Origin of the sequence: Amycolatopsis sp. lyj-112 (assembly GCF_046549055.1) — a bacterium.
Classification (GTDB): domain Bacteria; phylum Actinomycetota; class Actinomycetes; order Mycobacteriales; family Pseudonocardiaceae; genus Amycolatopsis.
The window spans coordinates 1-111,680 of sequence record NZ_JAJPWS010000003.1 but is presented as its reverse complement, the minus strand read 5'-3'; the positions used below and the strand labels follow the sequence as shown (position 1 = coordinate 111,680).

The window sequence follows — 111,680 nt, the reverse complement described above, 5'->3', positions numbered from 1 at the left end:
TGGATCACCAGGCCCTTGTCGAGGCAGTTGGTCTGCGCGACGAAGCCCTGCACCGTCCCGGCCTGGTAGGAATCGCCGGAGCAGCCGTACATGCTTCCGTTGTAGTACTGCATGTTCAGCCACCACAGGCGGCCGTTGTCCGCGTACTTCTTGATGATCGGCAGGTACGCGCCCCAGATCGAGCCGTAGACGACGCTGCCGCCGGTGACGTACGCGGTCTCCGGCGCCATGGTGAGCCCGAAGTTCGGCGGCATCGCGGCGAGCACGCCGTCGATGATGCGGATGAGGTTCTTCTGCGACGCCGAAAGCGTGGCGATGTTCCCGCTGCCGACGAGACCGGTTTCGATGTCGATGTCGATCCCGTCGAAGTTGTACTTCTTCAGGATCGGCACGATGGTCGCGATGAACTTGTCGGCGACGGTGGCGGAGTTCAGGTCGATCCCCGCGGTGGCGCCGCCGATGGACATCAGGATCGTGGCGCCATCGTCCTTGGCGGCGCACATTTCGGACGGCGTCGCGACCTTCACAGTCGCGTCCATGCCGTCCTCCCATTTTGCCGTTCCGTCGGACAGGATGACCGGAAAGGCGGCGTTGATCACGTTGTACCCGTTGGCTTTGATCCGCGCGTCGGTGATCGGGATCCAGCCCATCGGCGGGTGGACGCCGTTCGACGCGCCGTCCCAGTTCTCCCAGTAGCCCTGCAGGACCTTGCCCGCGGGTTTCGACTTGACGGCGCAGGTCTCGGCGTCCACCGCGGCCTGGGCCGGGGTCAGCACGGCCAGCGAGGTGACGGCGAGTACCGCCGTGCCGGCGATTGCGAGCAGGCGTGAAACGCGACCGAACATACCCGGCTCCCATCTCGAAAGAGGTTGTGCGTGAACAGGAAGCGGCCGTTCGGCTCAACATAGGTCGCGTCACCCCGCTGCCGCTACCGACGATCGGGTGGTCTAGACCAGATATCGAAGAGTTGTCCGAAAATGTTCATCGTGGAACGCAAAAGGGCCATCTCACGAGAGCGGGTGCTCCCGTGAGATGGCCCTCCGTGACCGGGGTCAGACGGTGATCGACCAGCTGTCCAGGGTGCCGGTGTCCTGGGCGTAGGCGTCGTAGAGCACGAGTGTCCAGGTACCGGCGGCGGCTTCACCGGTGACCGGGACGGAGTAGTTCCTGGTGCCGAGGTTCGTGCACGGCAGGGAACCGGTCTGCTTGACCGAGTACGTGCTGCCGTCCGGTGCCCGCAGGCTGATCCGGAGATCCTCGGAGCAGGTGTGCGTCCCGGTGACGGTGACCTTCACCGGCGTGACGGCCGAACCCGTCGCGCTGGAGGAGATCGGGCTGTTGACCGTCGCGTAGTCGTTGAGCGCGAAGTCGGTGCCGTTGCTGAACGTGCGCACACTGACGGTACCGACGGTCAGTGTGTACTGCGCCGTGCGGTCGACGGAAGTGCCGTCACCGGTCACCGTGATCGTGCTCGTACCGTTGGGCGTGCTCGCCGACGTCGCGATGGTGAGCGTCGAGGAGGCGCCGGACTGTACCGAAGCCGGGTTGAAGGTCGCGGTCGCGCCCGCAGGGAGACCGCTGGCGCTCAGCGAAACCGCCTGTGCCGCACCGGAAGTCGTCGCGGTGTTGACCGTGACGGTCGCAGACTGTCCCGGTTGGACGGTGCCGGAGGCCGGGGAGAGGCCGAGCGAGAAGTCGGGACCCGTCGGTGTGGTGACGGCGAGCTTCCAGAGCGCGTAGGCGATCGCGTCGCTGTTCTTCTCCAGCGGGGTGTCCGGGATGTTGGACAGCGTGTCGCAGGCGCGGTGGTAGCAGCTGTCGAACGGCGCACCGGCGGTGCCGCCCCACTTCGTCCGCTGTGCGGCGCTCTTCGTGTACCCCGCACCGGTCGCGAGACCACCGACCGGGATGCCCGCGCTCTTGAACGACGCGTGGTCCGAACGGCCGTCACCCTCCGAGTCGCCCTCGGTCTGGATGCCGATCGAAGTGAAGTACTCGTCGAACATCGCCTTGACCGAAGCGACGTCGTCATAGACGAAGTAGCCCCAGTTGTCGGAGCCGATCATGTCGAAGTTCAGGTAGGTCTTGATCTTCGTGCGCTCGGCGGCGGGCAGGTTGTTGACGTAGTACTTGGATCCGCGCAGGCCCGACTCCTCGTCGGCCCACCAGCCGAAGCGGACGCGCTTGGCCAGCGTCGGGTTCTCCCGCGCCAGGGTCAGCGCGACTTCGAGGATCGAGGCGGAGCCCGAACCGTTGTCGTTGATGCCGGGGCCGGCCGCGACGCTGTCGAGGTGCGCGCCGAGCATGATCACCTGGTTGGCGTCACCCTGCGGCCATTCGGCGATCACGTTCTGGTTCTGGCCCGCGCAGGTCGTGCACGTCTGCAGGGTCACGTTGTACCCGGCGTCGCGCAGCTTCTGCGCCACATAGGACACCGACGCCGGATAGCCCGGCCTTCCGGAGGCGCGGTTGCCGCCGTTCTGGTTGGCGATCGTCTGCAACGCGCTCAGGTGCGACTTGACGTTGGCGAGCGAGATGTCCGGCGCGGCCAGGATGGTCTCGGCCGTCACCGCTTGCGCGGGCGCCGTCACGACGCCCAGCACGGCGGCCATGCCCGCGACAGCCGCTCCTATTCGCTTTCCCCACTTCATGCTTGGGGGTTCCTTCCTGATAGTGGTCCGTGAAGGCCTCCTTGAGGGACTCAGAGTCCCTCAAGGAGGCCTTCACGGACCGTGGGTGGGGAGGGCTAGACGGTGATGGTCCAGCTGTCGAGCGTGCCGGTGTCCTGGGCGTAGGCGTCGTAGAGCACGAGCGTCCACGTTCCGGAAGCGGCTTCATTGGTCACGTTCACGGAGTAGTTCCGGGTGCCGAGCTGGGTGCAGGGCAGGGAACCGGTCTGCTTCACCGAATACGTGCTGCCGTCGGGGGCCCGCAGGCTGATCCGCAGGTCCTCGGAGCAGGTGTGCGTTCCGGTGAGGGAGACCTTCACCGGCGACGTCGCCGTACCGGTCGCGGTCGAGGTGACCGGGCTGTTGACCGTGGCGTAGTCGTTGAGGGCGAAATCGGTGCCGTTGGTGAACGTCCTGACCCCGCTCCCGGTGCCGACGGTCAGGGTGTACTGCGCCGTATGCGTTCCGCTGGCGGCGGTGCCGGTCACCGTGATGGTGCTGGTGCCGTCAGGGGTGCTCGCCGACGTCGCGATGGTGAGCGTCGAGGAGGCACCGGACTGCACCGACTCCGGGTTGAACGTCGCGGTCGCGCCGGAGGGCAGGCCGGCGGCGGTGAGCGCCACCGACTGTGCCGAACCGTTGGTGGTCGCGGTGTTCACCGTGACGGTCGCCGACTGGCCCGCGGTGACGGTGCCGGACGCCGGGGTGACGCCGACCGAGAAGTCGTTGCCCTGCGGGGTGCACGAGGTCGGTTCACCGGTCGCCGCGGTGACGCTGACCGCGTCCCACGACGCCTTCGTGGTGTTGAACTCGGTGCAGGAACCCGGGTACAGCGCGAGCGCCGCTTCCAAGGTGGCCTTGCGGGCCGCCTTGTGGTTCCAGCCGGAGGTCTTCTTCAGCAGGCCGTTGTAGAAGATCTTCGCGGCCTTCTGGATGCCGATGCCGGTGACGGTGCTGCTGTTGCAGGTCGGGCTGGCCGGCTTGCCCACCGGCGCGGAACCCTCGGCCAGCAGGTAGAACCAGTGGTTCTGCGGACCCGCGGCCGCGTGCACCTCGGTGCTCGGGATGGAGGAGCTGTAGCAGTTGGGGTGCCCGGAGACCCGGTTCGGCTGGTTCATGTAGCGGATCGGGCCCTGGCCGACCAGGTTCACGCCCTCGCCGACGTCGTAGTCCGGCCGGTCCTTGGCGTTGTTGGCGTAGTGCTCGGTGACGGCGCCGAAGATGTCACCGGTGGACTCGTTGAGGCCGCCGTTCTCGTTGCCGCTGCCCGCGCCGCCCGGCGTGGTCTGGAAGATGGCGTGGCCGTACTCGTGCGCGACGACGTCCATCGGGGTGACCTGACGCTGGCTGTCCGAGGAGCGGCCGAAGGTGGTCGACGAGCCGTTCCAGTAGGCGTTGGCCTGGTTCAGGCCGACGTAGGCGGGGAAGCCGCCGCCGTTGCCGTTGATGCCGTTGCGGCCGAGCCACTCGGACAGCATCTTCCACTGGGTCTGCACGCCGAAGAGCGTGTCGACACAAGCGGTTTCGAGGTCGGTGCCGGAGCCGTTGCCCCAGTTGTCGTCCGGCCCGGTGAAGGGCGAGCCGCCCTGGCGTGCACAGCTGAGGTTGCTGCGCTGCGGGTCGCGGGTGGAGTAGGTGCCGCCGGAGTTCGTCGTGTCGATGGTGACGTTGCCGACGTAGTAGCTGTTCCCGGTGCCCAGGACGCCGACCTCGCCCGACGTGGTCTGCGCGGGCGCGGGGGTGGCCGCTTGCTTGACGTCGTCACGGGTCTGCAGAACGGCGCCGGTGGCCCCGTCCACGAACACGTGCAGGTTGCTCGGCGACGTCGCCTTGGTGCCGGCGACGACGACCTCGTAGGCGAGCTTGGGAGAGTTCCCCGCCAGCACCACGAGTTTCGGTGTACTGACGCTGTCTACTTTGGACAGATGACCGCGGGCGATCTCACTCGCCTTCGCCGCGGTGACCTTGGCCGAAGTGCCGACCGAGATGGCCGCGGTCTCCGCCGCGCTGGTGCCGCGAACACGCCCGGCGCCGTCGGCGACCACCACCGCGTCGCCGCCGATCACCGGCAGGCCACGGTAGGTTCGTTCGTAGGCGGCGTAGAAGAGTCCTCCGCCGCCCGGGGTCAGCCCGACGCGGTGGAAGCCTTCGTCGGCCCCCTTGCGCAGGTGGTCCACCCCGGCTGCGGCGGCCCGGTCGGCCGCACTCGCGGCCACCGAGTCGGGGCTCGCGGGTTGGATCGTCGCGGTGTTCGCGCTCGCCGGGGTCACCGGGAGCGCGAAGGTCAGGGCAAGGCCGGCGATGGCCGCCAACCCTGTTCTGAGCCCTTGCTGAACGGTCATGGGAACCTTCCATTGGGCAGGACCGTGAACCCGGACGGCCAGCGGCGCGGCGGGGAATTCGACCGGGGCGGGGAGCACGGCGGGGACGGGGAGCGTGTCCATTCGGATAACTGCAGTTATCCCGATGGACACGTCCGAGTAAAGGAGCCGGTCACAGGGGCGTCAATGGGCCGGATGGCCTAGCGGCCCGACGGGTGATCAACATGCAGGGAATAAAATCCCTGTGTAGTAAGGATTTTCCCGCCAGGTGCGATATATGGCGACTTTCGTATGGTTTTCATCCGAGCGGCCCGGAATCGGACATAGCGGCAGCGCGAACGCCCCGCCGATAGGCCTGGACGGCCTCGGCGAGCAAGCCGCGACTGCGCAAGGTGTCGCCCAGGTGCAAGGAAGTCGCCACGAGCGCGCCGCGCAACTCGGCGCGCTCCTGGGCGTCGGCGGCTTCTTCGAGCAGGCCGGTCGCGCCGGGCAGATCGCCCTTCGCCCGCGCGATGAGCCCGAGCAGGCGCAGCACTTCGGCCCTGGCCTCGATGTCGGGGGATCGATCCAGCAGCGGGCGGATGCCCTCGGCGAGTGCGACGGCCTCGTCGAACGCGCCTTGGCGACGGCGGACGTCGGCGAGTTCGATGGTCGCGCCCAGCACGCCTTCCCGCGAACCCGCCTCGGCCAGGAGATCGCGGGCGAGCAGCAGTTCGGCGTGTGCGTCGTCGAGCCTGCCCATCCGCCGCCACAGGAAGCCGCGCGCCCAGCGACTCCGGGCGGCATCGCGGTCGTACCCGATGGAGGTGAACAACCGCAGCGCCCGCGAGAGGTCCTTTTCGGCGCGCTCGGTCAGGCCGATCGCCTGCCACAGCTGAGCGGCCTGTCGGTGGTAGCGCGCGGCGATGTCCTTGCGGTGCGCCGAAGCGAGGGTGCGCCGCCCTTCCTCGGCGGCGCGCCGGGCGCGGCGGAGGGCGCCCATTTCGATGAGCGGGTGGATCAGCGCGGTCAGCAGGGCCAGTTCGGCGTCGGGGTCGACGGGGCCGGCGGCGCGAAGTTCGGCGAGCGCGGTTTCGACCAGCGCGACCGACGCGCCCAGGTCACCCGAAAGTGCGCGGCAGGCGGCCATCCGGTTGACGATCATCCCGTACAGCCGGGGAGACGCGGCTTCGGAGAGTTCGAGCGCGTGCGCGAATCCCTGGGCCGCCAGCGGGATGTCGTAGCGCTGCCACTGGACCTCGCCGAGGTAGAACCGCGCGTGGCACTCGATCTCCGGCAACCGGTACTCGAAAGCCCGCCCTTCCACCCGCGTGAACTCGCGCTCGGCGGACTCGAGGCCGCCCTGCTGCAACTCGCGATACGCGGTCTCGAGCGCGTCGGTGAGTTCGGCGGCGGCGCCCGGCGGCCTGCCGAAGCGGAGTTCGTCCGCGGTCAGCCCGAGACGGCGCGCCAGATGGGCCAGCACGTCACCGGAGGGCACGCGGCTGCCGGACTCCACTTTGGCGAGGAAGCCGCGGTCGTACCGGGGCTCGGCGAGCTCACGCTGAGTCAGCCCGCGCGCCCTGCGCAACCGCCGGATCCGCGCGCCGAGTGGTTCGGCCTCGGTTCGCAGGGTCGGCAGGGACGGCACTGCCACACGGTAGACGATTTCCCGGCGGGTATCCGGGTTCAGCCGGACAGGTGAGCGAGCAGCGCGTCGAATCCGCTCGCCGGGACGACGAGAACCGGTCTGACCTCGGCCGGGAGTTCGCGCTGCTTGGTGTCGCGGATGCCGACGAGATCGCCGTCGGTGCCGATCTCGACGCAGGCGTTTTCCTCCCAGTGGGTGTAGCTCGACTTGTGCCAGCCGGTCATCCGCTCGTGCCAGTTCGTCATCGCCTGCCCCGTTCGCTGCTTCGAAGTAGTGGGATACCCGCTAACCGTTGCTCGAACCCTGTGGGTTTCCGACCGGCAAGAACACTCCCCGGATGGGGGGAAACGGACATATTGACGGGGGATGTCCCGCGCGCTAGCGTCCTGCGTAATAAAAAGGAAACTTTCTTAACTAATTCTTCCACTCCTTCATGAGCGGGGCGCCGATGATGGTGAGTTCCTGGTCCCGGGCGGTGGCCGCGGTTTCGGCACTGGTCCTCGGGGGTTTGACGGTTCCGGCGGTTTCGGCCGCGGCCGCGGTACAAGGTGAGGTCCGGGTCGACCAAGTCGGCTACGGGATCACCGAAACCAAGTACGCCTACCTGCTTTCCAGCGCGCCGGGGTCGTTCTCGGTCGTCGACGAACGCGGCTGGACCGTCCATCGTGGACGGACCGGGCAGTCGCTCGGCGCGTGGAACGCGAAGTACCCGGCGGTGTACCAGCTCGACCTGTCCAGGGTCCGGCTGCCGGGCAAGTACCGGATCGAGGTCAACGGCGAGACGAAGGCGACCTCGCCGACGTTCCGGGTGGACACTCAGCGGCGGTTGTTCACCCCGCTCGTCCGTGCCACCAACGAGTTCTTCCAGGCGCAGCGCGACGGTGACGACATCATCCCCGGCCGTCTCGACCGCAAACCCTCGCACCTGGCGGACAAGCAGGCCACGATCTACGACTGGCCGGTGTTCGTCGGCGAGGGCGGCGACGAGATCGCCGAACCGCTGAAGCCGGTCGGTGGCCCGATCGACGTCGAAGGCGGCTGGGTCGACGCGGGCGACTTCGTCAAGTTCACCTCGAACACGGCGTACTCGCTGGCGGAAATGGGTTACGTGCTCCGCGAGGGCCACGACCCCGTGCTCGCCAAGGAGGTCACGCTCGGCCTCGACTGGCTCGACAAGATGTGGGACCAGAAGAGCAAGACGCTCTACGCCCAGGTCGGAATCGGTACGGGCAGCGACAAGTTCGGTTTCCTCGGCGATCACGACGTCTGGCGGAACCCGCACGACGACGACCCGCTCGACGTGAAACCGGGTGACCCCAAGTACTTCGTCAAGCACCGCCCCGTCTTCCCGGCCAACCCCGGCGGTTCGGCGCTCAGCCCGAACCTCGCCGGCCGCGTGGCCGCCGCTTTCGCGCTCGGCGCGCAGGTGGAGGCGAAGCGGAACCCGGCGCTGGCCCGCAAGTACCTCGCCGAGGCGGCCTCGGTCTTCGCTCAGGCCAAGACCACGAACGTCGGTGAACTCGTCACCGCCTTCCCGCACGCGTACTACCCGGAATCGTCCTGGCGGGACGACATGGAACTGGGCGCGACGCAGCTGGCACTGGCGGGCAAGGCGTTGCGGGATCCGCGATCCGCGGAGTGGACACGGCAGGCGACGCACTGGGCGAAGGCCTACATCGACCTGGAGGAGAAGAGCACGCTCAACCTGTACGACACCAGCGCGCTGGCGCACGCCGAACTGGCGAAGCTCCTGCGTCACGGTGTCCCGGGTGCCGCGCTCGGCCCGAAGGAGCTGATCGGAGACCTCCGCCGTCAGCTCGACGAGGGTGTCGCGAACGCCGCCAAGAGTCCTTTCCGGACGGCCGTCTCCGTCACCGACTTCGACGCCGCCAGCAAGAGCTTCGGGTTCGCCGCGACCGAGCGGCTGTACGAGGACCTGACCGGCGACCGCCGGTACGCCGCGTTCGGTTCGCAGCAGCGGAACTTCACCCTCGGCGCCAACGCCTGGGGTATCTCGCTGGTCGTCGGCGTCGGCACCACGTCCCCGCGCTGCCCGCACCACCAGGCGGCGAACCTCGCCGGTGAGCAGAAGGTGCTCTACGGCGCCGTCGTGAATGGACCGAACGGGGCGGAGCACTTCGCCGACCTGCCGTTCCCGGCCGGGGCGAAGGAGTGCACGAAGCCTTACGACGCCTTCGACACGACCGAGTCCCGCTACACCGACGACCTCGCGTCGTGGCCCAGCAACGAGCCCGCCATCGACTTCACATCGACGGCCATGCTCGCGTTCTCACTGGCCGGCCGGTCCTGAGTGTGGACGTGGGGCCCGCGGATCGTCGCGGGCCCCACGTTCGCGTAGCCGACAACTCCTGTTCGCGGCGATGCTGCCGCTCCGGACGGTGACGACGTCGTAGTCTTGGCGGGGTGAGTGAGACAAGCGAATTCCCCGACGGCCAGTACCCGGAACGTCCGATCGAGCGCCACAAGGGCCCGGTCGTGCTGCGGCGGGATCGCCGTGACCAGGGCAGCACCACCGACCAGCGCCTGCTGGACTCACGGGGGCCGAGTGACTGGGTGCATACCGACCCGTGGCGGGTACTGCGGATTCAGGCGGAGTTCGTCGAGGGCTTCGGCGCGCTGGCCGAGGTGCCGCGCGCGGTGACCGTGTTCGGCTCCGCGCGGACCAAACGGGACCACCCGGAATACGAACTCGGCCGCAAGATCGGCGCCGCGCTCGCGAACGCCGGGTTCGCGGTGATGACCGGCGGCGGGCCGGGCGCGATGGAGGCGGTGAACCGCGGCGCGAACGAGGCGGGCGGGTTCTCCGTGGGCCTCGGCATCGAGCTGCCGTTCGAGCAGGGCCTGAACCCGTGGGTCGACCTCGGCGTCAACTTCCGCTACTTCTTCGCCCGCAAGACCATGTTCATCAAGTACTCGCAGGCCTTCATCTGCCTGCCCGGTGGCTTCGGCACGCTCGACGAACTGTTCGAGGCGCTCACCCTGGTGCAGACGAAGAAGGTCACGAAGTTCCCGGTCGTGCTGTTCGGCACCGAGTACTGGGGCGGTCTGTACGACTGGATCGCCAAGACGCTGGTCGCCGAGGGCAAGATCGGCGAGAAGGACCTCGGCCTGCTGCACGTCACCGACGACATCGACGACGCCGTGCAGGTCGTGCAGGACTCCTACCAGGCATGGGAGGACACCCACTGATGGCGGCTCCGCGCAGGGTGTGCGTCTTCTGCGGCTCGTCGATGGGCTTCGACTCGCGCTACGCGGAGGAGGCTCGTGCGCTGGGCACGTTGCTGGCCTCGCGGGGGATCGGGCTGGTCTACGGCGGCGCTTCGGTCGGCACGATGGGCGTCATCGCGGACGCCGCGCTGGCCGCGGGCGGCGAGGTGATCGGCGTGATCCCGGAGGCGCTGGGCAGCGTCGAGATCGCGCACGCCGGACTGACCGAACTGCACGTCGTCGCCGACATGCACCAGCGTAAGGCGAAGATGGCCGCGCTTTCGGACGGTTTCCTCACGCTGCCCGGTGGCGCCGGGACGCTGGAGGAACTGTTCGAGGTCTGGACGTGGGCGCAGCTCGGGCTGCACGAGAAGCCGATCGGGCTGGTCGACGTCGGCGGGTACTACGCGCCGCTGCTGAAGTTCGCCGACCACATGGTGTCGGAAGGCTTCCTGTCGGCGGGGTACCGGGACATGCTCTCGATCGACTCGGACGCTTCGGCGCTTCTGGACGCTTTCGCGGACTACGTACCGCCGCCGCGCCCGAAGTGGGCCAAGTGAGGTAGCGGGCAGGTACTTGCGCGCGAACTCATGCTATGAGCGGCCCGTTACTTGCAAAATTTGCAAGTAACGAGTCGTTCATAGCATCGCTGGGGGGCTCGGCAGGCGACGCGGGGGAGCGGGGGACCTTTGCTCTCGCTTTGGCGTCAGGCAGCGCTCTGATCAGGGCGTTTGTGGTACGAGTCGACGTACTCCTGCCCCGAAAGCTCCAGGATCGTGTACATGATCTCGTCGGTCACCGAACGCCGGATCGCCGGTGACGAGTCCTGCCCCTCGTACCGCGAGAAGTCCAAAGGCGTGCCGTAGGTGACCGTGATCTTCGTCCGTCGCGGGATCCGTTTTCCGGGCGGCTGCAGGTTCTCGGTGCCGGAAAGCGCGACGGGGACGACCTTCGCGCCGGTCGCCAGTGCCAGCGCCGCGACGCCGGTGTGGCCGCGGTGCAGCCGCCCGTCCAGCGAGCGGGTGCCTTCGGGGTAGATCGCGAACGCGCCGCCGGCGTCGAGCACCTTCCGCGCCGCTTCCAGCGCGGCGAGCCCGGCTTGGGCGTTGCCGCGTTCGACGGGGACGTAGCCGAGGCCGCCTAGGAATCCGGCCATCATTTTGCCCCTGAGCCCGCGTCCGGTGAAGTACTCCGCCTTGCCCAGGAACTTGACCTGCCGGGTCGTGGTGAAAGTGATCACGCCGGTGTCCAAGGCCGCCCGGTGGTTGGGTGCCAGGAGCACCGGCCCCGTGGCGGGGACGTTCTCGGCGCCGCGGATCTCGGGGCGGTAAAGCGCCCTGACCAGCGGACCCAACACGTAGCGGACGAGTAGCGGTAGCAAGGTTCCTCCATCGACGGGGTGTCGGACTCCAGCATGGCACGATCACTACTCATGAGTTGGTTCGAGCGGCGCACGTGGCAGGACCCCGATTGGACGCTCGACGACATCGTCGCTGCGAAGGGTGACCGGACGGTTTCGGTCGTGCTACCGGCACTCGACGAAGAGGACACCGTCGCGGACGTCGTCGGGTCGGTCCGGCCGCTGCTGGGCACGGTCGTCGACGAGCTGATCGTGATGGATTCCGGTTCCACCGACGCCACCGTCGAGCTGGCCGAGCGCGCCGGCGCGCGGGTGGTGCGCCGCGAGGACGTGCTGCCCGAGCTGCCCCCGGTGCCGGGCAAGGGCGAGGTGCTGTGGCGGTCGCTGGCCGCGACGACCGGCGACGTCATCGTGTTCCTCGACTCCGACCTGGTCGACCCGGATCCGGCGTTCGTGCCGACGCTGCTCGGCCCGCTGCTCTGCGAGGACGGCGTCCACCTGGTCAAGGGGTTCTATCGGCGGCCGCTGCGACTGGAGAGCAGTGGCGGCGGGCGGGTCACCGAACTGCTGGCGCGACCGGTCCTCTCGGCGCTGCGCCCGTCACTCTCGGGGCTCATCCAGCCCCTTGGTGGCGAGTACGGCGCGACGCGCGAGTTCCTCGAGTCGGTGCCCTTCGCGGCCGGGTACGGCGTAGAGATCGGGCTCATCCTCGACGCCGAAGCGCGCTACGGCCTCGAAGGGCTGGCACAGGTCAACCTCGGTGTACGCAAGCATCGCAACCGCTCGCTGCTTCAGCTCGGTGTGATGGCGCGACAGATCCTCGGGACGGCGCTCGCGCGCTGCGGCATCAAGTCGGACGATCCCGCCCAGCTCACCCAGTTCCGGCAATTAGAGGACGAATGGCTGCCAGAGGTGGCCGAGGTGTCGATCAGCGACCGGCCGCCGATGCGGGAAGTCCGCGGCCTAACCCAGTCGTAGTACCTCGTCGAAGCCGGCCAACTGCGATTCACGATGCGTCACGAGGACCACGGTGCCGCGCGTGGCGGCGAGAACGCCGGCCAGGACCGCGTCGCCGTGCTCCGGATCCAGCCCCTCGACCGGCTCGTCCAGCACCAGGACCGGTGGCGCGGCCAGCACCGCTCGGGCGAGGACCAGCCGCTGGCGCTGTCCGCCCGAGAGCGTGTCGCCGTCGGAGCCGACCTCGCGATCCAGCGGCAGGTCGAAACCCGCCGTCGCGCAGGCCGCGAGCAGGTCGGCGTCCGCCGCGCCGGGCTTCGCGAGCAGCAGGTTCTCCCGGACCGTCGTATGGAAGACGTGCGCGTCCGCGAGCGCGCCCGAAACCACCGACGGCAGCAGCGCCGGGTCGTAGTCGTCGAGCGGCTTCCCGTTCAACAGAGCCCGCCCCGCGGTCGGCGCGACGGAACCCAGCAGCACGTTCAGCAGCGTCGTCTTCCCGGCCCCGCTCGGCCCCAGGATGCCGACGCGCTTGCCCGGCGGCAGGTCGAGATCCACGCCCGCCAGTGCCGGAGCCCGGCCGGGGAAACGGACGCCGACCCCTTCGAGCCGCAAATGTCCCGGCTCGGGCGCCAGCGTTCCACGTGCGGGCAGGGGTTCGGTCAGCAGCGCGCGTACCCGCCCGGCCGAAGCCCGGACCTCCACCCAGCGCTGGGCCGCCGCGATCAGCGGGAGCACCAGCTCGAACACGGTCAGCGCGCCGAGCGCCAGCGCCGCCGTCATCGGCACCGAAACCCCGGCGGTCAGCGCGAGGGTGACGCAGGTGAGCAGCTGGACCAGCATCCCGGCCGCGGTCAGCAGACTGGTCCGGTTCGCCGTCGCCCGATCCCGCGCGGCGAGTGCGTCGACGGCACCGTGTGCTGCGTCCACAGTGGACTCATGGACGCCGTACGCGATCAGTTCCCGCCGTCCGGTGATCAGCTCGACCGACCGTTCGGCGAGGTCCGCGCGGGCCGGGGCACTCCGTTCCGCCGCCGCACGGGTGATCCGGACGCACAGCCACGGCAACGCGATCCCCGCGACGGCGAGACCCGCGGCCAGCACCAGCCCGGCCACCGGGCTGACGAACAGCGCCACCGTGGTCGAAGTCAGCCCGACGAAGGCGGCGACACCGGCGGGCAGCAGGCAGCGGAGGATCGCGTCCTGCACGGCGTCCACATCGGACACGAGACGCGTCACCAGATCACCGCCGGAATGCCGGGAGACCCGGTGGGGCAAAAGGGACGTGTACACCCGGGTTCGCAAGGCGCCGAGATACCGCAGGACGACTTCGTGTCCCGCCAGGCGCTCGGCGTAGCGCAGGCCACCGCGCAGCAACGCCAGCGTCCGCACGGCGACGATCGCCACCGTCAGCGAAGCGAGCGGCGGCTGCTCGGCCGCGGTCAGCAGCAGCCACGCGGCGGTGGCCATCAGCGCCAGTCCGGCCAGTTCCGCCCCGGCCGCGATCAGCCCGGCGCGCACCAGCCGGACGACATCCTTGGTGGACACTCCCCAGACGTTCACACTAGTTCCCGTTCCTTTACTGACCCATCGCGGACTTCGATGATCCGGCCGGCGAGCGCGGCCATCGCGGGCCGGTGGGCCACGAGCACCGCGGTCCGGCCGGTGAGCAGTTCCCGGGTCGCGCCGAGCACGGCGGATTCGGTGTCCGCGTCGAGCCGGGCCGTCGGTTCGTCGAGCAGTACGAGACTCGCTTCGGTGCGGGCCAAAGCCCGCGCGAGGCCGAGCCGCTGGCGCTGCCCGGCCGAAAGCGGCGCGCCCAGTTCCCCGATGCGCGTCCGGTAGCCGTCGGGTAAGCCCTGCACGACCTCGTCGAACGCCGCCGCGCGGGCCGCCGCCTGGACGTCCGGCACCTGCCCCATGGCGATGTTCTCCTCGACCGTCCCGGTGAACAGCGTCGGCCTTTGCGGCACCCACGCGGTTCCGGCCCGCCACGGCCCCGGCTCCAGTTCACGCAGGTCGACGCCGTCGATCAGGACCCGGCCGGACGTCGGTGTGACGAATCCCAGCAATACCGCCAGCAACGTGCTCTTCCCGGACCCGCTGGGGCCGACCAGCGCGACGTGTTCACCGGCCTCGATCGTCATGTCCACTTCGGACAGTGCGATGTGATCGCCGTACGCGACGCTCACTTTCTCCAGCACGATCCGCGGTGCGCCGTACCGGGCCACGTGCGTGCCCCGGACGACCTCCTGGGCCGGGACGGCCAGCGCCTCCTTCAAAGTGGCGAGTCCTTCCGCGCTGGCGTGGAACTTCGCCCCGGCCGCGCGCAGTGGCAGGTAGGCCTCGGGCGCGAGCAGCAGCACCAGCACGGCGGTGTGCACGACCATCCCGCCTTCCAGCAGGCGGAAGCCGATCGGCACCGCGACGAGCGCCACGGACAGCGTCGCCACCAGTTCCAGCACCAGAGCGGACAGGAACGCCACCCGCAGCGTGCGCATCGTCGCGTCCGTATGCGCGTCCGCCATCGCCCGCACCGTCTTCGCCTGCGCCTCGGCGCGGCCGAACACCTTGAGCGTCCCGAGCCCACGCGTGACGTCGAGGAAATGCCCGCCCAGCCGGGAAAGCAGTCGCCACTGCTTGGCCGTCTTCGCCTTTGTGTGCTGGCCGACCAGGATCGCGAACACCGGGATCAGCGGCAGTGTCGCGGTGATGATCAGCGCCGACGCCAGATCGGCGGTGAACAGCCGGGCGAGCACCGCGACCGGCACGATCGCCGACATGACCAGCGTCGGCAGATACCCGGTCAGATAGGCGTCGCCGGCGTCGATTCCCTTGGTCACCAAGGTCGCCACCTCGCCCGGGTTTTCGGCATCGGCCCCGAGAAGCCGTTTGCGCAGCCCGGCCTTGACGGTCGCGGCGAACCGCCCGCCGATACCGCCCTGGACGCCCGTGAGCAGCACCCGTGCCGCGATCGCGGCCACGAGCGCCCAGGTCACGCCGCCGCCGGTGAGCAGCGTCGCGAGACCGTCGGCCTGGACGAGAATCGCCACGGCGGACAGCGTGCCGAGCACGGCCAGCACGCCGAAGTGGCGCCGTAGTCGGGGAAGTGGTGGCATCAAAGGCTCCTAGAAGTGCAGCAACGAACGCTGATCGACCCGGTCGCTGTGCCGCCGCCACGTCACCCACTGCACTGCGGCGATCACCACCAGCGCGGGCGGCAGCACGAAGGTGAGCAGGCTGAGCATCTCGTTCGTGGTGGCCGCTTCCGCCAGGCTCAAGGAGAACCCTCCGTCCACAGAGGACACCAGTGCGTCCGGGAGACGAAGTGTCCCGACGGCCAGCACCGGCGACGCGGACAGGACCATCGTGGCGATCAGCGCCACCTTGTGCCGTGCCGCGCGCAGCGCCGCCGCCGCGACGGCCAGCGCGCCGAACGCCAGCGCGATCGCGGGGAGCACGGTCCACGACACCGTCGTTTCCCAAGCGCCCCAGGCGACTGCCACGATCAAGAACGCGAGCGCGGGCGCCAACAGGGCTTTCGCGATCCGGTTCGCGCGGGCGGTGAACTCGGCCGGTGCCCGGACGGCGAGGAAAGCAGCTCCCTGCAACGCGAACAGGGCCACGAACCCGGCGCCCCAGAGCAGCGCGTACGGGTCGAATAAGGCGAGGACGCCGCCGGCCGGATGCCCCTCGGCGTCGAGCGGGAGGCCGAGGACGAGGTTGCCGAGGAACACGCCCCAGGACACCGCCGTCACCCAGGCGCCGACCGTGATCGCCAGCGTCCACGCGCCACGTCCGGCGTCCGGCCGCCTGCTGCGCAACTGCACCGCCGCGGTGAACGTGACCAGCCCGAACAGCAGCGCCACGACCGGGATGTAGGCGCCGGAGAACACTTTCCCTTCCAGGTGCGGGAAAGCACCGAAGAGCACGCCGACCGCGGCCACCAGCCAGACCTCGTTGGCCAGGAAGAACGGCCCGAACGCGCCGAGTACCCGCCGCCGCTCGCCCTCGTCACGGCTGAGCCTGCCGAGCAGCATGCCGACGCCGTAGTCGTAGCCCGCCAGCGCGAAATAGCCCGAGATCAGGAAACCGAGCACGCACCACCACAAGATCACCATCGGTCAGACTCCGCTCAGGACGGGAAGTTCGGCACGCGGCGCCGTCGGTTCTTCCTCGGGTTCCGGGCCGCGTTTGGCGACCCGCGACATCAGCACCCAGTCGGCGATCGCGAGTGCGGCGAACAGGATCGTGAAACCGACGAAGGAGAACAGGATCTGGCCCGCCGGGATCGACGCGACGGCGTCGGCAGTGGTGAGTTCCCCGTAGATCAGCCACGGCTGGCGACCGACTTCCCGCACCACCCAGCCGAGGATCGCCGCGACGAGCGGCAGCGGGATCGCGAACACCATCACGTACAACAGCGGCCTGATTCTGGTGATCCAGTTCCGGAACAGCAGCAGGGTGCCGAGGAGCGAGGCGAGTAACGCGACGAAGCCGATCTGGATCATGAACCCGAGCGACGCTCCGACGAGCGGCCCGACTGACTCCAGCTTGTCCGGCTGGTAGCCCGACAACGTGCCGAACTGGGCGAAGCCGAAGCCGATCACCGTCGTGCTGCCCACCAGTGAGGCGAGCACGCCGATCCGCATCGAGCGCCGGAAGAACTCGATCTCCTCGGTGCGCTTGATGAAGTGATACGCGCTGACCCCGACCACGAAGAAACCGCCGGCCATCAACGCCGCGCTCAGCACGTGCGGCAGCGCCATCGCGAGCGCCGGATTGGTGAACAGCGCACCGAAGTCGTCGAGTTTCAGCACACCGTTCTCGGCGTGCGTGCCGACCGGGTTCTGCAGGAACGAGTTGGCCACCATGATGAACAGCGCCGAGCCGTACGCGGTCAGCGTGACCAGCCAGATCAGCGTCAGGTGGACCCACTTGTTCAGCCTGCCGAAGCCGAAGATCCACAGCCCCAGGAAGGTCGATTCGGCGAAGAACGCCACCAGCGTCTCGATGGCCAGCGGTGCGCCGAAGACGTCGCCCGCGACCGCGGACAAGCCGGTCCAGGTCAGCCCGAACTGGAATTCCATCACGATTCCGGTGACGATTCCCAGCGCGTAATTGATCACGTAAAGCCTGCCCCAGAAGCGTGTCATCCGCATCAGTTCCGGCTTGCCGCCGAATGCGGAGCGTGTCTGCATCACCGCGACGAGCGTCACGAGCCCCAGTGTGAGCAGCACGAACAGGAAGTGGAACGAGGTCGTCGTCGCGAACTGGAGTCTCGCGATCGGGAGTGCGTCCATGCCGAGGCACTGTATACGTAGGCTGGCTACATGTAGGCACGAAATCTATGAAATCGGGGTGATCTCGGGGACATTCCCTGAGGCGGTCCGGGGAAAGACCCGACTACCCTGATGATCGACGATGTGTAGACTGTCTATCTATGAAGGCCGACAGCCTGCGCGGGCATCTCGACGCGTTGCTCCTCGCCGTGCTCGACGGCCGGAAGCTGCACGGGTACGCGATCATCGAGGCGCTTCAGCTGCGCAGCGACGGCGCGCTCGACCTGCCGACGGGCACGGTCTACCCGGCGCTGCGCCGGCTGGAACGGGCCGGGTACCTCGCCAGCGAGTGGGATGTCGTGTCCGGCCGCAAACGCCGCACGTACAAGCTCACCCGCTCCGGACAGAAGGCGCTGGCGGCGGAACGGGCGGAGTGGCAGGAGTTCACCACTGTCATAGGTGGTGTCCTCGGGGGGAGCACGGCATGAGCGCGATCGAGGCCTACATCGCGGACCTGGACAGACGGTTGAGCGGATCGGCGGGGGCCAAGGCCGATCTGCTCACCGAGGCGAGGGACGGCCTGATCGACGCGGCCGAGGCCTACAGCGAGGGCGGAGTCAGGGAACCGGAAGCCGAACGGCGGGCCGTCGCCGACTTCGGCCCGGTCGACCTGATCGCCCGTGACTACCAGGCGGAGCTGGGGCTGCGGCGCGACATCCGCGTCCTGTGGGAACTGATCGTCGGTGTCCCGCTGCTGATCCTCGCCTGGGATTTCGCGCGAGTGCTGAGCTTCGGCGACTGGTCGCGGTTCGGCGACCCGCCGCCGTCCTGGTACCACCGCGCGATCGGTACGGCCGACACCCTGGCGGCGCTGTCCCCGGCCGTCGCGATCGCCGGGCTGATCGCGGCACGGTTGCTCTCGCGGCGGAGGGACGGTCCGCTCGTCACTCGCGCGGTCTCGTGGGCACTGACCGGTGCGCTGGGGGCGAACCTCGTCGCGGTCGTGGTGTACGGCGGCGCGACCGGGCTGCTGGAGCCAGCCCGGCTGATCGTCAGCGTGCCGTGCGCGGTCCTGTCCGGGGCGTGGATCCTGTTCAGCATGCGGCTCGCGGTCGCCGCGCGCCGTCACCGGCGGCCGGAAATGGCGATCGCGGCCTGACCGCGCGGAGCTTCGGGGGAATTACGGTATGAGTGTGATCGAGGCGTATCTCGGTGACCTGCGCGCGCGGCTGGACGGTTCGGCGTCGGCGAAGCGGGATCTGCTGCGCGAAGCGCGGGACGGGCTCAACGACGCCGCCGACGCCTACCGCGAGGGCGGCTGGAGCGAGCTCGACGCGCAGCGGCGCGCCGTCGCGGACTTCGGCCCGGTCGCCGTGATCGCGCAGGGCTACCAGGCCGAACTCGGTATGCACAGCGGCACTCGCACGCTCTGGAAGCTGATCCTCGGTGTCCCGCTCATGCAGCTCGCCTGGGAATTCGCCCGCAAGTGGACCTTCGGGGACTGGTCGCAGCTCGCGACGCCGACACCGCCCTGGTATCAGTTCGTCGCCCAGTTCACCCACGGCTCGGTGTTCATCGTGCCGGTGCTGGGGGTGTTCGCCCTCGTCTGCATGCGCTGGCTTTCCCGGCGGATGGACGGCGCCCGCCTGGTCCGGACCGTCGGGGTGCTGATCGGCGAGGCCGTCGGGCTCAACCTGCTTTCGGTGGCGATGCTGGTGTTCGCCACCGGGCTCCTCGACGCGTCGAGACTGTTTCTCTCCGTGCCGTGCGGGCTGCTGATGATCCTTTGGGTGGTGGTCAGCGTGCGACTCGTGTTGCTGGCGCGACGATCTTGGCGTTCGTGTGCCACGATCGTGGCGTGACGACCGCCCTGATCTACCTCGTAGTCATGCTGCTGGTGGCCGCAGTGGTGTTTCTGCTGGCCGCCGTGGTGTTCGGCCGGGGTGAGGAACTGGCCCCGCTGCCCCCGGGCAGCTCGCCGACCAGGCTGCCCGCCGAGGACATCACCGCCGAGGACGTCTACGCGGTCCGGTACCAGATGGTGGTGCGCGGCTACAAGATGTCCGAAGTGGACTGGGTGATGCGGCGCCTCGGCGTCGAGATCGAGGACCTGCGGTCCCGGGTGGCCGAGCTGGAGGCCGAGCGAGAGGCCGCCAGGTGACCGATGTCGTCGTGTCCGTCGACGTCGCGGTACCGGCCGGCACGGCGTGGCTCGCCCTGACCGACTGGGAACGCCAGGGCGAGTGGATGCTCGGCACCGACGTCGAGGTCATCGAGGGCAACGGCCGCAGCGTGGGCTCGAAGCTGTCGGCGTTCACCGGCGTCGCCGGGATCGGGTTCACCGACACGATGGAGATCACCAGCTGGGAGCCGCCGCTGCGGTGCGTCGTGCGGCATATGGGGAAGATCGTGCAGGGCACCGGGGTGTTCCAGGTGATCGAGAAGGGGCCGCATTCGTCGACGTTCGTGTGGGCGGAGCACCTGCGGCCGCCGTTCGGCGTCGTCGGGCGGCTCGGCTGGCCGGTCGCGAAACCGGGGTTCGAGCTGGGACTGCGGCTGTGCCTGCAGAGGTTCGTGAAGTACGCGGAGGGGTACCGGGTTGGCTGAGGATTTGCTGGGTTCCGACGGGATCAAGCGCTGTTCATGGGGGAATTCGGCCCCGGATTACGTGCTCTACCACGACACCGAATGGGGCGTCCCGCTCCACGGCGACGACGAGCTGTACGAACGCCTGTGCCTGGAGTCGTTCCAGTCCGGGCTTTCGTGGATCACGATCCTGCGCAAACGGGAGTCGTTCCGGAAGGCGTTCGAGCGGTTCGTGGCGAAGAAGGTCGCCGTCTTCACCGAAGACGACGTCTCCCGCCTCATGGGGGACGCGTCGATCGTGCGGAACCGGGCCAAGATCCTCGCGGCCATCAACAACGCCCGAGCGATCCAGGACCTGGACGTCTCGCTCGACGACCTGCTGTGGTCGTTCGCGCCGGCCAAGCACAAACGGCCTCGCACGATGGGTGACGTCCCGGCGATCACCGACGAGTCGAAGGCGATGGCGAAGGAACTCAAGAAGCGCGGCTTCGCGTTCCTGGGGCCGACGACGTGTTACGCGCTGATGCAGGCGACGGGCATGGTCGACGACCACGTGAAGGACTGCTTCCGGGCCTAGGCCGCGCGGGCGTGGAGGTCGTTCGCCAGTCGCTCCAGCGGCCGGTAAGTGCCGTCGAACTCGATCTCGCGCCCGTCGCGCAGGCCGATCGTGCACCTCGCGACGTAGGCGACGGGGAAGAAGTTCACCCGGTGCTCGACGCCCTTGTAGCGCACTTCGCGGACTTCGGCCCAGGTGATCGCGTGCGGGATCTTGCGGCCGTAGACCTCGGCGAAGCCGCCGGTGAAGACGTAGACGCCACCGTCGAGGCGTTTCCTCGTGAGGTGGCACCACGGGAGGAACAGAGGCGGCCACACGAACAGCACTACGGCCAGCGCTCCGGTCATGTCGCCTTCGCGGATCCCGAGCGCCAGCGCGCCCGCTAGTGGTGCGAAGGCGAAGAAGGTGCCGACGACCCCTGGCCTGCGACGGTAGCGGCGGAGGCATTCGCCGAGGCCGTGCTCCGCGGCTTTCGCGTGGAGGTGGGCGGGGATCGGGATCACCGCGGGACGCTAACCGCCACCGCTCGGTACCGGTCCCGAGAGAGTGTCGCCGATGCCATGAACGGCCCGTTACTTGCAAAATTTGCAAGTAACGGGCCGTTCATAGCGTCTCTCGGGGGCTGCTACTTGCCCTGGAAAGCCGGCTTGCGCTTCCCGACGAAGGCCTCGACGGCCTCGGTGTGGTCGGCGGTCGCGCCGAGCGCGGACTGGGCGTCGTCCTCGGCGTCGAGCGCTTCCTCGAGGGAGGACTCGGCGGCGACCGCGAGGACGTTCTTGATCTTCGCGTACGCGACCGTCGGGCCGGCCGCGAGCTTCGCGGCGACCTTCTGAGCGCGGGCGGCCAGTTCCTCGTCCGGGACGACTTCGCCGACCAGGCCCAGGGTCAGCGCTTCGGCGGCGTCGACCGGGCGGGCCAGCAGCATCAGTTCGGCCGCGCGGCCGAGGCCGATCAGGCGCTGCAGGGTCCACGACGCGCCCGAGTCCGGCCCGAGGCCGACGTTCGCGAAGGCCATCAGGAAGCTCGCCGACGTCGCGGCGATCCGGAGGTCGCTCGCGTAGGCGAAGGCGGCGCCCGCGCCGGCCGCGGAGCCGTTCACCGCGGCGATGACCGGCTTCGGCATCCCCACGATCGCCTTGACGATCGGGTTGTAGTGCTCCTTGACCGTGTGTAGCGGCGCCGGGTCACCCGCTTGCAGCAGCCCGACGTGCTCCTTCAAGTCCTGCCCGGCGCAGAACGCCTTGCCCGAGCCGGTCAGGACGACGGCGCGGACGCTTTCGTCCACCGCGGCGTCGCGCAGCCCTGCCAGCAGCAGTTCCTTGAGTTCGACGGTCAGCGAGTTGTACGCCTGCGGCCGGTTCAGCGTGAAGGTGCGCACGCCGTCGGCGTCGGCGGTCAGCAGAACGTCGGATGTGGTCACGGGATCTCCTAGTCGGCGAAACTGCGGTCTGAGTGAAGTCTTTCAGCCTCGCGAGCCGCATACCAGCACCGATACGGCGGCAAAAGATCGGTCCGCGTTCGCGCTCGGCCGCTGATGAGGGACAATGGACAGTAGACCCGGCTGGCTTTGACGAGCGCGACCCGGGCGCGCCGGTTGAGACGGAGGGAGCACGCTATGGCGGCCATGAAGCCCCGGACCGGAGATGGTCCCCTCGAAGTGACTAAGGAGGGGCGGGGCCTTGTGATGCGCGTACCACTGGAAGGTGGTGGGCGCCTCGTCGTCGAGCTCTCCGCGGAAGAAGCGAAGGATCTCGGCGCGGCCTTGCAGGAGGTCACCGGCTGAGCCGGACCGCACCGACGTTCAACCACCCGCACCCCGGTCTCCCTTCGGAGGCCGGGGTCGCGGTTCATCTGTGCCCGGAGGTCGCTCACTGTGCGTAACCCGCTACCCCCCGTTCCGGGGAAGCTGCTCGAAATCGAGGTCTCGGATGACCTACGGCGCGGCACGCCGCTGGCCACGCTGATCGTGGCGCCGTCCGAAGAGGACGGTGACGCCGTACTCGAGGAGATCGGGGGCGTGCGGCCCACCGGCAAGGCCGGAGACGTCCAGACCGTTCCGACCGGCGACGTCCGCTGGCTGGCGGGCGTCGGCGACGGCGAACCGCGTCACTACCGCAAAGCCGGTGCCGCGCTGGTCCGCGCCGTCTCGTCGGCGCTGGGCGACGACGTCAAGGCCGGGCTGAAGGCGTTTCGCACGTTCGCCGTCGAACTGCCCGCGGACGCCGGTGCCGAGCACGTCGAGGAACTGGCGTTCGGCCTGCTGCTCGGCGGCTACCGCTTCACGGTGACGGCCGACGAGCCCAAGCCGAGTGTGCGGACCGTGCGGCTGCTGACCCGCCACGAGCGGGCCGTGCCCGCGTACGACAAGGCGCTGGAGCGGGTCCGCGAACTCGCCGCGGCCGCCGCCTTCGCACGCGACCTGGCGAACGCGCCCTCGAACATCAAGACTCCTGCCTGGCTCGCCGACACAGTTGTCGCCACCGCACGCGCGAAGGGCGGCCTTCCGAACCTGACCGTTTCGGTCCGGGACGAGAAGTGGCTGGCGGCGGAGGGCTTCGGCGGCGTCCTGGCCGTCGGCGGCGGCTCGGCCGCGCCGCCCCGGCTGATCGAACTGGAATACCGGCCGCGCGGGGCAACGACGCATCTGCTGCTGGTCGGCAAGGGCATCACCTTCGACACCGGCGGCCTTTCGATCAAGCCCGCCGACGGCATGCACCTCATGCGCACCGACATGGCGGGCGGGGCGGCGATCATCGCCGCGGTCCGCGCGATCGCCGCGCTGCGCCTGCCGGTGCGGGTCACCGCGCTCGTGCCCGCCGCCGAGAACCACGTTTCCGGCTCGTCCTACCGGCCCGGCGACATCGTGCGCCACTACGGCGGCAAGACGACCGAAGTGGGCAACACCGACGCCGAGGGCCGCATGGTCCTGGCCGACGCGCTCGTCTACGGCATCAAGAAGCACAAGCCGGACGTCGTCATCGACGCGGCGACGCTGACCGGTGCGATGAAGGTCTCGCTCGGCGTCCGCACCGGCGGCGTTTTCGCCACCGAAGACGCGCTCGCGGAGCGGGTCACGAAGGCGGGCGAGCGGGTCGGCGAGGCGTGGTGGCGGATGCCGCTGCTGGAGGACCTGGCCGAGACCGTGCAGGGTTCGCTCGGCGACGTCCGGCAGGCGCCCGGTGGCCCTGGCGGCATCGTCGCGGCGCTGTTCCTGCGGGAGTTCGTCGGCGACGTGCCGTGGGTGCACCTCGACATCGCCGGCCCCGCGCGGGCCGACAAGACCTACGAGGACGTCGTGCCGGGAGCCACAGGGTTCGCCGCGCGGACGCTGGTCGAACTGGTCGCTTCCTACGCCTGACCTGCGGTTCACCTGCGGGGCGGGAGCAAGGGACCTTTGCTATCGCCCCGCGGGCGCACCCTCGGCATGGGCTGGGTCGGCGCGTCTCCGGCATGCGCGGTGAGCCGCCGGGCGAGCCTGGTCGCGGGGGCCGTCAGGTACCGGAACACGAGCCACGCCGTCACCGCCCCGAGGACGAGACCGGCGAGGACGTCGTGCGGGTAATGCGCGCCGACGAACACCCGCGAGAAGCCCATCAGCAGAGCGCCGGGAAGCACCCAAGGCGAGAGCCGCCGCCAGGCGAGCGCCAGTCCGACGGCGGCCGCCGCGGCGATCGTCGTGTGGTTGCTCGGGAAGGACCAGTCGTCGAGTGGCGGGCAGTCGACGAGCGTGACGAGGTTCCGGCAGGGCCGGTCCTCCCGGATCACGCTCTTCACCGCCTCACTGATCAGGTAGGCGATCGCGGTCGCGGCGGGCGGCAGCAGGGCCACGGCCATCCGGACGGGCGAAGCGCGTGCCCGCCAGAGCAACCAGGCGAAGAGCGCGGCGAAGGCGAGCAGTCCTGCTTCGGTGAACAGGACGCCTGCCGTCTGGAGCCAGCCAGGACTCGCGCCCGCCAGCTCCACGATGTCGTCGTACATTCAGCCGAAGTTAGCGAAAATGACGGACTCGCCGCCTTGCGCGAAAGGCAGTGACCGACCCCGACGATCGTCACCAGGACTGCGCGCGGACCCGCTCCCGGAACCGCGCGACGGCGGGCGGCAGGACGACGTCCTTGCGCCACGTCAGGCCGATCGTCCGGCCGGCCGGCGGCACGAGCGGGACTTCGGCGACGCCCGCCGGGCTGCCGGGTTCGAACCGGGGGAGCAGCGCCACCCCGAGCCCGGCCGCGACCAGCCCTCGCACGGTGTCGGACTCCTGGCCCTCGAAGGCGATCTTCGGTGCGAAGCCGGCCGCGGCGCACAGTTCGTCGGTGATGGTGCGGAGGCCGTAGCCGGTTTCGAGGAGGACGAACTCCTCGTCGGCGAGGTCTTCGATGGCGGCGCTGGGCCGCTCGGCGAGCCGGTGAGAGGTCGGGACGGAGAGGAAGATCTCCTGCTCGGCGAGCACGGCGGTGTCGAGGAGCGGATCGCCGAGGGGCGCGGGCGCGAGCAGCGCGAGGTCGAGTTCGCCGCTGGTCAGCCTGTCGACCATGTCCTGGCGCGAGCCCTGGACCAGGGTGAACCGCACGTGGGGGTGGTCCGCCCGGTAGCCGCGAAGCAGGGTGGGGACCAGCGATCGGCCGAGCAGGTGAAGGAAGCCGAGAACGATGTGCCCGGACTCGGGGTCGACCTCTTCGCGGGCCTGGCGGACTCCGGTGTCGACGGCGGCGAGGGCGCGTTCGGCGGCGTCGGCCAGGAGTTCGGCGGCCCGGGTGAGCCGGATGCCGCGGCCGTCGGGAACGGTCAGCGGGGCGCCGAGGGCGTCGCCGAGCGCCGCGATCCGGCGGCTTACCGTGGGCTGCGGCACACCGAGCAGTTCGGCCGCACGTGTGACGTTCGTCGTGCGGCGCAAGGCGGTGAGCAAGGCCAGTTGCGGGGCTAGCTGGGCGGTCATCCTTTCATTCAGCACGGTATCGATAATGGCAGATGACCGTATTAGACGTATCGTTTAGCCAGGCTTAGCTTCAGAGTCGTGCCTGCTACCGGAACCACACGCCGCGTGACGATCGCCGTCGCCGCGGCCGGGATCTCCTCCTTCGCCCTGCTCTACGCGCCGCAGCCGGTGCTGCCGCAGCTGGCGGAGCAGTACCACCTCGATCCCGGCGGTGCCTCGCTCGCGGTCAGCGTCGCGACCGGCGCGCTCGCGATCGCCGTACTGCCGATCGCGGTGCTCTCGGAGGTGGTGGGACGGCGTCCGGTGATCATCGCGTCGGTGGTCGCTTCGGTCGTCTTCGGTTTCCTGCTGCCGCTGGCGCCCAGCTACCCGGCGCTACTGGTGCTGCGGGCGCTGCAGGGGGTCGCCATCGCCGGGTTCCCCGGAGTGGCCGCGGCCTACCTCGCGGAGCGGCTCGGCAAGGCCGGGCTCGCCGCGGCGGTGGGCGCGATGATCGCCGGGAACACCGTCGGCGGCATGGTCGGCAGGCTCGCGGCCGGATTCACCGCCGGTCCCTTCGGCTACCACGGCGCGCTGGTGGTCGTCGCGGTGATCGGCCTGGTCTGCGCGGTGGTCACCATCATCGCCCTGCCGCCGGGGGAGCAGGGGACCTTTGCTCTCACTTTCGCGGATCGGCGCAGGTCAGAGGTGCTGCGCGAGCAGGGGCGCTCGGTGCTGGCCGGGCTCGGCGAGGCCGTGCGGAAACCGGTCCTGCTGGTCCAGTACGCGGTGGCGCTGCTGGCGATGGGCTCGTTCGTCGCGCTGTACAACGCGGCGGGCTTCCGGCTGACCGGCGAGCCGCTGGACCTGACGCCCGCGATCGCGTCGCTGGTCTTCCTCGCCTACGCGATGGGGTCAGTCTCGTCGGCGACGGCGGGGAAGCTGGTCGGCCGCTTCGGACGTCGCCGGGCGCTGGTGGGGGCCTTGGTGCTCACGATCGCCGGTGCCGCGCTGACGCTGCCCGACTCCCTGCCGCTGGTCATCCTCGGTTTCGTGGTGCTGACCGGCGCGTTCTTCGCCGCCCACGCCGTCGCCAACGGCTGGGCCGCCGCAGAGGCGCCCGAGAACGCCCGCGGCCAGGTCGGTGGGCTCTACACACTTTCGTACTACCTGGGCAGCAGCGTCGGCGGCGCCGTCGGGGCGACCGTCTACGGGCACGCGGGCTGGGCCTGGCTCATCGCGCTCACCGCCTGCTGGCTGGCCCTGGCGGTGGCCGCCGTGGTCTCGGTGGTCCCGAAGTCCGTGAAGGCCACCTTGAGGGAATCAGAGTCCCTCAAGGTGGCCTTCACGGAACAGCGTTGAAGGGGGCGATAGCAAAGGTCCCTTGCTACGCGATGGCGGCGACCAGCAGCCCGCCACCGACCGGCAGCAGCGCCGGCACGAGCCGTTCGTCCTCCCGGAAGGCCCGCGCGACCTCGCGCAGGGCGAGCGTGTCCGGATCGCGTCGTGAGGGATCGGTCACCCTGGTGCCCGAAACGTTGTGGAACGCCAGTATCCCGCCGGGCCGCAGCAGCGAGACGGCCTTCTCGTAGCAACTCGGGTACTCGATCGGCGCCGAGTCGACGAACACCAGGTCGTAGCCGCCGGGGGTGAGCCGCGGCAGGACGTCGAGCGCCTGGCCCAGGATCAGCCGGGTCCGCCCGGGCAGGTAGCCGGCCTCGCGGAACGCCGCCCTGGCCGCCCGGTGGTACTCGGGTTCGATGTCGATCGAGGTCAGGATCCCGTCGTCGACCATGCCCCTGAGCAGGCACAACCCGCTCACGCCCGCTCCGGTCCCGACCTCGACGACGGCTTTCGCGCGCAGTGTCGTGGCGAGAAAACGCAGAGTCGCGCCGGCGCCCGCGCTCAGCGGACCGCACCCCAGGTCGGCCGACCGCGCCCGCGCGGTGCCCAGTACCTCGTCGTCGGGGAGGTACCCGTCGACGAGGTCGGCGTCGGCGGTCTCGGCAGGCGAGCCCGCATGCGTCCCGGAATTCACACGCGGAGGTTAGCGCTGCTTATCGACAAAAGAGCGAAGACTCCCTGGTACCGACTTCTCAGGGTCTTCTCAGTCCTGTCTCACTAGAAACATAAGCAGGCCGGACAGACTGGTCTTCGAAGACGGGAACACCGTGCAGATCGCCCGCGTTGGGTGGAGTAGCTGGGAGAAGACGCTGATGGAGGTGCCTACTTCCCCGATGCAGGAAACGATGCAGGACCAGATCGCGGACCAGGTCACACCGGTGACCGTGGACGAGGCCGCATGGACCCCGCCCTCATGGGACGAGGTCGTGCGGGAGCACGCCGACCGCGTGTACCGGCTGGCCTACCGCCTGACCGGTAACGCCCACGACGCCGAGGACCTGACGCAGGAGACCTTCATCCGGGTCTTCCGCTCCCTCGCGTCCTACAAGCCAGGGACGTTCGAAGGCTGGCTGCACCGCATCACCACGAACCTCTTCCTCGACATGGCCCGCCGCCGCTCACGCGTGCGGATGGAAGGCCTCCCCGAGGACACCGACCGCATCGTCGGTGACGACCCGAGCCCCGAGCAGGTCTACTCGGACACGCACCTCGACCCGGACCTGCAGGAGGCGCTCGACGAGTTGCCGCCCGAGTTCCGTGCCGCGGTCGTGCTGTGTGACGTCGAAGGTCTCTCGTACGAAGAGATCGGCGCCACTCTCGGTGTCAAACTCGGCACCGTGCGCAGCCGGATCCACCGCGGCCGCCAGGCGCTCCGCGCTTCTTTGGAGCGTCGACGCGCCGCGGCGCAGGAGTCTGCGAAGGTGGGGGTATGACCGCACCGCGAGGCTGGGCACTCCCCGAGTCGCATCTGCTTCCCGACGCCATCGTCGCCTTCGTCGACGGTGAGCTGTCGCTCGGCGCCCAGGACAGGGCATCGGCGCATATCGCCCGCTGCCAGGGATGCGCGGCCGAGGTCTCGGCGCAGCGCCAGGCCGTCACCGCCGTGAAGCAGGCAGGCGCCCCGTCGATGTCGGCGGGTTTCCTCGCGAGCCTCTGCTCTATCCCGCAGAACACCGAGCTTCCCGGTGCGCCGGACAATCTGGCGATGACCGCCGACGGTCAGCTGGTGGCCATCCAGCGTCCCGACAGGGTCGCCGGCCTTCGTGACACCGCCGTCCTTCGTGACAATGGAGTGCTGGGCGGTGCCGCGCCGTTGGGATCATCGGCCCCGCTGGGCCAGTCGCCGAACGTTCTCGGCGGCGGGCGGTTCGGCCCCTCCCGGCGGAAGTACGCCCAGGGCGCCGGAGTCGTCGTTTCGGGTCTGGTGCTGAGCGCCCTGGCCCTGGTGGCGACCTCGGGTGAGGGGATCGAAGACCGGCCCACCCCCGCTTTGGTCCCGCCTCAGGGCGTCAACGCCGGTCTGCTGCCCGCGCAGCTGGGCGGCGGCCTCCAGCCGGAACCGTCGCGCAGCCCCACGCCGGCCCCGAGCACGTCGAGCGCGCCCGTTCCCGTTTCCGCCCGCTGATCCGTCAGGGTTTGCCGAAGCAGATCGTGCTCGATTTGAAGCGCGGATCCAGATAGCTCGTGTAAGTCAGTGTCTTCGTCGTCTCGTCCGGGCAGCCGGTTCCCATCACGTTCGCGGGGACGGTGGTCAGCACCTTCAGCCGCGCCTTGCCACAGTCGACGAGTTTCGGCGGGGTCTTGCTCTCGATGTCGTCGTAGCAGGCTCCGGGCTGGCCGTTGAGCCCGAGACACAGTGCCACGCCTTCACCGCGCATCGGCGTCGGGATCGCCACCCGATAGAAGCCTTCGGAGCAGTTCCACTCCCCACGGTCGATGCCCACGGTGCTGACCATGTACGGGGTGTTGGGCGCGCCGCACGGCGTCTTCACCGCGTCGGTCTCTTTGCCGGTGCCGGTCAGCAGGGCGCAGTTGCCGACCTCCAGTTTCCCCGCCTGCTTCTCCGGCCCGGCCGCCGCCTTCATCAGGAAGATCAGCCCGATCCCGCCGCCGACCACGACGAGCGCGGCGACGAGCAGCAGCACCTTGACCTTGGTGGACAGGCCCTTCTTCTGGGGAGGTTGCTGTGGCCGGCCTTGCTGCTGAGGCCACTGCTGTTCGGACCACTGCTGCTGGGGCCACTGACCTTGCCGATTCGGGTCGTACTGCTGCTGCGGCGGGAACTGGCCTCCGGGGTTTTGCGACATGCCCGTAAGACTCCGCAAACTGGGACATGGTTGCCTTAAGTGTCACATTCTTCGCCGGTTCGGCGAATCAACGCGCACTTCACCGTGGTCACGGCAGAATCAAGACACCGGCTTGGCGTACTCTCGCGTCCGGCCACCTGATCTCAGCCCCGGGGAATGATGTCCGAGCAGCCGAACGCGAACCCTCAGCAGCCTGGTGACCCGGCGAGGGATCGGTTGGCGCCGCGCCCACTGGCCCGGCCCGCCGTCGATCCGACGCAGGCGGCCACGTTCGGCAGGCCGCACGGCGTCGACGGGGCCTTCGACAAGCTGTACCGGTCCGGGACGAACGGGACGGTGAACCTGGCCCCTCCCGCCCCGGAATCGCTCGCCGAGGCCTTCCGTCGCCCGCCGGGCGCCGAAGGTGTCGTGCTCGAGCGGCCGCACGGGGCCAACGGTTCCGAGCCGTCCGGGAACGACGACGCAGAATCCCCGCTCTGGACCACGACCTCGGACCCCTGGCGCGACCCCTCTTCCGGTGCGGTCCTCGCCGGGCCCGCCGTGCAGACGGAGCCGGATGACGACAAGGACGCGAAGCGGCCGAACGGTGCGCTGCTGAGTCTTCCGGAAGTCCTCTTCGGGCGTCGTGTGCAGACGAAGGCGCTGGCGATGCTCGCCGCCGTCGCGCTGGTCGTCGGCGCCGCGGGCGGGCTGGTCGGCTGGTGGTTCGCCGACACCGGCACCGAACTGACCGGCGAGGCCAGCATCTCCGAGGCCGACGCCGCCAAGGAACGCCCGGCCGGTTCGATCTCCGACATCGCCCACCGGGTCGCGCCCGCCGTGGTTTCGCTCGAGGTGTTCAAGCCCGGCGCCGAAGCCGGCCAGCAGGGCTCCGGCGTCGTGATCGACACCCAGGGCTACGTGCTGACGAACGAACACGTGATCTCGGCGGCGACGGCCGACTCGGCCACCAAAGTCACCGCCGTGTTCTACGACGGCACGCGCACCGAGGCGAAGATCGTCGGAGCCGACCCGAAGACCGACCTCGCGGTGGTCAAGGTCAACGTGCCGAACCCGACCGCGTTGCAGGTCGGCAAGTCGTCCGACCTGGCCGTCGGCGATTCGGTGATCGCCGTCGGCTCGCCGCTGGCACTGCAGAACTCGGTCACCGCCGGCATCGTGAGCGCGCTCAACCGCCCGGTGACCGCGGGCGGCGACGGCGGCAGCGCCCCGGTGATCTACGAGGCCATCCAGACCGACGCCGCGATCAACCACGGCAACTCGGGCGGCGCGCTCGTCGACGCGACCGGTGCGCTGGTCGGGATCAACTCGGCCATCCGCTCGTCCAGTGCCGAAGGCGGCAGCATCGGCATCGGCTTCGCCATCCCCAGCGACTACGCGGTGAAGATCGCGAAGACGCTGATCAAGGACGGCAAGGTCGTCCACCCCGACATCGGCATCAACGCCTCGTCGACGGTCGCGGGCTCCAGCACCATGGGCGCCCAGGTCCGCAACGTCGCCCCCGGCGGCCCGGCCGCGTCGGCCGGGATCAAGGAGGGCGACGTGATCACCGAGGTCGGCGGACGGCTCGTCCGGGACTCGGCGGAGCTACTCGTTTCGGTCCGCGCCCGCGAGGTCGGCGAAGTGGTTCCTGTCCGGCTTGTCCGGGATGGGTCTTCGCTTGTGGTGGACGTGAAACTGGCTTCGGACTGAGAGGGTTCGGACGGGTACCCTGAACGGGGAAGAGGCCGAGGCGGAGGTTCACACAGGTGTTCGAGAGTGTCGGCTGGGGCGAAATCCTCATCATCATCGTCGCGGGTCTTTTCATCCTCGGTCCGGAACGGCTGCCCGAAGCGGCGGCGTGGATGGCGAAGAGCGTGCGCAAGGTCCGCGACTTCGCGACCGGGGCCAAGACGCAACTGCGCGAGGAGATGGGCCCGGAATTCGACCAGCTGCGCAAGCCGCTGGAGGATCTGCGCGGCCTGCGGAACTTCGACCCGAAGCGGGTCGTCACCCAGCACCTGTTCGACGGTGACTCGGATCCGCTCGGGCTCAACAACATCAACGGCACCAACGGGGGCACCAACGGCGGCGGTACCAACGGTGCCGCGAAGCCCAACGGCCACCCGGCCACGGCCGCCCAGTCCGAGCCGCTGAAGCCGGGCGAGCGCCCTCCGGTCGACCCCGACGCCACCTGACGACCCCCGCACCCCCGGCACCTACCGCGTTTAGTCCTCTGGTTGCGGTCCTTGCACGCGCAACCACCGCAATCAGTCCTCTAGTTGCGTGGCACTCCGGATGCTATGAACGGCCCGTTACTTGCAAATTTTGCAAGTAACGGGCCGTTCATAGCATCGGCGAGGGGCTGAGGTCAGCGGCCCGCGGGCGTGACGTTCAGCATCATCCCGGCCAGCCCGCGCGCCCGGACGGTCAGCTTCTTCGCCGCCTCCTTGAGCACGAGGGACGCCGGGGCGCCCGGCTCCGCCAGCACGATCGGCGTCCCCGCGTCACCGTGGGAGACCAAGCGCGGGTCCATCGGGATCTGCCCGAGCAGCGGCACGGGTGAGCCGACCGACTTCGACAGCGAATCGGCCACGGACTGCCCGCCGCCGGATCCGAAGAGCTCCATCCGCCCGCCGTCCGGCGTCTCCAGCCACGACATGTTCTCGATGACACCGGCGATCCGCTGCCGCGTCTGCAGCGCGATCGCGCCCGCGCGCTCGGCCACCTCGGCGGCCGCCTTCTGCGGGGTGGTGACGACGAGGATCTCCGCGTTCGGGATCAGCTGCGCCACCGAGATCGCGATGTCGCCGGTGCCCGGCGGCAGGTCCAGCAGCAGGATGTCGAGGTCGCCCCAGAACACGTCGGCGAGGAACTGCTGCAGCGCGCGGTGCAGCATCGGCCCGCGCCACACGACGGGCTCGTTGCCCGGGGTGAACATGCCGATCGAGATGACCTTCACGCCGTGCGCCTGCGGCGGCATGATCATCGTGTCGACCTTGGTCGGCTTCTCCCGCGCACCGAGCATCCGCGGCACCGAGTGCCCGTAGATGTCCGCGTCCACCACGCCGACGGAGAGCCCGCGCTCGGCCATCGCGGCGGCGAGGTTCACCGTCACCGAGGACTTGCCGACGCCGCCCTTGCCGGACGCGACGCAGTAGACCCGCGTCATCGAACCCGGCTGCGCGAACGGGATCACCGGTTCGGTGGCGTCACCGCGCAGCGATTTTCGCAGTTCCGTCCGTTGTTCGTCGTTCATGACGTCGAGCTCGACCTTGACGTCGCTGACGCCAGGGAGCTTCGCGACGGCATCGGTGGTGTCCTTGGTCAGCGTCGCCTTCAACGGGCAGCCGGCGACCGTCAGGTAGATCCCGACGGTGACCACACCGTCCGGACCGACCTCCACGCCCTTGACCATGCCGAGTTCGGTGATCGGCTTCTTGATCTCCGGGTCGTACACGGCCTTCAGCGCGGTGCGGACATCGTCGACGCTGGGGAGTTGCTGCGTACTGGTCACGCCTCCATGTTACGTACCGGTAGCGGCGCGGTCGGGTTTGCCCTTGCGCGGCTTGGCATCAAGATCCTCGCGGAGGCGGTCGAGTTCGCCGCGCAGGAAGTCGCGGGTGGCGACCTCGCCGACCGCGATCCGCAGCGACGCCAGCTCTCTCGCGAGGTATTCGGTGTCCGCCTTGGTCTGCTCTGCCCGATTCCGGTCTTCCTCCAGCGAGACGCGGTCGCGGTCGTCCTGGCGGTTCTGCGCCAGCAGGATGAGCGGTGCGGCGTAGGCGGCCTGTGTCGAGAACGCCAGGTTCAGCAGGATGAACGGGTACGGGTCCCAGCGCAGCGAGACCGCCACCAGGTTCAGCACGATCCAGACGATGACGGTCAGGGTCTGCCAGAACAGGTACTTGCCGGTGCCGAGGAACCGCGCGACCCGTTCGGTGAGCCTGCCGAAGGTGTCCGGATCCATGTTCAGCCTGAATCGGCCTTGGCCGCGGGGCTGGTCCAGCCGCCGCCCGGACGTCAGTTCAGGCACGTTCGTCCTCCTCGGTCTCTCCGTTGATTTCGCCGGTGATGTCGTGCAGCCCGGTCTCGCGCCAGTCCTCCGGGAGCAGGTGGTCGAGAACGTCGTCGACGGTGACCGCGCCCAGCAGGTGGTCTTCGGCGTCGACCACCGGCCCGCAGGTGAGGTTGTAGGCGGCGAAGTAGCGGGTGACCTCGGACAACGTGGCGTCGGGCCGCAACGCGGGCAACTGCGTGTCGACGGCGCTCGCGACCATCTCCGCGGGTGGTTCTCGCAGTAGCCGCTGGAAGTGGACGACGCCGACGAAGCGCCCCGTCGGCGTCTCGGTGGGTGGGCGGCAGACGAACACCATGCTCGCCAGCGCCACCGGGAGGTCGGCGTTGCGGATATGCGCGAGCGCCTCCGCGACCGTGCCGTCCGGGGTCAGGACGACCGGTTCCGGCGTCATCAACCCGCCGGCGGTGTCCGAGGAGTACTTGAGCAGCCGTTTCACCGGCGCCGACTCCTCGGGTTCCATCAGCTCCAGGAACCGGCTCTGCTCGGCGGGTGCCAGTTCGGCCAGCAGGTCGGCGGCGTCGTCGGGGTTCATCGCTTCGAGGATGTCGGCGGCGCGTTCCTCGGCGAGGTAGGACAGCAGTTCCTTCTGGTCGTCCTCGGGGAGTTCCTCGATGACATCGGCGAGGTGCTCATCGTCCATCGCGTCGGCGACTTCGTGCCGTCGTTTCAACGGCAGGTCCCGCACGGTGGCGGCGACGTCGGCCGCGCGCATGGTGTCGAACAGCATCAGCAGTTGCGCCGCGCCCTGGGTCTGCCCGGTCAGGTCGGTGAGCCCGAGCCCGGACACCTCCGACCACGGCAGCACCTGCATCGGCGCGCGCCGCCTGCCGAGGCCGAGCCTGCTCGACCGCTCGCGGATCGCGAGTTTCGCGAGCACCCAGTCCCGGGTCCGCGTCGGCTCCATGGCGGCGTCGACGACGGTGACCCGGGTGTCCGAGCCCGCCATCGTGGCGTACGCGTCGAACAGCTGCCCGACCACCAGCACCTCGTTGGGCCGCTGGTGGAAGCGGCGCATGTTGACCGAACCGGTGGCGAGCGTGATGGCGGTGGGCTCGATCGAGGTCACCCGCAACATCGGCACGAACACGCGGCGCCTCGTGGTCAGCTCGACGACGATGCCCAAGATCCGCGGCGGCTGCTGGTCCAGCCGCAGGCCGGCCACCAGGTCGCGCACCTTGCCGATCGATTCGCCGTCGGGTCCGAAAACCGGCAAACCGGCCAGCTGAGCTGCGAATACCCTGTTCAAGGCGGCCATGACCGAAGGTTATCGGCTCCCGGGGCGGGAGACGATTCGTGTGATCACCGCAATGCCCAGGCGGCGATTTCCGGGACGGCGACGTACGCGGGATCTTCGGCGATGGCCTCGGGCGAGGTGCCCTCGGCGAGGTCTTCGTAGAGCCAGGTCCAGTTCTGCACCGCGCGCACGAGTGTCCACGCCCGCGTGCGTTCGGCGTCCACTCCGGCCGCCTTGGTGAACCACGCGATCTTGTCGTCCATTGTGGACTCGGTCGCGCGGTTCCAGAGGATCGAGATCGCGCCGAACTCCAGGTCACCCGAAAGCGGCTTCGGGTCGATCACCAGCCACGGTTCGCGTTCGCCGGCGAGGACGTTCTCGAAGTGCAGGTCCTCGTTCGCCATCAGGTCGCCCGCCGTGGGGCCGAGATCCGCGCAGACTTCCACCGCCGCGTCAATGAACTTCCGGTCGAACGGCTCGCCCAGTTCGCTCCAGGTCCCCGGGAGTTCGGTGACCAGTTCCGCGGCTTCGTCGCGAAGGGAACGCTGTAGCGCTTCGGGAGCGGGGACGGCCAGGCGTCGCGCCAAGGCGCCGACGGTCTCGACGGCCTGCTGGATCGGCTCGGTCTCCAGCGACCGGCCGGCGTCGAGCCGCTCCAGGAGCAGCACGCCGTCCTCGGGCACGTTGTCGTACAGCAGGACCGCGCCCTGACCGGCCCAAGTGGACAGTGCGAGCGGCTCGTCGGCGGATTCCTCATGCGGCCAGCCGAGTTTGAGGATCGCGGGCGAGCCGTCGGAGCGGCGGACGGGCTGGGCGACGCCGACGAAGCCGTGCATGGCCTCGCCGTCGAATTCGAGATCCCACTTGCCGGCGTACTTCTCGGCGAGGAAGGGCAGGGAGTCGAGCCACTCGGCGGCTCCGGGGCCGAGTTCGGCGGCACGGTCGAGGAATTTGGGTGGGATCTTGAAACCGGTCACGATCCCACCTTGGCAGCCGTGTCCACCGTGTTTCGACCGTGACCCGCCGGGCGTACCGTGAACAGGGAGAACAACCCCGGGAGCAGCCATGGTGGTGGAGATTCTCAGTGCGGTCGCCGTCGCGGGCGGCGCTTGGCTCGCGACGAGCCTGCGTGTGGTGAAACAGTACGAACGCGGTCTCATCTTCCGGTTCGGCCGGGTCCGGGCGACCATCCGGGAACCGGGACTGGCGCTGCTGGTGCCCTTCGCGGACCGGATCCAGAAGGTCAACATGCAGATCATCACGATGCCGATCCCCGCGCAGGACGGCATCACCCGCGACAACGTCAGCGTGCGGGTCGACGCGGTCGTCTACTTCAAGGTGATCGACCCGGTACTGGCCGCGATCAACGTGCAGGACTACCGCTCGGCCGTCGGCCAGGTCGCGCAGACCTCGCTGCGGTCCATCATCGGCAAGAGCGAGCTGGACGACCTGCTGTCGAACCGCGAACGGCTCAACGAGGGCTTGGAGCTGATGATCGACAGCCCGGCGCTGGACTGGGGCATCCACATCGACCGGGTCGAGATCAAGGACGTCGCGCTGCCGGAATCGATGAAACGCTCGATGTCACGCCAGGCCGAAGCCGAACGCGAGCGCCGGGCGCGGGTCATCTCGGCCGACGGTGAACTGCAGGCGTCGTACAAGCTTTCGCAGGCGGCCGCGACCATGGCCGATACCCCGGCGGCGATGCAGTTGCGGCTGCTGGAGACCGTGGTGCAGGTGTCGGCGGAGAAGAACTCGACACTGGTGCTGCCGTTCCCGGTGGAACTGCTGCGTTTCCTCGACGCGAACACGCCCAGGGCTTCGACGCCTGCGGCGGCTCCTCCGGCTCCTGCCGTTCCTGATCCGGCTCTCGCGGTGCCCGACGCCGCGGAAGCCAACGGTCAGGTGGCCCCGGTGCCCCGCGAACCGGACGACGCCGACCTGCGGACCTGAGGCGATAGTAAAGGTCCCTTGCTCTCTATTCGCGGAGCCGACCGTCGGGAAGTGTCATGAAAGGGTCTTTCAGGACGAAAAGTGTCCTGAAAGACCCTTTCATGACATCGGCACGGCTCTGGTGGCCGCCGGTGAGCGGCTAGTCGAGTTCTCCGTTGACGCCCAAGATGATCAGCGTGCCGAAGAAACCGGTGTACAGCGCGATGACGACGTAGGCGATGATCACCGCCGCGAGCGCCATGCCGCGCCCGCCGGCCTCGCCGCGGTTCGCTTTCGCGAGTCCGATGTGCCCGAGCACCAGCCCGACGACCACGGTCACGCACGAGCAGATGCCGACGAGCGAGCACACCAGCCCGGCGATCGCCATCCCGTTGTCCTGCGTGCGGCGCGGCGCCGCGGCCGCGTACGGGTTGTACGGCTGGCCGTAGGGCGGCGGCGGGTACGTCGGGATCATCGGGATCGGCTGGGGTGTGTACACGGCGGGCACCGGGGCGTCCGGGGTCGCGAAGCCAGGGGTCGGCACGGGCTGGGCGGTCAGCGGGTCGATGGCCTGCGCGTACGGCGGCGCGGGCGGGTCGAGCGGCTGGGGATAGAACGGTTCGGACGGCTGGGTTTCGGACGGCCGGGCCTCGGCGGTCGGGGTCTCGTCGGCCTGCGTGGCGTCGAACGGAGGCGGCGGCGCGAACGGCGCGGGAGGCGCGAACGGGGCGGGCGGCTGGAACTGCTGCGGTTCCGCCGGCGCCGGGCTCGACACCGTCTCGGACGCGGACGTCGGGTCCGAGAACCCGGTCGAGTCGGTGAAGGACGACGTCGAGTCGGACGTCGACGGAGTGTCCTGCGAGTCGGAACTGCTCATCGGAGTTGGCCCCCTGGTTCGTGCGGGACACCACCGTATCCGGGAACCGGTCACGAGACGCCCGCGGCACCGATCGCCAGCACCACGAACACGAACCACAGGATGACCGGGATGAGCCACAGCCCCACGATCGCGTAACCGATGATCATCCCCGCCTGCGCCATGCCCTGGCCGCCCGCTTCGCCGCGCTTCGCCTTCGAGAGCGCGATGTGGCCGAAGACGATCCCGAGGATCGCCGGGAAGCACATGACCAGCCCGATCAGCGAGCACACCAGCGAAGCCACCGCCATGCCCTGGTCCGGCGGCCGCACGTAGGCGTAGGGCTGCTGGACGTAGAACTGTGGCGGCGGCTGATAGGGCTGGAGGCCGTACGGCTGCTCGAACTGCCCGGACGGCTGCTGCTCGTACGGGTCGTGCGGATTCGTCATGCGGTCCCCCTCGTCGGCTCCGGACCGTACCGTCACGGATGGGCGTACGCGTGACTGCGCTCATAGCAGGGACCCGGGTTTCGCGTCATACTCACCGGTAACCCAGCGCCGGGCGACCGGCGCGCGCGACTTAAGGGAGCAGCGATGGCTCGCCTCGCCCAGACCGCCGGCTTGACCGACGTGCAGTCCGAAATCCTGGCCACGGTCCGCCAGTTCGTGGACAAGGAGGTCATCCCGCGCGCGCAGGAACTCGAACACTCCGACACCTATCCCACCGACATCGTCGAGGGGATGAAGGAGATGGGCCTGTTCGGGCTCACCATCCCGGAGGAGTACGGCGGCCTCGGCGAATCGCTGCTCACCTACGCGCTCGTGGTCGAGGAGATCGCGCGCGGCTGGATGAGCGTCTCCGGCGTGATCAACACGCACTTCATCGTCGCGCACATGATCTCCCGGCACGGGACGCCCGAGCAGAAGCAGCACTTCCTGCCGCGGATGGCGACCGGTGAGGTGCGCGGCTCGTTCTCGATGTCCGAGCCGGACCTCGGTTCCGACGTCGCCGCGATCAAGACCAAGGCCCGCCGGACCGACGACGGCTATGTCATCGACGGCGCGAAGATGTGGCTGACCAACGGCGGCAGTTCCAACCTGATCGCGCTGCTCGTCAAGACCGACGAGGGCGCGGAGAAGGCCCACCAGAACCTCACCACGTTCCTGGTCGAAAAGCCCGAAGGCTTCGGCGAGGTCGCTCCCGGCCTCACCATCCCGGGCAAGATCGACAAGATGGGCTACAAGGGCGTCGACACCACCGAAGCCGTTTTCGACGGCTACAAGATCGGCGCGGACATGGTGCTCGGCGAAGCTCCGGGCAAGGGCTTCGCGTACATGATGGACGGTGTCGAGGTCGGCCGGGTCAACGTCGCCGCGCGGGCGTGCGGGATCGCGATCCGCGCGTTCGAACTGGCCGTGGAGTACGCCCAGCAGCGCAAGACCTTCGGCAAGGCGATCGCCGAGCACCAGGCGGTGGCGTTCAAGCTCGCGGAGATGGCCACCAAGGTCGAGGCCGCGCACCTGATGATGGTCAACGCCGCGCGGCTCAAGGACTCCGGCGAGCGCAACGACGTCGAGGCCGGGATGGCGAAGCTCATCGCGAGCGAGTACTGCGCCGAGGTCACCCAGGATTCCTTCCGCATCCACGGTGGCTACGGCTACTCGAAGGAGTACGAGATCGAGCGTCTGATGCGCGAGGCGCCGTTCCTGCTCATCGGCGAGGGCACCAGCGAGATCCAGAAGACCATCATCTCGCGCGGCCTCTTGCGGGAATACAAGAGCAGGAGCTGATTCCGCACGGTCGGGGTAACCCGAACCGGCGAAAGATCACTTCGGTTCTCAAGTGCCGCCCACGCCCTTTCGAGCGGATCCGGCTTACCCAAAGTGGTCCCGGCCTGATTCTTCCGGACGGATCGTGGGGTTTGAAACCGTGATCGTCCGAAACGGCACACCCCGGGTGACACTTTGCCGTCATCGCGGGCGTTTTTCCGCTGCCCTTCTCGATTTTCGGCACCTCCGTGCCCGGCGTACGTTCCGGCTGGAAGGTGTTTACGGAGGAGGGCAAGTGAACCGACGGACAAGGATCAGTGGAATCGCCGTCGTGGCTTTCGCGGTTCTGACGGTCGCCGGCTGCGGCGATGACGACAAGGACGCCAACGCCGGCGGAAACGCGCAGGCTTCGTCAGCGGCGAGTGCCGTGGCGCCCGGGCAGGGCAGCGCGGCACCGGGCGACGGGGCCCAGAACGGCGACAACCAGAACGGTGACAACCAGAACGGGCAGCCGGACGCGGCCGCGGTGCAGGGTCTCCAGACCAAACTCGACGAGATCCTCACCGCCTCCCCGGTGAAGTTCTCGCCGCAGAGCGCCGATCTGACCGACGAGGGTGAAGCGACCCTGAAGAAGGTCGCCGAAGCCGCCGCTGCGGCACCGGCCGTGAAGCTCGAGGTCGGTACGCACGCGGGCTATCCCGACGCGGCCATGGCGACCGAACTGTCGCAGAAGCGCGCCGACGCGGTGAGCAAGGTCCTCACCACCGGCGGCGTCGCGGCCGACCGGATCATGGCCAAGGCCGAGGGCAGCGAGGGTGTCGGCGGTGACGACGCCAAGGCCATGACGGCCGCCATCAAGGCCGCCCAGTAGCCCGGACCCGGGACAGAGGCCCCTTCCGGGCGTGACGGAGAACCGTCTCGCCCGGAAGGGGTCTTTTCGTCGCCCGTCCGGCTGGTTCGCGTCGTGCGCCCGTCCTTGAGAGGATGGACGGCGACGGGCGAGAGGTGGTTGGCGTGAGTGCTCCCTTTGGCGGAGGCGGACGTGCCGCGGGCGGACTGCCCAGACTGCCGACGCAGCCTTCGGGCTGGCCGGTCGGCTCCTACGCGACGTACGGCGAAGCGCAACATGCCGTCGACTTCCTCGCGGAGAAGGAATTCGGGGTCACCGACGTGACCATCGTCGGGGTCGACCTGATGCTCGTCGAGCGCATCCTCGGCAAGCTGAGCTGGGGCCGTGTGCTGGGCACCGGCGCGGTGTCGGGCGCGTGGTTCGGCCTGATCATCGGCCTGTTGCTGGGCATGTTCAACGACCAGGGCTTCGCCTGGCAGCCCATGATCGGCGGGCTCGTGCTCGGCATTCTGGCGTGGACGGTCTTCGCGGCCATCAGCTACAGCATGTCCCGCCGCGACTTCTCCTCCGCGAGCCAGCTGGTCGCCGGCCGCTACGACGTGCTCTGCCAGCCGCGTTCGGCCGAGCGGGCCCGGGAGCTTCTGGCGCAGCTCGCGCTGCGTCCGCCCCGCCCCGGCCGATGACGCGGCGGGCTCGAACGGCACCGGACCACTGACATTCGGCGGTACGGGTTCCGCTGTTCGCCCTGCGCTCCGCTGAATCGTTACCGATACTGCTTGCGGGCGATGATCGCCCGGAATAGGTTGCACAACACCAGTCGGGCGGACGCGTACTCCATCGCGTTCGCCCGAGCACTAGCACGTCGGGGTGCTGGCGCGCGGCTTGCTTCAACGCGTCTAGTGCCGGCCGGTCAGCCACCTCGGGCGTGCGCGCGGGTGAGGAGGCCTCATGGGGAAGAGGATGAGCGCGAGCCGGAGTGGCCGCTCGCCGGGCCGCACTGCCGCGCTACTCGGCGCGACAGCGCTGACGGCGGGCCTGCTGGCCGGCTGCGGATCCGGTTCAGGATTGAAGATCAACGTCTATTACGCGCCCGAAGACAATTTCCAGTCCGTTGTGGACGAATGCACCAAAGCCTCGAACGGGCGCTACGAGGTCGTGTACAACAAGCTCCCCCGAGGAGCGGACGGCCAGCGCGAGCAGATGGTGCGCCGCATGGCCGCTGGGGATGATTCACTCGACGTACTGGGGCTGGACGTCACCTGGGTCTCCGAGTTCGCGGAGGCGGGCTGGGCCGAGGAGTGGACCGGTGCGGCGAAGTCCGAGGCCACCGCCGGTGTCCTGCCGGGACCGCTGGAAACCGCCACGTGGAACGGAAAGCTCTACGCGGCGACCAAGAACACCAACGTCCAGCTGCTCTGGTACGACGATCGGCTGACGCCGACACCGCCGAAGACCTGGGACGAGATGATCCAGCAGGGCCAGGCGCTCAAGGCGCAGGGCAAACCGGGGAACGTCGTGTTCACCGGTGCGCAGTACGAAGGCCTCGTCGTCATCTACAACACGCTCGTCGAGTCGGCGGGCGGCAAGATCCTTTCCGACGACGGCAAGTCGGTGGTGATGGACGCGGGCGCGGTCAAGGCGCTCGAAATGCTCAAGAAGGTCACCACGGCCGGGGTCACCGACGCGTCGCTGACCAACGCGAAGGAGGATGATGTCCGCCTGGCGTTCCAGCGTGGCAACGCCGCCTTCGAGCTGAACTGGCCGTTCGTCTACGCCGCCTACGCCAAGGACAAGAAGGACGAACTCCAGCACTTCAAGTGGACCACCTATCCGGAGTTCGAAGCGGGCAAGCCCGCCAAGACGACCATCGGTGGCTACAACATGGCGGTCAGTTCGACGTCGAAGCACAAGACGGAGGCCTTCGAGGTCGCGCTGTGCCTGCGCAACGAGAAGAACCAGAAGTTCTCCGCGCTCAAGGACGGTGTCCCGCCCACGCTCGAATCGCTTTACACGGACACGTTGCCGCTCGACGCGACAGCGCCGCAGAGCGATGACAACCCGAGCATGGACACGAAATACCCGATGCGGGAAACGATTCTGGAGGCCCTCAAGGACGCCGCGGTGCGTCCCTTGACCCCGGCGTACCAGAACGCTTCGACCGTGTTGTCGAAGGTTCTTTCCCCGCCTTCTGAAATCGATCCGCAGAAGACCGCGGAGAAGCTGCGCGAGCAGCTCGCCGACGCGCTCCAGTCGAAGGGAGTGATCCCGTGACCGTGCAGGAAACCGCCGCTTCGGCGACGAAGAGCGGGACGGGCAAGAAGGCCAAACCCGTTCTCAGTGAAGGAAAGAAGGCCGAGCGCAAGCTCGGGCTCTGGTTGTGCGCTCCGGCCGCGTTCGTGATGATCGCGGTGACCGGGTACCCGATCATCTACTCGATCTGGCTTTCCCTGCAGCGCTACGACCTGCGTTTCCCCGCGCAGCAGGAATTCGTCGGGCTGGACAACTACGTCGCGGTACTGACCAACAGTTACTGGTGGACGGCGTTCGGGACGACGATGGGCTTGACCATCGTTTCGGTGGTGATCGAATTCGTCCTGGGTATGGGTCTGGCGTTGATCATGCACCGGACGCTGGTCGGCCGGGGCCTCGTGCGGACGGTCGCCCTGATCCCGTACGGCATCGTGACGGTGGTCGCGGCGTTCTCCTGGTACTACGCCTGGACACCGGACACGGGCTACCTGGCGAACATGTTCGCGTCGGATTCCGCGCCGTTGACGCAGTACGGGTCGTCGCTGGCGATCATCGTGCTGGCCGAGGTGTGGAAGACGACGCCGTTCATGGCGCTGCTGCTGATGGCCGGGCTGGCGCTGGTGCCGGACGACCTGCTCAAGGCGGCGGCGATGGACGGCGCGACGGCGTGGCAGCGGTTCACCAAGGTGATGCTGCCGGTGATGAAGCCGGCGATCCTGGTGGCGCTGCTGTTCCGCACCCTGGACGCGTTCCGGATCTTCGACAACATCTTCGTGCTCACCAACGGTGCGCAGGACACGTCGTCGGTGTCGATGCAGACCTACAACAACCTGGTCAAGGGGTTGAACCTCGGGATCGGGTCGACGATGGCGGTGCTGATCTTCATCACGGTGGCGATCATCGCCTTCCTCTTCATCAAGGTGTTCGGCACGGCCGCACCCGGTAGTGACAATGGGGGTAAGCGCTGATGGCGATGGGAGGAGCGGTCACTACCGGCCGCAAACTCAAGTGGGGCCTGGTGGACATCCTGGTCCTGGTGTTCGCGCTGGTCCCCGTGCTCTGGGTGGTTTCGCTTTCGTTCAAGACCAAGGAGACCTTGGACGACGGGAAGTTCATCCCGTCGGAATGGACGTGGCAGAACTACGCGGACATCTTCGAGACCACGGAGTTCATCCGCGCACTGGTGAACTCGATCGGGATCGCGATCATCGCGACGGTGATCGCGGTCGTCCTCGGCACGATGGCGGCCTACGCCATCGCGCGGCTGGACTTCCCCGGTAAGCAGCTGCTGGTGGGGATGTCGCTGCTGATCGCGATGTTCCCGCAGGTCTCACTGGTGACGCCGCTGTTCAACATCGAACGTGAGCTGGGGTTGTTCGACACCTGGCCCGGGTTGATCCTGCCGTACATCACGTTCGCGCTGCCGCTGTCGATCTACACGCTTTCCGCGTTCTTCCGGGAAATCCCGTGGGAGCTGGAAAAAGCGGCGAAGATGGACGGCGCGACCCCGGCGCAGGCGTTCCGGAAGGTGATCGCGCCCTTGGCGGCACCGGGGGTGTTCACCACCGCGATCCTGGTGTTCATCTTCTGCTGGAACGACTTCCTGTTCGCGATCTCGCTGACCTCGACCGAGGCCTCGCGCACGGTCCCGGCGGCGCTGTCGTTCTTCACCGGGTCCTCGCAGTTCGAAGATCCCACCGGGACGATCTCCGCGGCCGCCGTGGTGATCACCGTCCCGATCATTCTGTTCGTGTTGTTCTTCCAGCGTCGCATTGTGGCGGGGCTGACGTCTGGTGCGGTGAAGGGCTGACCCATGGCTGAAATCATTCTCGAGAAGGTGACCAAGAAGTACCCCGACGGCGCCCTCGCGGTGTCCGAAGTGGACATCACGATCGCCGACGGTGAGTTCATCATCCTGGTCGGCCCGTCCGGCTGCGGAAAGTCCACGACGCTGAACATGGTCGCCGGGCTGGAGGACATCTCTTCCGGCGAACTGCGGATCGATGGCAAGCGTGTCAACGAAAAGGCGCCGAAGGACCGCGACATCGCGATGGTGTTCCAGTCCTACGCCCTCTATCCGCATATGAGCGTGCGGGAGAACATGGCGTTCCCGTTGCGGCTGGCCAAGGTCGACGACAAGATCGTGCGGGCCAAGGTGGAGGAGGCCGCGCAGATCCTCGATCTGACCGGGCACCTCGACCGCAAACCCGCCAACCTCTCCGGCGGGCAGCGTCAGCGGGTCGCGATGGGACGGGCGATCGTCCGTAATCCCAAGGCGTTCCTGATGGACGAGCCACTGTCCAATCTGGACGCGAAGCTCCGCGGCCAGATGCGCACGTCGGTGTCGAAGATCCAGAAGCAGCTGGGTACCACGACCCTGTACGTCACGCACGACCAGACCGAGGCCATGACCCTCGGCGACCGGGTCGTGGTGCTGCGGGCCGGGTACGTGCAGCAGATCGGTTCGCCGCAGTTCCTCTACGACAACCCGGCGAACCTGTTCGTGGCCGGGTTCATCGGCAGCCCGTCGATGAACTTCGTGGCGGCGACGCTGGAGAACGGGATCGCGCGCAGCGCGCTGGGCGACATCCCGCTCACCGACCGGGTCCGGCGGCTGGTCGAGGCCGCCGACGCGCCGCGTGAGGTCATCGTCGGCATCCGGCCGGAACATTTCGAGGACGCCTCGCTGGTGGAGGAATCCGCTCGCGGGGGCGGGGCCACGTTCACCGCCCACGTCGACGTCCTCGAGTCGATGGGCTCGGAGAAGTTCGCGCACTTCTCCGTCGAAGGTGAGGTCGCGTCGTCGTCCGACCTCGCGGATCTCGCCGCCGACAGCGGATCCGCGGACGTCCCGGGTTCCGAGTCGCAGATCGTGGCCCGGCTTTCGGCCACGTCCTCGGCCGCGGAGAACCAGAACATCGACCTCTGGTTCGACGCCGACAAGATCAAGCTCTTCGATGGGGCCAGTGGCAAGAACCTGACCTACACCGACTAGCCGGTCGTCCGAAGGCCCTCTTCTTCCCGCTTCGGTGTGGAGAAGGGGGCCTTCGCTTCGCTCAGGATCAGTAGTCGGACTGGGGGAGCACGATCCAGAGAACGAGGTAGACCAGGAACTGCGGGCCGGGCAGCAGGCAGGAGAGCACGGCGAACAGGCGGACCTTGCCCGGCGTGGTGCCGAACCGTTTGGCGAGACCGGCGCAGACGCCGCCGATCATGCGGCCCTGGCGCGGTCGGGTCAGGCGGGTGGCTACGGCGTTGCTCACGGGGTTCGTCCCTTTCGGTCGTCACGGCGGGTCATGATCGAGCAGGTCTCGATCCGGCCGTAGAACCCATTCTCCCGGCACGGTCGCCCGCTCGCATCCCACCGCGGACGGAAACGCACCCCTAGGGGCGTTAAATCGCCGTCAAGTCCCCACCTGGGGAAACGGGCCGGACCCTGTGTTCTTCGCCCGTAGGGGGTGGTATTCGACGCGGGGTTGACGATACTGCTGCGGTGCGCCCGACGAGTCCCATCGCAGTCCTCTGTTGCCTGTTCCTCGTAACGGCCTGTGCCGCGCCGGCACCGTCGGCGACACCGCCGCCGACCACGGAAAGCGACGAAGCCTTGACCGCCGCCGCGGCGCTGGGGGAGTACACCTCGCTCGACTACTGCAGCCTCGTCGATCAAGGAAAGGTGGTCGGCGGCGGCAACGCGGTGAAGCCGCCGGTCTCGTCTTTCGAGTACTGCCACCTGGAATTCGTCGAGGGCGCCAACCGGTACGTCGTCACGACCGGCCCGATCACCTCCGGGCAGGACCCGAACAACACGCCGTACGAGTACGCGGGGGTGCTGCCCGAGGGCGTCAGCGTCCAGCAGTCGACGTTCAACGAGGCCACCGCCTGCACGCGGCTGCTGACCTTCGCCGACGGGATCCGGCTGTCCGTCGTCGTCACCTCCGACAACACGGACCCGTCCGACCAGGCCACCCGCTGCCGGAAGGCCGACGCGACGGTGGGCGGCGCGGTCGCCGCGATCAGCACGCAGAAGGTCGGAAGGCTGAACTTCGACCGGCGTTCGTGGGGCCGGGTCGCCCCCTGTGCCCTGCTCGACCAGCACGAACTCGACGCCGCCGCCGGCCCCGAGACCAAACCCGCCCCCGCGCTGTCCGGGCACAGCTGCATCCGCGGCAAGGTCAGCGTCACCCTGTCGGTCGGCGGCGACACCACACCCGGCGCGACGGAAGCCCTCGGCGGACGTCAGGCGCAGGTGGCCACGTCGGGCGCGTTCTGCCAGGTGACGACGCACCGGCCGATCCCCGGCACGCCGGACCGCGTCGAGCAGGCGATGCTCACCGTGGTCGGCGTCGACGGGGCGGCCGGCGACGCGTCGTGCGCGGCGGCGCGGCAGGTCGCGGTGGCGGTTTACCCGAAGCTCCCTTGAGCACCCCGTGCCGCGTTTAGTCCTCTAATGGCGTTTGGTCAGCGCAGGCGCGGAAGTCTGAAGGAGCACATCGCCTCGTCCAGCGCCTCGAAGTCCAGCGGCGGGTGCGGCAGGGTGGTGGCGCGGCCGGGCTCGGCGCGGAGGCCGTCGAGCAGCAGCGCGAGGCACCGGCGCCAGAGGTCCGGCTGAATACCGTGCGTGAACTCGATGACCGAGCCGATCATCTGATGAAGCAGCGGCATATCCGTCGGCACGACGTCGGCGCGCAGGACTCCGGCGGTCTGCGCCCGCTCGACGAGCTGTGTGATCAACGGCACCATGCGTGCTTTCGCCTCGGCGACGCGCTCGTGGCCGAAGACGTTGGACAGCATGACTTCACGTAACCCGCGGTCACCGGCGTGCAGTTCGGCCGCTCGCCAGGTGAAGCTCGTGAAGCCTTCCCAGGGGTCTTCGGCGCGAAGCGCTTCTTCGGCGAACTCGCGGATCGTCTCGAACTGATCGACGAACATCGCCTCGACCAGGTGTTCCTTGCTGGGGAAGCGGCGGTAGACGGTGCCGACGCCGACTCCCGCGTGATGAGCGACGTCGTCGAGGGTCGCTTCGAGGCCGCGTGCGCCGAAGACGTCGCGTGCCGCGGTGATGATGCGCTGCCGATTGAGTTCAGCGTCGCGCCGCAGCGGCCGCGCCGGTGCGGCGGGAGCGAGGTCCCGTGCCATCGGTCCAGCTTAACAAACAAAGTAGAGGATGCCTCTCCGCTTTTCGGGTACCTTGGCGGCGAAAGGGGAGATACCTACTCCACATAGCTTCTCCATCACTATCGGTGAGGAATACCGCCCGTATGCCTGAGTCATCCACCGCTGTCGCCACGCCGCCGGGGGACGCGGCCGCGAAGCACACCAACCCGCACCACTCCAGGAGATGGCTGATCCTGGTCGTGATCGGCCTGGCCCAGCTGATGGTGGTGCTCGACGCCACCGTTGTGAACATCGCGCTCCCGTCGGCGCAGCAGGACCTCGACTTCTCGAACGACGCGCGGCAATGGGTCGTCACGGCCTACGCGCTGGCGTTCGGCAGCCTGCTCCTGCTGGGCGGACGGCTCGCGGACCTCTTCGGCCGCAAACGCGCGTTCCTCGTCGGGCTCGCCGGCTTCGCCCTCGTTTCGGCGATCGGCGGCGCCGCCACCAGTATCGAAATGCTGCTCGTCGCCCGCGCCGCGCAGGGTGTCTTCGGCGCGCTCCTCGCGCCGGCCGCGCTTTCGCTGCTCACTACGACCTTCACCGACCCGAAGGAACGCGGTAAGGCCTTCGGCGTCTTCGGCGCGATCGGTGGTGGCGGCGCGGCGATCGGCCTGCTGCTCGGCGGCGTGCTCACCGAGTACCTCGACTGGCGCTGGTCCATGTACGTCAACATCATCTTCGCGGTGATCGCGTTCGCCGGTGCGGCCGTGCTGCTGAAGAACTCCGAAGCCGACGGCCCGCGCCCGAAGCTCGACATCCCGGGCACGATCACCGCGTCGGCCGGTCTGTTCGCCCTCGTCTACGGCTTCGCGAACGCCGAGCGCGATTCGTGGTCCGCGGTCTCGGTGTGGGGCTTCCTCGCCGCCGGTGTCGTACTGCTGATCGCGTTCGTGGCGATCCAGCAGCGCGCCGAGCACCCGCTCCTGCCGTTGCGCGTGCTGCTCGACCGCGATCGCGGCGGCTCGTACCTCGCGATGTTCCTGCTCGCCATCGGGATGTTCGCCATCTTCCTGTTCCTGACCTTCTACGTCCAGCTGAACCTCGGGTTCACGCCGGTGCAGAGCGGCGTCGCGTTCCTGCCGATGGTCGCCACGCTGATGATCGCCGCGACCTCGGCGACAGCCATCCTGCTGCCGAAGTTCGGCGCGAAACCGTTGGTGTCACTGGGAATGCTGGCCGCCGGCGGAGGCCTGTTCTGGCTCTCGGCCATCGACACCACCAGCACCTACTCGAACGGCGTGCTGTTCCCGCTGATGATCATGGGCGCCGGTATCGGCCTCGCCATGGCGCCCGCGATGAGCGTCGCGACCTTCGGTGTCGATACGCACGACGCGGGTGTCGCGTCGGCCGCGGTCAACACCGCGCAGCAGGTCGGCGGTTCGATCGGGACGGCGTTACTGAGCACTCTGGCCGGAAACGCGGCGACGTCGTTCGTGGTGGGGAAGACGCCTTCGCCGCAACTCGCGGCCGAAGCGGCCGTACACAGTTACACGACCGCCTTCGTGTGGGGCGGGTGGATCTTCGTCGCGGGTGCGGTGATCTGCGGGCTGCTGCTGCGGTCGGGTGCCCCGGCGAAGGCTCCCGAAGGTTCGGACTCTGAGCGCGCTCCGGTGGCCGTCCACATGTAGCGGGGGATGCTATGAACGGCCCGTTACTTGCAAAATTTGCAAGTAACGGGCCGTTCATAGCACGCGGCGGAGGAGCGTCACCGGGACTGTGAGCGCACCGCTTCGAAGACCTCGTCGTCCCACCGGTGCGTCCGGATCAGCCGGTACCGTTCGCAGGCCACCCACAGATACGCCTCGGCGTCGGTGCGCTCGCCGACCATGTCCGCCTGGTTCAGCATCGCCACCACCGGCACGAATTCCTCGTCGAACCACCGTTGCGCCAGGGTCTGCCGGTCGGAATACCGGCCTTCGTCCTGCATCAGCCGGAAACCCCACGCCTCAACGTGTTCCCCGAGCCGCGCGTAGTCCCACGGATCGGTGAAGACGACCGAAGTCCGCGCCTGCCCGGAAAGCGGGACGCGGTCCAGGAACAGCCGCCGGTAGTCCTTGACGATCAGGTCGCCGCGGTAGCGGATCCCGCTCGGGTCCAGTTTGGTCCGGACCTCGGTGACCCTCGCTTCTATTGTGGACAGTCCCATCGCGTAAGACACGGAAACCCGGTGGTGGCCGTCGATGATGAAATGCAGTTCGCCGACGCGGTACACCTCGATGGACGGGATCGACTCGCCGCGCCTCGTCGCGAGCGCCAGCCGTTCCCAGCGTTCGCGGACCCGGCCGGACGTCGGGCGGAAGCGGCGGTCGAAATCGCGGCCGCGATCGACGCTGCCGACGATCGAATCGAGCCGGATCACCCGCGACCCGATCTTCCGTTCGCCGAGATAGCCGAGCGCGTCGACCACCTCGTGGAACGGCAGCATGATGTTGACGTCGTCGGGTTCGCCGCGCAGCCAGTTCGCCAGCCGCGACAACACTTGGCGCCGACGCGCGCGGAGGAAGTCGGCCTCGGCATCGGCCCTGGGAAATCCGGTGTCCTTCATAGCGCGAACTCCATGATCCGGTGCCCGACCACGTTGCGGACGGTGGTCTCGCCGACCCGCCGGTCCGGCACGGCTTCACCGTGCGGGTGGATATGACCGTGCAGCAACCATTTCGGTCGCAACAACTCGATCGTGCGATGCAGACAGTCGAAACCGCGATGCGGCGGGTCCTCGCGGTCGCCGCAGTGCCGTGGCGGCGCGTGGGTGAGCAGGATGTCGACGTCGCGCCCGTCACGCCAGCGGCGGAACCGGGCGCGGCGCACCAGACGGCGTGCCCGCCGTGCCTGCTGGCGTTGCGTCCACTGGTTGGGGCCGTCGTTGTAGCGGACCGATCCGCCGAGCCCGGCGACCCGCAGCCCGGCGATGTCGACGACGCGCCCGTCCGCGTTCACCCCGCCCGCCGGGCCCGGCCACACCGCCGGGAAACCGTCCTTCATGGACAGTCCGCCGTAGCGGGTGTAGCCGGACAGGTCGGGATCGTGGTTGCCCGGCACGAACACGCAGGGCACGTCGAGCGCGCTCGCCAGGAACTCCAGGTACGCGTACGGCAGGTCGCCGGCGCCGATGACGAGGTCGGCCGGGTGCTTGTGGACCGCGGAGGTCCACAAGCGTTCCTCGACCTCGTCCGCGACCACCAGCGCCTTCATACGCCCCAGCGTAAGGCCCAGGGCGCTATTTGGTGCCGTGCGCGAACGCGGGGTCCTTGGCGATGATCGCGATCACGATGCCCAGCCAGACGACGCAGAAGGCGAGCGCCCAGAACTTGAGGTTGGTCAGGATCCTTGGCATGAGGGACTCCATTACTACCGAAAGGGAAGAGAAACGGGCTCAGAGCCAGCGGTTCTTCCTGAATATTCGGTAGAGCAGGATGCAGACGCCGAAGATGACCGTCATCGCCAGCGGGTAGCCGAAACGCCAGTGCAGTTCCGGCATGTAGTCGAAGTTCATCCCGTAGATCCCGGCCAGCGCCGTCGGGACCGCGATGATCGCCGCCCACGCGGTGATCTTGCGCATGTCGGTGTTCTGCTGGAGCGTGATCTTCGCCAGCGTCGCGTCCACCAAGGTGGTCAGCAGCTCGTCGAAGTTCGCGACCCGCTCCGCGACGGTGGTGAGGTGGTCGGAGACGTCACGGAAGTAGGAGCGGACCTCGTCCGGGATCAGCCGCGTGTAGCCCTCGGCCAGGCGCTGCAGCGGCGTCCCCAGCGGCATGACCGCGCGGCGCAGTTCCAGCACCTCGCGCTTCATGAAGTAGATCTGCTCGGCGCTGACCTTGGACCGAGGCGCGAAGACGTGCGTCTCCATCTCGTCGATGTCCGCTTCGATCGCGGTCGTCACGTCGAGATAGTGGTCGACGACGTGGTCCGAGATCGCGTGCAGCACCGCGGACGGCCCGAGAGCGAGCCGCTCCGGGTCCTGGTCGAGTTCACGGCGCAGCCGGGCCAGCCCCGAGTGGTTCCCGTGCCGCACGGTGATCACGAAGTCGCGGCCGAGGAACGCCATCAGCTCGCCGGTCTCGACGATCTCGTTCGCCGTCGCGGGCGACTCGTGCTCGACGTAGCGGACCGTCTTCAGCACCATGAACAGCGTGTCGTCATAGCGCTCGAGCTTGGGCCGCTGGTGCGCTTCGAGCGCGTCCTCGACGGCCAGTTCGTGCAGGCCGAAGGTGTCCGCGATGCCCTGGATCTGCACCGCGTCCGGCTCGTGCAGGCCGATCCAGACGAACCCGGCGTGCCGCTTGCGGACCTCTTTGATGGCCTCGGAGTGCGCCCAGCGGCCGGGCAGGCGCTTGCCCTCCACATACACCGCGCAATCGACGACGTACGCCGAAAGGGGGACAGGCAGCGGGCGTTCGGGAGCGCCCTTGGCGCGGCCGTTGCTTCGGCCGCGAAGGCCGCCGAGGGAGGGAATGGCAGGCATGGGATCTCCTGGGCTGATCGTCGTGCGTTGTGCGCGAAGACGACGGGCCAAGCGGTCGGGGGGCCGCTCGGCTAGGCCAGCGTTCCCGGTTTCGTCAGCCTTGCCAGGCGGGGGTCCGGCGAGGTGCGAAGGGGGGAACACTGCGACTACTAGGAAGCGGAGTATCGCCACTGGACATCGGGTTCCTCACCTCCTTCGGCTCGGCGGACGGTTACGCAGTGGTGTGGGTCGCGTTGACGACCTGACACCAATGGTCGAGGGTACTCCTCAACACGAAAGCCTGTCGTCCCAGGCTCACGCCGCGTTACTCGTGCAGGAGGAATGGGTGCAGTTCGGTCGCTATTACGAAGAGTTCGAGGTCGGTGCGCTCTACAAGCACTGGCCGGGCAAAACGGTCACCGAGTACGACGACCACCTGTTCTGCCTGATCACCATGAACCACCATCCGCTGCACCTCGACGCGAACTACGCCGAGGAGACCACCGACTTCGGCAAGAACGTCGTGGTCGGCAACTACATCTACTCGCTCCTGCTGGGGATGTCGGTGCCCGACGTGTCCGGCAAGGCGATCGCCAACCTCGAGGTCGAATCGCTGAAGCACGTGAAGCCGACCTTCCACGGTGACACGATCTACGGCGAGACCGAGGTGCTGGACAAGACGCCGTCGAAGTCGAAGGACGATCGCGGCGTCGTCTACGTCGAAACCCGCGGCTACAAACAGGACGGCACGATCGTGTGCGTGTTCCGCCGCAAGGTGATGGTGCCGAAACGGTCCTACGGTGACACCAGGGGCGGTGAACAGCCCGGCCGTCCCGTGCCGCACGTATAACGGGTGTCACGAACGGAAGAGGGAGCGCGTCGATGCCCATCGGGCTGGATGAGATCAAGAGCCGCCTGCGGAAGTTCGCGGCGGTCGAGGCGGACGGCGTTTCGCCGCTGTACGAGCACCTGGCGTCGAAGGCCGCGGAGGATGACGACGTCGCCGGGCTGCTGACCGACGCCCGGGGCGGCGAAGCGCGCGCGACGCTGCTCATGGCCACGGCGCACCGGCTCATCCAGGCCGACCCGATCCACCCGCTTTCGCGGTACTACCCGTCCGTCGGTGGTTTCGACGGCGTGGACTCGGAGACCTGGCCCCTGTTCCGCTCTTTCCTGCTGGAGCGGGCGGAGCGGGCGCGGGCGATCATCTCCACGCGGTACACGCAGACCAACGAGGTTCGGCGGGCGGCGCTGGTCTACCCCGCTGTCACGGCGGCGGCCAAGGAAGCGGGCGGCAAGATCGCGCTGCTCGAGGTCGGTTGCAGCGCGGGTCTGCTGCTCGGGCTGGACAAGTTCTCCTACCGCTACCAGTGCGCCGGCGGCGAGCAGCTCATCGCCGGCCCCGCGAAGGCCGCCGTGGGCCTGCACTGCGCTCTCGATCTCGCACCCGGCGCCGTCACGCCGAAGGTGCCGAAGAAGCTCACGATCACCGCGCGCGCCGGCCTCGACCGCGCGCCGGTGGACCTGGCCGACGAGGACGAACTCGCCTGGCTCGAGGCCTGTGTGTGGGCCGACCAGCCCGACCGGATCCGGCTGCTGCGCACCGCCGCGGCCGCGCAGGGCAAGCAGCGGCCGGACCTGATCACCGGCGACGCCGTCGACGATCTCGCTTCGGCGGCGGCCACGGTGCCTGATGGCCCTCTCGTCGTGCTGACCAGCCATGTACTGGCGTACCTGGGGGAGCGGCGGGCGGAATTCCTCGACGCGCTGCGGAAACTCGCCGGGGACCGGCCGCTGTGGTGGGTCAGCGAGGAGTTCTACGCCGCCGCGCTGGAGCCTCTGGTGCCCGGCAGGACCGAACTGGCCGAATCCGCGGACCAGGCCGTGCTCGGGCTCGTCCGGTGGGACGGCGGCGCGCCGGACGTGCGCGCGCTGGCCAGGACGGCGCCGCACGGACAGCGGATGACCTGGCTCGGCGTTTAGCCCTTTCGCTCTTCCAGGGTGTCGAGAAAGCGTCGGTCAGGACAATTCTCGACTCTTGACGTGCCTTTTAGTCCGCGACATTTGCCAAATCGGACACGGCATTTGTCATGTCGGCGAGACGTTGCCCGCGGGCAATACGCCCCAGTCGCGGAGAGTGACGAACAGAAGTTCGGCGAGTCGGCCGCGTTCGTCCAGTTCGATCAAGGTGGCGGCGTCGATCCAGCGGGCGTCGTCGGCGTCGTCGCCCGCACGGAGAGTGCCGCCGGTGACCGTGCAGGCGTAGTCGTGGATGTCGTACGGCCCGCGGCGGGCCCGGCCGACGAATGTGCCGGGCATCACGTCCAGTCCCGTCTCTTCGCGCATCTCGCGAATGACGGCCACTTCGTCCGTTTCGCCGGGTTCGACCCGTCCGCCGGGCACCGACCAGAGTCCACGACCGGGTTCATTTCCGCGTTGGATCAAGAGAATCCGCCCGAGTTCATCATGGACGATGCCGCCGACACAGCGGACGGTGCTGTTCGAAACGGTGTTCATTCCCGAATGGTAGACGCGGGCTTCCTGACAATGACTGTCCTGTACACGGAGAGTAGCCGTACGGTACACTTCTCACCGCCGGCTGACCCAAGCGCGGGACTCCCCTCCCGCGCGGCTGGAAGGTGCGGTACAAAATGAATAGCAAGTATCCGCAGTCAGTCACCGCAAGAGACAGGATTGATCGCCGTGAACGCGAAAAAGCTACTCACTTTCGCAGGAATCGCGTTGGTGCTGTTCTTTGTGATCGCGCAGCCGGGCCAGGCCGCGGGCCTCGTGGGAAACATCATCGGCTTCCTGCGTGACTCGGCCGAATCGGTGATCACCTTCGTCAGTAGCGTCTTCAGCTAGCGGAGGAGCGGATACTCTCTCAGTATGTTCGCCCCACGCGATCCAGACGAGTATCTCCTCGACACCGAGCGGCGGGTCATCAGGATCCGCCGGCACTGGGCTGTCCTGTTGTGGGACACCTTCGAGGCGATCGCGCTCCTGGCGATCTGCGTCCTGGTGTCCTACCTGCTGCCGCCCGCGGCGTGGGTCATCCAGAACATCCTCTGGTATGCCGCGCTGCTGGTCATCCTCCGCTTCTCGTATGTGGTGATGGAGTGGTGGGTCGAGCGGCTGGTCGTCACGGACAAACGGTTCGTGATGACCACCGGCGTCTACACCACCAAGGTGCTGATGATGCCGATCACCAAGGTCACCGACCTCACCTACGAACGTTCGGCGTGGGGCCGGATGCTCGGATACGGGACGATGGTCGTCGAGTCCGCCGGTCAGATCCAGGCGCTGAACCGCATCGACTACCTCCCGAAGCCCGAAGAGTTCTACGACACGATCTCCGAGCTCGTCTTCGGCGACAAGCAGAAGCAGGCCGAGCGATTCTCGATGATCAAGGCCCAGCGTGCGGCGCGCGGCAAGAAGAAGGTCGGTTAGCGCAGCCACGCCTCCGGTGACCGGAGTCCCTTGATCTTTTGAAGTCGCGCGCCTCTCGGCCGACAGGCCCCAGGGGTGCGATGGCAGGGCGCCGTCTTCGTGAACCGCGACGCAGGTCACCCGGTCGCGCCCTGGCAGCGCGGCCCTGGTCAGCGCGATAGATACTGAGCCGCGATGCGCATCGACCTGCACGCCCACTCCACTGCCTCCGACGGTACCGACAGCCCGGCCGGGCTGGTCGCCGCCGCCGCGAAGGCGGGCCTCGACGTAGTCGCGATCACCGATCACGACACCACGGCCGGCTGGGCCCCGGCCGCCGAGGCACTCCCACCAGGGCTTTCCCTGGTGCCCGGCGCCGAGCTGTCCACGATCTCCATCGATCCGGAGACCGGGCGGCACGTCAGCGTCCACCTGCTCGCGTACCTCTTCGACCCGGAATCGCCCGCGGTCGTCGCCGAGCAGACCCGGCTGCGGTCGGAGCGCCGGTGGCGGTTGCGGGTGATGGCGGAGCGGATGGCGGCAGACGGCCTGCCGGTCGATGCCGACGAGGTCATGTCGCTGCTGCCGGAGGACGGTTCGGCGGGACGTCCGCATCTGGCGCAGGCGCTGGTGCGCGCCGGTCTCGTCTCGTCGGTGAACGAGGCCTTCGGGAGCTACCTCGGCAACGGCAGCGGGTACTTCGTGGCGCGGCAGGACACGCTCGTGGAGACGGCGATCGACATGATCGCGGAAGCGGGCGGGGTCACCGTCATCGCGCACCCCTTCGCCTACACGCGCGGTGCGACCATCACCGTCGACGTGCTCGCGCAGCTGGCCGGGCACGGGCTGACCGGCGTCGAGGTCGACCACCCGAACCATGACGAAGAGACCCGCGTGAAGCTGCACGGGCTGGCGGGGGAGCTGGGACTCGTGCGCACCGGGTCGAGCGACTACCACGGCACGAACAAGACCATCGAACTCGGCGACGAGACCACCGACCCGCTCGCGCTCGAAGAACTCGTCGCGCGGTCGAGCGGCTTCCGGGTCGTGACCCGGTGAACATCGCGGACTTCTTCGACGCGCGCCTGTTCATGAGCGCGACGATCACGCTGATCGTCATCATGGACCCGCCCGGCACGGTGCCGGTGTTCCTGAGCCTGACCGGCCGCAAATCGGTGGCGTTCCGCGCCAAGGCCGCGCGTCAGGCGGTGCTGGTCTCGCTGCTGGTGATCTCGTTGTTCGCCGTCGCGGGGCAGGCGATCCTGTCGTATCTCGGCATCGGTATCCCGGCGCTGCAGGGCGCGGGCGGGCTGTTGCTGCTCCTCATCGCGCTGCAACTGCTCACCGGCAACACCGGCGGCGAGTCCGAGGCGGCCGGTGACGACGTCAACGTCGCGCTCGTGCCGCTCGGGACCCCGCTGCTCGCCGGTCCGGGCGCGATCGCCGCGACCATCGTCTTCGTGCGACAGGCCGACGGTCACGTCGGCGCGTACGTGGCGCTGGGGCTTTCGATCGTGACGGTGCACTTCGTGCTGTACCTGTGCATGCGGTACTCGGGCGTGGTCATCCGGCTGATCAAGGAAAGCGGGATCACGCTGCTGGCCAAGATCGCCGGTCTGCTGCTGGCGGCCATCGCGGTCGAGCTGGTGGCGAACTCGGTGAAGGGCTTCATCGCCGGTTCCTGATGCCGGGCGATAGCAAAGGTCCCTTGCTCTCTTCCTGGGCATCCCCGCGAAAAAGTGTCGGTGGGGGTGCGTAGCGTTGCGGGCGGGGTGATCCGATGGAGCAGATTGGTTTCGACTTCGGCGTCGAGGCGCCGCGCAAGCTGACGAAGGTCTCGCCGGCGCGCCTCGCCACGTTCGAAGATTGCCCGCGCCGCTTCCGCATGTCCTACCTCGACCGCCCGTCCCCGACGCGCACCGGGGCGTGGGCGCACAGCACGTTGGGCGCGATCGTGCACAACGCGCTTCGGGCGTTGTTCGACCTGCCGGCGGTCAAGCGGGTGCCGCAGCGGGCGATGGCGCTCGTGGCCGAGCACTGGAAGGACGCCGGGTTCGAAGACACCGATCAGGCCGCCCGGTACCGTGCGCGCGCCAAGGCGTGGGTGGCGGACTACGTCGAGCACAACGACGTCAGCGTCGAGCCGGTCGGGCTGGAGCGATGGGTTTCGGCACCCGTCACGCTCGAGCCGGGCAGCGGGCCCAGCCTCATCATCGAGGGCCGCGCCGACCGCATCGACCAGCGCGGCCGCGAACTGGTGATCATCGACTACAAGACCGGCCGCCGCCAACCCGACGAGTACGAGGCGCGCTCTGCACAGGCGCTCGCGCTGTACGCGGTCGCGGCCGCCAGGACGTTGCGGATGCCGTGCTACCAAGTCGAGCTGCACCACCTGCCGACAGGCACGGTCGCGGCCGCCGAGCACACCGAACAGAGCCTCAAACGGCACCTTCAACGCGCCGACGAGACCGCCGGGGACCTACGGCTGGCAACGGATACCCTGAAGGCAGGCGGCGACGAGGACGTGCTCTTCCCGGCGCGCCCGAGCCGCCGGTGCACCTGGTGCGATTTCCGGCCCAGCTGCGCGGCAGGCCAGGAGGCCGGGCCCGCGGCCCAGCCGTGGGAATTGCTGGCGCCCTAGCTTTCGAGACCCGACGATTGGACAGGCGAGGACGTGTCGTCATCGGACACCGAAGAACTCGCGACCACACCGCTGCCCGTGGGCGAGCCCTCAGCGTCTTCGGTGCCCTCGGTGCCTGACACCCGGCGCGGCCGCTTGTGGCGTGGTCTGACCGGTTCGCTCGCGGCCGGGATGGTCGTGCTGGCGGCGATTGTCCTGGTGATCGCCGTGATCTGCCTGTTCACCGGCGCGCCCGGGCCCGGCTCCCTGATGCTGATCGGCCACCCGGTGGCCGCGGTGCTCGCCATGCTGGCGCAGAGGGTCGCCGACGGCCGCAGTGGCCGCGTCGCGGGCTTCGCGGGCCTCGGCGTCGTCGTGAGCGTGACGGCCGCGCTGAGCATCTTCTGGTGGAGCTGAGCCCCGACGACTCGCGTTTCGTCCTCTAATGGCGTTGGGCCACAGGGGTTACTTGAGGGCGGCCAGGGTGGGGCCGCGCTGCTCCAGCAGTACCGGTCCGACCGACGAGAGCTGAACCGGGCCGTTGTAGCCGTGCCGGTCGACGCCGATGGTGCGGATCGTGGCGCCGGTCAGTTCGTCGAGGACGGCGAGCCCGCCCGGGATCGGCACGACCAGCTGTTCCCCGAAGGTCACTCCGGGGCCGACGGCGCTGTTGAGCGTCCAGCGCGGAGTGAGGTCGTCCCGTGAGAACGCCATCGTCTTCGTGCCGGTGAACCAGTACACGCCCTGCGCGGTCCACGAGGTCGTCATGACCCCGCCCGTCGGGTCCTGCGCGAGGTCGGCGGCGGGGAGGTCGAGCGGGTATGCCGACTTCTGCATCCCGTCGCCGCCGTAGATGACCAGCAGTTTCTGTTCCGGCAGCACGACCAGTGCGAGATCACCGGACATCGCGACGACTTTCGCGTTCTTCCCGGCGAGCACGGTGCTGTATTCGACCTTGGGCTCATCGGCCTCGTCGTTGGTCGCGCTGTAGACGGTGAAGCGGTCGGCCGGGTCGCCGGGGCAGCGTTCGATCACGCCGATCTTGCCCGACGCGGCGGACACCGTGCCGTACGTGCAGCCCGTCCTCGGCTGCTTGTTCGGCTGGACCATGGCCGGGACCTGGCCGTATTCCATGCTTTTGACCAGGTCGTCGCGCCAGGTGTTGAGCAGCGTCTTACCGGTGGTGGTGACGTGCGAGCCGTCGACGACCAGCCGGGTGCCGAGTTCGGCGTCGCCGTTGCGCTGCGCCGTGCGGGCCCCGGTGCCGACGTCGAGCTGGGTGACCTCGCTGCAGCCGGATTCCTTGCGGTACACCGCGTCCACCTTGATCCCGGCGAGCGCGACGGTGCACAGCTCCAGATCACGGGAGTAGCGCCACCGGACGTTCCCGGTGTACGGATCCCGCCCGAGCACTTCGCCCTTGTCGGCGGTGACCACGCTGTTGGCTTCGCCGATCGGCGACGGCGTCGAGGAACTGGGCGCCTGCCACAGTTCGGTCAACGAGCCGGGTACTTCCGCCGGTGCCGCCGGGAGCCCGGGCGGCAGGGTGGCGGCGACCTGCGCGACTGTCGCCGCGTTGTCGCTGTTCACGCCGACGATCACGCCGGTGACGGCGACGACCACGACGATCAGCGCGACGACCACCCGATCCCGGGTCCGGTTCCACGGCGATCGGCGGGCCCGCTTCCCGCCCAGCGGTGGCTCGGTGGCCACCGGTGGGACGGGTTCCGCGTCCAAAACGTCTTCGGTGCCGTACGCGGCCGAGGACTCCGCTTCGCTGCCGTTCGACGTCTGTTCGGGTTCAGCGGGCACGGGCCGCGCCGGATCTTTGTCCGGCGCGGCGTCCCAAGGTTCGCTCACGTGCCCCTAGCTCCCCACGTCAGTACAGAAGATGCTCAGTCTGCCGACGCAGGTGTATCAGAAGTCGCCGTGGGGCGGCGACGGCGGCGTCGGCGAGCAGGGCGCTCGGCGCTGTCGCCGGCTTCCTTCTCCACCGCGGGACCGCTGACCTCAGGGCTCGGCTTCGCGGCGCCACGGCTGCGACGACGGCTGCGGGTGCGGCCCTCCGAAGCACCTTCGGTGCCTTCGCTCTGGCCTTCGGCGCTGTCCGCGGGAGCGGCGTCGGCGTCGGCTGCCTCGATCTTGGCGGCCGAGTCGGCGCCACCCCGGGTCCGCTTGCGCGGCGTCCGGTTGCGCTTGCGGGGAGCCTCTTCTTCCTTCGGGCCCTGACCCTGGCTCGGGCCCGCGCCGCGGCCCCGGCGCTTACCGCCCAGGTCCTCTTCGACCTCGGCCGAAAGGCCGGCGCGGGTCCGCTTCGACAGCGGGAGGCGCCCGACGGTGCCCTCGGGGATGCCGAGGTCGCTGAACAGGTGCTTCGACGACGAGTAGGTCTCGACCGGCTCGGGCATGTCGAGCCCGAGAGTGTCGGAGATCAGCTTCCAGCGCGGTTCATCGTCCCAGTCGACGAGGGTGATCGCGACACCGGTGCGGCCCGCGCGGCCGGTGCGGCCGATGCGGTGGACGTAGTTCTTCTCGTCCTCCGGCGTCTGATAGTTGATCACGTGCGTGACGTCGTCGATGTCGATACCGCGGGCGGCGACATCGGTGGCGACCAGCACGTCGACCTTGCCGGCGCGGAACGCGCGCAGTGCCTGCTCGCGGGCGCCCTGGCCGAGGTCACCGTGCACGGCGGCGGCGGCGAAGCCACGCTCGACGAGCTCGTCGGCGACCTTCTGCGCGGTGCGCTTGGTACGGGTGAAGACCATCGTCAGGCCGCGGCCCTCGGCCTGCAGCGCGCGGGCGATGAGCTCGGGCTTGTCCATCGAGTGCGCCCGGTAGACGAACTGGGTGGTGCGCTCGTGGATCGCGCCGGCGTCGTTCTCCTCGGCGCGGATATGCGTCGGCTGGGTCAGGAACGTGCGGGCCAGCGTGATGATCGGACCCGGCATGGTCGCCGAGAACAGCATCGTCTGCCGCTTGTCCGGGACCATCCGCAGGATGCGCTCGATGTCGGGCAGGAAGCCCAGGTCGAGCATCTCGTCGGCCTCGTCCAGCACCAGGCCGCGGACCTTGCCCAGCACCAGGTGCTTCTGCTCGGCCAGGTCCAGCAGACGGCCGGGCGTGCCGATCACGACGTCGACGCCGCTGCGCAGCGCCGCGATCTGCGGCTCGTACGGACGGCCACCGTAGATGGCCAAGGTGCGGATGCCGAGGTGCTTGCCGGCGCCCTTGAGGTCGTTCGCGACCTGGACGCAGAGCTCACGGGTCGGGACGACGACCAGCACCTGTGGGGTGCCGTCACCGGGGACCTCGACGCGGTGCAGCAGCGGGACGCCGAAGCCCAGCGTCTTGCCCATGCCCGTGCGGGCCTGGCCGATGAGGTCGTCGCCGGCCATGGCCAGCGGCAAGGTCAGGGACTGGATGGCGAAGGTGCGCTCGATACCGGCCTCACCCAGCGCCTTCACGATCTCCGGCTTGACGCCGAACGAAGCGAAGGAGGGGGCTTCGGGCTCCACTGGCGCGCCCGCCTGCAGCGGATGCGTCGTGTCCAGCGCGGCCGGGCCGGACTCGCTGTGCTCCAGCGCGACGGCGGCCGGGACGCCGGTGGTGGTGTTCTCTTCGGTGGAAATTTCGTTCGTGGTCAGGGTGCTCGCCTCTCTCGTGACCAGCGCGCACTGCCCTGGTCACCGATCGACACTCGACCACGAAAATTCGCTCGGGCTCCGCGCTACTGGCGCTGAAGCGGCCCTTCGTGGGAATGCCGCAGGATGGCGTGCACGCACATCATTCTTTGTGCTGACCGGGGCCGCGCCGGCTGTCCTTCAGCCGCAGCAGCGTTCCGGTCCGGACGGAAGATCCGTCGTTTCCGGCCGCCAGTGTACCTGGTCTGCGGTTTTCGGGTAGTCCCCGCCGCGCCGAGGAGGGTGGGATCGGTCTCTTCCCGACGTCAGGGGTGTGTTCGGCGATACCCTCATCGCCGTGACGGAGGTAAAGCAGATCAGTGATGGCGTGGTCGATTTGCTCGGCGTACTCGCCTATGGGGAATTGTCCGCTTTCGATCGCATGGCCGAGGACGCGCGCTCCGCGCCGACGCTGTCCGGCCGGGCCGCGCTGGCGTCCATGGCCGCCGCCGAGATCGGGCACTACGACCTGCTCACCGGGCACCTCGCGGGGCACGGCGTCGCGATCGAGGACGCGATGCGGCCGTTCGTCGGGCACATCGACGCCTGGCACGCCTCCACCGCGCCGCGCTCCTGGCTGGAGTCGCTCGTCAAGGCCTACGTCGGCGACGGCCTCGCGGCGGATCTCTACCGCGAGATGGCCAGCTGGCTCGACCCCGAAACCAAGGATCTGGTGCTCACCGTGCTCGCCGACACCGGGCATTCGGCCTTCGCCGAGCGCGAGGTCGCGGCCGGGATCGAAGCGGATCGCAAGGCGCGGGACAAGCTCGCGTTGTGGGGCCGCCGCCTGCTGGGCGAGGCGCTGACGCAGGCCCAGTACGTCGTCGCCGAGCGGGACGGGCTCGCCGAGCTGATCGTCGAAGGTTCGGGCGACCTTTCGGGAATCGCCGCGCTGTTCCGCCGGTTGCAGCAGGGGCACACCAAGCGCATGCAGGTACTGGGGCTCGGCTGACGTCTCTTCGGCTAGCCTTGCCGGACAAGTAATTTCGAACTTCAAGCGGAGGTCCCACGTGGAGGTCAAGATCGGCATCAAGGACACGCCGCGGGAACTCGTGGTGTCCAGCATCCAGTCGCCCGAAGAGGTCGAGCAGCTGGTCGCGAACGCCTTGAGGTCCGGCGACGGGATCTTCCGCCTCGACGACGAAAAGGGCCGCAAGTACATCGTGCCCACCGACCGGATCGCCTACGTCGAGATCGCGCCGTCTGACGTTCGCAAGGTCGGCTTCGCCGTGGGTGGCTAACCCGATCGGGTTGTAGTCCGATGTCACAGTGGCGTCACCGCCGCATCTCAGCCGGCTCTCAGATTTGATCGTCACGCTAACGCGGGGACGGCAGGGGGCTAGCCGAGAAATGAGGTGGACGGCGTCACTGTGATGGACCGCGCGCTGGTCGACAGCGCGCGCACTGTTCCCGGACAAGGTAAACGGGTCGCGGGGCGGCTGACCGGTATCGACGTCGCCCGTGGCCTGGCCGTACTCGGCATGTACGCGGTGCATGTCGGCCCCGATCCCGCCAAAGGTGGCATCGGGGTGCTGTTCAAACCGTTCGAAGGGCATTCCGCGGCGCTGTTCGCGGTGCTCGCCGGTCTCTCGATCGCGCTGATGTCCGGCGGACGACGGCCCAAACAGGGCCGCGACCGCACGCGCGTCGCCCTCAAGCTGGCGACCCGGGCACCTCTGCTGGTGGTGCTGGGGCTGTGGCTGACCAGTCTTGAGACCGGCTACATGGTGATCCTGGCCTACTACGGGGCCTGTTTCCTGTTCGCCATCCCGTGGCTGCGGGCGAGCGCGAAGGCGCTGGCGATCGCGGCGATCGTCACCGCCGTGGCCGCGCCGCTGCTCTCCCATCTGGCCAGAATCCGGTTGCTGCCCCGCGATCTGCTCTTCTTCGCACCGGACCTGACCGCGGACGACGTCACCTCGACCGGGCTGCTGAAGGCCGCGACCGTGCTGGTCCTGACCGGAACCTTCCCCGCGCTGACGCTGATGGCGTACGTGTTCGCGGGGATGTCGATCGGCCGCATGGACCTGACTTCGCGCAGTGTGTGCCGCCGCCTGTTCTTCGGCGGCTCCGCGCTCGCGGTGGGCGGATACCTCGTTTCGTGGTTCGCGACCGGGCCGCTCGGCGGCATGCAGGCCGTCTACCGCTCACTCGAACCCGCCGCCGCGCAGGCCGGGATGAGCCCATCGGAGTTCTTGCGGCTCCACCAGACCTGGATCCACGGCACCCCGCCGACCACCAGCTGGGCCTGGGAACTGCTGCCGACGGGGACCTCGTACACGCCGTTCGACCTGCTGATCTCGATCGGGATCGCGGGCGCGGTGATCGGCGGCTGCCAGCTGCTGATGCCGAGGTTCGAGCGCGTGCTGCGGCCGCTTTCGGACCTGGGCGGGCGAGTGCTGAGCGCGTACGTGCTGCATTTCGTGGCCATCGCGCTGCTGTGGGACGAGAGCGACGGCGACTCGATCTTCAGCGTGGTGCACTTCGTCGAGTTCTCGGCGGTCGCGCTGACGGCCGCGGTGCTGTGGCGGAAGTTCATCGGGCGCGGGCCGCTGGAATGGACGATGAACAAGCTGTCGAGCTGGCCGAAGTACCTGGTGCCCAAGGCGCGAGTCCCCGCTCAACGGCGGGGCTGAGGCTTGAAGCGCGTGAGGGCCACCCTCAGGGACTCTGAGTCCCTGAGGGTGGCCCTCACGCACTTTTCGGTACTTGCGCGCGCAACGAACGCAAGTAGAGGACTAAACGCGTACGTGCGAGGTCAGGCGTTCAGTTCTTCCAGGCTGGTCGGCACGTGGAACGGCGGCGTGCTGGTGCCCATGATGCGGTAGCGGTCCCACGGATCCGGGTCGGAGAGTTCGCCCTTCGCGCTGTACTCGCCCGCGCGGATCTCGACGGCGGTCTTCTTGCCGCCGACGGCCGCGGACACCTGCTCGTTGGTGGTGACCCGGCCGTACCAGCGGTAGTACCCGTCGATGGGCTGGAAGTAGCCCCGGAGTTCGACCGTGGCCGCGATCTCGGTCCCGCCGATCACGAGGACCGCGTCGCCGGAGTAGCCGTCTTCGTCGTGCTCGCTCATTGCCCCTCCACCTGCTTTTCCTGGGTCTTCCGCATCTGGACGACCTTGTTCTCTTCGAGCGGCAGATTCGGGTCGATGATGATGCCCTGCTGCCGGGAGAGGCCGTCGATCGCGGCCCAGATGATCTGTGTCAGGTATTCGACGATGCTGTCGCGGCCCATCGAACGCCGGTCCAGCCACCATTCGCCGGTGCTCTGCACCATGCCGACGATCCCGTGCGCCCACGGTTCGGCGGCGCCGGAGTCCATGTTGAACATGCGCATGTAGTCGCCGAGCAGCGCGGTCAGCGCGGTCGCGATGAGTTGTTTGTCTTCGGCGACGACGTCGGATTTGACGAGCACCTTCTCCTGCAGGCCGCCGCGCGCCAGCAAGCGGTAGAGGTTGGGGTGCTCCTCGATGACGCTGAAGAACGCGTCGAGCGCCATCCGGATCCGGGGGACCGGAGCGAGTTCGGAGTTGATGGCCGGGATCAGCCGCTGGAAGAGGATCTCCGTACCGCGCTGGCCGAGCGCGACGTACAGGTCGGCCTTGTCGTCGAAGTGCCGGTACAGCACGGGTTTCGTGACGCCGGCTTCGGCGGCGACGTCCTCCATGCCGAGGTCCGGGCCGTGGGTGTCGAGGGCGCGGAGCGCGGCTTCGACGAACTCCGCGCGGCGCGCGATCCGGTGCTTGCGCCAGCGGTCGCGGCGGGCGTCACCCGTGTCGGCCTCGCCCGCCGTGGGGTGCTTGCTCGACTGCTTGCTGTTGCGCTTGACACGTTCGATCACCCAAGTCATGCTACCAGAGGTAACTGTTACTACGAGTTACAGATAGGGGCGTGTCGGCAATGACGCGGGCGCTGAAGGAAACGGACCGGGAGAAGACAGCCGACCGGCTGCTCAAGTCCTCCGCCAACAAGTTCTACGACCCCGACGTCGACATCGACTGGAACGCTCCGCTGGTGGACGGGAAGCGCTTCATCCCCGCCCACCGGTCTTCGCTCTACGGCACGAAGCTGTGGGACACGCTGTCGGCAGAACAGCGCATCGAGCTCGGCAAGCACGAGGTCGCGAGCGTCGCCACCACGGGGCTGTGGTTCGAAATCCTCCTGATGCAGATGCTGCTCAAGGAGGTCTACGACGAAGACCCGACCAGCTCGCACGCCCAGTACGCGCTGACCGAGATCGCGGACGAATGCCGTCACTCGACGATGTTCGCGCGGATGGCGTCGCGGATCGGCTGCCCGGCGTACGGGCCGGTGCCCTGGCTGCGGCGGCTGGCGAAACTGATGCCGTCGATCAGCTACGGACCCGCGCGCTACGGTGCGATCCTCGTCGCCGAAGAGGTCCTCGACCGCCTTCAGCGCGAGCAGATGAACGACCCGGACATCCAGCCGCTGGTGCGCATGGTCAACCGGATCCACGTACTCGAAGAAGCCCGGCATGTCACCTTCGCCCGCGAAGAGGTCACTCGCGGGATGGCGAAGCTGTCGAAGAAGGAAATCGTCTACCAGCAGTTCATCATCGCGGTGATCTCGTACTTCGTGACCCGCGCGTTCATCAACCCGCATGTCTACAAGGCTGTCGGCATCCGGCCGCGTGACGGCGTCGAAGCGGCGCTGAACAACCCGAACTGGCGCGAGAGCGTCCAGTGGGCGGGCGAGAAGATCATGCCGTTCCTGCAGGAATCCGGCCTGGTCGGCAAGCCCGGGATGTACTTCTGGCGCAAGTCCTTCCTGCTGCCGGCGAAGCGATGAGGGGCCTCAAGCAGCGCGGCTCCGTCTCCTGGGACCCGTCGCGGGAACACCGGTTCGTGACCGGTGACGGCACCGCTCTGCACGTCGAGACGAGCGGGCCCGCCGACTCCGAACTCACGCTGGTGCTCGTGCATGGCTGGACCCAGGACCACCGGACCTGGGACGGCGTCGTGGCGCGGCTCGGCGACTCCGTCCGGACCCTGCGCTACGACCTGCGCGGTCACGGCGGTTCCGCGCCGGCGAAACCGGGGACGGCTACGATCCCGACCCTCGCCGACGACCTCGCCGAACTGATCGAAGACCGCGTCCCGAACGGTCCGATCGTGCTCGCGGGACACTCCATGGGCGGCATGACGATCATGGAACTGTCCCGCCGCCACCCCGAACTCGTGGCCCGGCGTGTCGCCGGTGTCGCGTTCGTGGCCACGTCGTCCGGTGAGATGGACCGGATCACCCTCGGCCTGCCGGGGATCGCGGGCAGCGGCGCGGCGAGGTTCGAACGGCGGCTCGCGAAGCTGCTCGCGAAACAGCGCCGGGACGCCTTGCCGTTGCCGCTGTCCGTGGTGCGCCCCGGCGCGCGGATGCTCGTCTTCGGGCGACGGCCGCAGCGGGCCGACGTGGACTCGGTCGCGGAACAGCTGTTGTGCGCGCACCCGGCGAGCGTCGCCGGATTCCAGGACGCGATCTCGCGGCACGACTGCCGGGTCACGCTCGCCGCGCTGCTGGGGAAACCGGTGGTCGTGCTGTCGGGGGAGCGGGACCGGCTCTGCCCGACCACCCACGCCAAGGTCATCGCCGACGCGCTGCCGGACGCCGTCTTCGTGCGCTACCCGGGGGCCGGGCACATGCTCCCGCAGGAACGGGCACAGGAGGTCTCGGACCGCATCGCGGCACTCGTCCGCCGCGCCGCGAGGGTCTGAAGAGGGAGCGGGGGACCTTTGCTATCGCTCTCGGTGGGGCAAGCGGTAGCAAAGGTCCCCCGCTCTCTTCAGAGGCGCAGGTAGCCGCTTTCGATGAGACGGACTCCTGCCGCCTTGTAGGCCTCGTCGTCGTCCGGGGCGATGGTCGCCAGGCCGTCGACATAGCGGTTGAACATGCAGAACGCCGCCGCGATCAGCACCGTGTCGTGGATTTCGACGTCCGTCGCGTCCTCCGCGCGAGCGGCGGCGATCAGCTCGTCTCCGACCGACTTCCCGCTTTCGCGGACAGCGAGCGCGACGTGCAGCAGCGCCTTCATCTTCGCCGACACGGGTGCGCCGTCGACGTCCTTCCAAGCCGCTTCGACGACCGGCATGCCGTCTTCGAGCGCTTCGGCGGCGGCGGCCGCGTGACTGCGTGAGCAGAAAGTGCAGTCGTTGCCGCGCGAGACCACCGCGGCGATCAGTTCCCGTTCGCCGACGCTGAGGCTGCTCGGCCCGCGCAGCAAGACCTCGGCGAACTGCCCGAGCGGCGCCGCGGTCTCCGGCCGGAAGGCGAACAGGGCGGTGATGCCGGGCAGGTTCTCGTCGAGCGCGATGTGCGGCATGGGGTGACTCCTCGCGGATCGGCCTTAAAGGTCAACAGAGTCATATCCGAAACCCCGGCGTCCACGGTGCCGCTGGATGGTCCAAAGCGGTAGCAAAGGTCCCCTGCTCCGTTCCTGGTCCGCTAGCGTGATCTTGCAACGCTGCTTTCGACTGGGGAGTTGGAACGATGAAACAGCGCAGGTCCATCCTGTCCGTCTTCACCCTCACCCTCGCCGTGGTCCTCGGCGCCGCCCTGCTCACCGACCTCGGCGGCACGGCCACCGAAGCCGGGGGCGACGCGGAATTCACCGGCACCGGCCGGGTCGTCATCCGCGACGCCGCGATGGTGCTCACCATGGACCCGAAGCTCGGCGAAGGGCCACTCGGCGCGCTCGCCGACGCCGACGTCGTCCTGGAGGGCACCAAGATCAAGCAGGTCGGCAAGGACCTCGAGGCGGCAGGCGCCCGGGTCGTCGACGGCCGCGGCAAGATCGTGCTGCCCGGGTTCGTCGACCTGCACAACCACCTGTGGCAGTCGCTCATCCGCGGCTGCGCGGCCGACAAGGAACTCGTCGGCTGGCTCGGCAAATGCGTCATCCCGTTGTACCGCGCCCCGGTGACCGACGCGGACGCCTACGCGGGCACGAAGCTCGCGGCCGCCGATGTCGTCTCGACCGGGATCACCACGGTCACCGACTGGTCGCACGCGTTCAACACCGACTTCGCCAAGGGCGGGCTCCGCGCGCTCGGCGAGTCGAAACTGCGGTTCCTCTACTCCTACAACGGGACCACCGACACCGCACTGCAGGACGAGATCCGCCGCGTCAAGCGCGAGGTCATCGACCCGAATCCGTTGGCACGCCTGCAGATCGGCACGCATCCGTCCACCGGGAACTTCCCGAGTGTCGAGGCGTCGGAGAAGCTCGCGCGCGAACTCGGCGTCTCGCTGAACGTCCACTTGCTCGAGTCCAAGGCAGACCTGCCTGCGGGTCAGATGGACGCGCTCCGCCGGGCAGGCGCGCTGCATCCGGGGCTGGTGGCGAACCACGTCATCCAGACCACCGACGCCGACCTCGACGAGCTCGCGGCCGCCGGCGTCAGCGTCGCGCACAACCCGCTTTCGAACATGCGGCTCGCTTCGGGCGTCATCCGGCTGCCGGAGATGAAGAAGCGGAACATGAAGGTCGGGCTCGGGCTCGACGGCGGGACCAACGACACCAGCGACATGTTCAACGTGATGCGCGCGGCGGTCGGTCTCCAGCGGGCGGTCACCACGGATCCGGCGGTCTTCCCGACCACGGCGGACGTCCTGCGCATGGCCACCCTCGGCGGCGCGGAAGCGCTCGGGATGGACAAGGAGATCGGGTCACTGACGCCGGGCAAGAAGGCGGACCTGCAGTTGGTCGACGCCCAGGCGGTCAACTTCGCGCCGAAGGTCGACTGGGTGAACCAGCTCGTCTTCAACACCCAGCCGGCGAACGTCTCGTGGGTCTTCGTCGACGGCCGCGCCCTCAAGCGTGACGGCCGCGTCGTCGGTCTCGACACCGCGAAGGTCGTCGCCGACGCTCAGCTCGCCGCGGACCGGATCAAGAAGCTCCTGCCGCAGTAATCCACTCGTAAAAGCCCTCTTCCTCGCGAAATCCGCGGGGAAGAGGGCTTTTCGCTGCTCGCGGGCCTCGGTTAGCGGATCCATAGCGAGTACTTAGCGGGGTCCGGAAAGGTTGCGCACCATGGGACACAAGAGAGGAGTTCTCATGAAAGGTCGGTTCACGAGAGGTGCCGCGGTGGTCGCCTTCGCCGCTCTGACGGCCATGGTCCCCGGCGTGGCGGTCGCCGGTGAGGCGCACGCGCAGGATGCGATCGGACCCACCGCCGTCGCCCCGGCCTGCGTTTACCTCGACCAGTGGGAGGAGGTCGATCCGAACAGCAAGGAGTGGAATTCCTGGGGGAAGATGACGAATCGCTGTTCCGGCCAGACGCTGTCCGTGCGGATGATCTGGTCCTGGGCACGTGACGGGGATTGTCGCGTCCTCCGTAACGGGGACTGGTGGAAAGAAGGCCGGATCGGCCCGCACCCCTCCATCTCGGAGTTGAGGCTTTGCTAGGGCGTTCGACATCCGGATTCCATGAGCGACCGAAGGGGAAGATGACCGTGAGCAAGCGCTGGAAGGCGTCGGCCGCCGTCGCCGTGGCCTTGGGGATACTCGGTGTGGCGACGCCGGCGAACGCCGTTGCCGCCGAGTCCGCCGGTTACGGGATCACGGAAGCCGCGCCGTCGTGCTTTTCCTTGAAACAATGGGACGACTTGACCGTGACGGGCTACCGCTCCCATGCCGAGATCAAGAACAACTGCAGTCTCATGTACCGGGTTCGGCTGATCTGGAACGCCGATTTCGACGGATCGTGCAAGCAGGTCCTGGCCGGCTCCGGGTTCGGTGAATGGCGCATCGGTTACAAGCCCTCTGTGTCCGAAATCCGGCTCTGCTAGACCGGCCTCGAATGCGCGTGAAGGCCCCCTTCCCTCGGCTGGTCACTTTAAAACCCATGGCCGAGGGAAGGGGGCCTTCACGCGCATTCCGTCAGTGCTGCAGCGGGAAGCCACCGCCGATGCCTCGCCACGCGAGGTTGGCGGTGAGCGCGACGGCCTCTTCGCGGCTCATCGACTTGTGGTGCGCCAGCCAGAACCGCGCGCTGACCTGCGAGAGGCCCACGAGGCCGACGGCGAGCAGCCGCGCCTTGTCCTCGTCGAGGCCCGCGTCGGCGGTGATGGTGTCGGTGATCGCGTCGACGCTGGCCGACGTCGCCCGGTCCACGGCCTCCTGCACGGCGGGCTCGCCACGCAGGTCGGACTCGAAGACCATGCGGAACGCGCCGGCGTCGTTGTTGACGAAGTCGAAGAACGCGCCGACGGTGGCCGGGACGCGCTGCTTGTTGTCCGTCGTGGAGTCCAGCGCCTCCTTGACCCGCCGTACGAGTTCGTCGACGTGGCTCTCCAGCAGCGCGATGTAGAGGTCGAGCTTGCCGGGAAAGTGCTGGTAGAGGACCGGCTTGCTGACTCCGGCCTCTTCGGCGATCTCGTCCATCGCGGCGGCGTGGTATCCGTTCGCGGCGAACACCCGCTGCGCGGCGGCCAGCAGCTGGGCGCGGCGTTCCGTTCTGGGCAGGCGGACGCCTCGCGCCTGCAGTCGCGCCATTTCGGTCATGCTTCCTCCAGTTCGAGGCACTCGTCTCCGCCGAGAACGCATCATCAGCGCAGTCGAGCGGGCTTCCCGGGCGGGGTCACCACCGCGTGAAGTGAACCCGAGATTACTCGCCGGTACGGCCGAACCGCCAAGGGTCGGGCATCCTGATCCTGTGTCTTCTTCAGTTTCGCGCGCCCACGCGGACCGCCCACCGCTGACCCATGTGCCGTTGTCGCGCAGGTCACTGCCGTCGCTGGACCCCGCGCCGGCACCTTGGCCCGGGGAAACAATAAGTGTCGGCGGGGTGAAATTGCACATCCGCCGGACGCCGGGGGGAGCCGGGACGGCGGTCTACGTCCACGGGCTCGGCGGTTCGTCCACGAACTGGACCGACCTCGCCGCGCTGCTGGCACCCGACGCGTCCGGGACTGCGCTCGATTTGCCCGGTTTCGGCTATTCGGAGCCGCCTGCCGGATTCACTTTCAGCCTCGACGCGCACGCCGACGTCGTCGTGAACCACATCGAGAGCCTCGACGCGGGGCCCGTGCACCTGTTCGGCAACTCGATGGGCGGCGCGGTCGCGCTGCTCGTCGCGGCCCGCCGTCCGGACCTGGTGAAGACGCTGACGCTGATCTCGCCCGCGATGCCGGATCTCCGTCCCAGCATGAAGCGGCTCTCCGATCCGCGGATGGCGTTCGCGTACCTGCCGCTGATCGGCCCGAGGGTGCGCCGTCAGCTGGCCGCGCTCGGCCCGCGTGAACGCGCCATGCAGGTCATCAACCTGTGCTTCGCCGACCCGAGCCGCTTCGCCGAAAGCAGGCTGAACGAACTGGAGCAGGAGCACAGCGCCCGCGCGGAGTTCGCCTGGGCCACGCCCGCACTGGCCCGCAGCACGTTCGGCATTTTCCGGACCTGGTCCGCGCGCGGACCCGCGTCGCTGTGGGCCGTCGCGCCACTGGTCGCCACGCCGACGCTGGTCGTGTGGGGGCAGCACGACCGAGTGATATCCGTCCGGCGCGCCGAACGTACCGCTCGCCTGCTTCCACACGCCCGGCTACTCGTTCTGCCCCGAACCGGCCATGTGGCTCAGATGGAACGCCCGAATGTCGTAGCGAAGGCCGTTTTGGGTATGTGGGAATCGGTCGAATCGGGCAACTGGTAGCCCAACCGGGTAGGTGAGACACGCCGCGCGATGCGCCGGTCGCTCACAACATCACAGTTCGGTTATGGCACCCTGGTGCCCGTGGACCGGGTGAAGCATGGCGCGCAGGGCGAAGGACGGCGGTCTCAGTACTCCGCTTCCGGTCGCCGTTCGGCACGTCCGCAGCCCCGGACCTCGGACGTCCCGCGCACCGGCCAGTACCGGCCGACGCCGACGCCGTCGCAGCGGCTCGACGAAGATCGCTACCGCCCGGGTACCCGCCGGACCAGCGCCCAGCCGCTCAGCGCGTCCTGGAAGCCGCACGAGTCCGGTGCCCCCAAGCCCAAGACGGCCAAACGGCAGAGCAACAGCGGCGTCGGTCGCTTCGCCAAGACCTACGGCTGGCGCGTGTACGCCCTGCCGATCCTGGTGGTGATCACCGCGCTGGTGGTGTTCAACACCGCCACCGGTCCGGCCGAGCCGATCGCCTCCGACGGGCAGTCGTTGGTTTCGGCCGACGGTTCCGCCGGCAACGGTGGAGAGCCCGGGGAGGGTGTCGACGGCGGTGGCGACGTCCTTCCGGAGAACCCGGCCAAACCTGTCGACCTCAAGATCCCGACCGCCGACCTGCCCAAGGGCGAGCCCTTCACCGAGTCCGGCAAGGGCACCTATCACGTGGTGCCGGGCAAGGGGGAGAAGGTCGGGACGGGCCAGCTGTATACCTACACGATCGAGGTCGAGGACGGCATCGATCCGACCAGCTACCTCGGTGACGACAGCTTCGCCAGGATGGTGGAGGGCACCCTGTCCAATGCCAAGAGCTGGACGTGGGATGGCAAGAAGGCGCTCCAGCGAGTCGACGCGAGCTTCCCGAACCCGAGCTTCCGGGTGAGTCTCACCACACCGAACACGACGCATCGCGCGGACGTCTGCATGTTCCAGATCACCTATGAGTCCTCGTGTTATCGCTCGAGCTTCGACAAGCGCGTGGTGATCAACCTCGCCCGCTGGGTGCGCGGGGCGATGGCCTTCGAGAGCGACATGACCGGGTATCGCCAGTACGCCATCAACCACGAGGTCGGGCACGCCCTGGGTGGAAAGCACGTGGGCTGCAAGGAGAACGGCGGGATCGCGCCGGTCATGATGCAGCAGACCTTCGGCGTCTCCAACGACTTCGTGGCGCAGCTGAACAATCTCCCGGGCGGTGACCGCGGCAAGGTGCTCGCCGACGGCAAGGTCTGCAAACCGGGTTCCTGGCCGAATCTGACCCCCTAGCACCTCCTCGTCCCACCTGGTGGACGTCCCAAAATATGGGCGCAGGGAAGACCCTCCAGCCTGCGGGTGTTGTGGATACTGGGATGCGACCCGCGATCCGCGCGAGATGGAGGACCCGATGTCAGGCACGCTGCCGCCGCTCGTCGAGCCGGCCGCCGAGCTCACCAAGGAAGAGGTGGCCCGGTACAGCCGTCACCTGATCATCCCGGACGTCGGGGTGACCGGGCAGAAGCGGTTGAAGAACGCCAAGGTGCTGGTCATCGGCGCCGGCGGCCTCGGCAGCCCAGCGCTGCTGTACCTGGCCGCGGCCGGTGTCGGCACGCTCGGCATCGTCGACTTCGACGAGGTCGACGAATCGAACCTGCACCGCCAGGTCATCCACGGACAATCCGACATCGGCAAGCTCAAGGCCGCGTCGGCACAGGAGTCGATCGCCGAGATCAACCCGTTCGTCAAGGTGCACCTGCACACCGACCGGCTCGAGTCGTCGAACGCGCTGGAACTGTTCGAGCAGTACGACCTGATCCTCGACGGCACCGACAACTTCGCCACGCGTTACCTGGTCAACGACGCCGCCGTGCTCACCGGCAAGCCCTACGTGTGGGGCTCGATCTTCCGGTTCGAAGGACAGGCGAGCGTGTTCTGGGAGGACGCGCCGAACGGCAAGGGCCTGAACTACCGAGACCTCTACCCCGAGCCGCCGCCGCCCGGCATGGTCCCGTCGTGCGCCGAGGGCGGCGTGCTGGGCGTGCTGTGCGCGTCGATCGGCTCGATCATGGTCAACGAGGCGATCAAGCTGATCACCGGCATCGGTGAGCCGCTGCTGGGCAGGCTCGTCAGCTACGACGCGCTGGAGATGAAGTACCGCGAGGTCAAGGTCCGCAAGGATCCCGAGACCCCGAAGATCACCGAGCTCATCGACTACGAAGCGTTCTGCGGTGTCGTCTCGGACGAAGCCGCTTCGGCCGCTTCCGGGCACACGATCACCCCGGCGGAGCTCAAGGCCAAGTTCGACAACGGCGACAGCTTCGCCCTCATCGACGTCCGTGAACCGCACGAGTACGAGATCGTGAACATCAAGGGCGCGACGCTCATCCCGAAGGACCGCATCCTCTCGGGTGAGGCGCTGGCGGAACTGCCGCAGGACAAGCCGATCGTGCTGCACTGCAAGTCGGGTGCGCGCTCGGCCGAGGCGCTCGCGGCGCTGCACCAGGCCGGATTCAAGGACGCGACCCACCTCGGTGGCGGCGTGCTGGCCTGGGCGCGGCAGATCGATCAGAGCCTGCCGACGTACTGAGATCTTTCCGCACTGACCTGCGGAAAGAGAGCAAGGGACCTTTGCTGTCGCCCGCTGGGCGATAGCAAAGGCCCCTTGCTCTCACCAGCGCGTCTTCTCGTTCGTGGCACGGTTCACGGGGTAACGTCCCGTGCCGTGCGTGCCACCCTAGAAAGCCCTCCGGACCACGTCTCCGCGGCGTTCGGCGGACGGACCGGTGACGTGGAGCCGCTGCCCGGCACCACCGCCTGGCGCTACGGCGATCTCGTGCTGAAGCCGGTTGTGGACAAGTCGCGGACCCTGTGGACGGCCCGGGCGCTGGAGGCCGTCGACGAGCCCGGCCTGCGGGTCGCGAAGCCGATCCGGTCCAGTGACGGCCGCTGGATCGTCGGTGGCTGGTCGGCGAACCGGTTCGTGTCCGGCACTCCCGAGCATCGTTACGACGACGCCGTGCTCGCGGCGATCAGGCTGCACCGCGCGACGGCCGGGCTGCCGCGGCCGGATTTCCTGGGGCGCCGCACCGACATCGAAGCCCTGGCGGACCAGCTCGCCTGGGGCGAAAAGGACATGTCGCTCGACGAGACCAAGGGCGGCCGCTGGTTCGAGGTGCTGGCCGGGTCCCGAAGACCGGTCAAACTCCCGGATCAGGTCGTCCACGGAGAGCTTCTCGCCAGTGTGCTGTTCGACGGCGACGAGGCGCCCGGGATCGTCGATTTCGTACCGTACTACCGCCCCGGTGAATGGGGCGCCGCGATCGTCGCGGTCGACGCGCTCGCCTGGGGCGGCGCCACCATCGATCTGCTCGAACGCTGGGCGCATCTCCCGCAATGGCCGCAGCTTCTCCTGCGGGCCGTTCTCTTCCGCCTGGCCGCCAACGCACTCGACCCGAGGTCGACGCGAGCGGCACACGACGGGCTTCGTGCCGCCGCTCGCGATGTGAGCGCGGTCCTGTAATGCGCGTGAAGGCCCCCTTCCCTCGGCTCAGCCGAGGGAAGGGGGCCTTCACGCGCTTCTCTACTCGGTGCGCAGGTTCTCCGTCCGCGCGGCCGAGCGGACCGCCGGCAGCGTCGACGCGGTCACCAGCAGCACCACGGCGATCGCGGCCGCGGCGAGCACGCCCACCGCCGTCCAGTCCACCACCAGGGGATTGGTCAGCAGCCGGGTCGCCATCGCGGCGATGCCGATCCCGGTCGCGATCGCCGCCCCGATGCCGAGCAGCAGCGGAATCCCGTTCTGCCACAACAGGGACCGCAGCACGACCCGCACGGGCACCCCCGTCGCGGACAGCGCGCCGATCGCCCGGCGCCGTTCACGCACCTGTTCCTGGGCGAGCACCAGGAGACTCACGCCCGCCAGCAGCAGGATGAACAGCGCGCCGCCGAACAGGAGGTCTCGGACGTCGGTGAACATCCGGGCCTCGTCCGCCAGTTGCTTGCCGTCCACAGTGGACACCTGAGCGCGCCAGCCCAACGGGGCGACCGCGTTGCGCACCCGTTCCACGAAGTCCGGATCCGCCGTCGCGGGCCGGGTGATCCCGGTGGCACCGGCCTGGGTCAGATCGACGCCGGCGATCGCGGCGGGCGTCACCAGGATCTGTGCACCGGAGAAGCTGACGAGCCCACCTGTCTTGAGGTCGATCTGGCGTGGTTCCGCGGGCACGGTCCAGGTGTGCGCCCGCCTGCCGTCGTCGGCCAGGGCCACCGTCTGTCCCTTGTGGACTTTCTCGGCTCGTTCGTCCGGGAGGACGAAGACGTCGCCGTCGGCGCACATCGGCGCCGTCGTGACCGCTTTGATGGTGTCGCAGTCGCCGATACCGAGGTAGGAACCCCCCTCGCTGACGATCAGGGTGTGCAGTTGCCGGACGTCCGTCGCGCCGGGGACGGCCCGCACCGCCGCCACGGCCGCGTCCCCTGCTCCGCTCGTGGAGCTGAAGTAGACGGGTTCGGACGACTGCTGGCGGGACATCGGCAGTTCCTTGTAGAACGCCGCCTGCCCGGCCAGCAAGGACTGCAAGGCGATCGCCCCGGCGATGACGACACACAATCCCGCGACGACTCGCGAAGGGGTCCCGCTGTCGGTCTGCAGACGCCGGACGGCGAGCTGGAACGCCGGTGGCCCACCGCGAATCCGGGAGACCACGCGTTCCAGCAGCCAGGGCAGCATCGCCGGAATGCCGATCAGCAGCAGCGCCGCCCCCGCCATCACCGCTGTCCGCGCGAGCTGGCTGCCGGAGGCGTAAACCGGGACCAGCAAAGCGATCCCTCCGGCCACCGGCAGGAGCCGCCACCACAACCGCCGTCGCACCGGCGATGCCTGACGCACCACGCCGAGCGGTTCGATGATCGTGTGGCGTTGCGCGACCAGCGTCGCCACCACGGTCAGCGCCGGGACGACGAGCGCGATCAGCACCACCAGCGGCCACGACGGCGTCAGGTCGCTCGGGAAGAGACCGAAGCGGAACACCTGCAGATGCTCGACCTGACTACGGAAGAGCAGGAACAACCCGGCGCCCGCGAGCAGCCCGGTCGCCGCGCTCACCAGGGTTTCGGCCGCGGCCACCCGGCGGACCTGCCGGGAGGACGCCCCCGCCAGCCGGAGCGCGGCCAGGCGCCGATCGCGGTTCGCGCTCCCGATGCGCGAGGTCGTGCCGATGAAGATGAACACCGGCGTGAGCAGCGCGACGATCCCGATCATCAGCACCAGGAGCAAGCCCGGTTCGAGTGGCGCGCTCAGCCCCGGGTCATAACCGAAGGAGTAGACGGGGGAGCCCGTCAACGTCGCGTCGGCGCCGACGTAGGCCATCAGGTCCCTCGGGTTCTGCAAGGCCTCCGCCCCGATGATCCCGACCGGCTTGCCGACGAGGCGGGGCAGCAGGAGATCGCCCGCGTCCGACGCGAGAAGTTCGTCCAAGCGCGGCGAAACGACGACCTCGCCCGGCGCGGGCACCCGGTCCAGCCCCGGCGGCACCGGCGAGCCCGGTCCGGTCGCGTGCACGTAACCGAGGCTGATCGGCTCGCCGCGGAACTCGGTCGTCCGCAACGTGTACGTCAACGGGGACAAGCCGGGCTTCGCCTCGAAGCTCACCCGGGAGGCGTCCTCGCGCGCCTGCCTGCTCTCGGAGGCGTTGCCCGCCGACGCCGCACCCAGCAGGACGGCGACAGCCAGTCCGATGCCGATCGTGCTGAGCAGCAGCCTGATGACCGAGGTCCGGCCGCCCCCGACGGCCAGCCGGAATCCCAGCACCAGATCTTCCCGCGCGGTCATCGGGTCACCGCCGGTTCGCGCGTGCGGCCGTCACGGACGACGACTTCGCGGTCGGAGTACGCGGCCACCCTCGGTTCGTGGGTGATCAGCAGGACGGCGGCGTCGGTCTGCCGCGCGGTCTCGGTCAGGAGCCGCATCATCAGTTCGCCGCTCAGCGAATCCAGCGCGCCCGTGGGCTCGTCGGCGAAGATGACGGCGGGGCCGGTGATCAGTGCCCTGGCAACGGCAACGCGCTGACCTTGGCCGCCGGAGACCTCGCCGGGACGGCTGCCCGCGGCGTCGCCGACCTCCAGCCTGTCGAGCCAGGTGGTGGCGAGCGCTTCCGCCGGACGGCGTTTCATACCGCCGAGCCGCAGTGGCAGCGCGACGTTCTCCAGGCAGGTCAGTTCAGGGACGAGCTGGCCGAACTGGAAGACGAAGCCGAATTCGGTGCGCCGCAACGCGCTGCGCTCGGCATCGGACATTCCCGAGAGTTCGCGTCCCCGGAACAGCACCTCTCCCTCGTCGGGCCGGACGATGCCGGACAGGCAGTGCAGCAGTGTCGACTTCCCGGACCCCGACGGGCCCATGACGGCGACGATCTCGCCCGCGGCGAGGTCGAGTCCGGCCCCGGCGAGTGCCTGGGTCGGGCCGAAGGCCTTGTGCAGCCCCAGGCCTTGTAACAACGGTGTTTCCACTGGGGTTCCCCCGGATCGTGAGCGGCTCAATGCTCGAGCTGACGGGCGAGATCGCCGAGGCGGGCGGCGGTGAGTTCGAGCCATCGCAGGTCCGCTTCGAGATGGAAGAGCGCGTGGTCGCAGATGAGCTGGTCGGCGAGGTCGCCGTGGGTCTTGCGGGTGGTGAGTTCACGCATGACGCGCAGGTGGGAGGCACGCTGGGCGTCGAGCAGGTCGTCGGCGCCGCGGCCGGAAAGCAGCGCGAGAACGACCTTCGTGTAGAGCGTGTTCTGCAGGTACACCGAGGGGTTTTCCGGGCTTTTCAGCCAGTCCTCGACGTTGGTGACGCCGGCGTCGGTGATCGCGTACCGCTTGCGATCCGGGCCGCCGCCCGGCTCGACGCCGCTCTCCTCGACGAGGCCGTTCTTCAGGAGCCGGTTGAGCGTCGAATAGACCTGCCCGTAGTGCAGCGGGCGATCTTGCCGGAACTGCTTGTCGTAGAGCTGTTTGAGGTCGTAACCGTGCTTGGGGCCGCGTTCGAGCAGGCCGAGCAGGGTGTTCCCGATGGACATGCGGAGGACTATACACAGTGTGTATACGCACCGTCTATACACAGGGTGCATAGCCGTCGACCTGGCGTGTGACCTCACGGTGTGACCTTCGCCGACGGCAGGCAATGTCAAACGCCTGAAACATTCAGGAGTTTTCAGGTAACACGGCCTCCCTACCTTCAAGCGCAATCGAAGCCTGGAGGAGGTGCCCGTGCCGCTTGCCGCTCTCGTCACCACCCGCGCGGTGGACACGCACTGCCCGTACTGCGCCCTGCAGTGCGGGATGAGCCTCGACGGCACCCGCGTCACCCCGCGCGACTTCCCGGTCAACGCCGGCGGCCTGTGCCAGAAGGGCTGGACGTCGGGGGAGTTGCTCACCTCGCCATCCCGCCTGACGACGCCGCTGATCCGCGTCGACGGCGAACTCCGCCCCGCCGGCTGGGGTGAGGCGCTCGACCTCGTCGCGCGGCGGCTCACCGAAATCCGGGCGGCCAAGGGCGCCGACTCGGTCGCCGTCTTCGGCGGCGGCGGGCTGACCAACGAGAAGGCCTACCTGCTGGGGAAGTTCGCCCGGGTCGCACTGGGCACCTCGCAGATCGACTACAACGGCCGGTTCTGTATGTCCTCCGCGGCCGCCGCCGGGATCAAGGCGTTCGGCGCCGATCGCGGGATGCCGTTCCCGGTGACGGACCTCGCCGCCGCCGACGCCGTCCTCCTGATCGGCGCGAACCCGGCCGAGACGATGCCGCCGTTCACCCAGCACCTGCGGGGCTCGGACCTGATCGTCGTCGACCCGCGCCGCACGCCGACCGCCGAACTCGCCGGGCTGCACCTCGCGCCCGCACCCGGTACCGATCTCGCTCTCGCGCAAGGGATCCTGCACGCGGTCGTCGCCGACGGCCTGCTCGATCAGTCCTATGTGGACAAGCGAACCAGTGGTTTCGAGCAGCTGTGGCGTTCGGTCGCGGCCTGGTGGCCGGAGCGCGTCGAGCAGATCACCGGGGTCTCCGCCGCCGACCAGCGCAAGGCCGCCGCGAAACTCGCCGCCGCCCGCAACGCCTACATCCTCACCGCGCGCGGTACCGAACAGCACGCCAACGGAACGGCGATGGTGAACGCGTGGATCAATCTCTCGCTCGCGCTCGGCCTCCCGGGACGTGAGGGCTCCGGATTCGGCTGCCTGACCGGACAGGGCAACGGCCAGGGCGGCCGCGAACACGGCCAGAAGGCCGACCAGCTTCCCGGCTACCGCAAGATCGACGACCCCGCGGCGCGCGAGTACGTCGCCGGAGTGTGGGGCGTGCCGGCGGAATCCCTGCCGGGGCCGGGCCGTTCGGCCGTCGAGCTCCTGGAGGCATTGGGCACGGACGACGGTCCGAGCGCGCTGATGGTGTTCGGCAGCAACCTCGTCGTTTCGGCGCCCGGAGCGGGAAGAATCCAGGACAAGGTGTCCTCTTTGGACTTCCTGGTGGTTTCGGACCTCGTGCTGTCGGAGACGGCGGCGATGGCGGACGTCGTCCTGCCGGTCACGCAGTGGGCGGAAGAGGACGGCACGATGACGAACCTCGAAGGCCGGATCCTCTTGCGCCGCAAGGCGATCGACCCGCCGTCCGGCGCAAGGACCGATCTGTACGTGCTTTCGGAACTGGCCCGGCGGCTCGGCCAGCCCGACGGGCGGTTCCCCGACGACGCCGAGACCGTCTTCACCGAACTCCGCCAGGCGTCCAAGGGCGGCGTCGCCGACTACTCCGGCGTCACCTACGACCGGCTGCGGGCAGGTGAGGCCCTGTACTGGCCGGTGACGGCGGAAACGCATCCCGGCACGCCCCGGATGTTCCTCGACTCCTTCGCTCACCCGGACGGCCGCGCGCGGTTCGTGCCGGTGGACCACGTCGGCCCGGCCGAACTGCCCGACGACGAATTCCCCTTGCAGGCCACCACGGGCCGGGTCCTGCAGCACTACCAGTCCGGGGCACAGACCCGGCTCGTCAAGGAGCTGAACGACGTCGTAGGGGAGGCCTTCGTGGAAGTTCACCCGGACACCGCCGCCCGGGCGGGGCTGGCCGACGGGGAACTCGCGCTCGTGCGGTCCCGGCGCGGCGAGACCCTGGCGCGGGTGCGGTGCGTGTCTTCGCTGCGCCCGGATCTGGTGTTCCTGCCGTTCCACTTTCCCGGTAAGGGCCGGGCGAACCTGCTGACCAACCCGGCACTCGACCCGACGAGCCGGATGCCGGAGTTCAAGGTGTGCGCGGTCGCGCTCGGCCCGGCCGAGGACGCCGCGTGAGCCCCCGGTCGGTGGTCATCGCCGGATACGGGATGGCGGGCGCGCGGCTCGCGGACGACATCCAGCGCCGTGACCCGGACGGCGAACGCGTGCGGATCACGATCGTCGGCGCGGAGGCGCACACCGCCTACAACCGGGTGCTGCTCTCGTCCGTGGTCGCCGGGACCATGCGGCCCGAGGTCGTCCGCCTCCACGACGACGAATGGTCGTCCCGCACCGGTGCCGACCTGCGACGCGGGGTCGCCGCGACGTCGATCGACCGCACCGCGAGGCGGGTCCACCTCGACGACGGGTCCACTGTGGACTACGACGCGCTGGTGCTCGCCACCGGCGCCAACCCGTGGATGCCGCCGGTCGAAGGTCTCGAACCCGGCCCGGACGTCGTCGCGTTCCGCACGCTCGACGACTGCGCGCGTATCCTCGACGCCGCGAAACTGGGCGCCCCGGTCGCCGTCCTCGGCGGCGGGCTGCTCGGCCTGGAAGCCGCGCGAGGCCTTGCGGGGCGCGGGAATCTCGTCACCGTCGTGCACCCGATGCCGCACATCATGGAACGTCAGCTCGACGCGGACGCCGCGCGCGTGCTGACCAGGAAGCTCGAAGAACTCGGCGTCGGCTTCCGGCTCGGTGTCGGCGCGGCGCGTTACGTCAGCGGCGACGGGCTCAAACTCGACGACGGAACGCATGTGCCCGCGGACCTCATCGTCGTCTCGACCGGTGTCCGGCCCGAGACGAAACTGGCCGTGGACGCCGGATTGACCGTCGACGGCGGCATCGTCGTCGACGATCTGCTGCGCACCAGCGACGGCCGGATCCACGCGATCGGTGACTGCGCGCGGCATCCCGGCGCGTTCGGCGGCCTGGTACAGCCCGCGTGGGAGCAGGCGGCCGTCGTCGCGGATCTGGTCACCGGGACCAAAGCGGCGTCGCGCTATCACGGCACCCAGCCGGTGACCCGGCTCAAGGCGCGCGGCATCGACCTCACCGCGCTCGGCGAGACGATGACCGGCGCCGACGATCCGACCGCCGAGGTGCTCACCTTCAGCGACCCGGCGGGCTGCCGCTACGGCAAGCTCGTCGTCCGCGAAAACCGGGTTGCCGGCGCGATCCTGCTCGGCCTGCCCGACGCGGCCGCGATGATCACGCAGTTCTACGACCGGGGCACGCCGGTACCCGAAGACCGGCTCGCCGTCCTGCTCGGCCGCGCGCTGCCCGCCGGGGCGCCGTCCGCGGCGAGCCCGGGCGACCTGCCCGCGTCGGCGGTCATCTGCCGCTGCAACGCGGTGACCAAGGGGCGGCTCGTCGAAGCCTGGCGAGCCGGCGCCACCGACATCCCCGCCCTCGCCGGAGCGACCCGCGCGACAACCGGTTGCGGTGGCTGCAAAGACGCCGTCGGCGGCGTCGCGAAATGGCTGGCCGCCCAATGATCCGGCTCACACAGACCCGAACGACGCCCACCAAGGAGGCCCACATGACCGCTCGTGGAAAGCGCTGGATCGAGCACTGGGATCCGGAGAACGAGCAGTTCTGGGAGGAGTCCGGCAAGCAGGTGGCCCGGCGGAACCTCTGGTTCTCCATCCTGGCCGAGCACATCGGCTTCTCGGTCTGGACACTGTGGTCGGTCATGGTCCTGTTCATGGGGCCGCAGTACGGGTTCTCGCCCGCCGACAAGTTCCTGCTGGTTTCGACGCCGACGGTGATCGGGGCGTTCATGCGCCCGCTGTACACCTTCGCGGTGGCGCGGTTCGGCGGCCGGAACTGGACGATCGTCAGCGCGTTGCTGCTGCTGGCGCCCACCATCCTGGCGGCGATCGTGATGCAGCCGGGCACCTCGCTCTCCACGTTCCTGCTGATCGCCGCGCTCGGCGGGGTCGGCGGCGGGAACTTCGCGTCGTCGATGACCAACATCAACGCCTTCTACCCCGAGAAGCACAAGGGCTGGGCGCTCGGGCTCAACGCGGGCGGCGGAAACCTCGGTGTGGCGGCGGTCCAGCTGGTCGGCCTGCTGGTCATCGGCACCGTCGGCGCGACCGCGCCGCGGCTGGTGCTCGCCATCTACATCCCGCTCATCGTGGTCGCGGCCGTGTGCGCGTACTTCTACATGGACAACCTGTCGTCGATGAAGGGCGACACCAAGGCGATGCGCGAGGTCGTCAAGGACCCGCACACGTGGGTGATGTCGTTCCTCTACGTCGGCACGTTCGGTTCGTTCATCGGCTACAGCTTCGCTTTCGGCCTGGTGCTGCAGAACCAGTTCGGCCGTACCCCGCTGCAGGCGGCCGCGGTGACGTTCCTCGGGCCGCTGCTCGGTTCCTTCGCCCGTCCGGCGGGCGGCTGGCTGTCCGACCGGATCGGCGGGGGCAAGGTCACCTTCGCGACGTTCGTCGGGATGGCCGTGGCCACCGTGGTGCTGATCCTGGCGTCGTCGTCGAACTCGCTGGCGCTGTTCACCGTCGCGTTCATCGTGCTGTTCGTGCTGACCGGGGTCGGCAACGGTTCGACGTACAAGATGATCCCGGCGATCTTCCGCGCCAAGGCGAAGGTCGCGATCAGCGAAGGCGCCGATGAGGCGCTGGAAATGCTGAAGGCGCGCAAGCTCTCCGGCGCGTTGATCGGGCTGGCCGGGGCGATCGGGGCGCTGGGCGGGTTGTTCATCAACCTGGCCTTCCGCCAGTCGTTCGCGGACACCAAGAGCGGCGTACCGGCGTTCATCGCCTTCCTGGTCTTCTACGGGCTTTGCTTCGCCGTCACGTGGGCGGTGTATCTGCGCAAACAGCAGGCGGAGGTGGCGAGCACCCGAGGTCTGGCGCTCGCCGGAGCGGAGGTCTGATGCGGAAACTCGTCGTCGCGGGACATGGCATGGTCGCGCACCGGCTCGTGGAAGCGGTGCGCGCGGCGGACAAGGCAGGCGAGTGGGAGGTGGTGGTCCTCGCCGAGGAGGCGAGGCCCGCCTACGACCGCGTCGCACTGACGTCCTATGTGGACACTTGGGATCCGGCTTCCCTCGCGTTGGAGGGAGCCGACTACGCCGGTGACTCGCAGGTCGAACTGCGGCTCGGCGACGCGGTGACCTCGGTGGACCGGGACCGCAAGGTCGTCGTCACCGAGTCCGGCCACGAGCAGCCCTACGACGCGCTGGTCCTCGCGACCGGGTCGCGGCCGTTCGTCCCGCCGGTGCCCGGTCACGATCTTCCGGGCTGCTTCGTCTACCGGACCATCGAAGACCTCGACAACATCCGGGAAGCCGCTCAGCGGCCCGGGCGTGGACGTCGTTCGGCGGTCGTCATCGGTGGCGGTCTGCTCGGGCTCGAAGCCGCGAAGGCGTTGCGGGACATGGGGCTTTCGCCGCACGTCGTCGAGATGGCACCGCGCCTGATGCCGCTGCAGGTCGACGAGTGCGGCGGTGGTCTGCTGCGGCGGCTGATCGCCGAACTCGACGTGACCGTCCACACGGGAACGTCGACCGACGCCATCGAGCCGGACGGCGAGCGCTACATCGCGCGGCTCGGCAACGGCACCGAACTCGACGTCGACCTGGTCGTGTTCTCCGCCGGGATCCGGCCGCGCGACGATCTCGCGCGGTCGTCCGGGCTGGAGGTCGGCGCGCGGGGCGGCATCCTTGTCGACGAGTCCTGCCGGACGTCCGACCGGGGAGTGTTCGCGATCGGTGAATGTGCCGCCGTGGCGGGAAAGGTGTACGGCATCGTCGCACCCGGGTATGCGATGGCGGAGGTCGTCGCCGCGCAGCTGACCGGTGGCGAGGGGACGTTCCCCGAGCCGGACATGTCGACGAAGCTCAAGCTCATGGGCGTCGACGTAGCCAGCTTCGGTGACGCGCACGCGGCCACCGAGGGCGCGCTGGAAGTCGCGTTCAACGACGCTGTCGCCGGGACCTACAAGAAACTCGTGATCTCGGACGACTCGACGACGTTGCTCGGCGGTGTGCTGGTCGGCGACGCGAGCGAGTTCAACACGTTGCGCGCGATGGTCGGCAGGCCGCTGCCTGCCGAGCCGGGCGCGATCCTCGCCCCGACCGGTGGTGGTGCCGCCGTCGGCGTCGACGCGCTGCCCGACGCCGCGCAGATCTGTTCGTGCAACGCGGTTTCCAAGGGTGCCATCACCCACGCGATCACCGAACAGGGCTGCGATTCGGTCGCGAAGATCAAGGGCTGCACCCGCGCCGGGACGGCGTGCGGATCGTGTGTCCCGCTGCTCGGCAAGCTGCTGACGGCTTGCGGTGTCGAGCAGTCGAAAGCGCTGTGCGAACACTTCCCGCAGTCTCGCGCGGAGCTGTTCCAGATCCTGCAGGCCACCCGGATCAGCACGTTCAGCGAGATGATCGACCGCTACGGTACCGGAACCGGTTGCGCCCTCTGCAAACCCGCGATCGCGTCGATCCTGGCCACGCTGGGCAACGGGCATATCCTGGCCGGTGAACAGGCGACCCTGCAGGACACCAACGACAAGTTCCTCGCGAACCTCCAGCGCAACGGGACCTATTCGGTGGTGCCGCGGATCCCCGGCGGCGAGATCACGCCGGAGAAGCTCATGGTCATCGCTCAGGTCGGGATGGACTTCGGGCTGTACACCAAGATCACCGGCGGACAGCGGATCGACCTGTTCGGCGCCACCGTGGACCAGCTTCCGCTGATCTGGCGGCGACTCGTCGATGCGGGGTTCGAATCAGGCCACGCGTACGGGAAGTCGTTGCGTACGGTCAAGTCCTGCGTCGGTTCGACCTGGTGCCGGTACGGCGTGCAGGACAGCGTCGGGCTCGCGATCGAACTGGAACTGCGGTACCGGGGCCTGCGTTCGCCGCACAAGCTGAAGTCCGCGGTCTCGGGTTGCGCGCGGGAATGCGCGGAGGCGCGGAGCAAGGACTTCGGCGTCATCGCCACCGACAAGGGGTGGAACCTCTACGTCGGCGGGAACGGTGGCGCGACCCCGCGGCACGCGGACCTTCTCGTGTCCGAAGTGGACACCGAGACCCTGCTCCGCACCATCGACCGGTTCCTGATGTTCTACGTCCGCACGGCCGACCGGCTGCAGCGCACCGCGCCGTGGGTCGAGGAGATGGAGGGCGGTCTCGACCATCTGCGCGCGGTGATCGTCGACGACAAGCTCGGCATCTGCGAGGACCTCGACGCGGCGATGGCCAAGCACGTCGGGGACTACGCCGACGAATGGCGCGGCGTGCTGGAGGATCCGGAGAAGCTGGCGCGGTTCAGCTCGTTCGTCAACGCGCCGGGCACGCCGGACCCGACGATCTCGTTCCGGACCGAACGCGAGCAGAAGGTTCCCGTGCTGCTGGGCATCCCGGAGGTGAAACGGTGACGACTTCGATCGAGCGCACCTGGACCGCGATCTGCGCGGCGGGTGCGGTACCCGAATGGTCCGGTGTCGCCGCCCTGCTCGACAGCGGCGCGCAGGTGGCGATCTTCCGGCTTCCCGGCGACCGGTGGTATGCGCTGTCCAATATGGACCCGGCGAGCGGCGCGGCCGTGCTTTCGCGAGGCATCGTCGGCGACGCCGGCGGTGTCCCCGTGGTGGCTTCGCCGTTGTACAAGGAACGTTTCGACCTTCGGACCGGCGCATGCCTCGACGCCGAGGGTGTCTCGGTCGAGGTGTACCGGGTCCGGGTCACCGGGGGGATCTTGGAGGTGGAGGCTGTGGAGGTGGAGGCTCCGGTGGACTCACCGTGACAGAAGTCCCTCCCCTGGCGGGATTCGTCATCGGTATCACGGCGGCGCGACGAGCTGACGAGCTCGGCGCGCTGTTCGTGCGTAAGGGTGCGACCGTGCGCTACGGCCCGGCGATCAGGATCGTGCCGCTCGCCGACGACACGGAGCTGCGTTCGGCGACCATGCGCCTGCTGGAAGACCGCGTCGACGCCGTCGTCGCGACGACCGGGATCGGGTTCCGCGGCTGGATCGAGGCGGCCGAAGGCTGGGGACTGGGGGAGGACCTGCTGGACCGGCTGAGCGGGGCGTCGCTGCTCGCGCGCGGCCCGAAGGCCACCGGAGCCCTCCGCGCGGCCGGGCTCTCGGAGGACTACTCGCCCGGTTCGGAGAGCAACGCGGAGGTACTGCAGCACCTGCTTGATTCCGGTGTGGACGGTCAACGGATCGCGGTGCAGTTGCACGGGGAGCCGCTTCCGTACTTTGTGGACAGTCTCCGCTCGGCCGGTGCGGAGGTGATCGAGGTCCCGGTGTACCGCTGGGTCGGCCCCACCGATCCCGGGCCGCTGGACCGGCTGCTGGACGCGGTGCTCGACGGCGCGGTGGACGCGCTGCCGTTCACCAGCGCGCCCGCCGTCGCGTCCCTGCTGGCCGTGGCGAAACGGACCGGACGGCTGCCGGGAATCGTGCAGGCACTGGAAAAGCGGGTCGTGGTGGCCTGCGTCGGGCCGATCACCGCGGGCCCGCTCGCCGCGATCGGTATCCCGACGGTGCAGCCCGCACGGTCGCGGCTCGGCGCCTTGGCGCGGACCGTGTCGGAGGCGCTCGAGGCTCGTTCGCCGCAGCTGACCGCGGGCGGGCGGAGTATCGAACTGCGGGGGCAGGCGGCGCTGGTCGACGGGCAATGGTGTGACGTCGCGCCCGCGCCGATGGCCCTGCTGCGGGCACTCGCCCAGACGCCGGGCCGGGTGATCTCGCGGCGCGAGTTGATCGCCGCGCTGCCCGGTGGCGGCGAGGAACACGCCGTCGAGACCGCCATCGGACGCCTGCGGAGTTCGCTGGGGGCCCCGAAACTCGTCCAGACCGTGGTCAAGCGCGGATATCGGCTGGCCGTCGACCCGTGAGCCCCGCGTTTCGTCCTCTAGTTGCGGTACTTGCACGTACAACTACCGCAACTAGAGGACGAATTGCGGGGGTCGGGTCAGGACCAGGAAACGCGGTGGTCCGGGAATTCGCGGGTGGCGGCGACGCGGGCCGCTTCCTCTTCGGCGGCCTTCCGCACGGCCGGGCGCGGGGTGTCGAAGGCGGTGACGGTGAAGTCCAGCCGCTTCTTGCCGCTCGCCTTGGCCCGCCACACCCCGGCGATCTCGCCGTCGGCCAGCAGCGCACCAGGACTGCCGAGGATCTTCCAGACTTCCTTCTGCCGCGCCTTGTCCGGCACCACCACGGTCCGGTCCCGCGCTTGCACGAACGGGTCCAGCGGCGGCAGCAACCGGACCACGTCCGGCTCCGGCGGGTTCTCCAGCAACGACAGGCGGTCCTCCGGCAGGAAGGCCTTCTTGCCGTCGACGCGGACCTCCACCAGGTTGCCCGGCCACATCGCGTCGACGCCGGTGCGCGTCGTCCCGACGTACGCGGCCGCGTCGCCCGGCGCGGCGGGACCGTTGATCCGCAGATAGCCCTCGACCACGCGGGTGGCCGCCTTCGCGTCCGGCGAGGTCTTCATGGCGTTGCCTTTTTTAGAGGGAGCCGGTTCCAGTGGTGCCAGCGTCGCCGGGGTCGCACCCGCCTCCAGCCGGACCCCGGCGTGGATCGACGCCACCCGCATCAACTGCTCGTAGATGTGCACGACACCGCAGCCGCGGCAGGCGTACGAAAGGCCGTCGGGGATCAGCTTCGTCACCGCGCCGCTCACCGTGCCCTTGGTCTGCACGCCGGTGACGACCTTGCGGATCGCCTTCGCCGCGGTGAACAGAGCGTCCTTCGCGGACATTCCCGCATCCTCGACCTGCTTGCGCTGCCAGAGGATCCGGGCCATCGCGTCCTTCTCGTCGAGCGGCACGAGAGCCGCCCGGACCGCGTCCAGTTCCGCGCGGCGGTGGAAATGCGGCGCGCCGCGGTGCGTCCAGGCGAGCACGAACCGCGGGTCGTCCCAGACGGCCGGCCGCACGTCGCCGTCGAGCCGGGCGGCCAGGCCCAGCAGCGCGGTGTCGCGCTGGGAATCCTGCAGGCCGAGGTCGAACACCGCCGCCGCGGCCGCGTCCGTCTCCTCGCGGTGCAGCCCGTGCGCCGCGATCCGGTACGCCAGCACCTGCTCGCGATCGACCTCGAGCACGTCGCCTCCCTAAACCGAATATTCGAACGTGTAGGACATCGTCGGCTCGCCGAGGACGCCCGTGGTGGTGCCGGTGCCGGTGATCCCGGCGAGTTCACCCGTTCCGGAGCCCTCGACCACGGTGAACGTCGACGAGATGCCCTTCGCGTCGAACCCGGTGTCGTGCTTGACCACGAAGCTTCCCTTACGTCCGTCCACAGTGCCTTCGATGCGTTCGAGGCCCGGCGCGGTCGTCCCGCCGCCGTCGTAGCCCTCGCCCGCGTAGTACAGCAGGTAGTCGATGACCGATTCACCGTCGATCAGGCCGCTGTAGGCGAGCGTGGCGTGCGCATAAGCGACCCTGGGGCCGCCGTCGGTGCCGCTGACGATGTTTTCGTCCCAGTTCTTCATGGCGAAGGTGTTCATGGGAGTCACCCTGTCAGTCAAACCTGTCAGATCATGTCAGGTATTTCGGGGATACTGGTTCCATGCGCGCTAGCAGGCTTCTGTCGGTCCTCCTCCTGCTGCAGAACCGCGGCCGGATGACGGCGGAGGAGCTGGCGACGGAGCTGGAGGTGTCCGTCCGGACGGTTTACCGCGACGTCGAGGCCCTGTCGGCCGCCGGCGTGCCGGTGTACGCCGATCGTGGCCGTTCGGGCGGATATCAGCTGGTCGACGGCTATCGCACGCGGCTGACCGGGCTGACCGAGGAAGAGGCGCAATCGCTTTCGCTGGCCGGGCTGCCGGGTGCGGCCGCCGAACTCGGGCTGGGCACCGTCCTCGCCGCCGCGCAGCTCAAACTGCACGCGGCGCTGCCCGCGGAACTGCGTGACGGGGCGAGCAAGGTCTCCGAACGGTTCTTTCTGGACGTTCCGGGCTGGCACCGCGGGATCGAGAGCCTGCCCAGGCTGGCGGAGCTCGCCGACGCGGTCTGGCACGGGAGGCGCATCAAGGTCCGCTACGAACGGTGGGGGCAGCGCAAGGTCGACCGGGTGCTCGACCCGCTGGGCCTGATCCTCAAGGCGGGCAACTGGTACCTCGCGGCGCGTTGCGACGGGTCCGACCGGACCTACCGCATCTCCCGGATCGAGGAACTCGAAGACCTCGGCGAATCCTTCGAACGGCCGTCCGACTTCGACCTCGCGCGCTACTGGCAGGAGTGGTCGGAGCAGTTCGAGCAGCGGATGTACTCGCGCGTGGCGGTGGTCCGGCTGAACGAGTTCGCCCGCATGCTCCTACCGTTCTATCTGGGCGCCGTCGGAGCGCGGGCGTTGCGGGAAGCGGTCGACGGCGGCGCCGAGCCGGACGAGGACGGCTGGCTGAAGATGGAACTCCCGGTGGAGCCGGGCGAATCGGCCGTCGGCGAGCTGCTGCGGTTCGGCGGGAACCTCGAAGTGCTCGAACCGCCGGACCTGCGCGAGCGGCTGGCGGAGGAGATCAGGAAGATGGGCGCGCGTTATGGCTGACCTCAGCGGCATCACGATCGGGATCACCGCGGAGAGGCGGGCCGACGACTTCATCGCCGCGCTCGAGCGGAACGGCGCGACGGTGCTGCACGCGCCCACCATCCGCATCGTCCCGCTGCCCGACGACACCGAACTGCGCCGGGCGACGGACGCCGTGCTGGCCGGACCGGTCGGGTTCACCGCGGTGACGACCGGCGCCGGGTTCCGCGGCTGGCTGTCGGCCGCGGAGGGCTGGGGCCTGCACGAACCGCTGCTGGAACGGCTGAGCGCGTCGCGGATCTTCGTGCGCGGGCCGAAAGCGGCCGGTGCCGTGCGTGGTGTCGGCCTGCGCGAGGAGTTCTCCGCGCCGGAAGAGAGCAACGCCGGACTGTTCGAAGGGCTGCGCGACGCGGGCGTCGGCGGCGCGCGGGTCGCGGTCCAGCTGCACGGCACCCTGCTGCCCGAACTGACCGGGCTGCTGCGGGACGCAGGCGCGGACGTCGTCGAAGCTCAGCCGTATCGCTGGCTTTCGCCGGAGAACGTCGAACCGGTGCACACCCTCGTCGACGGAGTCGTCGAGGGGCGGGTGGCCGCGCTCGCGTTCACCAGCGCGCCCGCCGCGACGAACCTGCTCACCCTCGCGGGCTCGCGTCGCGAGGAACTCCTTGCCGCGCTGCGGGGGCCGGTGCTGTGCGCGTGCGTCGGCCCGGTGACGGCGGCGCCGCTCGAAGCGGAAGGCGTCCCGACCGTCCAGCCCGAACGTCAACGACTCGGCGCCTTGGTGAAGCTGCTCGTCGCGGAACTGAGCATTCGGCAGTCTTGACGCGGCTAGTCCGCTTTGCCAGGCTCGGGTGGACGCACGGGAGGGCGGCGGATGTCCGGGTCGCAGTCGGTCACCTTCGTGCGCGCGCTGTTGCGAAAGGGATCGTCGGTGCTGGGCGCGGGCCCGTCCGACGAAGCGCCCGACCCCGATTCCATTCCCGACTGGCGCTACCGCGAGGACGCCGGCGATTCCCTGCTGATGCGCGCGATCCGCTACTCCGCGCTCGGCCCGATCTTCTACCGCGTGGCCGCGTTTCCCAAGGTGTACATCGGTTTCCTCGTCGCGAACGGCTCGGCCGGGATCGTCCCGGTGCTGAGCACGACGATCTTGGCGGTGCTGCTGAACGTCTTCGCGGTCATGTGGGTGGTGCGAGGGCGCGGGATCCGGGCGAAGACGTCCGGGCGGCTGATGTACGCCGACCTCGCCGTGGGCCTGGTGTTCACCACGTTCGTCGCCGCGACGGCGCCGACCGCGATCCAACCGTTCGCCGTCGACGTCGCGTGGACGTGGCTGGTCGGCACGGTGGCGTTGTGGACGCTGTCGTTCGGGCTGCCCGCCGCGTTCCTGCTGCTGATCGCGGCCGTGCCGTTCCGGGCGTTCCTGACCTGGGCGGGCGGGCTCCCGATCGACCACCCGCTCGCGGTCAGCCGTTCGGTGGGGTGCATGGTCGCGCTGATCGTGGCGATGGTGACCACGGCGGGAATCCTGATCCTGCTCGGCGTCGGCACCCGGTTCGCGCTCGGGATCGGGATGCGGCGCGGGCAGGCGAGCGAGCGGCTGCGTACTCAGCGGGTGATGCACGACAGTGTGCTGCAGACCCTCGAGGCGATGGGCCTGGAAGCGCCGGACGACGACTCCGCGTCCGCGCAACGGCTCGCCGAGATGCGGGCGACCGCGCGAGCGCAAGCGGCCGAACTGCGGCGCGAACTGTCCGGCCCGGACGCGCCTTCGGCCCGTGGGCTCGCGGCGGACCTCGCCGAAGTCGCCACCGAAATGGCCCGCGACGGCCTCCGCACCCAACTGGTGGCGGCCGAGACCGAAGAGGACTACCGCCTCTCGCAGGCCCGCCGGACCGCCATCCGCGACGCCGTCCGCGAAGCGCTGCGAAACACCGTGAAGCACGCCGGGACGAATCAGGTCGTGCTTCGCGTCGAAGAGCGCGAAGGCGGCATCGCGGTCATCGCGCGGGATCAGGGGACCGGCTTCAGCATGCTGGACCGGCCGCCGGGATTCGGGATCAGTCAGTCGATCATGGCCCGGCTGGCCGAAGTCGGTGGGCGGGGAACCATCGACTCGCATCCGGGGCGGGGCACCCGGGTGACCCTTTGGGTGCCGCACTGAGGTTTTGAAGGTCCGTGAAGGCCTCCTTGAGGGAATCAGAGTCCCTCAAGGAGGCCTTCACGGACTTGGCGCAAGCCCAGAGAGCGTCAGTCTTCGGCGGGCACCTCGCCGGCGTCCATCTGTCGCACAGCTTCGCGTCCGACGGCCTCTTCGCTCAAGCCTTGCCGCCAGTAGCCCGTGAAGCAGATCGCCCGCTTGTCGATCCCGCGTTCCCGTACGAGATGTCGCCGCGCCAGCTTCACCATGTTCGCTTCGCCCGAAATCCACGCGTACGGCGTCCCGCCCGGCAGGTCCGCCTTGCGTACGGCCTCGAGAACCGCCTCACCCACGCCAGCCGAGCCGCGCACCACCCAGTGCAGCTCGACGGTGCCCTGCGTTTCGAAGACCTGCCGGTCTTCGCGATCACTGATCTCGATGTAGACCAGTGCTCGCGTCCCGGCGGGCAGCGCTTCGACGATCGCGCCGATCGCCGGGATCGCGGTCTCGTCGCCGATCAGCAGTTGCCAGGTGGTCCCCTCGGGGACGTTGTAGAGCCCGTGCGGCCCGAGGAACGCGACCCGGTCGCCCTCGGCGGCGCGCGAGGCCCACGCCGAGGCGGGACCGTCGTCGCCGTGCAGCACGAAGTCGACGTCGATCTCCCGCGCGGGCTGCCGCACCGAACGCACGGTGTAGGTGCGCATCGGCGGGCGGACGTCGTCGGGCATCGCGAGGTAGGTCCGGTACCAGGACAGGACCTCGTCGCCGGCCAGCGGCGCGGGCAGGGCCGGTTCGGACTGGCCGGGCTGCGGGAAGAACACCTTCACGTACTGGTCGGGCGCCAGGTCTTCCAGCGACGCCCCCGAGAAGGTCACCCTGCTCATATGCGGTGTCAGCCTCCGGACACCCGCCACCTTCGCCTCGATGTAACTCATTAGGCGAGGCTAACCTAAAAGAGGCCGCCCGCGGCATCGTCGTCGCCGGGATCACGCTGCCACCGGTATTTCCGCAGGTCGATGCGCTGACCGTGGGCCGGCACTCCTTCCTCGCGCAACCGTTCCAGCTGTTCGTCGAGCAGGTGTGGCGCCGGAGTCCCGTCGGCCCGCAGAATGCGGTGCCAGGGCAGATCGTGCCCGTCCTCGCTGAGGATCCGCCCGATCAACCGCGGCGACGGCGCACCCGAAACCGCCGCTATATCCCCATAAGTCGCGACCGAGCCGGCGGGCACGCTCGCGATGACCTCGCGCACCCGCTCGTGCAGTTCGTCATCCATGGGACCACTTTGCCGTGCCGCTGCGATGTTGTGTCGGCGGGGCGTGGTTCCATCGTGGTCGTGAACGGGCGGCGAACAGCGGCAGGAACCGACGCGCGGCTGGTCCGCACGCCGGTCACCGGCACGCCGTCGTTCTCGTGGGATTCCGGCGCCCGCCGCCTGCTGGCCGCCCCGGACGGCTTCCGCCGCGTGCTCGGCGGCCCGGGAACGGGGAAGACGGCGCTCCTGGCGTCGGCGGCGTCGCGGCGCATCGCGGAGGGCGCGGATCCGGAGAGCGTGCTCATCTTGACCACTTCCCGCAAGGCGGCCGAGGTCCTGCGCGCCGACATCACCCGCCGCCTGACCACCGACCCGGAGCAGGCCCCGCTGCCGCGCACCATCCGCGAACCGTTGGTGCGCACCGTGCACTCCTACGCCTACGCACTGTTACGGATGGAGGCGCAGGCCGATGACCTGCCCCCGCCCCGCCTGCTCTCCGGAGCCGAGCAGGACGTCGTCGTGCGGGAACTGCTCGCCGGTGACCTGGAGTCGGGCGCGCTCGACTGGCCGGAGCAGCTGCGGCCCGCGCTGAACGTGCCCGGGTTCGCCGAGGAACTGCGCGATCTGCTGCTCCGCGCCGCCGAACGCGGGCTCGGCCCGGAGGATCTCGCCGAACTCGGCAGGCGGCGCGGCCGGGAGGAATGGGTCGCGGCCGGTCTGTTCTGGAGCCAGTACGAAGAAGTCACGCTGTTGCAGGGCGCGGGCGGCAACGCGCTCGGCGTCGCGAGCGCTCCCGCGCTGGACGCCGCGGAGCTCGTCACCTCCGCGCTACTGGCCCTCGAAGACGACCCTGAGCTGCGGGAACGTGAGCAGCACCGGGTCCGGCACCTGTTCGTCGACGACGCCCAGCACCTCGACCCGCTGCAGACCCAGCTCATCCGGCTCATCGGGCACGCCGCCGACGAGTTCGTCGTCGCGGGTGACCCCGATCAGTCCGTGTTCTCCTTCCGTGGCGCGGATCCGAGCCTGTTCGCCGACGCGGACTCCGACGGCGAGCGCACGGTTCTCCTGACCACCAGCCACCGGCTCGCCCCGGTGATCCGCACGGCCGTCACGAAACTCGGGTCCGTGCTCGCCGGTTCGTCGCCGCACCGCAAGCTCGTCGACGCGCCGGACGCCGAGGGCGGGGCGGTCCGCGTCCGCCTGATGCCGACGCCGGCTTCCGAAGCGAGCTGGATCGCCGATCAGCTCCGCCGTGCACATCTCGTCGACGGCGTGCCGTGGTCGGAGATGGCGGTGCTCGTCCGGTCACCGGCTCGTACTTTCCTTGTCCTGCAACGTGCTCTGCGGGCGGCGGGCGTGCCGATCGGCTCGGCCACCGAGGAACTCCCGCTGGCGAAACAGCTCGCCGTCCGGCCGTTGCTGGCGGTGCTGCGGCTCGCCGCGGATCCGGATCTGCTCGACGTCGACTTCGCCGAGATGCTGCTGTCCTCGGCGCTGGGCGGCGCGGATCCGCTCGCCCTGCGGCGGCTGCGGCGCGGTCTGCGACGGCTCGAACTCGCGGGCGGAGGCCAGCGCTCCAGTGACGAGCTCCTGGTGGAAGCGTTGCGTGCCAACGATATTCTCACCGGCCTCGCCGACGCCGAGTCGCTGCCGATGCGCCGCGTCGGCGGCCTTCTCCACGCGGCCAACCAAGCCGTCCTGCGCGGCGACGGCGTCGAGCAGGTGCTGTGGGATCTCTGGCAGGCCAGCGGCCTGGAACAACGCCTGCTGCGCCTGGTCGATCGCCGCGGTTCCCTCGGCTCTCAGGCGGATCGCGATCTCGACGCGATCGTCGCGCTCTTCCACGCGGCCGGTCGTTATGTCGACAGGCTGCCGAGGGCGAGCGTGGCGTCATTCGCGGATTACCTGTCCTCGCAGAACATCGCCGGGGACACGCTGGCGCCCGCGGCGATGAAGAGCGAAGGCGTCTCGCTGCTCACGGCACACGCGGCCGCCGGTCGCGAGTGGACGGTCGTGTCGATCGCCGGCGTGCAGGAGGGCAGCTGGCCCGACCTGCGGCTGCGCGGTTCCGTCCTCGGTGTCGAGCGACTTGTCGACCTCATGTCCGGCGTCGACGACGAAAAAGTGTCCGCCACCGCGCCGATCCTGGCCGAAGAGCGGCGCCTGTTCTACCTGGCCGCCAGCCGCGCCCGGAAGACGTTGCTGGTCAGCGCGGTCGCGGGGGAGGACGAGCAGCCCTCGCGGTTCATCGACGACCTGGAGGAGAACGGCGCGGACGACGGCGGCCTGGACTCGCGGATGAAACCGGCGGGCCGTTCGCTCGTGCTGGCCGAACTCGTCGGCGAACTGCGTGAGGTCGTCTGTGATGAGGCGAGCGAACCGGAACGGCGGCAGCAGGCGGCACGGCAGCTCGCCAGGCTGGCGGCCGCCCACGTGCCGGGCGCGCATCCAGGCACCTGGTACGGCCTGCTGGAGCCGTCCACCGACGAACCCGTGCACCGGCCCGGCGATCTCATCCGGATCTCACCGTCCACTGTGGAGGTTCTGGTCAAATGCCCGCTGCGGTGGCTGATCGAACGTCATGGCGGCAGTGATCCGGCGCAGCTGGCCGCCGTCACCGGGACCCTGGTGCACGGGCTCGCGCAGGCCGTCGCGGGCGGCAGCAGCGACGAGCAGATCCGCGCGGCGCTCGACGAAGCCTGGGTGCGGGTCGACGCGGGGGCGCCGTGGTTCTCGCGGCGGGAGCGTTCACGGGTCGAGCAGATGCTGCGGAACTTCGTGTCCTGGCTGGAATCCAGCCGCAAGGAGCTGATCGAGGCCGGGGTCGAGCAGGACATCGAGGTCGAACTCCCGGTCGGAGACGACGAAGTCCGGGTGCTGTTGCGGGGCCGGGTCGACCGCGTCGAGATGGACAAGGACGGCCGCCCGGTCATCATCGACATCAAGACCGGGAAGGTCCCGATCTCGGCTTCCGACGCCGAACAGCACCCGCAGCTGGCCGCTTATCAGCTGGCCGTGCTGCTCGGCGCCATCGAGGGCGGTTCGAAACCCGGCGGCGCGCGGCTGGTCTACGTCGCGAAGTCCAACAACAAGACCGGTTCCGCCCAGCGCGAGCAGGCGCCGCTGGACGAAGACGGCGGCAAGCAGTGGCTCGAACTGGTGCGCTCGGCGGCCGGATCGGCGGCCGGGCCGGAATACGGGGTCACCGAGAACCCGGACTGTGATCGTTGCCCGGCAAGGGGTTGCTGTCCGCTGCGGCCCGAGGGCAGGCAGGTGACCGGCCCTTGATCTCCGCACTGCAGCGCCGCCAGGTCGAGCCCGCCGAGATCGCCCGCGCGCTCGGCCTGCACAGCCCCACCGAGGAGCAGGCCGCCGTCATCGCCGCGCCCGTCGAGCCGTCGCTGGTGGTCGCCGGCGCCGGCGCGGGCAAGACCGAGACGATGGCCGCGCGCGTGGTGTGGCTGGTGGCCAACAGCATCGTGCCGCCGGAACGGATCTTGGGCCTCACCTTCACCCGCAAGGCCGCCCGCCAGCTCGGCGAACGCGTGCGCACCCGGCTGCGCCGGCTCGTCGGATCCGGGCTGCTGGACAAGATCGACCCGACCGGTGACCTGCGCATGACGGTGACCGCCGGGGAGCCGACGGTCCTCACCTATCACGCGTACGCCGGGCGGCTGCTGTCCGAGCACGGGCTGCGGTTGCCGGTCCAGCCCGGTGTGCGGCTGCTTTCCGAGACGTCGTCATGGCAGATCGCGCACCGAGTCGTGTCCACTTGGGACAATGACCTCGACACCGACCGCGTGCCGTCCACGGTGACAGCGCAATTGCTGGCGCTGGCCGGGGAACTCGGCGAGCATCTGGTCGAAACCGACCGGCTCGCGCAGTACACGTCGTGGCTGTGCGACGTCATCGAGAACGCGCCGCGAGCCAAGGGGCAGCGGGCGTCGCTGCCGCAGAAGCTCGCCGAAGTCATGACGGCGCAACGGTTCCGGCTCGCGCTGCTGCCGTTGGTCGAGGGCTACCACGCGCGGAAACGGGCCGAGGGCGCGCTCGACTTCGCCGACCAGATGTCGCTGGCCGCGCAGCTCGCCGACAGCTATCCGGCGGTGGTCGCCGGTGAGCGTGAACGGTACGGCGCCGTGCTGCTCGACGAGTACCAGGACACCGGGCACGCCCAGCGGATCCTGCTGCGATCGCTGTTCGGCGGTGTCGAACATCCGCCGATGCCGGTGACGGCGGTGGGTGACCCGGCGCAGGCCATCTACGGCTGGCGGGGGGCGAGCGCGGCGAACCTGCCGCGCTTCACCACGGACTTCCCGCGGGACAACGGGGAACGGCTGGTCCCGGCACTGGATTTCGGGCTGCTGACCAGTTTCCGGAATTCGCCTCAGGTGCTGGAACTGGCCAACGCGATCTCGGAACCGTTGCGGGAGCGCGGTCTCGGTGTCGCGCGGCTGCGGGCGCTCGAAGGCGCCGGGACGTCGGACATCGCTTCCGCGCTGCTGCCGGACATCCGCGCCGAGCGCGACTGGGTGGCCGACGCGGTGGCCAAGCGCTGGTTCAAAACCGTCGAGGAAACCGGAAAACCTCCGACTGCCGCGGTCCTGGTGCGGCGACGGGCCGACATGGCGCCGATCGCGGCCGAAATGCGGGCCCGCGGGCTTCCGGTGGAGGTCGTCGGCCTCGGTGGGCTGCTCGACGAACCCGAAGTCGCGGATCTGGTCAGCACCTTGCGGGTACTCGCGGATCCGCTGGCGGGCAGTGCGGCCGCGCGCCTGCTGACCGGGGCGCGCTGGCGGATCGCGGCGGCCGACCTCGCGGCGCTGTGGCGGCGTGCGGGCGAACTCTCCTCGCCGGTCCCTCCATCGAAGTCCGATGTGGACGAACCGGTGCTGGTGACCGAACGAGTCGAACAGGCGGGCCTCGCCGACGCGATCGACGATCCCGGTACGCCGGAACGGTATTCGCCCGAGGGCTATCGGCGGGTCCGGCGGGTCGGTGCCGAGCTTTCGGCGTTGCGCCGCCGTCTCGACCAGTCGCTGCCCGAACTGGTCGCCGACGTGGAACGCACGATGCTGCTCGACGTCGAGTCGCTGGCCCGCCCCGGACCGGCCGGGCGCGCACACCTGGACGCCTTCGCCGACGTCGTCACCGATTTCGCCGAGTCCTCGCCGACGGCCACCCTGCTGTCCTTTGTGGACTATCTGAACACCGCCGCGCACGCGGAAGACGGTCTCACCCCCGGTGAGGTGGAGGTCGTCCCGGACCGCGTCCAGGTGCTCACCGTGCACTCGGCCAAGGGTCTGGAGTGGCAGATCGTCGCCGTTCCGCATCTGGTCAAGGAGGTCTTCCCGGGCAGGCGGCGTTCGTCGTCCTGGCTGCGGACTTCGACGTCGCTCCCGGCCACGCTGCGGGGCGACTCGGAAGACCTGCCGGAACTGCGCGTCGCCGACGGCTATGACCGCAAGGAAGTCCAGGAAGCCCTGGAGCTGCACGAAGAGGGCTTCATCGCACGAGAAGCCGACGAGGAGCGACGGCTCTGCTACGTCGCGCTGACCCGTTCCGAGCACACGCTGCTGGTTTCCGGGCATTGGTGGAACGAAAGCAGCGCGCGGCCGAAGGGGCCGTCGGAGTTCCTGGTCGAAATCGGCGATGTGATGAGGGAGGGCTCGGTCGGCCGGATCGAACACTGGGCCGACGAGCCCGAGACCGACGGGGAGAACCCGCTGGTCGCCGATTCCCGCAAGTCGCGGTGGCCGGTCGATCCGCTGTGGCCGCGGCGCGAGGGCGTCACCAACGGCGTCGATCTCGTGCTCGCCGCGATGGAAGCCGCCGAAGAGCCGGAGGATCCGGACAAAGAAGAAGAAGCCGATCCGGACGGCTGGATTTCCGACACCGAGGTGCTGCTGGCCGAGCGGGCCCGGGCGCAGAACCGGGTCCAGCAGGTCGTGCTGCCGCCGCATCTTTCGGTGAGCCAGCTGGTCGAGCTGTCGGCCGATCCGGACGCGCTGGCCCAACGGCTGCGGCGGCCGCTTCCCGTGCGCCCCAACACTTACGCTCGCCGGGGGACGGCGTTCCACGGCTGGCTGGAGCAGCGGTTCGGCGGCGAGCAGCTGCTGGAGATCGACGACCTGCCGGGGGCGGCGGACGTCGACGAGGCACCCGATTCCGAGCTGGAGGCGCTGCAGACGGCCTTCGAGAAGAGCGAGTGGGCGAACCGGGTGCCGCACGCGGTCGAGGTCCCGTTCTCGGCCGACGTCGTGGGCGTGACCCTCCGCGGCCGGATGGACGCCGTGTTCGCCGACCCCGACGGCGGCTGGACCGTCGTCGACTGGAAGACCGGCGCGGTCCCGGAAGCCGGCCGTCTCCCGGCGCTGGCCGTGCAGCTCGCGGCGTACCGGCTGGCGTGGGCGGCGCTGCGGAAGGTGCCGTTGGAGAAGGTGCGGGCTGCCTTCCACTACGTCAAGCACGACAAGACCGTGCGGCCTGCCGACCTGCTGGACGCCGAAGGACTGCGGGAACTCCTGCGGAGCGTGCCGGAGGTTTAGGCAACTACCGCAATTAGAGGACTAATTGCGGGGTTCTGGGCGTGGGTCAGGCGCGGTCGCGGACCTTCAGCGCCCAGGTCACCAGCGGAATCTGGAGCGGCACCCTGGCCCAGAAAGCCGCCCGCATGAGCTTCGGGGCTTTCCTGCGGTCGGCGTCGGCGGCCATCTTGACGTTCCCCGGCAGCACCACGACGAACAGCAGCGCGGCCGCGAGCCCGCCGAGCCGCCGCGTCTTGGGGGAGGCGACCGCGGCGGCGACACCCAGCTCGGCGACACCCGAGCCGTAGGTCCACGCGCGGGCGGAGCCGGGAAGCTGCTTCGGGATGATGGCGTCGAAGGGCTTGGGCTGGACGAAGTGCAGGACGCCGGCGGCGCCGAGCAGGCCGGCGAGGAAATACGCGGGCCGCTGAGACGGCTTGGAATCCGAAGACATGCTCTGAGCTTCGCATACCGAGCTGAACGGAACGTTCGTCGGCTATCCTCGGCGACCGTGAGTGACGCGGACCAGGCCGGAGCCTGTGCATGAAGGTTCTCAACCGTTTCCCGGTCCGGCTGAGCGACCGCCCGGACCACGAGCTCGTCGGCGTGATCAAGATGCCGGAGCTGACGGTTAGTCCGCTGAGGGCGATTCTCAAACGGCTCGTCGGTGCGACGCTCGCCCTGCTCGCGACCGTTCTGATCGTCTATTTCGACCGGGACGGCTACCGCGACGCCAACGGCGACGGGCTCAGCTTCCTCGACAGCCTCTACTACGCGACGGTCTCGCTGTCGACCACCGGTTACGGCGACATCGCTCCCGCGACGTCGTCGGCCCGGCTCGTCAACGTCCTGGTGATCACCCCGCTGCGGGTGCTCTTCCTCATCGTCCTGGTCGGTACCACCCTCGAAGTGCTCACTGAGCGCTCTCGCCAGGCTTTCAAGATCCAAAAATGGAGGACGAAGGTGCGGGACCACACGGTCGTCGTCGGATTCGGCACGAAGGGCCGGTCGGCGGTCAACGCGCTGCTCGGGGACGAGAACGTCGAACCCGACCACATCGTCGTCGTCGATACCGACCAGCAGGCCCTCGAAGCGGCCACCTCGCTCGGCCTGGTGGTCGTGCACGGTTCGGCCACCCGCGCCGACGTGTTGCGGGTCGCCGGCGTCCAGCGGGCCAAGGCCGTCGTCGTCGCCCCGAACCGGGACGACACGGCGGTGCTGGTCACGCTGACCGCGCGCGAGCTGGCGCCGAAGGCGCACATCGTGGCGTCGGTGCGGGAGGCGGAGAACGTCCACCTGCTCAAGCAGTCGGGCGCGAACCAGGTCGTGGTGTCGAGCGAGACCGCCGGGCGGCTGCTCGGCATGGCGACGTCGTCGCCGCTGGTGGTCGACATGGTCGAGGACCTGCTCACCCCCGAGTCCGGCCTCGCGATCGCCGAACGTGCCGTGGAACCGTCCGAAGAGGGTGGTTCGCCCCGGCATCTGGGAGACATCGTGCTCGGCGTCGTCCGCGACAATGTTCTGTACCGCGTGGACGCCCCGCAGGCCGATGCGATCGAGCCGGGCGACAGGCTGCTCTACATCCGCAAGGTCACGTCCGCGGAGACGATCGAGCGCTGACGCGAAGGCGGTAGCAAGGGACCTTTGCTACCGCCTCGCTGGTCGAGAGGGCTCGCTGTGTTTTGCCGCCGGGTTCTGGAACCATGGCGTTCGTGCGCAAGCGATCGGACCCCGTCAGAGGGCTCACCCCGGGGTGGAACTCCCTGGCCGTGGCGGCCGGTGCCGTCCTGCTGGTGATCTTTCTGGCCTGGTTCGCCGGGCCGGGGTTGTTCGGCATCACGAACGACGCCCAGGGGACGACCGTCCAGGCCGAGGTCGTCCAGCCCGCTCCGTGTGCGGGCGGCGGGGCCACCGAGACCGTGAAATTCGAGTTCGGCGGCAAGCCCATGGAGGGTTCGCTCAACGGCTGCGGCCACGGCAAGGGTGAGCGGATCGAGGTCGTCGTGCCCGACGGCGCATCGGGCGACGCGGTGTCGGTACACGCGGCCGATGCGGCGGCGGGGGCCAGCGACGCACGGCGACCCCTGGGGCTCGCGCTGCTGGTGTTCAGTTGCTTCGCGGGCGGGATGTACGTCTTCCTCGTGCTGCGCGGACCGCGTCGCCTGGCGACGGCGTGACCGGACTGTGTCTGGTCGTCGCGCGCGCTTCTTCCTAAGGTTCTCGCGATGCCTGGGGGTGACGCGAGATGGTCGAGCAAGACCGAATCGGCGACGAAGCCGAATCCGTCGGTGAGCGGCGGAGCGGGTCACCGTGGCTGTCCGGCGTGATCGGGCTGGTGGTCATGCTCGTCGGGGGCCTGATCTTCATCGGTGCCCGAGTGCTCGCACCGAACGGCGAGGCCGAATCGCCGCCTCCTCCGCCGGAACCGCCCGTCTGTGCTCCGGCGGACGTCAAGATCGCCGACGGCAAGCCGATGCCCCGCGAGTTGCCCGAGCCGCTGGTCACGCTGCCGACCGGGTGCCTGCCTCCGGAACCCGGGGCCGCCATCACGTTCGCCGACGTCGTCGTGGGAGACGGGGCGGAAGTGAAGCAGGGTGCCGCCTACCTGGCCTACTTCGCGCTCTACGACCTCGGTACCGGCAAGCTGGTCGCCTCCCACTGGAAGCCGGAGCACAAGTACGGCGGCCTGACCGGCGGTAAAGCCGACCTGACCGGCGACCTCTGGAGCCGCGGCCTCGCCGGGATGAAGTCCGGCGGACGGCGGGTGCTCCTGCTGCCCGCGGTCACCGGTGAGCTCGCGCAGGATCCGGTGGAGATGTTCCGTACGGTCCCGCTGGTCGCGGTCGTCGACGTGACGACGTCGTGAGTGATCCGGGTCGTTAGAACGACCCGAATCACTCACGAGTCAGGAAACGGCGGTGCCCGGGGCCGAGAAGGTGTTGCAGTCGGCGATCCGGTTGTTGCTCGCACCCGCCCGCCACCACGACGCGTAGTGCGCGTTCGTGCCGTGGTCCTGGCTGCGTGAGGTGTTGTCGCCCCGGGTCTCCTGGTCGTTCCAGGCCTTGTTGTACATGTCCCGGGTGACCGTGCCGCCCTGGTCGACGTGCGCGCCGAGGAACATCCCGGAGAAGCACTGCGCCTGCAGTTCCTTGCGGCGTGACATCTCCAGGCCGGACGGGCTGCTCTGGCCCGCGTCGTAGATCTTCTGCCAGGCCGCGTCCATCAGCCCGGCGACCTCTTGCACGTGGTGCCCGTACTCGTGCGCGAAAAGGGCCAGGTAGACGCCGGGGTTGTTGCCGTACTGGTCGGTCTGCAGACCCCGGAACGGCACGTAGAGGTTGTTCTCGCAGTAGTACGCCGCCGTCGCGATGCCCACCTGGATCGTGCCGCATTCGGTGTCGAAGCTGGCGCCGGTCGGGAAGTGCAGGGCGGGCGGGGTGAACGGCAGGCGGTAGGCATCGAGGAACGGGCCCCACGCCTCGTCGAGGCATTTGCCGGCGGCGGTGAAGAACGCTTCGGAGGCTTGCTGGCTGCTCTGCCACTGCGGCAGCGCGCAGACACGGTTCCGCAGGCCGGCGTTGGGATCCTGGAGTATCGGGTGGTCGGCGAGCTTGAGGATCTTCTGCGGCCCGCTCGGCGACGTCGCCGGCCTGGACGGCGAGGTCGGGAACGGGTTCGGCGAAGACGAGGGGGACGACGACCCGCTCGGCGGCAGGGCCGCCGGGGAAGTCGGGTTCGGGGAGTTCTGGAAGCCCGCGTTCGCTACGTGATCGCTGTCGCCACGATTGAGTGAAACGATCGCGACCAGGCCGAGGACCAGCACGGCCACCGCGCCGAGGCAGATGCCGACGATCGCGCCGGCGGACCGGCGCGGCGGCGTGGGGAACTGGTGCGGTGCACCGTTCCATGGAGACGGGGGCTGGCCGCCGTGCACCGGCGGTGGCTGGACGGCGCCGCGTGGCGGCCACTGGCCGTGGGGCGGTTGCGTCATCAAGGCAGTCCCGGTGGTTCTAGGGGAGAGTCGGGGGTACCCGGCCCAAGGTTCAGCATAACGAGCGAACGGCACCCCTTCCCACTGCTCGGCTGCAGAGGGTATCCATCGTGAGGCGAGCGGTCACCCATCAGTGTCGTCACCCCAGCTCTAGCTGGGTGTCGGCCCCTCTGGAAGAGTGTGCGTAAGCAACGTTCAGGTAAGGGGCTGTCGCATGACGGAGACCGGTGGACCGTCCGGGCCGGAAGGTACCGAGACGCCGAAGCCGCAGGCGGGCACACCTGTGCCGCCGAGCACGCCATCACAGGGTGAAGTGCAGCCGCCGGCCGCGCCTCAATGGCAGTCACCGTCGGGAGCGACACCGCCGCCTCCCCTGCCGCCACCTCCTCCTTTCCCGCCGCAGCAGCCGGACTGGAAGGTCGGTCTCGGCAGGCCGGGAGTCATCCCGCTGCGCCCGCTGAACCTGACCGACATCCTCGACGGCGCGGTCACGGCCATGCGCCGGCACTGGCGGATGATCTTCGGCGCCGCCGCGGTGACCGCCGTGCTCACCGCGGCCATCAACCTGGTCGGGTTGCTGCTGATCGACACCACCGCGGACCTCGAAGAGATCCGCGACCTGGGCCCGGCGGCGACCGACCAGGAACTGCTGAACCAGATGGCGGGCCTTCTCGGCGGGACCCTGGCGTCGACCTCCATCACCCTCGTCGCGACGCTGCTCGGGACGACGATCCTCACCGGCTTCCTGACCGTCGTGATGGGCAAGGCCGTGCTGGGCAAGCCGATCACCTTCAAGGAAGCCCTGAAGGAGGCGACGCCCCGGCTGCTGCCGCTGCTCGGGCTGACCGTGCTCTACACGCTGGCGATCCTGGTCGCGGCGATCTTCTGCCTCCTGCCCGCGATCATCCCGTACACCTTCTGGGCGCTGGCCAGCCCGGCGTTCATCCTGGAACGCGGCACGGTGATCGAGGCGTTCCGCCGGTCGGTGAAGCTGGTCTCGGGCATGTTCTGGCGGGTCTTCGGGATCCTGCTGCTGGCCTACGTGATCTCGTCGCTGCTGGCGTCGATCATCTCGCTGCCGTTCAGCTTCAGCGCGTTCCTGTCGATCTTCGGCAACCTGGACCAGGTGTACGTCCCGTCGACCGGTGACCTGATCCTGCAGTCGGTGGGCACGGTGATCGCACAGACGATCGTCGCGCCGTTCACCGCGCTGGTGACCGTGATCCTCTACATCGACCAGCGGATGCGCCGCGAAGGCATGGACATCGAACTGGCCCGGGCTGCGGGCATCACGCCGCCGCCCCCGCCGCAGGCATGGTGACGCGCTTCCTCACCGACGTCCCGGTCGACATCGACCGGGACACCGCGCGCCTGCGCGCGGCCGAGGAGCTTTCGGGATCGGCGTACCAGGCCGCGAAACCGAGTTGGCTGTCCGAAGCGTTCAACTGGGTGCTCGAAAAGCTGCTCATGTTCCTGAACACGGTCGACTCCGCCGTGCCCGGCGGGATCTTCGCCGTGGTGCTGCTGGTCGTCGTGCTGATCGTGCTGGTGGTGGTGATCCGGCTGCGCTCCGGCCCGCTGGCGACGGCGGCCAAGGGCGAGCGCGCCGTGTTCGCCGGGCGGCGCAAGGCGTCCGGCGAATATCGCAAGGCCGCCGAGGAGGCCGCCGCGCGCGGTGACTTCGACGAGGCCGTCCGCGAGCGTTTCCGTGCCGTGGTGCGCTCTTTGGAGGAGCGCACGCTGCTGGACGAGAAGTCCGGCCGCACCGCCGACGAGGCCGCGGCCGAAGCGGGACGCCTGCTCCCGGACGTCGCCGAACCCCTGCGCTCCGGCGCCCGGCTGTTCGACGATGTCCACTATGGAGGGATCCCGGCCACCGAGCCCGGCTACCGTTCACTGTCAGATTTGGACGATCGCTGCCGCCGTGCCCGCCCCGTCGCACTGGCGGCCGGATGACCTCGGTATCCCCGGACGCCGGCCGGATCTGGCGCGGGGTAAGGATTCCGCTCGCGGTGGTCCTGCTCCTGGTGGTCACCGGCACGCTCCTCGTACTCGCCCGCGGCGAGCAGACCACCGGCGCGCTCGAACCCGGTTCCTACGAACCCGGAGGCGGCCGCGCGCTGGCGACTTTGCTGGAACGTGAAGGCGTCAAGATCACCACGGTGCGCACGGCGGCCGAGGCCAGGGACGCCGCCCAGGACTCGACCGTCCTGATCACGCGGCCCGACTTCGTGCCGGAACGCCTCTACGGCCAGATCCGGGATCGCGCGCGGCGAATTCTCCTTGTACAGCCTGGTCCGCAGACGGTCGAGAGCCTGCTCCCGCCCGTCGAAGCCGACGTCCAGGACGAGGTCGAAAGCCGTGCACCGGGTTGTCAGGCGGAGGACGCCGTCGCGGCCGGGAACGTCACGCTCGGCGGGATGCTCTACCGCAGTTCCCTGCGGCAGGCGCAAGTTTGCTACAACGGCTCGTTCGTCGAACTGCCCGACCGGGAGACCACGGTCACCGTGCTCGGCGCGCCCGATCCGCTCACCAACGAGCGGCTGGCGGAGGAGGGCAACGCGGCCTTGGCGATGCGGTCGCTCGGCAAGCACGAGCGGCTCGTCTGGTACCTGCCGAGCCCGGCCGACCCGTCGCTCGGCGCCGAGGAGAAACCGCTGTCCGAACTGATCCCGGCGGGCTGGTCGTACGCGGCCCTGCAGGCCGGGATCGCCGTGGTGTTCCTGGCTTTGTGGCGCTCCCGGCGACTGGGCCCGGTGGTGACCGAGCCGATCCCGGTCGTGGTGCGCGCGGCCGAAGCCACCGAGGGACGGGCTCGGTTGTATCGCAAATCGAAGGCCGCCGCGCACGCCGGGGAGACCCTGCGCGAGGCGGCCCGCGCGCGGCTTCGGCCGTTGCTGGGGCTGACCCGCGACGCCGAACCCGCCGCACTGGTGGCATCCGTCGCCGCGCGGACCGGCCGGGCCCCGGCCGAGATCGGCGCGCTGCTGTACGGGCACCCGCCCGCCGATGACGCCGCCCTGGTGCGGCTGGCGGACGGACTCGACGTCGTGGAACGAGAGGTGGAGCGGTCTTGAGTACCGAACAGACCGAACAGTCCAGTGTGGACAGTGCGGCCGAAGCGAGGGCGGCGCTGATCGCCCTGCGGACCGAGGTCGGCAAGGCCGTCGTGGGCAACGACGCGGCCATCACCGGGCTCATCATCGCCCTGCTGTGCCGGGGGCACGTGCTGCTCGAAGGCGTTCCCGGAGTGGCGAAGACGTTGCTGGTACGGGCTTTGGCCGCGTCGCTGGACCTGAAGATGACCCGGGTGCAGTTCACCCCGGACCTGATGCCGGGCGACGTCACCGGTTCGATCGTCTACGACGCGCACAGCGGCGAGTTCTCCTTCCGCGAGGGCCCGGTGTTCACCAACCTGCTGCTGGCCGACGAGATCAACCGCACCCCGCCGAAGACGCAGTCGTCGCTGCTGGAGGCGATGGAGGAGCGGCAGGTCTCCAGCGACGGCAAGACCCGGCCGCTGCCCGACCCGTTCATCGTGATCGCGACGCAGAACCCGGTCGAATACGAAGGCACGTACCCGCTTCCGGAAGCGCAGCTCGACCGGTTCCTGCTGAAGCTGACCATGCCGACACCGTCGCGTGAGGACGAATTCGGCATCCTTTCCCGGCACGCACAGGGTTTCGACCCGAGGAACCTGGCCGCGGCCGGTATCAAACCGGTCGCCGGCGCCGCCGAACTCGAAGCCGCGCGCCGGGCCGTCGCCGGAGTGACCGTGCGCCCCGAGGTACTCGCCTACATCGTCGACGTCTGCCGCGCGACACGCGCGCTGCCGTCGGTCCGCATCGGCGTTTCCCCGCGTGGCGCGACGGCCCTGCTCGCCGCGACCCGGGCGTGGGCGTGGCTCGCGGGCCGTGACTACGCCACCCCGGACGACGTCAAAGCCTTGGCACGGCCGTCTTTGCGGCACCGGCTCGATCTGCGTCCGGAGGCCGAACTCGAAGGCGCGACCGCGGACGGTGTGCTGGACCGCGTCCTCGCGTCCGTGCCCGTCCCACGCTGATGGCCGTCACCGGGCGGCTCGGGCTGCTGGCGCTCCTCGCGGCGCCGGCGGTCGGCTTCCTGCTGCCCTCGTGGGCCGGGATCGGGCTGGCCGCGGCGGTTCTGCTCGTTCTGGTGATGGCCGACCTCCTGCTCGCCGGGAGCGTGCGGCGCCTGCAGTTCGCGCGTTCCGGTGCGACGTCCGTGCGGCTGGGGGAAGGCTGCGAGGTCACGCTCACGGTGGCCAACCCGGGCGGCCGTCCGGTGCGCGCGTGGCTGCGGGACGCCTGGCCGCCCAGCGCGGCCGCCGAAGACAGGCACCGGTTTTCCCTGCCCGCGGGCGAACGCCGCACCGTCGTCACCCGGCTGCTGCCGACCCGGCGCGGCGACCGGCGGGCGGCCAGGGTCACCGTCCGCTCGACCGGCCCGCTCGGCCTCGCGGCGCGGCAGGGCTCGCACGAGGTGCCGTGGACCGTGCGTGTGCTGCCGCCGTTCCACAGCCGCAAGCATCTGCCGTCTCGACTGGCCCGGCTGCAGCAGCTCGACGGCCGCAACGCCGTGCTGATCCGGGGCCAGGGCACGGAATTCGACTCCCTGCGCGAGTACGTCATCGGCGACGACGTCCGCTCGATCGACTGGCGCGCCTCGGCTCGCGCGTCCGACGTCATGGTGCGGACCTGGCGTCCGGAACGCGACCGGCAGGTGGTGCTGGTGCTCGACACCGGCCGGGTTTCGGCGGGCCGGGTGGGCGACGCGCCGCGGCTCGACGCGGCGATGGACGCGGCGCTCCTGCTGGCCGTGCTGGCCTCGCGAGCGGGCGACCGCGTCGACCTGCTGGCCTACGACCGTCAGGTACACGCCGCGGTCCAGGGCTCGACGGAGCTGTTGCCCGCCTTGGTGAACGCGATGGCGCCACTCGAACCGTCGCTGATCGAGACCGACGCGCGCGGGATGGTCGCGGAGGTGCTGCGGCGGACCAGGCGGCGCGCGCTGGTCGTCCTGCTGACCGGCCTGGACGCGGCACCGCTGGAAGAGGGACTGTTCCCGGTGCTGTCCAAGCTGACGTCACGGCACCAGCTGATGATCGCTTCGGTGGCGGATCCGCGGGTGGCCGAGATGGCGGCCGGGCGCGGCGACGCGGAAGCCGTCTACGACGCGGCCGCCGCCGAGCGGGTGCTGGCCGAACGGCGCCAGGTCACCGCGCGGCTGGCGAGGCACGGGGTCGAGGTCGTCGACGCGGTGCCGGAGGACCTGCCGCCTCAGCTGGCCGACCGGTATCTCGCGCTGAAGGCCGCCGGACGACTGTGATGCCGCTGGTGCGTCGGCTGAACCCGATGGGGTGGTGCGGGTTGGCTGCGGGTGTCGCGGGCTGTTAGGTCGGAAGGAGTTCCAGACCTGACAGGATTGGGGTTCGGTTTGCGCAGGGTCGTGCTGTTCTTCGCGATGCTCCCGGTCTTACTGCTCGTGACGCCCGCTTCGGCGCAGCCCGCCGGAACACCCGTCTACCTCGCCGACGGCGGTGGAACCGTCTCGCTCGCGGTGATCGACGGCAAGGCGGTCCTCGCCGACGCCAAGGACGCCGGGGCGCAGTGGGTGTACGACAAGCCGGCGCTCTCGTACAAACATGTCGCGAGTGGACAGTGCCTGGCGGCGATCAGCCCCGTCGACGGCGTCGGCGTGAAACTCGTGGCGTGCGACGGCAAAGACCGCTACCAGCAGTGGCGCCGCAACGCCGGGGCGCCCGGGCTCGTGGTGCTGGCGAACGTGGCGACCGCGCGCTGCCTGACCGCGGAGGCGTCGACGGCGGGAGCGCGGCTCTACCAGGAAGTCTGCTCGCTGCCCGGACTGTCGAACAACTGGGCGGCCGGAGTGCGGACGCTCGCGATCCTGTCCGGCAATGGCCAGCGGCTGTCGTCGAAGGCGCCGGGTCAGCCGTTCGTGGTGCGCGTGATCGGGGAGAACGGCCAGCCCGCGGCCGACGTCCCGGTGAACTTCTTCGTACGCGCGGCGCGGCCCAAGAACGTGCTGGTCTTCGAGGGAGGCGCGGAGACGGCGGCGGCGAAGACCGGCGCCGACGGCTCCGCGTCGAGCCCGAAGGTGGTGCTGACCGAACCCGGCGAGTTCGAGATCCGGTATGCCGGGAGCGCGAGCTTGGAGGACGGCAACAGCATCGCCTTCGAAGGCAGCTGCACCTGCTGAGCAAGCGGTGTCGTGAGTGATTCGGGTCGTTCTAACGACCTGTCTGAGTTCAGGACATCGTGCACAGTTGATGTTTCAGGACATCGTGAACACTTGACCGGCCTGTCGGTGTGGTGGCCAGGGGTGTTGTGGTGATCATGCGGCGATGGGCAGAGCAGGGT

110 protein-coding genes (1 of these 110 running past the window's edge) are annotated in these 111,680 nt (G+C 69.1%); 67 read left to right on the top strand and 43 right to left on the bottom strand.

Annotated features, from left to right (window positions below):
• From ACLJRL_RS12425 to ACLJRL_RS12405, 5 genes are all read right to left on the bottom strand, one after another.
• Positions 1-845, bottom strand: partial view of a chitinase gene (locus ACLJRL_RS12425; RefSeq protein WP_410656280.1) — the 5' portion only. The gene continues 211 nt to the left of window position 1, outside the view; 845 of the gene's 1,056 nt are visible here — the first part of the coding sequence; it begins with the start codon at positions 843-845; its stop codon lies beyond the left edge, outside the window.
• 207 nt (positions 846-1,052) lie between these two features.
• The gene (locus tag ACLJRL_RS12420; protein ID WP_410656279.1) at positions 1,053-2,651 is read right to left on the bottom strand and encodes a M20/M25/M40 family metallo-hydrolase; all 1,599 of its coding nucleotides are present in this window, start codon (positions 2,649-2,651) and stop codon (positions 1,053-1,055) included.
• A 95-nt stretch (positions 2,652-2,746) separates the two neighbouring features.
• On the bottom strand, positions 2,747-5,011 hold the full coding sequence (locus ACLJRL_RS12415) for a M4 family metallopeptidase (RefSeq protein ID WP_410656901.1): 2,265 nt from the start codon (positions 5,009-5,011) through the stop codon (positions 2,747-2,749).
• Positions 5,012-5,288: 277 nt separating this feature from the next.
• Positions 5,289-6,620 carry a helix-turn-helix domain-containing protein gene (locus tag ACLJRL_RS12410; RefSeq protein ID WP_410656278.1) on the bottom strand — a complete coding sequence of 444 codons (1,332 nt, stop codon included), beginning with the start codon at positions 6,618-6,620 and terminating at the stop codon, positions 5,289-5,291.
• Positions 6,621-6,658: 38 nt separating this feature from the next.
• A complete protein-coding gene (locus ACLJRL_RS12405) occupies positions 6,659-6,865 on the bottom strand; it encodes a DUF397 domain-containing protein (protein ID WP_410656277.1) in 207 nt (68 codons plus the stop codon).
• Positions 6,866-7,068: 203 nt separating this feature from the next.
• On the opposite strand from ACLJRL_RS12405, the gene ACLJRL_RS12400 reads away from it, so the two are divergent.
• From ACLJRL_RS12400 to ACLJRL_RS12390, 3 genes are all read left to right on the top strand, one after another.
• Entirely contained in the window at positions 7,069-8,931 is a 1,863-nt protein-coding gene (locus tag ACLJRL_RS12400) for a glycoside hydrolase family 9 protein (protein ID WP_410656900.1), read from the top strand.
• 113 nt (positions 8,932-9,044) lie between these two features.
• The gene (locus tag ACLJRL_RS12395; protein ID WP_410656276.1) at positions 9,045-9,830 is read left to right on the top strand and encodes a TIGR00730 family Rossman fold protein; all 786 of its coding nucleotides are present in this window, start codon (positions 9,045-9,047) and stop codon (positions 9,828-9,830) included.
• Positions 9,830-10,408, top strand: a complete 579-nt coding sequence (locus tag ACLJRL_RS12390) for a TIGR00730 family Rossman fold protein (protein WP_410656275.1) — start codon at positions 9,830-9,832, stop codon at positions 10,406-10,408. Before ACLJRL_RS12395 ends, ACLJRL_RS12390 begins: the two co-directional genes overlap by 1 nt.
• A gap of 146 nt (positions 10,409-10,554) precedes the next feature.
• On the opposite strand, the gene ACLJRL_RS12385 is transcribed toward ACLJRL_RS12390, so the two are convergent.
• Positions 10,555-11,229: a lysophospholipid acyltransferase family protein gene (locus ACLJRL_RS12385; RefSeq protein ID WP_410656274.1), complete on the bottom strand. Its 675-nt coding sequence runs from the start codon at positions 11,227-11,229 to the stop codon at positions 10,555-10,557.
• 51 nt (positions 11,230-11,280) lie between these two features.
• Between ACLJRL_RS12385 and ACLJRL_RS12380 the strand changes: the two genes are divergently transcribed.
• Positions 11,281-12,186, top strand: coding sequence for a glucosyl-3-phosphoglycerate synthase (locus ACLJRL_RS12380; RefSeq protein ID WP_410656273.1), 906 nt, complete (start codon positions 11,281-11,283; stop codon positions 12,184-12,186).
• Here the strand turns inward: ACLJRL_RS12380 and cydC are convergent.
• The 4 genes from cydC to ACLJRL_RS12360 are packed head-to-tail and all read right to left on the bottom strand — an operon-like array spanning position 12,172 to position 17,465.
• Positions 12,172-13,710: a thiol reductant ABC exporter subunit CydC gene (gene cydC / locus ACLJRL_RS12375; RefSeq protein WP_410656272.1), complete on the bottom strand. Its 1,539-nt coding sequence runs from the start codon at positions 13,708-13,710 to the stop codon at positions 12,172-12,174. The two genes, ACLJRL_RS12380 and cydC, sit on opposite strands and share 15 nt — an antisense overlap.
• A gap of 11 nt (positions 13,711-13,721) precedes the next feature.
• Positions 13,722-15,281, bottom strand: a complete 1,560-nt coding sequence (gene cydD, locus ACLJRL_RS12370) for a thiol reductant ABC exporter subunit CydD (RefSeq protein WP_410656271.1) — start codon at positions 15,279-15,281, stop codon at positions 13,722-13,724.
• Positions 15,282-15,290: 9 nt separating this feature from the next.
• Entirely contained in the window at positions 15,291-16,283 is a 993-nt protein-coding gene (cydB, locus tag ACLJRL_RS12365; protein ID WP_410656270.1) for a cytochrome d ubiquinol oxidase subunit II, read from the bottom strand.
• A gap of 3 nt (positions 16,284-16,286) precedes the next feature.
• Positions 16,287-17,465, bottom strand: coding sequence for a cytochrome ubiquinol oxidase subunit I (locus tag ACLJRL_RS12360; protein WP_410656269.1), 1,179 nt, complete (start codon positions 17,463-17,465; stop codon positions 16,287-16,289).
• Between the two features lie 140 nt (positions 17,466-17,605).
• On the opposite strand from ACLJRL_RS12360, the gene ACLJRL_RS12355 reads away from it, so the two are divergent.
• The 6 genes from ACLJRL_RS12355 to ACLJRL_RS12330 are packed head-to-tail and all read left to right on the top strand — an operon-like array spanning position 17,606 to position 20,607.
• Entirely contained in the window at positions 17,606-17,932 is a 327-nt protein-coding gene (locus ACLJRL_RS12355; RefSeq protein ID WP_016331437.1) for a helix-turn-helix transcriptional regulator, read from the top strand.
• Entirely contained in the window at positions 17,929-18,603 is a 675-nt protein-coding gene (locus tag ACLJRL_RS12350) for a permease prefix domain 1-containing protein (RefSeq protein ID WP_410656268.1), read from the top strand. The genes ACLJRL_RS12355 and ACLJRL_RS12350 overlap by 4 nt, the downstream gene beginning before the upstream one ends.
• A gap of 28 nt (positions 18,604-18,631) precedes the next feature.
• Positions 18,632-19,306: a permease prefix domain 1-containing protein gene (locus ACLJRL_RS12345; RefSeq protein ID WP_410656267.1), complete on the top strand. Its 675-nt coding sequence runs from the start codon at positions 18,632-18,634 to the stop codon at positions 19,304-19,306.
• On the top strand, positions 19,303-19,605 hold the full coding sequence (locus ACLJRL_RS12340; RefSeq protein WP_410656266.1) for a DivIVA domain-containing protein: 303 nt from the start codon (positions 19,303-19,305) through the stop codon (positions 19,603-19,605). Before ACLJRL_RS12345 ends, ACLJRL_RS12340 begins: the two co-directional genes overlap by 4 nt.
• A complete protein-coding gene (locus ACLJRL_RS12335; RefSeq protein ID WP_410656265.1) occupies positions 19,602-20,051 on the top strand; it encodes an SRPBCC family protein in 450 nt (149 codons plus the stop codon). Before ACLJRL_RS12340 ends, ACLJRL_RS12335 begins: the two co-directional genes overlap by 4 nt.
• The gene (locus ACLJRL_RS12330) at positions 20,044-20,607 is read left to right on the top strand and encodes a DNA-3-methyladenine glycosylase I (RefSeq protein WP_410656264.1); all 564 of its coding nucleotides are present in this window, start codon (positions 20,044-20,046) and stop codon (positions 20,605-20,607) included. The genes ACLJRL_RS12335 and ACLJRL_RS12330 overlap by 8 nt, the downstream gene beginning before the upstream one ends.
• Here the strand turns inward: ACLJRL_RS12330 and ACLJRL_RS12325 are convergent.
• Together ACLJRL_RS12325 and ACLJRL_RS12320 are read right to left on the bottom strand one after the other, a co-directional pair.
• Positions 20,604-21,089, bottom strand: a complete 486-nt coding sequence (locus ACLJRL_RS12325) for a DUF6585 family protein (protein ID WP_410656263.1) — start codon at positions 21,087-21,089, stop codon at positions 20,604-20,606. The two genes, ACLJRL_RS12330 and ACLJRL_RS12325, sit on opposite strands and share 4 nt — an antisense overlap.
• Before the next feature lie 122 nt (positions 21,090-21,211).
• On the bottom strand, positions 21,212-22,006 hold the full coding sequence (locus ACLJRL_RS12320; protein ID WP_410656262.1) for an enoyl-CoA hydratase-related protein: 795 nt from the start codon (positions 22,004-22,006) through the stop codon (positions 21,212-21,214).
• Positions 22,007-22,201: 195 nt separating this feature from the next.
• Between ACLJRL_RS12320 and ACLJRL_RS12315 the strand changes: the two genes are divergently transcribed.
• Positions 22,202-22,369, top strand: a complete 168-nt coding sequence (locus ACLJRL_RS12315) for a DUF3117 domain-containing protein (protein ID WP_005155393.1) — start codon at positions 22,202-22,204, stop codon at positions 22,367-22,369.
• A gap of 90 nt (positions 22,370-22,459) precedes the next feature.
• Positions 22,460-23,944, top strand: coding sequence for a leucyl aminopeptidase family protein (locus tag ACLJRL_RS12310; RefSeq protein ID WP_410656261.1), 1,485 nt, complete (start codon positions 22,460-22,462; stop codon positions 23,942-23,944).
• A gap of 8 nt (positions 23,945-23,952) precedes the next feature.
• Here ACLJRL_RS12310 and ACLJRL_RS12305 read toward each other — a convergent pair whose 3' ends face one another.
• Entirely contained in the window at positions 23,953-24,564 is a 612-nt protein-coding gene (locus ACLJRL_RS12305) for a phosphatase PAP2 family protein (RefSeq protein ID WP_410656260.1), read from the bottom strand.
• Positions 24,565-24,634: 70 nt separating this feature from the next.
• The gene (locus tag ACLJRL_RS12300) at positions 24,635-25,519 is read right to left on the bottom strand and encodes a LysR family transcriptional regulator (protein WP_410656259.1); all 885 of its coding nucleotides are present in this window, start codon (positions 25,517-25,519) and stop codon (positions 24,635-24,637) included.
• 105 nt (positions 25,520-25,624) lie between these two features.
• On the opposite strand from ACLJRL_RS12300, the gene ACLJRL_RS12295 reads away from it, so the two are divergent.
• Positions 25,625-26,860 carry an MFS transporter gene (locus tag ACLJRL_RS12295; protein ID WP_410656899.1) on the top strand — a complete coding sequence of 412 codons (1,236 nt, stop codon included), beginning with the start codon at positions 25,625-25,627 and terminating at the stop codon, positions 26,858-26,860.
• Between the two features lie 25 nt (positions 26,861-26,885).
• On the opposite strand, the gene ACLJRL_RS12290 is transcribed toward ACLJRL_RS12295, so the two are convergent.
• On the bottom strand, positions 26,886-27,536 hold the full coding sequence (locus ACLJRL_RS12290; protein WP_410656258.1) for an O-methyltransferase: 651 nt from the start codon (positions 27,534-27,536) through the stop codon (positions 26,886-26,888).
• A 199-nt stretch (positions 27,537-27,735) separates the two neighbouring features.
• Between ACLJRL_RS12290 and sigE the strand changes: the two genes are divergently transcribed.
• Positions 27,736-28,335, top strand: a complete 600-nt coding sequence (sigE, locus tag ACLJRL_RS12285; RefSeq protein ID WP_410656257.1) for an RNA polymerase sigma factor SigE — start codon at positions 27,736-27,738, stop codon at positions 28,333-28,335.
• Positions 28,332-29,027: an anti-sigma factor family protein gene (locus tag ACLJRL_RS12280; protein ID WP_410656256.1), complete on the top strand. Its 696-nt coding sequence runs from the start codon at positions 28,332-28,334 to the stop codon at positions 29,025-29,027. The genes sigE and ACLJRL_RS12280 overlap by 4 nt, the downstream gene beginning before the upstream one ends.
• A gap of 4 nt (positions 29,028-29,031) precedes the next feature.
• Here the strand turns inward: ACLJRL_RS12280 and ACLJRL_RS12275 are convergent, their stop codons facing one another.
• Positions 29,032-29,709 carry a hypothetical protein gene (locus ACLJRL_RS12275; protein WP_410656255.1) on the bottom strand — a complete coding sequence of 226 codons (678 nt, stop codon included), beginning with the start codon at positions 29,707-29,709 and terminating at the stop codon, positions 29,032-29,034.
• A 159-nt stretch (positions 29,710-29,868) separates the two neighbouring features.
• On the opposite strand from ACLJRL_RS12275, the gene ACLJRL_RS12270 reads away from it, so the two are divergent.
• Positions 29,869-31,401 (top strand): S1C family serine protease, encoded by a 1,533-nt coding sequence (locus tag ACLJRL_RS12270; RefSeq protein ID WP_410656254.1) that lies wholly within the window; start codon positions 29,869-29,871, stop codon positions 31,399-31,401.
• A gap of 56 nt (positions 31,402-31,457) precedes the next feature.
• Positions 31,458-31,886, top strand: a complete 429-nt coding sequence (gene tatB, locus ACLJRL_RS12265) for a Sec-independent protein translocase protein TatB (protein ID WP_410656253.1) — start codon at positions 31,458-31,460, stop codon at positions 31,884-31,886.
• Positions 31,887-32,059: 173 nt separating this feature from the next.
• On the opposite strand, the gene ACLJRL_RS12260 is transcribed toward tatB, so the two are convergent.
• The 4 genes from ACLJRL_RS12260 to ACLJRL_RS12245 are packed head-to-tail and all read right to left on the bottom strand — an operon-like array spanning position 32,060 to position 35,980.
• On the bottom strand, positions 32,060-33,205 hold the full coding sequence (locus tag ACLJRL_RS12260) for an Mrp/NBP35 family ATP-binding protein (protein ID WP_410656252.1): 1,146 nt from the start codon (positions 33,203-33,205) through the stop codon (positions 32,060-32,062).
• Between the two features lie 9 nt (positions 33,206-33,214).
• Positions 33,215-33,724, bottom strand: coding sequence for a DUF1003 domain-containing protein (locus tag ACLJRL_RS12255; RefSeq protein WP_410656251.1), 510 nt, complete (start codon positions 33,722-33,724; stop codon positions 33,215-33,217).
• The gene (locus ACLJRL_RS12250) at positions 33,717-35,024 is read right to left on the bottom strand and encodes a magnesium transporter MgtE N-terminal domain-containing protein (RefSeq protein WP_410656250.1); all 1,308 of its coding nucleotides are present in this window, start codon (positions 35,022-35,024) and stop codon (positions 33,717-33,719) included. The genes ACLJRL_RS12255 and ACLJRL_RS12250 overlap by 8 nt, the downstream gene beginning before the upstream one ends.
• Positions 35,025-35,068: 44 nt before the next feature.
• A complete protein-coding gene (locus ACLJRL_RS12245; protein ID WP_410656249.1) occupies positions 35,069-35,980 on the bottom strand; it encodes an aminoglycoside phosphotransferase family protein in 912 nt (303 codons plus the stop codon).
• An 88-nt stretch (positions 35,981-36,068) separates the two neighbouring features.
• Between ACLJRL_RS12245 and ACLJRL_RS12240 the strand changes: the two genes are divergently transcribed.
• Positions 36,069-36,956, top strand: a complete 888-nt coding sequence (locus tag ACLJRL_RS12240; RefSeq protein ID WP_410656248.1) for an SPFH domain-containing protein — start codon at positions 36,069-36,071, stop codon at positions 36,954-36,956.
• Positions 36,957-37,095: 139 nt separating this feature from the next.
• On the opposite strand, the gene ACLJRL_RS12235 is transcribed toward ACLJRL_RS12240, so the two are convergent.
• A complete protein-coding gene (locus ACLJRL_RS12235; protein ID WP_410656247.1) occupies positions 37,096-37,812 on the bottom strand; it encodes a DUF4190 domain-containing protein in 717 nt (238 codons plus the stop codon).
• A gap of 50 nt (positions 37,813-37,862) precedes the next feature.
• Complete coding sequence (locus ACLJRL_RS12230; protein ID WP_410656246.1) at positions 37,863-38,240, bottom strand: DUF4190 domain-containing protein; 378 nt, start codon at positions 38,238-38,240, stop codon at positions 37,863-37,865.
• Positions 38,241-38,384: 144 nt separating this feature from the next.
• Between ACLJRL_RS12230 and ACLJRL_RS12225 the strand changes: the two genes are divergently transcribed.
• The 7 genes from ACLJRL_RS12225 (at position 38,385) to ACLJRL_RS12195 (ending at position 45,655) form a co-directional block, all read left to right on the top strand.
• Positions 38,385-39,581 carry an acyl-CoA dehydrogenase family protein gene (locus ACLJRL_RS12225; protein ID WP_410656245.1) on the top strand — a complete coding sequence of 399 codons (1,197 nt, stop codon included), beginning with the start codon at positions 38,385-38,387 and terminating at the stop codon, positions 39,579-39,581.
• Positions 39,582-39,855: 274 nt separating this feature from the next.
• A complete protein-coding gene (locus ACLJRL_RS12220; RefSeq protein WP_410656244.1) occupies positions 39,856-40,431 on the top strand; it encodes an OmpA family protein in 576 nt (191 codons plus the stop codon).
• A 143-nt stretch (positions 40,432-40,574) separates the two neighbouring features.
• On the top strand, positions 40,575-41,093 hold the full coding sequence (locus ACLJRL_RS12215) for a general stress protein (protein ID WP_410656243.1): 519 nt from the start codon (positions 40,575-40,577) through the stop codon (positions 41,091-41,093).
• Between the two features lie 265 nt (positions 41,094-41,358).
• Positions 41,359-42,681, top strand: coding sequence for an ABC transporter substrate-binding protein (locus ACLJRL_RS12210; protein ID WP_410656242.1), 1,323 nt, complete (start codon positions 41,359-41,361; stop codon positions 42,679-42,681).
• Positions 42,678-43,628 (top strand): carbohydrate ABC transporter permease, encoded by a 951-nt coding sequence (locus ACLJRL_RS12205; protein ID WP_410656241.1) that lies wholly within the window; start codon positions 42,678-42,680, stop codon positions 43,626-43,628. The genes ACLJRL_RS12210 and ACLJRL_RS12205 overlap by 4 nt, the downstream gene beginning before the upstream one ends.
• Positions 43,628-44,470, top strand: coding sequence for a carbohydrate ABC transporter permease (locus tag ACLJRL_RS12200; RefSeq protein ID WP_410656240.1), 843 nt, complete (start codon positions 43,628-43,630; stop codon positions 44,468-44,470). Before ACLJRL_RS12205 ends, ACLJRL_RS12200 begins: the two co-directional genes overlap by 1 nt.
• A 3-nt stretch (positions 44,471-44,473) precedes the next feature.
• Complete coding sequence (locus tag ACLJRL_RS12195; protein ID WP_410656239.1) at positions 44,474-45,655, top strand: ABC transporter ATP-binding protein; 1,182 nt, start codon at positions 44,474-44,476, stop codon at positions 45,653-45,655.
• 67 nt (positions 45,656-45,722) lie between these two features.
• Here the strand turns inward: ACLJRL_RS12195 and ACLJRL_RS12190 are convergent, their stop codons facing one another.
• Positions 45,723-45,923 (bottom strand): PspC domain-containing protein, encoded by a 201-nt coding sequence (locus tag ACLJRL_RS12190; RefSeq protein ID WP_410656238.1) that lies wholly within the window; start codon positions 45,921-45,923, stop codon positions 45,723-45,725.
• A gap of 230 nt (positions 45,924-46,153) precedes the next feature.
• On the opposite strand from ACLJRL_RS12190, the gene ACLJRL_RS12185 reads away from it, so the two are divergent.
• The gene (locus ACLJRL_RS12185) at positions 46,154-47,080 is read left to right on the top strand and encodes a hypothetical protein (RefSeq protein WP_410656237.1); all 927 of its coding nucleotides are present in this window, start codon (positions 46,154-46,156) and stop codon (positions 47,078-47,080) included.
• 38 nt (positions 47,081-47,118) lie between these two features.
• Here ACLJRL_RS12185 and ACLJRL_RS12180 read toward each other — a convergent pair whose 3' ends face one another.
• Complete coding sequence (locus ACLJRL_RS12180) at positions 47,119-47,796, bottom strand: TetR/AcrR family transcriptional regulator (protein WP_410656236.1); 678 nt, start codon at positions 47,794-47,796, stop codon at positions 47,119-47,121.
• Between the two features lie 122 nt (positions 47,797-47,918).
• Here ACLJRL_RS12180 and ACLJRL_RS12175 point away from each other — a divergent pair, with 122 nt between their 5' ends.
• Positions 47,919-49,445, top strand: coding sequence for an MFS transporter (locus ACLJRL_RS12175; protein WP_410656235.1), 1,527 nt, complete (start codon positions 47,919-47,921; stop codon positions 49,443-49,445).
• Between the two features lie 77 nt (positions 49,446-49,522).
• On the opposite strand, the gene ACLJRL_RS12170 is transcribed toward ACLJRL_RS12175, so the two are convergent.
• The 3 genes from ACLJRL_RS12170 to corA all read right to left on the bottom strand — a co-directional run bounded on the left by ACLJRL_RS12170 (position 49,523) and on the right by corA (position 52,279).
• Positions 49,523-50,362: a chromosome partitioning protein ParB gene (locus ACLJRL_RS12170; RefSeq protein ID WP_410656234.1), complete on the bottom strand. Its 840-nt coding sequence runs from the start codon at positions 50,360-50,362 to the stop codon at positions 49,523-49,525.
• Complete coding sequence (locus tag ACLJRL_RS12165; RefSeq protein WP_410656233.1) at positions 50,359-51,009, bottom strand: metallophosphoesterase family protein; 651 nt, start codon at positions 51,007-51,009, stop codon at positions 50,359-50,361. The genes ACLJRL_RS12170 and ACLJRL_RS12165 overlap by 4 nt, the downstream gene beginning before the upstream one ends.
• 181 nt (positions 51,010-51,190) lie before the next feature.
• Positions 51,191-52,279 carry a magnesium/cobalt transporter CorA gene (gene corA / locus ACLJRL_RS12160; protein WP_410656232.1) on the bottom strand — a complete coding sequence of 363 codons (1,089 nt, stop codon included), beginning with the start codon at positions 52,277-52,279 and terminating at the stop codon, positions 51,191-51,193.
• Between the two features lie 250 nt (positions 52,280-52,529).
• On the opposite strand from corA, the gene ACLJRL_RS12155 reads away from it, so the two are divergent.
• Complete coding sequence (locus ACLJRL_RS12155) at positions 52,530-53,108, top strand: MaoC family dehydratase (RefSeq protein ID WP_410656231.1); 579 nt, start codon at positions 52,530-52,532, stop codon at positions 53,106-53,108.
• A 32-nt stretch (positions 53,109-53,140) separates the two neighbouring features.
• Positions 53,141-54,241, top strand: a complete 1,101-nt coding sequence (locus ACLJRL_RS12150; protein ID WP_410656230.1) for a DUF2332 domain-containing protein — start codon at positions 53,141-53,143, stop codon at positions 54,239-54,241.
• A 105-nt stretch (positions 54,242-54,346) separates the two neighbouring features.
• On the opposite strand, the gene ACLJRL_RS12145 is transcribed toward ACLJRL_RS12150, so the two are convergent.
• The gene (locus tag ACLJRL_RS12145; RefSeq protein ID WP_410656229.1) at positions 54,347-54,775 is read right to left on the bottom strand and encodes an NUDIX hydrolase; all 429 of its coding nucleotides are present in this window, start codon (positions 54,773-54,775) and stop codon (positions 54,347-54,349) included.
• 186 nt (positions 54,776-54,961) lie between these two features.
• Here ACLJRL_RS12145 and ACLJRL_RS12140 point away from each other — a divergent pair, with 186 nt between their 5' ends.
• The 6 genes from ACLJRL_RS12140 to ACLJRL_RS12115 all read left to right on the top strand — a co-directional run bounded on the left by ACLJRL_RS12140 (position 54,962) and on the right by ACLJRL_RS12115 (position 58,724).
• Positions 54,962-55,123 carry a hypothetical protein gene (locus ACLJRL_RS12140; protein ID WP_169812906.1) on the top strand — a complete coding sequence of 54 codons (162 nt, stop codon included), beginning with the start codon at positions 54,962-54,964 and terminating at the stop codon, positions 55,121-55,123.
• A 24-nt stretch (positions 55,124-55,147) separates the two neighbouring features.
• Entirely contained in the window at positions 55,148-55,708 is a 561-nt protein-coding gene (locus ACLJRL_RS12135) for a PH domain-containing protein (RefSeq protein WP_410656228.1), read from the top strand.
• A 174-nt stretch (positions 55,709-55,882) separates the two neighbouring features.
• Positions 55,883-56,746 carry a PHP domain-containing protein gene (locus tag ACLJRL_RS12130; RefSeq protein ID WP_410656227.1) on the top strand — a complete coding sequence of 288 codons (864 nt, stop codon included), beginning with the start codon at positions 55,883-55,885 and terminating at the stop codon, positions 56,744-56,746.
• Entirely contained in the window at positions 56,743-57,372 is a 630-nt protein-coding gene (locus ACLJRL_RS12125) for a MarC family protein (RefSeq protein WP_410656226.1), read from the top strand. The genes ACLJRL_RS12130 and ACLJRL_RS12125 overlap by 4 nt, the downstream gene beginning before the upstream one ends.
• Positions 57,373-57,467: 95 nt before the next feature.
• Positions 57,468-58,328 (top strand): RecB family exonuclease, encoded by an 861-nt coding sequence (locus ACLJRL_RS12120; RefSeq protein WP_410656225.1) that lies wholly within the window; start codon positions 57,468-57,470, stop codon positions 58,326-58,328.
• A 33-nt stretch (positions 58,329-58,361) separates the two neighbouring features.
• Entirely contained in the window at positions 58,362-58,724 is a 363-nt protein-coding gene (locus ACLJRL_RS12115) for a hypothetical protein (RefSeq protein ID WP_410656224.1), read from the top strand.
• Between the two features lie 48 nt (positions 58,725-58,772).
• On the opposite strand, the gene ACLJRL_RS12110 is transcribed toward ACLJRL_RS12115, so the two are convergent.
• Together ACLJRL_RS12110 and ACLJRL_RS12105 are read right to left on the bottom strand one after the other, a co-directional pair.
• Entirely contained in the window at positions 58,773-60,167 is a 1,395-nt protein-coding gene (locus tag ACLJRL_RS12110) for a hypothetical protein (RefSeq protein ID WP_410656223.1), read from the bottom strand.
• Between the two features lie 35 nt (positions 60,168-60,202).
• Positions 60,203-61,822 carry a DEAD/DEAH box helicase gene (locus tag ACLJRL_RS12105; protein WP_410656222.1) on the bottom strand — a complete coding sequence of 540 codons (1,620 nt, stop codon included), beginning with the start codon at positions 61,820-61,822 and terminating at the stop codon, positions 60,203-60,205.
• Between the two features lie 463 nt (positions 61,823-62,285).
• On the opposite strand from ACLJRL_RS12105, the gene ACLJRL_RS12100 reads away from it, so the two are divergent.
• From ACLJRL_RS12100 to ACLJRL_RS12090, 3 genes are all read left to right on the top strand, one after another.
• Positions 62,286-62,939: a ferritin-like fold-containing protein gene (locus ACLJRL_RS12100; RefSeq protein WP_410656221.1), complete on the top strand. Its 654-nt coding sequence runs from the start codon at positions 62,286-62,288 to the stop codon at positions 62,937-62,939.
• A 58-nt stretch (positions 62,940-62,997) separates the two neighbouring features.
• Positions 62,998-63,228 (top strand): DUF3107 domain-containing protein, encoded by a 231-nt coding sequence (locus tag ACLJRL_RS12095; protein WP_410656220.1) that lies wholly within the window; start codon positions 62,998-63,000, stop codon positions 63,226-63,228.
• A 114-nt stretch (positions 63,229-63,342) separates the two neighbouring features.
• Positions 63,343-64,623 carry a heparan-alpha-glucosaminide N-acetyltransferase domain-containing protein gene (locus ACLJRL_RS12090; RefSeq protein ID WP_410656219.1) on the top strand — a complete coding sequence of 427 codons (1,281 nt, stop codon included), beginning with the start codon at positions 63,343-63,345 and terminating at the stop codon, positions 64,621-64,623.
• A 122-nt stretch (positions 64,624-64,745) separates the two neighbouring features.
• Here the strand turns inward: ACLJRL_RS12090 and ACLJRL_RS12085 are convergent, their stop codons facing one another.
• On the bottom strand, positions 64,746-65,063 hold the full coding sequence (locus ACLJRL_RS12085; protein ID WP_410656218.1) for a DUF4873 domain-containing protein: 318 nt from the start codon (positions 65,061-65,063) through the stop codon (positions 64,746-64,748).
• The gene (locus tag ACLJRL_RS12080; RefSeq protein ID WP_410656217.1) at positions 65,060-65,839 is read right to left on the bottom strand and encodes a TetR/AcrR family transcriptional regulator; all 780 of its coding nucleotides are present in this window, start codon (positions 65,837-65,839) and stop codon (positions 65,060-65,062) included. Before ACLJRL_RS12080 ends, ACLJRL_RS12085 begins: the two co-directional genes overlap by 4 nt.
• Positions 65,840-65,889: 50 nt before the next feature.
• Between ACLJRL_RS12080 and ACLJRL_RS12075 the strand changes: the two genes are divergently transcribed.
• Both ACLJRL_RS12075 and ACLJRL_RS12070 read left to right on the top strand, forming a co-directional pair.
• Complete coding sequence (locus ACLJRL_RS12075; protein WP_410656898.1) at positions 65,890-66,798, top strand: AurF N-oxygenase family protein; 909 nt, start codon at positions 65,890-65,892, stop codon at positions 66,796-66,798.
• Positions 66,795-67,718, top strand: coding sequence for an alpha/beta fold hydrolase (locus ACLJRL_RS12070; RefSeq protein ID WP_410656216.1), 924 nt, complete (start codon positions 66,795-66,797; stop codon positions 67,716-67,718). Before ACLJRL_RS12075 ends, ACLJRL_RS12070 begins: the two co-directional genes overlap by 4 nt.
• 68 nt (positions 67,719-67,786) lie before the next feature.
• On the opposite strand, the gene ACLJRL_RS12065 is transcribed toward ACLJRL_RS12070, so the two are convergent.
• Positions 67,787-68,323 (bottom strand): carboxymuconolactone decarboxylase family protein, encoded by a 537-nt coding sequence (locus tag ACLJRL_RS12065; RefSeq protein WP_410656215.1) that lies wholly within the window; start codon positions 68,321-68,323, stop codon positions 67,787-67,789.
• Positions 68,324-68,490: 167 nt separating this feature from the next.
• Here ACLJRL_RS12065 and ACLJRL_RS12060 point away from each other — a divergent pair, with 167 nt between their 5' ends.
• The 3 genes from ACLJRL_RS12060 to ACLJRL_RS12050 all read left to right on the top strand — a co-directional run bounded on the left by ACLJRL_RS12060 (position 68,491) and on the right by ACLJRL_RS12050 (position 70,791).
• Entirely contained in the window at positions 68,491-69,912 is a 1,422-nt protein-coding gene (locus ACLJRL_RS12060; RefSeq protein ID WP_410656214.1) for an amidohydrolase family protein, read from the top strand.
• Between the two features lie 145 nt (positions 69,913-70,057).
• Positions 70,058-70,408 (top strand): hypothetical protein, encoded by a 351-nt coding sequence (locus ACLJRL_RS12055; protein ID WP_410656213.1) that lies wholly within the window; start codon positions 70,058-70,060, stop codon positions 70,406-70,408.
• Between the two features lie 41 nt (positions 70,409-70,449).
• A complete protein-coding gene (locus tag ACLJRL_RS12050; RefSeq protein WP_410656212.1) occupies positions 70,450-70,791 on the top strand; it encodes a hypothetical protein in 342 nt (113 codons plus the stop codon).
• 91 nt (positions 70,792-70,882) lie between these two features.
• Here ACLJRL_RS12050 and ACLJRL_RS12045 read toward each other — a convergent pair whose 3' ends face one another.
• The gene (locus ACLJRL_RS12045) at positions 70,883-71,506 is read right to left on the bottom strand and encodes a TetR/AcrR family transcriptional regulator (protein ID WP_410656211.1); all 624 of its coding nucleotides are present in this window, start codon (positions 71,504-71,506) and stop codon (positions 70,883-70,885) included.
• A 283-nt stretch (positions 71,507-71,789) separates the two neighbouring features.
• Here ACLJRL_RS12045 and ACLJRL_RS12040 point away from each other — a divergent pair, with 283 nt between their 5' ends.
• The 4 genes from ACLJRL_RS12040 (at position 71,790) to ACLJRL_RS12025 (ending at position 76,131) form a co-directional block, all read left to right on the top strand.
• On the top strand, positions 71,790-72,647 hold the full coding sequence (locus tag ACLJRL_RS12040; protein ID WP_410656210.1) for an alpha/beta fold hydrolase: 858 nt from the start codon (positions 71,790-71,792) through the stop codon (positions 72,645-72,647).
• 81 nt (positions 72,648-72,728) lie between these two features.
• Positions 72,729-73,901 (top strand): DUF3152 domain-containing protein, encoded by a 1,173-nt coding sequence (locus tag ACLJRL_RS12035; protein ID WP_410656209.1) that lies wholly within the window; start codon positions 72,729-72,731, stop codon positions 73,899-73,901.
• Between the two features lie 118 nt (positions 73,902-74,019).
• The gene (gene moeZ, locus ACLJRL_RS12030) at positions 74,020-75,198 is read left to right on the top strand and encodes an adenylyltransferase/sulfurtransferase MoeZ (RefSeq protein ID WP_410656208.1); all 1,179 of its coding nucleotides are present in this window, start codon (positions 74,020-74,022) and stop codon (positions 75,196-75,198) included.
• A 135-nt stretch (positions 75,199-75,333) separates the two neighbouring features.
• Positions 75,334-76,131, top strand: coding sequence for a TIGR02569 family protein (locus tag ACLJRL_RS12025; RefSeq protein WP_410656207.1), 798 nt, complete (start codon positions 75,334-75,336; stop codon positions 76,129-76,131).
• A 60-nt stretch (positions 76,132-76,191) separates the two neighbouring features.
• Here the strand turns inward: ACLJRL_RS12025 and ACLJRL_RS12020 are convergent, their stop codons facing one another.
• From ACLJRL_RS12020 to ACLJRL_RS12010, 3 genes are read right to left on the bottom strand one after another with little or no spacing between them, the layout of a single operon-like run.
• Positions 76,192-78,441 carry an FtsX-like permease family protein gene (locus tag ACLJRL_RS12020; RefSeq protein ID WP_410656206.1) on the bottom strand — a complete coding sequence of 750 codons (2,250 nt, stop codon included), beginning with the start codon at positions 78,439-78,441 and terminating at the stop codon, positions 76,192-76,194.
• Entirely contained in the window at positions 78,438-79,118 is a 681-nt protein-coding gene (locus tag ACLJRL_RS12015; RefSeq protein WP_410656205.1) for an ABC transporter ATP-binding protein, read from the bottom strand. Before ACLJRL_RS12015 ends, ACLJRL_RS12020 begins: the two co-directional genes overlap by 4 nt.
• A gap of 26 nt (positions 79,119-79,144) precedes the next feature.
• Positions 79,145-79,669, bottom strand: coding sequence for a PadR family transcriptional regulator (locus ACLJRL_RS12010; RefSeq protein WP_410656204.1), 525 nt, complete (start codon positions 79,667-79,669; stop codon positions 79,145-79,147).
• A 190-nt stretch (positions 79,670-79,859) separates the two neighbouring features.
• Between ACLJRL_RS12010 and ACLJRL_RS12005 the strand changes: the two genes are divergently transcribed.
• Genes ACLJRL_RS12005 through ACLJRL_RS11980 form a run of 6 tightly spaced genes read left to right on the top strand, consistent with a single transcriptional unit; the run spans position 79,860 to position 88,731 of the window.
• On the top strand, positions 79,860-81,932 hold the full coding sequence (locus tag ACLJRL_RS12005; RefSeq protein WP_410656203.1) for a molybdopterin oxidoreductase family protein: 2,073 nt from the start codon (positions 79,860-79,862) through the stop codon (positions 81,930-81,932).
• Positions 81,929-83,356, top strand: coding sequence for an FAD-dependent oxidoreductase (locus tag ACLJRL_RS12000; RefSeq protein WP_410656202.1), 1,428 nt, complete (start codon positions 81,929-81,931; stop codon positions 83,354-83,356). The genes ACLJRL_RS12005 and ACLJRL_RS12000 overlap by 4 nt, the downstream gene beginning before the upstream one ends.
• A gap of 44 nt (positions 83,357-83,400) precedes the next feature.
• The gene (locus ACLJRL_RS11995; protein WP_410656201.1) at positions 83,401-84,759 is read left to right on the top strand and encodes a nitrate/nitrite transporter; all 1,359 of its coding nucleotides are present in this window, start codon (positions 83,401-83,403) and stop codon (positions 84,757-84,759) included.
• Complete coding sequence (gene nirB, locus ACLJRL_RS11990) at positions 84,759-87,263, top strand: nitrite reductase large subunit NirB (RefSeq protein ID WP_410656200.1); 2,505 nt, start codon at positions 84,759-84,761, stop codon at positions 87,261-87,263. The genes ACLJRL_RS11995 and nirB overlap by 1 nt, the downstream gene beginning before the upstream one ends.
• On the top strand, positions 87,260-87,631 hold the full coding sequence (nirD, locus tag ACLJRL_RS11985) for a nitrite reductase small subunit NirD (protein WP_410656199.1): 372 nt from the start codon (positions 87,260-87,262) through the stop codon (positions 87,629-87,631). Before nirB ends, nirD begins: the two co-directional genes overlap by 4 nt.
• Positions 87,628-88,731, top strand: a complete 1,104-nt coding sequence (locus ACLJRL_RS11980; protein ID WP_410656198.1) for a uroporphyrinogen-III synthase — start codon at positions 87,628-87,630, stop codon at positions 88,729-88,731. Before nirD ends, ACLJRL_RS11980 begins: the two co-directional genes overlap by 4 nt.
• 77 nt (positions 88,732-88,808) lie before the next feature.
• Here ACLJRL_RS11980 and ACLJRL_RS11975 read toward each other — a convergent pair whose 3' ends face one another.
• Together ACLJRL_RS11975 and ACLJRL_RS11970 are read right to left on the bottom strand one after the other, a co-directional pair.
• Entirely contained in the window at positions 88,809-89,942 is a 1,134-nt protein-coding gene (locus tag ACLJRL_RS11975; protein ID WP_410656197.1) for a DNA glycosylase AlkZ-like family protein, read from the bottom strand.
• A gap of 9 nt (positions 89,943-89,951) precedes the next feature.
• Positions 89,952-90,347, bottom strand: coding sequence for a DUF3224 domain-containing protein (locus ACLJRL_RS11970; protein ID WP_410656196.1), 396 nt, complete (start codon positions 90,345-90,347; stop codon positions 89,952-89,954).
• Positions 90,348-90,409: 62 nt separating this feature from the next.
• Between ACLJRL_RS11970 and ACLJRL_RS11965 the strand changes: the two genes are divergently transcribed.
• The 3 genes from ACLJRL_RS11965 to ACLJRL_RS11955 are packed head-to-tail and all read left to right on the top strand — an operon-like array spanning position 90,410 to position 93,530.
• Positions 90,410-91,387 (top strand): helix-turn-helix transcriptional regulator, encoded by a 978-nt coding sequence (locus ACLJRL_RS11965; protein WP_410656195.1) that lies wholly within the window; start codon positions 90,410-90,412, stop codon positions 91,385-91,387.
• The gene (locus ACLJRL_RS11960) at positions 91,380-92,189 is read left to right on the top strand and encodes a uroporphyrinogen-III synthase (protein WP_410656194.1); all 810 of its coding nucleotides are present in this window, start codon (positions 91,380-91,382) and stop codon (positions 92,187-92,189) included. Before ACLJRL_RS11965 ends, ACLJRL_RS11960 begins: the two co-directional genes overlap by 8 nt.
• 51 nt (positions 92,190-92,240) lie before the next feature.
• Positions 92,241-93,530 carry a sensor histidine kinase gene (locus tag ACLJRL_RS11955; protein ID WP_410656193.1) on the top strand — a complete coding sequence of 430 codons (1,290 nt, stop codon included), beginning with the start codon at positions 92,241-92,243 and terminating at the stop codon, positions 93,528-93,530.
• Between the two features lie 86 nt (positions 93,531-93,616).
• Here ACLJRL_RS11955 and ACLJRL_RS11950 read toward each other — a convergent pair whose 3' ends face one another.
• Both ACLJRL_RS11950 and ACLJRL_RS11945 read right to left on the bottom strand, forming a co-directional pair.
• A complete protein-coding gene (locus tag ACLJRL_RS11950) occupies positions 93,617-94,441 on the bottom strand; it encodes a siderophore-interacting protein (protein ID WP_410656192.1) in 825 nt (274 codons plus the stop codon).
• Between the two features lie 14 nt (positions 94,442-94,455).
• Positions 94,456-94,779, bottom strand: coding sequence for an MGMT family protein (locus tag ACLJRL_RS11945; protein ID WP_410656191.1), 324 nt, complete (start codon positions 94,777-94,779; stop codon positions 94,456-94,458).
• Positions 94,780-94,833: 54 nt separating this feature from the next.
• Between ACLJRL_RS11945 and ACLJRL_RS11940 the strand changes: the two genes are divergently transcribed.
• Both ACLJRL_RS11940 and ACLJRL_RS11935 read left to right on the top strand, forming a co-directional pair.
• Positions 94,834-98,049, top strand: a complete 3,216-nt coding sequence (locus ACLJRL_RS11940; RefSeq protein ID WP_410656190.1) for an ATP-dependent helicase — start codon at positions 94,834-94,836, stop codon at positions 98,047-98,049.
• A complete protein-coding gene (locus ACLJRL_RS11935) occupies positions 98,046-101,309 on the top strand; it encodes an ATP-dependent helicase (RefSeq protein ID WP_410656189.1) in 3,264 nt (1,087 codons plus the stop codon). The genes ACLJRL_RS11940 and ACLJRL_RS11935 overlap by 4 nt, the downstream gene beginning before the upstream one ends.
• A 46-nt stretch (positions 101,310-101,355) precedes the next feature.
• Here ACLJRL_RS11935 and ACLJRL_RS11930 read toward each other — a convergent pair whose 3' ends face one another.
• Positions 101,356-101,742 carry a MauE/DoxX family redox-associated membrane protein gene (locus ACLJRL_RS11930; RefSeq protein ID WP_410656188.1) on the bottom strand — a complete coding sequence of 129 codons (387 nt, stop codon included), beginning with the start codon at positions 101,740-101,742 and terminating at the stop codon, positions 101,356-101,358.
• Between the two features lie 89 nt (positions 101,743-101,831).
• Here ACLJRL_RS11930 and ACLJRL_RS11925 point away from each other — a divergent pair, with 89 nt between their 5' ends.
• The 3 genes from ACLJRL_RS11925 to ACLJRL_RS11915 all read left to right on the top strand — a co-directional run bounded on the left by ACLJRL_RS11925 (position 101,832) and on the right by ACLJRL_RS11915 (position 104,154).
• A complete protein-coding gene (locus ACLJRL_RS11925) occupies positions 101,832-102,908 on the top strand; it encodes a potassium channel family protein (RefSeq protein WP_410656187.1) in 1,077 nt (358 codons plus the stop codon).
• Positions 102,909-103,057: 149 nt separating this feature from the next.
• Entirely contained in the window at positions 103,058-103,465 is a 408-nt protein-coding gene (locus ACLJRL_RS11920; RefSeq protein ID WP_410656897.1) for a hypothetical protein, read from the top strand.
• 68 nt (positions 103,466-103,533) lie between these two features.
• Entirely contained in the window at positions 103,534-104,154 is a 621-nt protein-coding gene (locus tag ACLJRL_RS11915) for a hypothetical protein (RefSeq protein ID WP_410656186.1), read from the top strand.
• Between the two features lie 39 nt (positions 104,155-104,193).
• On the opposite strand, the gene ACLJRL_RS11910 is transcribed toward ACLJRL_RS11915, so the two are convergent.
• Positions 104,194-105,279, bottom strand: a complete 1,086-nt coding sequence (locus ACLJRL_RS11910; RefSeq protein ID WP_410656185.1) for a neutral zinc metallopeptidase — start codon at positions 105,277-105,279, stop codon at positions 104,194-104,196.
• 214 nt (positions 105,280-105,493) lie between these two features.
• On the opposite strand from ACLJRL_RS11910, the gene ACLJRL_RS11905 reads away from it, so the two are divergent.
• The 6 genes from ACLJRL_RS11905 to ACLJRL_RS11880 all read left to right on the top strand — a co-directional run bounded on the left by ACLJRL_RS11905 (position 105,494) and on the right by ACLJRL_RS11880 (position 111,519).
• Positions 105,494-106,600 (top strand): hypothetical protein, encoded by a 1,107-nt coding sequence (locus ACLJRL_RS11905; protein WP_410656184.1) that lies wholly within the window; start codon positions 105,494-105,496, stop codon positions 106,598-106,600.
• Positions 106,594-107,235: a DUF4129 domain-containing protein gene (locus tag ACLJRL_RS11900; protein ID WP_410656183.1), complete on the top strand. Its 642-nt coding sequence runs from the start codon at positions 106,594-106,596 to the stop codon at positions 107,233-107,235. The genes ACLJRL_RS11905 and ACLJRL_RS11900 overlap by 7 nt, the downstream gene beginning before the upstream one ends.
• Positions 107,232-108,356 (top strand): DUF4350 domain-containing protein, encoded by a 1,125-nt coding sequence (locus ACLJRL_RS11895; RefSeq protein WP_410656182.1) that lies wholly within the window; start codon positions 107,232-107,234, stop codon positions 108,354-108,356. The genes ACLJRL_RS11900 and ACLJRL_RS11895 overlap by 4 nt, the downstream gene beginning before the upstream one ends.
• A 26-nt stretch (positions 108,357-108,382) precedes the next feature.
• Positions 108,383-109,342, top strand: a complete 960-nt coding sequence (locus ACLJRL_RS11890) for an AAA family ATPase (protein WP_410656896.1) — start codon at positions 108,383-108,385, stop codon at positions 109,340-109,342.
• On the top strand, positions 109,342-110,628 hold the full coding sequence (locus ACLJRL_RS11885; RefSeq protein WP_410656181.1) for a DUF58 domain-containing protein: 1,287 nt from the start codon (positions 109,342-109,344) through the stop codon (positions 110,626-110,628). The genes ACLJRL_RS11890 and ACLJRL_RS11885 overlap by 1 nt, the downstream gene beginning before the upstream one ends.
• Positions 110,629-110,736: 108 nt before the next feature.
• Positions 110,737-111,519, top strand: coding sequence for a hypothetical protein (locus ACLJRL_RS11880; protein ID WP_410656180.1), 783 nt, complete (start codon positions 110,737-110,739; stop codon positions 111,517-111,519).
• The last annotated feature ends 161 nt before the right edge of the window (positions 111,520-111,680 follow it).

What these genes read in the sequence shown, in the direction of transcription:
- ACLJRL_RS12420 (WP_410656279.1), bottom strand. Translation starts at nt 2,651, where the DNA reads ATGAAGTGGGGAAAGCGAATAGGAGCGGCTGTCGCGGGCATGGCCGCC.
- ACLJRL_RS12415 (WP_410656901.1), bottom strand. Translation starts at nt 5,011, where the DNA reads ATGACCGTTCAGCAAGGGCTCAGAACAGGGTTGGCGGCCATCGCCGGC.
- ACLJRL_RS12405 (WP_410656277.1), bottom strand. Translation starts at nt 6,865, where the DNA reads ATGACGAACTGGCACGAGCGGATGACCGGCTGGCACAAGTCGAGCTAC.
- ACLJRL_RS12400 (WP_410656900.1), top strand. Translation starts at nt 7,069, where the DNA reads ATGATGGTGAGTTCCTGGTCCCGGGCGGTGGCCGCGGTTTCGGCACTG.
- ACLJRL_RS12390 (WP_410656275.1), top strand. Translation starts at nt 9,830, where the DNA reads ATGGCGGCTCCGCGCAGGGTGTGCGTCTTCTGCGGCTCGTCGATGGGC.
- ACLJRL_RS12380 (WP_410656273.1), top strand. Translation starts at nt 11,281, where the DNA reads ATGAGTTGGTTCGAGCGGCGCACGTGGCAGGACCCCGATTGGACGCTC.
- cydD (WP_410656271.1), bottom strand. Translation starts at nt 15,281, where the DNA reads ATGCCACCACTTCCCCGACTACGGCGCCACTTCGGCGTGCTGGCCGTG.
- cydB (WP_410656270.1), bottom strand. Translation starts at nt 16,283, where the DNA reads ATGGTGATCTTGTGGTGGTGCGTGCTCGGTTTCCTGATCTCGGGCTAT.
- ACLJRL_RS12360 (WP_410656269.1), bottom strand. Translation starts at nt 17,465, where the DNA reads ATGGACGCACTCCCGATCGCGAGACTCCAGTTCGCGACGACGACCTCG.
- ACLJRL_RS12355 (WP_016331437.1), top strand. Translation starts at nt 17,606, where the DNA reads ATGAAGGCCGACAGCCTGCGCGGGCATCTCGACGCGTTGCTCCTCGCC.
- ACLJRL_RS12350 (WP_410656268.1), top strand. Translation starts at nt 17,929, where the DNA reads ATGAGCGCGATCGAGGCCTACATCGCGGACCTGGACAGACGGTTGAGC.
- ACLJRL_RS12345 (WP_410656267.1), top strand. Translation starts at nt 18,632, where the DNA reads ATGAGTGTGATCGAGGCGTATCTCGGTGACCTGCGCGCGCGGCTGGAC.
- ACLJRL_RS12315 (WP_005155393.1), top strand. Translation starts at nt 22,202, where the DNA reads ATGGCGGCCATGAAGCCCCGGACCGGAGATGGTCCCCTCGAAGTGACT.
- ACLJRL_RS12305 (WP_410656260.1), bottom strand. Translation starts at nt 24,564, where the DNA reads ATGTACGACGACATCGTGGAGCTGGCGGGCGCGAGTCCTGGCTGGCTC.
- ACLJRL_RS12300 (WP_410656259.1), bottom strand. Translation starts at nt 25,519, where the DNA reads ATGACCGCCCAGCTAGCCCCGCAACTGGCCTTGCTCACCGCCTTGCGC.
- sigE (WP_410656257.1), top strand. Translation starts at nt 27,736, where the DNA reads ATGCAGGAAACGATGCAGGACCAGATCGCGGACCAGGTCACACCGGTG.
- ACLJRL_RS12280 (WP_410656256.1), top strand. Translation starts at nt 28,332, where the DNA reads ATGACCGCACCGCGAGGCTGGGCACTCCCCGAGTCGCATCTGCTTCCC.
- ACLJRL_RS12275 (WP_410656255.1), bottom strand. Translation starts at nt 29,709, where the DNA reads ATGTCGCAAAACCCCGGAGGCCAGTTCCCGCCGCAGCAGCAGTACGAC.
- ACLJRL_RS12270 (WP_410656254.1), top strand. Translation starts at nt 29,869, where the DNA reads ATGTCCGAGCAGCCGAACGCGAACCCTCAGCAGCCTGGTGACCCGGCG.
- ACLJRL_RS12250 (WP_410656250.1), bottom strand. Translation starts at nt 35,024, where the DNA reads ATGGCCGCCTTGAACAGGGTATTCGCAGCTCAGCTGGCCGGTTTGCCG.
- ACLJRL_RS12240 (WP_410656248.1), top strand. Translation starts at nt 36,069, where the DNA reads ATGGTGGTGGAGATTCTCAGTGCGGTCGCCGTCGCGGGCGGCGCTTGG.
- ACLJRL_RS12235 (WP_410656247.1), bottom strand. Translation starts at nt 37,812, where the DNA reads ATGAGCAGTTCCGACTCGCAGGACACTCCGTCGACGTCCGACTCGACG.
- ACLJRL_RS12230 (WP_410656246.1), bottom strand. Translation starts at nt 38,240, where the DNA reads ATGACGAATCCGCACGACCCGTACGAGCAGCAGCCGTCCGGGCAGTTC.
- ACLJRL_RS12225 (WP_410656245.1), top strand. Translation starts at nt 38,385, where the DNA reads ATGGCTCGCCTCGCCCAGACCGCCGGCTTGACCGACGTGCAGTCCGAA.
- ACLJRL_RS12210 (WP_410656242.1), top strand. Translation starts at nt 41,359, where the DNA reads ATGGGGAAGAGGATGAGCGCGAGCCGGAGTGGCCGCTCGCCGGGCCGC.
- ACLJRL_RS12200 (WP_410656240.1), top strand. Translation starts at nt 43,628, where the DNA reads ATGGCGATGGGAGGAGCGGTCACTACCGGCCGCAAACTCAAGTGGGGC.
- ACLJRL_RS12195 (WP_410656239.1), top strand. Translation starts at nt 44,474, where the DNA reads ATGGCTGAAATCATTCTCGAGAAGGTGACCAAGAAGTACCCCGACGGC.
- ACLJRL_RS12180 (WP_410656236.1), bottom strand. Translation starts at nt 47,796, where the DNA reads ATGGCACGGGACCTCGCTCCCGCCGCACCGGCGCGGCCGCTGCGGCGC.
- ACLJRL_RS12175 (WP_410656235.1), top strand. Translation starts at nt 47,919, where the DNA reads ATGCCTGAGTCATCCACCGCTGTCGCCACGCCGCCGGGGGACGCGGCC.
- ACLJRL_RS12170 (WP_410656234.1), bottom strand. Translation starts at nt 50,362, where the DNA reads ATGAAGGACACCGGATTTCCCAGGGCCGATGCCGAGGCCGACTTCCTC.
- ACLJRL_RS12165 (WP_410656233.1), bottom strand. Translation starts at nt 51,009, where the DNA reads ATGAAGGCGCTGGTGGTCGCGGACGAGGTCGAGGAACGCTTGTGGACC.
- corA (WP_410656232.1), bottom strand. Translation starts at nt 52,279, where the DNA reads ATGCCTGCCATTCCCTCCCTCGGCGGCCTTCGCGGCCGAAGCAACGGC.
- ACLJRL_RS12155 (WP_410656231.1), top strand. Translation starts at nt 52,530, where the DNA reads ATGGTCGAGGGTACTCCTCAACACGAAAGCCTGTCGTCCCAGGCTCAC.
- ACLJRL_RS12150 (WP_410656230.1), top strand. Translation starts at nt 53,141, where the DNA reads ATGCCCATCGGGCTGGATGAGATCAAGAGCCGCCTGCGGAAGTTCGCG.
- ACLJRL_RS12145 (WP_410656229.1), bottom strand. Translation starts at nt 54,775, where the DNA reads ATGAACACCGTTTCGAACAGCACCGTCCGCTGTGTCGGCGGCATCGTC.
- ACLJRL_RS12135 (WP_410656228.1), top strand. Translation starts at nt 55,148, where the DNA reads ATGTTCGCCCCACGCGATCCAGACGAGTATCTCCTCGACACCGAGCGG.
- ACLJRL_RS12130 (WP_410656227.1), top strand. Translation starts at nt 55,883, where the DNA reads ATGCGCATCGACCTGCACGCCCACTCCACTGCCTCCGACGGTACCGAC.
- ACLJRL_RS12120 (WP_410656225.1), top strand. Translation starts at nt 57,468, where the DNA reads ATGGAGCAGATTGGTTTCGACTTCGGCGTCGAGGCGCCGCGCAAGCTG.
- ACLJRL_RS12085 (WP_410656218.1), bottom strand. Translation starts at nt 65,063, where the DNA reads ATGAGCGAGCACGACGAAGACGGCTACTCCGGCGACGCGGTCCTCGTG.
- ACLJRL_RS12080 (WP_410656217.1), bottom strand. Translation starts at nt 65,839, where the DNA reads ATGACTTGGGTGATCGAACGTGTCAAGCGCAACAGCAAGCAGTCGAGC.
- ACLJRL_RS12075 (WP_410656898.1), top strand. Translation starts at nt 65,890, where the DNA reads ATGACGCGGGCGCTGAAGGAAACGGACCGGGAGAAGACAGCCGACCGG.
- ACLJRL_RS12070 (WP_410656216.1), top strand. Translation starts at nt 66,795, where the DNA reads ATGAGGGGCCTCAAGCAGCGCGGCTCCGTCTCCTGGGACCCGTCGCGG.
- ACLJRL_RS12065 (WP_410656215.1), bottom strand. Translation starts at nt 68,323, where the DNA reads ATGCCGCACATCGCGCTCGACGAGAACCTGCCCGGCATCACCGCCCTG.
- ACLJRL_RS12060 (WP_410656214.1), top strand. Translation starts at nt 68,491, where the DNA reads ATGAAACAGCGCAGGTCCATCCTGTCCGTCTTCACCCTCACCCTCGCC.
- ACLJRL_RS12055 (WP_410656213.1), top strand. Translation starts at nt 70,058, where the DNA reads ATGAAAGGTCGGTTCACGAGAGGTGCCGCGGTGGTCGCCTTCGCCGCT.
- ACLJRL_RS12050 (WP_410656212.1), top strand. Translation starts at nt 70,450, where the DNA reads ATGACCGTGAGCAAGCGCTGGAAGGCGTCGGCCGCCGTCGCCGTGGCC.
- ACLJRL_RS12045 (WP_410656211.1), bottom strand. Translation starts at nt 71,506, where the DNA reads ATGACCGAAATGGCGCGACTGCAGGCGCGAGGCGTCCGCCTGCCCAGA.
- moeZ (WP_410656208.1), top strand. Translation starts at nt 74,020, where the DNA reads ATGTCAGGCACGCTGCCGCCGCTCGTCGAGCCGGCCGCCGAGCTCACC.
- ACLJRL_RS12020 (WP_410656206.1), bottom strand. Translation starts at nt 78,441, where the DNA reads ATGACCGCGCGGGAAGATCTGGTGCTGGGATTCCGGCTGGCCGTCGGG.
- ACLJRL_RS12010 (WP_410656204.1), bottom strand. Translation starts at nt 79,669, where the DNA reads ATGTCCATCGGGAACACCCTGCTCGGCCTGCTCGAACGCGGCCCCAAG.
- ACLJRL_RS11995 (WP_410656201.1), top strand. Translation starts at nt 83,401, where the DNA reads ATGACCGCTCGTGGAAAGCGCTGGATCGAGCACTGGGATCCGGAGAAC.
- nirB (WP_410656200.1), top strand. Translation starts at nt 84,759, where the DNA reads ATGCGGAAACTCGTCGTCGCGGGACATGGCATGGTCGCGCACCGGCTC.
- ACLJRL_RS11970 (WP_410656196.1), bottom strand. Translation starts at nt 90,347, where the DNA reads ATGAACACCTTCGCCATGAAGAACTGGGACGAAAACATCGTCAGCGGC.
- ACLJRL_RS11965 (WP_410656195.1), top strand. Translation starts at nt 90,410, where the DNA reads ATGCGCGCTAGCAGGCTTCTGTCGGTCCTCCTCCTGCTGCAGAACCGC.
- ACLJRL_RS11960 (WP_410656194.1), top strand. Translation starts at nt 91,380, where the DNA reads ATGGCTGACCTCAGCGGCATCACGATCGGGATCACCGCGGAGAGGCGG.
- ACLJRL_RS11955 (WP_410656193.1), top strand. Translation starts at nt 92,241, where the DNA reads ATGTCCGGGTCGCAGTCGGTCACCTTCGTGCGCGCGCTGTTGCGAAAG.
- ACLJRL_RS11950 (WP_410656192.1), bottom strand. Translation starts at nt 94,441, where the DNA reads ATGAGTTACATCGAGGCGAAGGTGGCGGGTGTCCGGAGGCTGACACCG.
- ACLJRL_RS11945 (WP_410656191.1), bottom strand. Translation starts at nt 94,779, where the DNA reads ATGGATGACGAACTGCACGAGCGGGTGCGCGAGGTCATCGCGAGCGTG.
- ACLJRL_RS11930 (WP_410656188.1), bottom strand. Translation starts at nt 101,742, where the DNA reads ATGTCTTCGGATTCCAAGCCGTCTCAGCGGCCCGCGTATTTCCTCGCC.
- ACLJRL_RS11925 (WP_410656187.1), top strand. Translation starts at nt 101,832, where the DNA reads ATGAAGGTTCTCAACCGTTTCCCGGTCCGGCTGAGCGACCGCCCGGAC.
- ACLJRL_RS11915 (WP_410656186.1), top strand. Translation starts at nt 103,534, where the DNA reads ATGGTCGAGCAAGACCGAATCGGCGACGAAGCCGAATCCGTCGGTGAG.
- ACLJRL_RS11910 (WP_410656185.1), bottom strand. Translation starts at nt 105,279, where the DNA reads ATGACGCAACCGCCCCACGGCCAGTGGCCGCCACGCGGCGCCGTCCAG.
- ACLJRL_RS11905 (WP_410656184.1), top strand. Translation starts at nt 105,494, where the DNA reads ATGACGGAGACCGGTGGACCGTCCGGGCCGGAAGGTACCGAGACGCCG.
- ACLJRL_RS11900 (WP_410656183.1), top strand. Translation starts at nt 106,594, where the DNA reads ATGGTGACGCGCTTCCTCACCGACGTCCCGGTCGACATCGACCGGGAC.
- ACLJRL_RS11895 (WP_410656182.1), top strand. Translation starts at nt 107,232, where the DNA reads ATGACCTCGGTATCCCCGGACGCCGGCCGGATCTGGCGCGGGGTAAGG.
- ACLJRL_RS11885 (WP_410656181.1), top strand. Translation starts at nt 109,342, where the DNA reads ATGGCCGTCACCGGGCGGCTCGGGCTGCTGGCGCTCCTCGCGGCGCCG.